Source organism: Chitinophaga sp. XS-30 (genome assembly GCF_008086345.1).
GTDB lineage: Bacteria > Bacteroidota > Bacteroidia > Chitinophagales > Chitinophagaceae > Chitinophaga.
In genome coordinates, this window is sequence record NZ_CP043006.1 from 4671391 (window position 1) to 4786733 (window position 115343).

The window sequence follows — 115343 nt, forward strand, 5'->3', positions numbered from 1 at the left end:
CTGGCCATAAAGACCAGCTGAATAATATTTAATTATAATATTTGTTGTTGCTATTTTCCGGCGCCCGGGGTGTTTGCAGGATTGGCCTGCGCCATTGCCCGCCCTGCCTCATTGCCAGGACCGGTGTACACGTATTTCCCCTGGCTGTTCACCATAACTACAGGAAGTTTACGTGTTTTCTCGAAGTAATCGTATGCTTCTTTCAGGTTTACCCAGAACTTCTGGGCTTCATTGTCTGTCAGGGACACGCTGCCCAGGTAGTCGAGCGAGCGGGTATTGCCGAAACGTACCGGGAATACATGCACCGGAATGAAATCCTGGCCGTTGTTCTTGGCGTTTACGGCCAGAATATATACCTCCTCGATAAAATCATCGGTCAGTGGTATGCAACCGATCGTCAGGCAACTGCCGTGAATATAGATATCTCCGCCCGGCTTTTTCTGATCGCTGAGTATTTTGTCTGAATAATTAGGGTAGTTGATCCCCAGGGACAAATGAAAACTGCTGTTGGGATTGAAGTCATTGATGTAATAGAACCCCTCCGGCACCTGCCTGTCCCCTTCTTTACGCTTGGGCCCCATTTTGCCGGATAGAGAGCAGACACGGTAGGTTTTGAGCAGGGTGAACGTATCGGTAACGTTGTTCCTTACCCATATTTCCAGTTCGCTATCCAGCTTGAAGGAGCGGATGTACATTTGTTTGGCGGGGTATGCGATCCCTTTCTTCGCAAACTCCTGTTTGATCGATTCCTCTTTTTCACGGAATGCCTCTCCCACTCTGGGGAACATCTTCTGATTCTCCAGGAAGGATTGCTGGGCCTGAGCGGTAACAGTGCCGGCCAGCAGTAAAATACCAAATATGATACGCTTCATATGTGTACGCTTTCCAGATTTCATACCAGGAAATAATATGCCAGGTAAAACAGTATAAAAGCAAAAATAATATATATTACGATACCTACCTTTCTTTTAGCGAAACGTAACACATAATGGTGATTTCCGGCGAAAATCAGGTAGGCGGTCAACAGCTGTAAAAGCCCCGCCAGGATGAATAGATATCCGAAGAGTTCTTTCAGTTCCATAGATATAACGTCAAATTTAACAATTTTAGTGGGGAAAGTACCGAAAACACTGAAAAAATTAAAAACGAAATCATCGTAATGTACAACAGTAAAGGGTTTGGCCTGGTATCACAAATTGTGATACCAGGCCAAACCAGCCATAGTCAAGGCTTAAGGAATCCTATCATGGTACGCGGAGGGTCCTGAGGCCGCATCAGTAGCTCCAATGCGTGGAAGATCTCGTCAAATTGTTTGTCGTACTGCAGGCGCATCGACCTCAAAGTGTTCATTACCTCATCGTAGCTCAGCGCCATCTTTCGTAGTGCCACAAAGGTTCTCATGATGTAAATGTTCATTTCAATGGCTTTCTCGCTCTTCAAAACAGAGGATAACATGGCAATGCCCGTTTCAGTGAAAGCAAATGGAAATGCGCCACCAAAGCGCTTTTTGTCTGGTATCACATTTTGTGATACCAGCTGATCCACTTCATCAGCGCGGAGTTCGAACATAAAATCTTCCGGAAAACGGCCAGCATTGCGGCGTACAGCTTGCTTCAAAACTCTGGTTTCAATACCATAAAGCTCTGCAAGGTCTACATCAAGCAGTACTTTTTCGTTTCTCAGCAATACGATTTTCCTGATAATCTTTTCTTCCGGCGTTACGGGTTTGCTCCGTTTCCCTTTTTCCGGATGCACCGGTGCTGCCGGCGCTGCTTTTTTACCTGGCATAAGGATATGATTTAGGTTACAAACAAGTTGACCTGCAATGTAGTAGCAGGGAATTAAATATAGGTTTTATAATAAAACGCGCAAAAAAAAATCAGCAGCAAACGGCGCAAACCAATCTTCTGAACACAATTGCCAGCGTTGGGCTTCCGGGCTGAAACTCACGCAGCATAAACTTTGCAGCATTTCGGCGGCGGATCTAAGGCACCTAAGCCATACGTAACTACCCGCGCCCCGGCCGCAATAAAAAGGGACTGCCTGCTTTGTATGCTGACAGCCCCTTTGCGAGGTTGATTTTATTGTAACGTCCGCCGGCCGTTCCGGCCTGTAATTTATCCTGTATTATAAATTCCCTCTCAATGCCTGCTCCCGTTCGATAGACTCAAAGAGCGCCTTGAAATTGCCCTTTCCGAATGACTTGGCGCCTTTACGCTGGATGATCTCGAAGAACACGGTAGGGCGGTCCTGCAGAGGTTTGGTGAAGATCTGCAAAAGGTACCCCTCGTCATCGCGGTCCACCAGTATGCCCAGTTCCTGCAGCGGTGCAATATCCTCGTCTATCTTGCCCACCCTGTCCAGCAGGGTCTCGTAATAGGATGAAGGCACCTTCAGGAACTCAATGCCACGGCGTTGCAGCTCCCCAACCGTTTGTACGATGTCATTGGTGGCGATCGCTACGTGCTGCACACCGGGCCCTCCGTAAAAATCAAGGTATTCTTCGATCTGCGACTTTTTCTTTCCTTCCGCCGGTTCGTTGATCGGGAATTTGATGCGGCCGTTGCCATTGCTCATCACCTTGCTCATCAAAGCGGAGTACTCTGTGGAGATGTCTTTGTCATCGAACGAAACGAGATTGCGGAAACCCATGGTCGTTGCGTAGAAATCCACCCAGGTGTTCATTTCATTCCAGCCTACGTTCCCCACGCAATGGTCCACATACAACAGCCCGGTCTCCGCCGGATTGTAATCGCTCTTCCAGGCCTTGTAACCGGGCAGGAAGGGGCCGTTGTAGTTCTTCCTTTCGATGAACAGGTGCACAGTATCCCCGTAAGTGTGGATCCCGCTGCGCACCACTTCCCCGAATTCATCCTTTTCCGTTACCGGTTCCAGATAAGGCTTTGCACCGCGCTTCACGGTCTCTTCAAAAGACAAACGCGCATCATCCACCCAGATGGCCAGTACTTTCACGCCGTCGCCATGTTCATCGATATGGCGGGCGATCTCGTTACCCGGGCGCAATGGGGTGGTCAGCACAAAACGGAGCTTGTTCTGCACCAGTACATACGACACGCGGTCTTTAACACCCGTTTCCGGGCCGGCATAAGCCAGTGACTGGAAGCCGAATGCCGTTTTGTAAAAATGTGCGGCCTGCTTCGCATTACCGACATAAAATTCAACGTAGTCCGTGCCATTCAGCGGCAGAAAATCGGGTTGGTCCTGTGCCGTCTTCGGCATCACTTCTGCTGTATTCATAAAAAGATTGTTTGGTATGGTTGGTTTTTGATTTTTTATACTAAGCTTAACGCATACAGGTGTTTGTTGATAAAGCTGATCTCCTCCGGGGACAGTTTTATTTTAATGGCCTCTGCGTTCTGTGTGGCCTGGCCTGCGTTCCGCGCGCCTACCAATGCCACCGTGATTCCGGGGCGGTCGATGGTCCAGCGGATCACCAGTTGCGCCAGCGTTGCGTTCTTTGCTTCTGCCAGCGGTTTGATAAGCCCAAGAAAGGCATTGATACGGGCGATATTGTCCGGCTGGTAAAACCTGGTGGAGGGACGGTGGTCCCCTTCCCCGAATACATGATCAGCTTTGATCTTTCCGGTAAGGATACCGCGTTGCAGCGGGCTATACGCCAGAATGCCCTTGTTTGCTTCCATACAGTAGGGTACCAGTTCCTTTTCAATCGATCTTTCCACCATGCTGAAAGGCACCTGGTTGGACGCCAGGCTGATTACTTTGTCTGCCTGCTTCATCAGTTCCACATTGTAGTTGCACACCCCTGCTGCACGGATCTTCCCCTGCTCCTGCAGGCGTAATACCGCTTCGAATGTCTCTTCGATGGGCGTAGTGACATCCGGCCAGTGGATCTGGTACAGATCAATGTAATCCGTACGTAGCCGGCGGAGGGAGTCTTCGCATTCTTTTATCACACTGTCCCTGCCGGCGTATTTGTGGATATCGATGTCTTTGCCGTTGTTGTCCTGGCTTTTGAAGGCCAAAGCCCCTTTGTTCCCTTCCCAGGTCATCCCGAATTTCGTCAGTATCTGCACTTTGTCCCGGCTGATGCCCTGGAGCGCTTCACCAACGATCTCCTCGCTGGCTCCCTGCCCATAGATCGGCGCGGTATCAATAGATGTCACGCCTTCATCGACAGAAGCCCTGATGGCCGCTATGGCGTCGCTGCGTTCCGCTCCGCCCCACATCCATCCACCAATGGCCCAGGCGCCAAAAGTGATCGCTGAAATCTGTAAATCGCTTTGTCCAAGTTGTCTGTATTCCATGCTTCTATTTTTCTTTAAAATTACGCCTATTCGGCCCAGCTCATCACATACTGCTCATCTTCGATGCCCAGGGCCGCCTGGGTGATCTGCAGCGGGTGGAAGGTGTCTACCATCACGGCCAGTTCCTTTGTTTCCTTTGCGCCAAGACTTTTTTCCACGGCTCCCGGATGAGGGCCATGCGGAATACCCGCGGGATGCAGGGTGATCATGCCCCGGGTCACATGCTTGCGGCTCATGAAATCCCCATCCACATAATATAACACTTCATCGCTGTCTATGTTGCTGTGATTATAAGGTGCCGGTACAGCCTGCGGATGATAATCAAAAAGGCGCGGGCAGAAAGAGCAGATCACGAAGTTGTTGCCCTCGAAGGTCTGGTGTACCGGCGGGGGCTGATGCACGCGGCCGGTGATCGGCTCAAAATCGTGAATGGACAGGGCATACGGATATTCACATCCATCCCAGCCCACAACATCAAAGGGATGATGGCCGTAGTGAATGGGGTACATGACCCCTTTCTTTTTGATCAGTATGATGTAGTCACCCGCCTGGTCAATTGTTTCCAGATGCTGCGGCTGCCGGATATCCCGCTCGCAGAAGGGCGAATTTTCCAGCAGCTGGCCATACCGGCTGAGGTAACGCTTGGGGAAACGGACCGGACTGAACGATTCCACGATAAAAAGCCGGTTGTTCTCCCCGGAAAACTCCAGCTGATAAATGGTACCCCGCGGAATCACCACATAATCCCCATAGCCGAATTCCAGCCGTCCGTATGGCGTACGGAGTACTCCACTGCCTTCATGAATGAACAGTACTTCATCAGCGTCCGCATTCTTGTAGAAATAATCTGTAGTGCTCCGCGCAGGCGCCGCCAGTGAAATATGGCAATCGCTGTTCACCAGGATGGCCTTGCGGCTTTTGAGATAATCACTTTCCGGCTGAATACTGAAGCCCTGGAAGCTGCGGTGTTTCAGCATTTTCTCTTCAGCCACCTGCGGCGCTACACTATAAGGCTCGTCTACTTTTACGATCTCCGTGGGCGGGTGGCAATGATATAATAATGAATAGTTCGATGAAAAACCTTCCGTGGAAAACAACTGCTCGGAGTACAGCTTGCCATCCGGCCTGCGGAACTGCGTGTGCCGTTTATGGGGGATCTGCCCGAGCGTATGATAGTGTGGCATAAAAAGTAAATTATAATAAACAATACCAGCCCTGAAAAACAGGCATGGGCATGCAGATGATTACTGTACTAATTTACGGATAAGCCGGCGGTTGACCGGCAGAAGAAGTGTTAAACCGCTGAATCCATGGCGAGGGTGGCCATGAGGAAACAGTAGTTGAGCTGATGCTTGTATGTTGGTAACGAATACATGATCGTAACCTAAAATTACGGTTATTTTCCAATTGTAAAGGAAAAGTTTTCACTGAACGCTTTTAGCGCTCTTTTAGATTTTTTCTAAATTTTGACAATACCGTTTGTATTTTCATTTTAAATTGCGCACCTTTGTAATGCAAAAGTCATAAAATAATAGTGCATTTATTCAGCTCACATATAATCCGTATAACTGAACTCTTCCCCGGAGTGCAGGGCACTATTATTACCACAACCACCACAACCCCATCGCGGGGTTAATTTTCACATATCGTCCACCGACCAGTTACTGGTACACCTTCAGGCAGGCTTTGCCTAATTTCCTTATTAACATTCTTTCTTACATGCAGGTTTTAAAATTCGGCGGTACTTCAGTTGGCAGTACCAAGGCCATAGAACAGGTTTGCAGCATCGTAGCATCCTATAAACGAAAAGGCCGGATGGCGGTCGTGGTATCCGCCATGAGCGGCATTACCGACAAGCTTATCGCCGCCGGGCAGCAGGCCGGGCAGGGGCAGGAACAATACCGGACGATATTGCAGGACATCGAGAACAAACACCTGGACACGATCCGGGGACTTTTCCCCATCGCCATACAAAGCAGCCTGCTCAGCCAGGTAAAGAAGCAGCTCAACCAACTGGAATCCTTATGCGACGGCATTTTTCAGGTCGGGGAACTTAGCGCCCGCTCGCTGGACAAGCTCATGAGCTTCGGGGAACTGCTCTCTTCCTGGATAGTAGCGGAGAAACTGAAACATATGGGGCTTGCCGCCAGCTGGAAAGACAGCCGCGAACTGATCTCCACCGATGCCCAGTTCGGACATGCTCTCGTGGATTTTGATGTCACCGAGCATCAGATCACCAGCTATTTCCAGCACCAGCCCTTCGAATACGTGGTATTGCCCGGCTTCATCGCTTCCAGCATCAGCAGGGAAACCACCACCCTCGGCCGGGGCGGTTCCGACTATACCGCCGCCATCGTTGCAGCGGCCATGGACGCCAATGTGCTGGAAATATGGACGGACGTAAGCGGTATGATGACCGCAGATCCCCGCCTCGTGCCGCAGGCCATCGCCATCCCGCGGATCTCTTACGAAGAAGCCATGGAATTGTCCCACTTCGGCGCCAAGGTCATCTACCCCCCTACCATTCAGCCCGTCATGAACCGCCGCATCCCTATCTGGATAAAGAACACCTTTGCGCCGGATGACTACGGCACACTGATCCAGGACAATGGTGAAAAACCCTTCCCGGTGACCGGTATTTCCGGCATCCAGAAAATTGCCCTGCTTACGCTGGAAGGAAGCGGCATGGTAGGCATCCCGGGCTTCTCCAAGCGCCTGTTCGACGCACTGCTGCGGGAAAAGATCAATGTGATCCTCATTACGCAAAGCTCTTCGGAACATTCCATCACCGCCGGCATACATGAAAGCGACATGCTCAGGGCCAAGGCCGCAATAGACAGCGAATTTGCTCAGGAAATATATGACAAGCGCATCGAACCGCTGCTGGTGGAAAAAGACCTCGCCATCGTGGCCGTAGTGGGCGATAATATGAAGAACCACCATGGCATGAGCGGCAAGCTCTTCGGCGCACTGGGGCGCAATGCCATCAATGTAAGGGCCATCGCACAAGGGTCTACCGAAAAGAACATCTCCACCGTGATCAATAAAGCCGATGTAAAAAAGGCGCTGAACGTGATCCATGAAGTTTTCTTTGAATCGGAGACCAAACAGGTGAATGTTTTTATAGCCGGTACTGGCAACGTAGGCAGCAAACTGCTGGAACAACTGCAGGCGCAACAAAGCTACCTGCAGGAAGAACTGGGCCTGCAGGTCCGCATCATGGGCATAGCCAACAGCCGGAAGATGCGCTTCTCGGACACCGGCATTCATCTCGGCAGCTGGAAGGCAGACCTGGAAGCCGGCCATGAAATGGATCTCCGCCAGTTCGCGCAGCGGGTAAGGGATATGAACCTGCGGAACAGCGTATTCGTAGACAATACCGCCAGCGATGAGGTTGCAGGGCTGTACAGTACCTTCCTGCAGCATGGCATTTCCGTGGTCACCTGTAACAAGATCGCCTGTTCCGCCGCATATGCGAATTACAAGCAGCTGAAAGACCTTGCCCGCAAGTTCAACGTCTCTTTCCTCTTTGAGACCAATGTAGGCGCAGGGCTACCGGTGATCAACACCCTGAATGACCTGGTGCGCAGCGGCGACCGGATCAACACCATAGAAGCAGTGCTGAGCGGCAGCCTCAACTTCGTGTTCAACAATTTCGTGAACGGCGCCAATTTCCGCAAGGTGGTAAAAGCGGCGCAGGACGAAGGATACACGGAACCGGACCCGCGCATCGACCTGAGCGGAAAGGATGTTATGCGCAAGATCCTTATCCTGGCCAGAGAGAGCGGGGCCGTACTGGAAATGGAAGATATCGTCAATCACTCCTTTCTGCCGGAAGAAGCCCTGCACGCGAAAGATGTAGCCGCTTTTTATGATCAGCTGGATGTGCATGCCGCACATTTTCAGGGGCTGCTGCAGGGAGCGGCGGATAAAGGAGAACGGCTGAAGTTCGTAGCGAGTTACCATAACGGCGAAGCTTCTGTTGGCCTCCAGTCCGTAGGCCCGGAGCATCCTTTTTACCAGCTGGAAGGGAAAGACAACATCGTATTATTCACAACCAACCGTTACGCGGAGCAGCCGCTGATCGTGAAAGGTGCCGGCGCAGGCGCGGATGTAACGGCATCGGGCATATTTGCAGATATTATCAGGACCGTTCGATAAAAAAATATATGAGCAAGCAGAATTTATCCTCCGTAAAAGTATTCGCCCCCGCCACGGTCGCCAATGTAGCCTGCGGTTTCGATGTTATCGGCCTGGCGCTGGACAGCACCGGCGATGAGATGGAGATCCGGATCAGCGACAAACCCGGCGTGCACATCGTTGCCATTGAAGGCGCAGACCTACCGCTCGAAGCCTCGCAGAATGTTGCCGGTGTGGCCCTGCAGGCTATGCTGCAGGAATACGGGCAACCGGAACTGGGCTTTGACGTTGCTATCCGGAAGCTGATACAACCGGGCAGCGGCATCGGTTCCAGCGCAGCCAGCGCCGCAGGCGCGGTAGCAGGAGCCAATATATTACTGAACGGGCACTTCCCCCCCGAATCCCTCATACGCTTTGCCATGGAAGGCGAACGCCTGGCCTGCGGCACTCCGCATGCCGACAATGTTGCACCCGCCATCATGGGCGGCTTCACGCTGGTGAGAAGCTATCAACCCCTGGATGTGATAAAGCTTCACACCCCGGCGGACCTCTGGGTAACCGTCATCCATCCGCAGATAGAAGTGAAGACGGCAGACGCCCGTGGTATCCTCAAGCAACAGGTCCAGCTCCGCGATGCCATCCGTCAATGGGGCAATGTGGGCGCGTTGGTGGCCGGTCTTTACCGTGAGGACTACGGGCTGATCAGCCGTTCGCTGGAAGATGTGATCATTGAGCCCATCCGTTCCATCCTCATTCCCGCCTTCCATGATCTGAAGCTGCGATGCAAGGAGGCCGGCGCCCTCGGCGGTGGTATTTCCGGCAGCGGGCCTTCCGTTTTCATGCTCAGCAAGGGCGAAGATAACGCCCGTGCCGTGGCCGAAATGATGGAAACGATCTACGCCCCGCTTGGGGTAGCCTACAAGATACACGTCAGCCGCATCAGCACCACCGGCGTACGCGTGATAGATTGAGTTGGTATAATCAATTAAATTTTACTTTATTTACACATGCAGTATTATAGCTTACAGAATCATCAGCACAGCGTTTCCTTCCGGGAAGCCGTAATACAGGGACTTGCGCCGGACAAGGGATTATATTTCCCTGCCGCGATACCGAAACTGGAAAAGAACTTCCGGGAGAGACTGGACGAGCATGACCCGCTGAATATTGCCCGTGCCGTTATACAACCGTTCATCGGGGATGACATCCCTGAACAGGAACTTAAAAAGATCATCGCCGCAACGCTTACTTTTCCTTTCCCGCTACACCCTGTGGAGGAGAACGTGTATGCGCTGGAGTTATTCCATGGCCCTACGATGGCCTTCAAGGACGTGGGCGCGCATTTCATGGCAGGTTGCCTCGGGTATTTCCGCAGGCATGAGGACAAGCCCGTCACCGTACTGGTAGCCACTTCCGGCGATACCGGCGGCGCCGTGGCACATGGTTTTTACAATGTGCCGGGCGTGGAGGTGGTCATCCTCTACCCTTCAGGCAAGGTCAGCGAACTGCAGGAGAAGCAGCTCACCACCCTGGGAGGCAATATCACCGCGCTGGAGATCAGCGGAACGTTCGACGACTGTCAGCGTATGGTAAAGGACGCTTTCCTGGATGAAGCGCTGCAGGCCCGCCGCCCGCTAACCTCCGCCAATTCCATTAACGTAGCCAGATGGCTGCCGCAAATGTTCTATTACATTTTCGCCTACCGCGAGAGCAAGCAATGGAAAAAAGAAACCGTTATATCCGTGCCGAGCGGCAACTTCGGCAATATCTGCGCAGGCATGATGGCCGCTGCCATGGGGTTGCCTATTCATCATTTTATTGCCGCTACCAATGTCAATGATACGGTGCCGAGATATCTCGAGAATGGCGCCTATGAGCCCAACCCCGCCGTAGCCACCATTTCCAATGCCATGGATGTGGCAGACCCCAGCAACTTTGCGCGCATCCTGCAGATGTTCGCGCAGAACGAACGCGCCCTGAAAGCAAGTCTTACAGCTTATCGTTTTACCGATGAAGAGACCGTTGCCGCCATGGAAAAAGTGTACAAGGAACATCAGTATCTGATGGACCCTCACGGCGCCGTAGGTTACCTGGGCCTGAAAAAGTATATGCAGCGCCATCCCGGCCACACTGGCATTTTCCTGGAAACAGCGCACCCTTCAAAATTCCTTAACACAATGCCCGAAAGCCTGCAAAGCCAGGTGAGCATACCGGAGCAGGTGCAGGAACTTTCAGGCAGACAAAAGGTCTCCGTAAAAATGGAGGCGGATTACGAGCAGCTGAAAGAATGGCTGATGCAATCCTGATCCGCTGTTTTGACATACAGGATTTCTTCCATAAGTTTGGCGAATGAAATTATGGCGTTCCAGTTTGCTGATATTCCTGGCCGCATGCCAGGCACCTCCGGAGGAAAATACCCATACCCTGTATCCGGATTCCGGGGGGCCCTCCGTAGCGGATATGCGTGCCGCGCTCCGCGAGCGGCCGCAGGATGCAGAAATACGTATGCAGCTTGCCAACGCGCTCATTGAAAACGGACAGTATGCTGCGGCGGATAGCCAGGCGATCTATTTCGCAAAAGATTCCGGTACGCTGGACAAAGCTTTTTATATCAAAGCGCTCATTGCTTTGAACGGGGATGATACGACCGCCACGATCGCCCATCTCAGCCGGGCAATTGAACAGGCCGGCAACCGCAGTGAATATGAAGCCGTGATGCTGAATGCGGAGCTGCTGATGGCCCGCAGGCAGGCCCGGGAAGCCGCAGCCTACTTTCTGCTGGCCCAGAAACTCGACTCTGCTTCCGCGGAAGCCCGGTACGGCCTGGGGCTGGCGCAGGAAAAACTGATGGATCACCGCTCTGCCGCAGTCAGTTACCAGCTGGCTGTCGAACTGGACCCAGCCTACAGTCCCGCTTACCTGGCACTGGGCAGACTGGCGGAGTTGGAAAAAGACCTCCGCGAAGCCTGGCGGTATTATAACCTCGCCGCCAAAGCAGATCCTACGGATGCCGAAGCGTTCTTTCTCCGCGGCAAAACCTTCCTGCAGCTGGGCAACAAACCTGCCGGCATCGATGATCTCACCAAAGCGCTATCCTTCCGTAAAGATCATCCCGCAGCAAAAGCCCTGCTCGATTCTGTCAAGACCAGCAATTTTCAGTAGGTTTGCAGCTGTTCATCAAACCATCAGTACCGGAACATGAAAACACCGATTATCGCCCCTTCCCTGCTTGCCGCCAACTTCCTCGAAATCGGGAAGGAGGTGGAAATGGTCAATAACAGCGAGGCCGACTGGCTTCACCTGGATGTGATGGACGGGCGTTTTGTGCCGAACATCAGTTTCGGGCTGCCTGTTATCGCGCAGATCAGCAAAATTGCAAAGAAGGTCTGTGATGTACACCTGATGATCGAAGAACCGGAAAAATATACGGAAGCTTTTCAGAAGGCCGGCGCGCAGATACTCACTGTGCATATAGAAGCCTGCGTGCATCTGCACCGCAACCTGCAGCAGATCAGGTCGCTCGGCATGAAAGCGGGCATTGCGGTGAACCCGCATACGTCCATTGGCTTGCTGGAAAATGTGATCAGGGATGCGGATGTGGTGCTGCTGATGAGCGTGAATCCCGGTTTTGGCGGGCAGCATTTTATTGAACAGACCTATACAAAAATCCGCACGCTGCGCGAACTGATAGACCGTACCGGCTCAAAAGCGCTGATAGAGATAGACGGCGGCGTTACGCTGGACAATGCCCACGATATACTGTCCGCCGGTGCTGATGTACTGGTGGCAGGCAATACGGTGTTTGCCTCAAAAGATCCGGTGGCAACCATCAGCGCGTTAAAGCAATAACAGCTTCCCCGGCTTACTTTGCCAGTTTCATGATCACATCGTTCGTCAGTGGCTTGGTGAGATACCCGGCCACAAAATCGAACTTGCCTACCCTTTCCTTGTCCGTATCATCGATCGATGAGGTCAGCACATACACCCTGATGGGTTTGCATAGCTGCGGGCGGATCGGCGCAAAGGCCTCGAGGAATTCCCATCCGTCCATAACGGGCATGTTGAGGTCCAGCAGGATCACATCCGGCAAGGCAGTTTCATTCTCCGTATTGGCGCGAAGGTGTTCGAGCACGTCCTGTGCGTCGGAGAATTTTGTTACGTCATTAGAGATACTCAATCTGTCCAGCATGATCTTCGTGATCTGCTGGTGAATCGGATCGTCATCTACTATAAAGATCGAATGCAGCGGCTTCATAGTTAATTATTCGGGGCTGAAGGTAATGATAAATTTTGTTCCTGTTCCTATCCGGCTTTCTGCCTGTATGCTTCCGCCCATCGCTTCGATCTGGCTTTTAGTGATATACAGGCCTATGCCTTTTGCGTCTTTATTTTTATGAAATGTTTTTCTGAAGCCGAAAAGCTTGGCCCCATAGCGCTCCATATCTATTCCTACACCATTGTCCTCAGCGGTCAGCACTACGCATCCCTCTTCTATCCGGCTGTGAAAATGCAGCCGGGGACGGATATCCGGCCTGCGGTATTTAATGGCATTGGTCAGCAGGTTCTGCAGGATGCTGTCCAGATAGATCCTCGGGTAAAGGATATCCGGCGCTTCACTGAAATCCGTAGTCAGATCAATGCCGCTGGTCTCAATGTCCACAAACAGGATATCTTTCACCTTCTGCAGCCTTTCCTCAAACAGGAGGCGCTCCCGCTCCACATTCAGGTCTTTCCGGATCTGAACGATCTCGATCAGGTCGTTCAGCGTTTCATCGATATTGCGGATCACCTCCTGGAACATGCTGTTGTACAGCCCTTTCTCCTCCTCGCTGTCCGTATCGTTCATGATCTGCATCAGCGCCTTCAGGTTGGCGATGGGCGCGCGGAGGTTATGGGAGGTGATATGCGCGAAGTCCTCCAGCTGTTTGTTCTGGTTCACCAGGTATTTGTTCAGGGAAGACAGCTGTTCATTGGCTTTGCGCAATTCCCGCTGCATCTTTTTGCTTTCGGTGATGTTGCGGGTAAAGATGGAAATGCTGCCGTCCTGCATGGGAGCCAGCAGAAACTCGTACCATTTATCCGGTACGGGCAGGTAGTAGGAGAAAGACACCGGCGCCTGCAGCGTCATGCATTGCCGGACGCGGGCATGAAAAGTAGAGCCTTCCAGCATGGGAAACACCTCAAAAATGTTCCTGCCGATCACTTTGCCATGGTCTACGATCTCCTGGGCCTTGCGGTTGATGAAATTCACCTTTCCTTCCTTATCCATCACGGCATAGCCCATATCTATCGTATCGAAGAAGAGGCGCATCAGTTCTGTATTACGGGTCAGCTGATCGCGGATCTTGAATTGCTCCGTCACATCCTGTATCACGCCGTATAACCTTACAATGCGGCCATTGCGGTACTCCGGTTTGCCGATGGCGCGCACCTGCAGCAGGTTGCCCCTCGCCGTGTGCAGCGATACCGGGAGATCGAATGCCTTTCCATGTTCCATGCAGGCCAGCAGTGCCTGGCGGACCTTCTTGCGGGAATCGCGGGTAAAAAAGGACATTGCCTTTTCCCGCGTCATGGTAGCGAAAGGCGGCAGTTCATGTATCTTGTAGGTCTGTGCGCTCCATCTCAGCCGCCGGGTGGCCATATCGTACTCCCAGCCGCCGATCTTGCCGATCTCACCGGTTTGCAACAGGAATTCCTGCGCCTTGGCATTCTCTATTTCCTGTCTCTTCTTTTCCGTGATATCATTGACCAGCGCCACAACGATCTGATCTTTATCCACCGGATCCTCTACCGGGAACATGGTAAGGTCCAGGTAGATCTCCCGGCTCATTTTTCCTCCCGCTACATCTACTTCGAATTCCAGTTTTTTCTCCGCGCGCATCATTTTCCCTTTCTGCAAAACCTGCATGAAAAGGCGGTCCATTTCAAACAGGCGTGCAAAGGGGTCGCTGATCATATTGTAGGCGGTGGGCTGCTCATCCAGTCCGGAGTGAGCGAAGAACCGGCGCTGCGTCTGGTTCACCCGGCGTATGAAACCGAAATTATCGAACTGGATATACCCAACCGGCAGGTTCTCCACAATATTGTACAGAAGCCGTTCGCTTTTCTCCAGGCTGATCTGGGCCACTTTTTTCTCGGTGATCTCGCTGAGAATGAGGAATAGATAGGCGATCTCCCCGTTCATGTCCAGCACGGGAAACCCGGTGCCTTCGTAGTAAAGCGGCACCAGCCTGACAACATCCTGTCCTTCTTCCTTTTCCTCGTTATAGCGCAGGAGCATTTCCTTTTTAACGGGTATTTTTTTGCGTGCCACTTCTTCGAGGAGGGCGTGCAGGCCACTGCGGCGGTTTATGGGGTCCTGGTACACATTATAAGGCAGATTGTTCACTGCCGGGTGGGCCTCTCCGAGTATCTGGCGCTGCATTTCATTCAGGTCTTTGCTCCAGCCATCCGGGGTGAACTGCTGGAGGCCGGCAGGCAGGTGTTCCAGCACACTGCGGAAAAAGCGTTCGTTTTCACGGGCATCCAGTTCCGGTTGGAGGCTCCGGCATACCATAACAACGGCTTCCTGGACCTTTTCTTCATTGAAGAGGGGGCTGAGGTTGATCTGGAAGTGGACAGGCGGGTTCCCTACGGCCACTGCAAAAGTGATACGTTCGCCGGCGATGGCGCGCTCCCAGTTATAGAGAGATTGCTGTAACAACTCGGGGCAGCAGGCTTCACAGAGTTTGTACATGCTGTCCCCCGGCTTCATTTCAGTGCCCAGGTACCTGATATGGTCTGCTGCGAATGCCGCATTGCAGGATACGAACCGCAGGCTGGTATCAAACACTGCTACCGCGTCCGGGAAGGCCTCCACCACCTGGTTCAGCAAAGCATTGTTCATGAAACTATTCAATTTGGCATAGGCGGTTGCGATCCGTCAAATGTACTCATTATATTATACAATTTCCTGCTATTATAGTGGTAAACAGGTATATATCAAAGTTTATCAAAAATTCACACGGGTATTCATGCGGCAGGGTGACTTCTTTTAAATATCTTTGAAGCAGGAAACAAATAGTTTCCTTTTTACGTTAAATTATAGTAGATTAAAAATCAGATCGCAGCATGAAAGTATTAATTATCATGGGCTCCGAGAGTGACAAGCCGGTGATGCAGGAATCGCAAAACTATTTACAGTTCTTTGGTATTGAAAGTGAAATGGTGGTAGCCTCCGCCCACCGGAACCCCGACAAGGTAAGGGAACTGGTGATCAACGCCCAGCCTCAGGGTTATGGTGTGATTATTGCGGCGGCAGGTATGGCAGCAGCCCTGCCCGGTGTTGTATCCGCCTATACCTCGTTGCCGGTGCTGGGAGTACCGCTGGAAGGTGGTTTACCCGGTGGTGTGGATGCTCTTTACTCTATTGTACAGATGCCCGCAGGCCTGCCTGTAGGTACCCTGGCCGTAGGCAAGGCCGGCGCCCGCAACGCAGCAGTACTGGCGGCACGGATCATCGCCCTGAGCGACAAAAACACAGCAGAACGCGTGGAAGCGTTCAAAGCGAATGGATACCGGATCTGACGACCGCAGGAAGGGCTGACTGCAAAACCCGAAAAGGCCCCCTGGCCGGAAGCCCTGCAGTCAGCCTGTTTTGAAGTCCAGGCCCGACATGAAGAAAATCATAAATCGAACCGCATTGACAGAATCGATCATTAACCTGGATAGCGTAAACCCGATAGAATTTTTCGGGGTAAACAACGGAAAGCTGGACTTGCTGAAAAAGAAGTTCCCATTACTGAAAATCTTATCCCGCGGCACGCAGCTCAAGCTGTCCGGCGCCCCCGAGGAAGTGGCCACTGCCAAAGAGAAGATCGGGCAGATCGTCAGCTACCTGGAGCGGAACGGCCATCTTACCGAGAATTATTTCGAGCAGATATTGGGTGACGAAGAGGGCATCAGTATCGACCATTTCAAAGACCGGAACCCTAATGAGGTGCTGGTGTTTGGCCCAAATGGCCGTACCGTGCGGGCCAAAACGGCCAATCAGAAGAAAATGGTAGCGCTGGCGGACAAGAACGATATCGTTTTTGCGATAGGCCCCGCCGGTACCGGTAAAACCTATACCGCGGTAGCGCTGGCCGTCAGAGCACTGAAAAACAAGGCCGTAAGGAAGATCATCCTTACCCGTCCGGCCGTGGAAGCCGGTGAAAGCCTCGGTTTCCTGCCCGGTGACCTCAAGGAAAAGATCGATCCCTACCTGCGCCCCCTGTATGACGCACTGGATGATATGATCCCGGCGGACAAGCTCAACTACTTCATGACCAACCGCATCATCGAGATAGCACCCCTGGCTTATATGCGCGGACGTACGCTGGACAATGCCTTTATCCTCCTGGATGAAGCCCAGAACTCCACGGACCTGCAGATGAAGATGTTCCTCACAAGGATCGGCTCCTCTGCAAAGGCCATTATCACCGGTGACCTCACGCAGATAGACCTTCCGAAGAACCAGAAAAGCGGATTGGGCCGGGCCACCCGGATATTGCGGAATATCGATGGTATCGGTTACCTGGAACTGGATGAAGAAGATGTTGTGCGCCACCGCCTGGTAAAGGCCATCATCAAAGCTTATGACGCGGCTAATGAAGATCATGAATTAACACGATCTTAACAGCCATTATTGTAAGTTGTGCAATTGAATGATTCCTGTTAATTTTGTTAATGACACTATAACTTTAACCTATCAACCACATGAGCTATTACAGGCGAATTGTATATTTGATGTGCGTATCCGGATTATTTTTCACGATAAGCTGTAAAAAGAGGCCTGAACCGCAGGAGGTTGCACTGGAATTCATGCATGCCATACAGGAATCGAACTTTGAGCGTGCGAAGGAATTTGCGACCAAGGAATCGCAGCAGGTCATCCTGCTCTATTCCATCTTTGACGGCAAACGCAATGAGAACGAACGCGAAAAGATCAAAAACGCCCAGTTGAAGGTGGTAGACCATATGGAGGAAGGCGACAAAGCCTCCGTTACCATCCTGAACTCGTCCGCCAGCCAGCAGGAAACCCTGCAACTGGTGAAAGAAAGCGGCCACTGGAAAATATCCCTGACCCTGGAAAGCATCCTACCCACCTATGTGGCGCCGCCAGGAATGGACATGAAGTCCATGGCCCCCGGTACCCTGCAGGATTCTTCCCTGATGGTCCCGGACTCCGCCGTGACCCGGTAGTCACTTTTTCCGCCTGTACATTCCACATTTTTATAGCTATTCCGTGTTTGTTCCTTAATTTTGCGCCTTTAGCGCAAGGTCAACACCTTTTTCCACCTTTCATATGATTGCCTTTTGCTGGAAATGCAGCCCCGCTGCAGGTTCGCAAGATCGTATGAAAGGTGCGTTCATTTGGGCCCCGCAAAAGAGAATTGATAAACAATAAAAGAAGTATCGAGTTATGACAACAAATCCATGGCACAACGTCAGTCCCGGTGAAAATGCCCCCCAGGTAGTGACCGGCATCATTGAAATACCAAAAGGGTCACGTGCCAAATATGAACTGGATAAAGAGAGCGGCTTGCTGAAACTGGACCGTGTGCTGTACTCTTCCGTTTATTACCCGGCCAATTACGGATTCATTCCCCAGACATATTGTGACGACCATGACCCGCTGGATATTCTCATCCTTTCCCAGATCGACTGTGTGCCCCTGTGCATCATGGACGCCAAGGTGATCGGTGTGATGCAGATGATCGACAGCGGAGAAGCGGACGACAAGATCATTGCCGTGGCCGCGCATGATATGAGCGTGAACCATATCAATGATATCTCAGAACTGCCGCCGCATTTTATTCACGAAATGCGCCATTTCTTCGAAGAATACAAGCGCCTGGAGAACAAGACCGTGAAAGTGGCCGAGTTCCAGAACAAAGCCGTGGCCGAACGCATCATTATGGAAAGCTTCGACTTGTACAATACAACCTTCGGCAACAAAAAATAACCGGTATTCCGGAGAAACCGGGCTGTAGCAGCAGTAATACGATGAACCTGTGCATCACGTAACCGGGATGCGCTCCATCTGATATCCGGACAAGCACCGGATAACATTACTGTTGGTACAGCCCGTTTTTGCGTCTACAACATTCTTTTGATGATCCGCAGTTTATGGGTACGCAGGCCGGTATCCGCATTCACGATCCCGAGATGATCGATGGGATCGATTCTCACCTTTCCCGCGGAGTGAATGATCTGGTGGTCGCTGAGCATGAGGCCGACATGTGTAATGCGGCCCGCTTCGTTATCGAAGAAAGCCAGGTCGCCGGGCGCCGCCTCCTGGATGAGTGACACGGTCTCACCCTGTGTAGCCTGCTGATAAGCGTCCCGCAGCAAAGGAATGCCGAGGATTTTATACACGGATTGTGTAAATCCTGAACAATCGATCCCGAAAACAGATTTTCCGCCCCAGAGATAGGGCGTATTCAGAAAAGTATGGGCAATTGCCCGCCATGCCGTTCTTGGAGAAGCAGGCGGTGAAAAAGGTTCAATTCCGGTTTCCGCCGTCACTTGTACGTTGCCCCAGGCTGTTTCTCCCATTTTCAGCATACAACCGTAGGGAATGTACATCGGCTGGCCGTTAACCGTCACCCTCGCAGCCCACTGCGTGGCCATATGCGTGGGAGCCGCCTCAAATAGGTCCAGGGTAATGGTTTCCAGGTGGGAAGCCGTCACCCAGCCTTCATAACCATCGTATTGCAGCCTGATCTTTACCCATCCATCGGCATTAACCGTTTCGGTTTCAACGCATTCCCCGAACAGCGCCTGGGAGATCATTTCGCTTTTATGGGCCGGTTCCGCCCGCAGCGGCATGACCGGAACTACTGTGATCGCAAATGGCATGTTAATTGTTTAAATAATATGACCGGCTGGTGAACTTTTGGCGCCGGAATGCGTAAATATAATAATAAGACTTATGCATCTTCTGCTAAATAATCTGAGTGACAAGGAATTGCTGTACAGGATCAGGAAACTGGAAGACCGTGAGGCCGCCGGTGTATTGCTGGACCGTTATAGTCACCTGCTGGTGGCCGCATGCCTGCCCCGGTTGAACGAGGAGCATCGTGCAGAAACCGTTTTCCCCGCGTTGACGCAGCAACTCTTCTCCCGTTTTCAGTTTCTTTACGGCAAGGTAAACCAGACTGTCTACACACTGATACAGCACTACTTTACCGCAGGCAGCAAGCTGCACAGCAAACCCTTTGAACCGCGCCATGCGCAGGCCGTGCATCACCTGGAAGGACGGGTGGGGCACGCCGGTACCAATCCCATTGAGCGCGAAACGCTGGCCCGTCAACTGGAGGCGGCGCTGGACAATCTTTTGCCGGAAGAACGGCAGCTGATCAGCCAGTTTTATATTGAGCACCGTTCCTTCGGTGAGCTGGCGATCTTCCACAACACCACCGCAGAAAAGATCAGAAATAAACTCAGCAAGGCCAAAAAGAAACTCGCCACGCAAATCGACCAGACAGGCTTATGAACAATTATCCAAATCCCAATAACCGGCAGGAAAGGATCTTCAAGATCTTCACACCCGTTCGCTGCATGAACAGGGACCAGCTTCCCCGTTATGTGCAGGACAATATGACGGAGGTAGAGAAACATCTTGTAGAGCAGCATCTTGTGGATTGCGACCTGTGTTGTGCTGCCGTGCAGGCATTGGAGCAGCAACATTATCATGAACCGTTCGAAAAATACAGTACGGAGCTGAGCAACTATCTGCACCGTGAATATTCCCCTGCACCAAAAAAACAGCGGCAACAGTACCGCACCCACAAATCCGCCCGCACCCGGGAAAGCCTGCTGTCCTATTTCTGGACCATCATGTTCATAGCCATAGGCGGTGGCAGCATCTTCCTGCTGCAGCAACATCTGAAAAACCGTCCTGCGGCGATGGTATTGCCCGTTAAGACCGCGGGGGCGGCAGACTTCCAACCCCCGGCCGTTCCTGCCGCACATATTGACAGCACCTATAACGAGGATGAGCCGGCTCCCCCGCTTCAGCTGAGCCACCCTCCCGTTGCCACCGCAGCACCCAAAGACACGGTAAAACGTGTGCCGCCGCCAGTCAGAGACTCCACGCTCGCCAATAAAAATGCGCCGGTAACGGTAAAGGATACACCGAAAAGCACTCCGGCAGTAACGGATACGGCCAAACGCACCGCTGCCAGAACGCCGGATACGGTTAAAAAAGAGGCGCCCAAACCGGAAAGGACAGTCGCCGCCAAAGAACCGGAGAAAAAGGAACCAGCCGCAGAAGAAACTCCCAAGGCAGCGCCGGCACCGGTTTCAGGAGACGAATCGCTCTTCCGGGCGGCCATGCAATACCAGCAACAGGGCAATGTCAATGAAGCAATTGACCAGTTCAGGAAACTTTCCACCAACTACAGGTATGCAGAGCGTGCAAAATTCCAGCTGGCCCTCTGTTACCGCACCAAAGGCCAGAACGCCAAAGCCCGCCGCCTGCTCCGCGAGATCGTAAAGATGAATGGCAATATGCAGGACCAGGCGCAGGCGCAGCTGGACAATATGAATTAATTCCCGCCACGCTTTATGGAATTCCCTCCCTCCCGCATCTATTTATGCAGAACGCTATCTTTACAACGTGAATCAACCCGACGATCAATACACGGACCAGGAACTGCTGCGGCGGTATAAAACCGATGGGAACAGCGACTGGATAGGCATGCTGTTCGACAGGTATGCCATCCTGCTGCTGGGTTTATGCATGAAATACCTGAAAAATGAGGAAGACGCACGGGATAGCGTGCAACAGATCTTCCTGAAAGTATTGTCCGAAATCCACAAGCACGATGTGATCTTTTTCAAAGCATGGATCTACCAGGTAACGCGCAACCACTGCCTCATGCAGCTGCGGCACCGGAAAGACCTTGAACTGAAGGAAACGCATATGCCCGGTGTTGCCGAGCAGGAAGACCATTCCGTATATGTGCAGAAAGACCAGCTGCTGGAAAACATGGAGGCTGCCATGGAACAGCTGAATACGGAACAGGCCACCTGTGTGCGCCTCTTTTACCTGGAGAAGAAATCCTACCAGGAGGTAGCGGAGCAGACGGGGTTTACACTATTACAGGTGAAGAGCTACATCCAGAATGGAAAGCGCAACCTGAAACTATTATTGGAAAAGTACAGTGAAAATAAACGCTAACTTGCATTAGCGAAAGCAAATTTATGAACGAACATTTTTCTGACATATTCACCGAAACGGACTGTCCCTCCCAGGATCAGCTGATGGCGTATGTGCAGGACAAGCTGGAGCCTGCGGAGCGGCACAAGGTGGAAGCGCACCTGGCAGACTGCGAGATGTGCAGCGAGGCGGTGGAGGGGCTGATGGCTATCCGTCAGAAAGAACAGATACCCGGCTGGCTGCGGCAGGCGAAATGGAATGTATTGCAGCAGCTCCACCGGAAAACACACAGAAAAAGAAAGACCGATTTTTATCTCTACATCGCCGTCGTATCCCTGATCGTGATATTCCTGGCGCTCATACTGTTCTGGTTATTCCATTTCTTCAACACAGGCCGTTAACAGACGGGCCTTAGTAAAGGGTCTTGTCCCCTTTTTCCATCCAGAGGCGGAATACTTCCCGCGCTGCTTCATCCGGGAAAGCAATAAAAGGAATTTTCTTTTGCCCGTGCGGCACATTGATCTCTTCGTAAATAAAGGAATCGTCAAAATTGATGGCAGCCGCTTCTTCCTTGGTATTGGCAAAAAATACCCGTGAGGGGCGCGCCCAGTAAATAGCGCCCAGGCACATGGGGCATGGTTCACAGGAAGTATATATCTCGCAATCGTTCAGCTGAAAGGTTTGGAGGCGGTTACAGGCATCTCGGATGGCTATTACTTCCGCATGGGCAGTGGGATCGTTCAATTTCAGCACCTGGTTCCAGCCTTCGCCCACCACTTCATCGCCCCGCACCACTACGGACCCGAAAGGGCCGCCATCCCCTTCCGTCATGCCCCGTCTGGACAGCGCTACGGCCATGGCCATGAATTTCTTTTCCCTTTCACCGATGGGATACATCATATCGAAGTTTCCTGCTAAGATAAGGCATTCCAACCGCACAGGGGAAGGCGCAGCTCAAGTCCACGCCTATCCTGCGGGCCTTTTAACCCCCCATTGTCAACAGCACGATCTTTTGCTCCGACGAAAACGATGACGAGAATGGAGGCTCGGCAGGACTGTAATATAACTTTAAATAAAATATTAATTTATATTTATTTACAATACATTTATAACGACATAAAAAAACCCGGATGAAGAATCACCCGGGTGTTACATATAACTGTATATCGTCGTATTAAAATAAACTTGTTACTTGTTCCTGATCACTACCACACCATCGAATACATCTATCAGCACAGGTTTCGATTTCTCCACTTCGCCTGCCAGTATCTTTTTGCTCAGCAGGTTCACGATCTCTTTCTGGATCAGGCGTTTCAGCGGCCTCGCGCCAAACTGCGGATCGTAGCCCTGTTCTGCCAGGTAATCCAGTGCGTAGTCGGAAAATTCCAATATCATGCCATTTTTAGCGACCAGCTCTTTCAGTTGTTGTAATTGTATGTTAATAATTCCTCTCACTTCGGAGCGCAGCAGCGGCTGGAACATGATCACCTCGTCCACACGATTGAGGAATTCCGGGCGGATGGTCTGCCTGAGCAGGTTCATCACTTCATCCCTTGTACGGTCCACAATATCTTCACGGTTGCCTTCGTCGATCTTTTCAAAATTCTCCTGGATGATGTGGCTGCCCATATTGCTGGTCATGATGATGATGGTGTTCTTGAAGTTCACCACACGGCCTTTGTTATCGGTGAGGCGGCCGTCGTCCAGCACCTGCAGCAGGATGTTGAACACATCAGGATGCGCTTTCTCTATTTCATCGAGCAGCACTACGGAATAAGGTTTGCGCCTTACCGCTTCGGTCAGCTGTCCGCCTTCATCATACCCCACATATCCCGGAGGCGCGCCCACAAGGCGGCTCACGGCATGTTTCTCCTGGTATTCGCTCATATCGATGCGGGTCATCATGCTTTCATCATCGAAGAGGAAATCCGCCAGCGCTTTGGCCAGCTCGGTTTTACCCACCCCGGTAGTACCGAGGAAAATAAAGGAACCGATGGGCCGTTTCGGGTCATGCAGACCAGCGCGGCTTCTGCGGATGGCATCCGCTACGGCTACGATCGCTTCATCCTGCCCCACTACCCTCTTATGCAATTCATCTTCCAGCGTCAGCAGTTTATCCCTTTCACTCTGCAGCATGCGGCTTACCGGAATACCAGTAGCTTTTGCCACGTTCTCCGCGATATCTTCCGCATCCACTTCTTCCTTCAGCAAACGTTTCTGTTGAGAAGATATCGTACTCAATTCTTCTGTGAGGCGCTGCACCAGTTCTTCCTGCTCCTTGACCTTGCCGTAGCGGATCTCCGCCACTTTTCCATAATCACCGTTCCTTTCCGCCTGTTCAGCCGCGAGTTTGAGGTCCTCGATCGCCGCTTTGGCGTTCTGCACTTTATCTACCAGTTCTTTTTCTTCCTTCCATTTGGACATGAACGTGTTGCGTTCATCGCTCAGGCGGGCAATCTCCGCGCCCAGTTCCCGCAGCTTGTCCTCATCATTCTCTCTTTTGATCGCTTCTCTTTCGATCTCCAGTTGCCGGATGCGGCGTTCCAGTTCATCCAGCTCTTCGGGCATGGAGTTCATCTCCAGCCGGAGCTTTGCCGCGCTTTCATCGATCAGGTCTATCGCCTTGTCCGGCAAAAAGCGGTCGGTGATATACCGGTGAGACAGTTCCACCGCAGCGATGATCGCATCGTCTTTAATCAATACATGGTGATGGTTCTCGTACCTTTCTTTCAGGCCGCGCAGGATGGAGATCGCATCTTCCACACTGGGTTCATCTATCAGCACTTTCTGGAAGCGGCGTTCCAGGGCTTTATCTTTCTCGAAATACTTCTGGTATTCGTTCAGTGTGGTAGCGCCGATCGCGCGCAGCTCACCGCGCGCCAGGGCCGGCTTGAGAATATTGGCCGCATCCATGGCGCCTTCCATGGCGCCTGCACCGATCAGGGTATGTATCTCGTCGATGAACAGGATGATGCCGCCATTGCTTTCCGCCACTTCTTTCACTACAGCTTTCAGCCTTTCTTCAAATTCGCCGCGGTATTTGGCGCCCGCCATCAGCGCACCCATATCCAGCGCATAGATGATCTTGTTGTGCAGGTTCTCCGGTACATCGCCATTGACTATACGATGAGCGAGCCCCTCAGCAATAGCGGTTTTACCCACCCCCGGCTCTCCAACGAGAATGGGGTTGTTCTTGGAGCGGCGGGAAAGGATGTGGAGGGTCCTCCGTATCTCTTCATCCCGGCCGATCACCGGGTCCAGTTTACCGGCGCGGGCCAGTTCATTGAGGTTCTTGGCGTATTTTTCCAGGCTGTTATATTGCGCATCGGCGGTCTGTGAATTCACCGTACCTCCCTTCCGCAGTTCGGTAATGGCGGTCTTCAATCCTTTTTCGGTCAGTCCCGATGCTTTCAGCAGCTTTGCGATATCATCGCTGCCGCCTAACAGGCCCAGCAGCAGATGCTCCACACTTACAAATTCATCTTTGAACTCCTGTATGCTGGAACCCGCGCGCAGGATAGCGTTATTCGCATCCCGGCTGAGCGCCTGCCCGCCTTCGCCGGTGGTGATGACGGTATATTTCTTTATCTGTTCGTCTACCTTCCCTTCCAGGAACGCTGTATTCACACCGTTCTTTTTCAGGAGGTATTCTATACTGTTATCTTCATCCGACAGCAATGCCTTCAGGATATGGCCCGTTTCAATCGCCGTGTTCTTTTGATTGAAGGCCAGTTGCTGCGCTTGTTGCAGCGTTTCCTGGGATTTGATGGTAAAATTATTCAGATTCATATGTTTATGCTTTACTCCTTGTGCGGGAGATTGTTCAAATGTTGATCCAATTGATAAAGACCGTAATTATGACAGGAAAAATGATACCAAACTGCTTAAATTTCAGTAAAATGCAGTGGCGACTGTAATAATTTCAGGTAAAACTCAACCCTCCTCTTATTTACATTGTTATTCCGTTATACGTCTATTCAATAACCTCAAATCCACTGTTATGGCATTCGACCTGCTTGATACCCTGAAAAGCCTTTTTAGCGATGAATTTTCCGGAAAAGCAGCGGCCCGGCTGGGCGAAACCGAAACCGGCGTCCGGAAAGCGATGGATGGCATTATTCCGGTTGTGCTTACCGGCCTGCTGCACAAAGCCGGCGCTCCCGGAAATACGGCGGACCTCATGACCCATGTGAAAGACGTGAGCGGCACCTATTTCACGCATATTCCGGAGGGATTGCCCGGAGACCTGCTCAGCAAGGGCGGAGAGATCCTTCGTTTCCTTTTCGGCAGCCGGGCGGGCGATATCAGCCGTTCCATTGCCGGGTATGCGGACATCAAAACCTCATCCGCCGAATCCCTGTTGCAAACCGCCGCCCCCATATCCCTGGGAGTAGCCGGGCAACAAGCCGGTGGTAAAGACCTGACGGCCAGCAGCCTGCTCTCCACCCTCAACAGCCAGAAAGAAAAGATATTGTCCGATGTGCCGGCCGGTCTTGGGCTGACCAATGTGCTTGGTGTGAACAATCTCGGGGATATCAGCCGGAAATTAGCCAGTGTAGCCGGCAGCGTAACCCGTAATGTACGCGATGCAATGGGCACGGCAGACCGCCGCGCACGAAGCCGCTGGCTGTGGATGCTGATCCTCCTCGTGGCCGTACTGCTGCTGCTCTGGTACTGGCTGAGAGGCTGCAATGCGGGCAGTGGCGATCATAACACGGATTCCGTTACCGTAGCCGGAATGGAACAATCTGCCATCGACGAAGTGTCTGAAGACCCGTTTGCCCGGGAAAACATCAAAGTCACCCTGCCGGACGGCAAACAGCTGCATGCTTATAAAGGCGGGATCGAAGACCAACTGGTCAGTTTTCTGCAAGACCCGAATACTACAGGGGGGAAAGACAAGTGGTTCGATTTCGATAATCTCAACTTCAAGACCGGCAGCGCAGAACTGACCGAAGAAAGCCAGATACAGGTAAGGAACCTGGTGGCCATATTGCATGCATTCCCCAAAACGAAGGTCAAAATAGGCGGATATACAGATCGTATAGGCGACAGCGTTGCCAACATAACGCTCTCCCGGGAACGCGCGGAATCTGTGCTGCGCTCCCTTCAGGCGGGGCAGGTAAGGCCTGTGCAGTTGCTGGGGGCAGAAGGCTACGGCTCCATGTACGCCAAAGCCTCCGCTGATGCCCCCAATGAAGAACGGAAGCTGGACAGAAGGATATCTGTCTGTGTAAGGGAAAAGTGAACGGCCGTTCTATCTACTCCGCCTTCACCAGCACTACCCTGCTGCGGTCTGCTTTATGGATCGCATTGAAAAAGGCTTCCAGCGCCGGGTATTCCTTTGCGGGAAACAGCCCTTCTTTCTGCTCCATTACCCGGATATACCTGATCCGGTTGCCCTCCATTTTTACGGTGGCGGTATATTTCCCGAAGGGACTTTCCAGGTGCACATCATTGAACACGGATTCCGCGGCATAACCGTCAGGTACCGTTATCTCTACGGTGTCCACATCGCGGTAAGCCATACTCAGATGGATGGGCGCTTTACGTTCGGTTTCCTCATCGAGTTTATAGGTAGCGCGGTTCAGCACATTGGGGGTGATGAACAGGCGTTTTCCGCTGATGGAAGCATAGCCGGTCACGGTAATGTCCAGCGACTCATCCATTGCCGGTACGGGCCGTTCATCCGGATGCTCGCTGTACCGGAAACTGGTGATATCGTAGCTCGGGAGGCTCAGTCTTTCCTTCAATATTTCCAGCTGCCTTTCCTGTGAAACGCTATGCACCAGACCGTGATACCAGTCCTGTTGCAGACCGGTGAGCTTTGTGAAGGAAGTGCCTTTCAGGTCTCCCTGCCCGTTGATGGCAGCTTTCAGTATGCGGCGCTGCTGATTCTGTTCCAGTTTATAATCAGGTGTGCGTACGAGCGTGCCACCATCTTCACCGATCAGCAGCACCGGCCGGTTGTTGGTAAAATCCCCGAGGTAACCGAACGGAGCCGTCTGGCTCGTACACTCCAGCCAGATGGTGTCTTTGCTGTTAGCAGAAGGTACACAGAGAATGGCGTGATTGAACTGGTTCGCCGCAAAATCCTCCACCAGGTCATTATTCCCGTCCCCCGCTTTTACGAGGATGTAGTTGGAACGGATGCCCGCTTCTTTCAGCAGGGCATACATATAGTTGCTGAGCGCTTTACAGTCGCCATACCCTTTCGTGGACACATAAGTCGCATCAAAGGGCTGGAATCCGCCAACCCCCAGCTGGATGCTGACATAGCGGGTCCGTTCCTGCATGTAGCGGTAAAGCAGGCGGACCTTCTCCCGTTCATCCTTTATATTATCCACCAGCGCATGCACTTCGTTCTTCGTTTTCTCCGGCAGTTGTTCACGGCCGTTGTTCAGGTCGCGGATGAATTTGCCGAGGTCCTGCCAGCTATTGATCTTTCCCGAATAACTGCCATAGGCAAAATCAGTCGGCGCCAGGTACACCATTGTGGTGCGGTAGCGAAATCCGGCAGCCAGCGGCTCTTTTTTCAGGGCCGGCACATCCTTTATTTGCCAGGTGTAGGTTTTTTCCCCTTTGCCGGGCGTTTCCTTCGGCTCTCCTTTGTAGTTGAAATGCCTGTAGCGCAACTGGTAATCCGCCGGCACCGTGACATCCAGCCGGCTTTCCTGAACGGACAGGAAGATATTGTACTGCGGCGTCCAACCCGGAAGGTAAAAGGTCTGTGACCAACGCTCCTCCCATTCATACTCCACTGTGTAGGGATAGGAGCGGTGATAAAAATCGTGGCTTTTGGAGCGGCTATCTTCCATGATGCTGTAATCGCTTATCGCGCTTTCATCTTTTATCTCGCTGTTCTTCAGCTTTCGCAGCTGTTTGCCGGAAGCATCGTACAGCGCCCCTTTAATGCTCTTTATTTCGTGGAACTTGTCGTATCGCTCATAAAATGCCGCATGTTTGGCGCCGCTTTCATTCAGAATGGTTACGGCATAGCGGGTAACCAAACGCAGGTCCTTTACACTATTCATTTTGATGCTCCTTTCATACACCCGCATTACGGCATCGGCGCCCTTCAGCAGTTCCGGCGGCACTCCGGTAATGCCGTATTGCGGATCAGCTGCCTGTGCCTGTGCAGCGATCAGCAGGAGGAAAAACCATCTTTTCATCATGACTTCTTCTTTAAAACGATTTGTTCCGCATGTTTTTTCACAACGATCTCGTAAAAATTGCGGAGGCTTTCGTATTCTTCCGGGCTGTAGGTGGCGCGGCTGAGCTTCAGGCGGGAGCGCATCTGTAACATGTCGCCCTGCTGCCCTACGAGGTACTGGAAAATGCCTTCCCCATCGTTGTACTTCACGATGGTGGATTTTGGCATGTCTTCCACCGTATAACCCGGCGGCAGCTGGAAACTCAGGGTATAATTGATATCCGGAACGTAGGGCATTTCCACGGGGTACCTTCTGTTGGCCGATTTAAAGGGATTGGTGCGCACCGCTTCGCAGAACATGGGCGAGAGATAGATCATGCCATTCTCCTCCTCCGGGTCCAGCACAAAATCGTAATCCACAACAGCCGGGTTACTGAAACTGGTGAGGCTGTCTATTTTCCCGTTCTTCAGTTTGATGTTGGAGCGAAAATCCTTTTCCACTTCCTTGAAGTAGTTCTCCTCTCCTTTCTCCCGCACTTTTTCCCGGAGGCTGTAAGAGTTGAAATAAGTCGCCTGTTGCTGGAAATGCCCTTTCAGCATGCCATTTTCATCAGGACCGAGAAAGATGCCCGTCACTTCCATTTCTTTCAGGGAATCCGGTTCAAAGGTGAGCGCCAGGGCTTCCGGGCTGACGAGCCGGGCGTGCCCGTTGTAGCAGTCCACATGCAGTTTCCCGAAGCCGAGGTAAGGCCGGGTAGCATCCATGGGATAATCCTGCCGGTCTATCTTCACGGTAGCCACGGTATAATTGAAACGGGAAGCGATGGGATACATGGGATAGACCTTTCCGTGGCTGCGGGTGCTCAGCAGCACCGGGTCCGCATGCAGGCCCGCCGCCCTTAACATGGCCACCAGCATAAGGTTGATCTCCGCCACGTTGCCGCTTTTTTTGGTGAAGGTAGTTTTGATGGACTGTTTGGCGTAGAGGGCCGAGAGGTCCGTGCAGGTATAGTTATCCCTGACGAAGTAATAGATGCGTTGGGCTTTTTCCCGCAGACTCGTCACCCCGTCCGTCAGTTCCTCCACCGTACGCGTCAGGAAACCGTTGTGTTTGTCCAGCGTACCGGCATATTCCTCATCTTTCAGCAGCATGTCCATGAATTTCGGCCAGGTACTCATGACCGGTTGCGCCACAGAATTGGGGTATCGCACGGTAGCCAGCTGAAATTCGATATAGCTGATATGGTTGCCCAGGGTGGTGATATAGTTTTCCGGCTTGAGGGGAGCCACATCCTTCATCACCCAGCGGTGGCGTGTGATGCCCGGGGAGAGGGATACACTTTCCGTATTGACGGCGGAACCGCCATATCCCGTTTGGGAGGGCACCCGCAGGTTGTAGGTTTTGCGGGAGTTCTCGCTGTCTTTGATGAAAAAGTCGTTATACCCCTGGCTGATGAAGATATATTCGTAGTATTCCGGCAATTCCACTTCATATTCGCTCCACAACACCGGGTGCTGGCCCTGGAAAGCCCATGGGCGGAGGTGGTAGGGAAATTCCGAGTTGACCGTATAGGATATTTCTATGATAGATCCTTCCTTTACGTTCGGCAGGGTGAATTTCTTGCGGATGTGGTTCTTGTCCAGCTTCTCGGTGAACACGCCCTTACTATCCAGTTTCGTTTCCACCACTTTACCGTTTTCCAGGTTGTAGGTAACGGCTTTAACGTTCTGCAGCATTTCTTCCTTGCTGCCTTCGCGGTACAGCTCTATTTCCACATCCGCCATATCGTAGGCGTTCTTGTTGAGAATCTTGATCCTCCGGTAGCGTTTGTACACCTGGATGAACCATTCATTTCCAACATCAAAGGCGGAAGAACCGATATCGGCCATAATAATAGCGCTGGCTCCGGTATCCAGATCGGTCCGGGTCTGTTTGAAATCCTCAGCGGAAACTCTGCCAAAGCGGGCCGGGCTTTTTTTATCCTGGGCAGCAACGATGGTGGCTAACAGGAGAAGCACAGCTACTAGTTTGGGTGTTTTTAAAGGCATACGGGTCAATTGATCAGGTCAGGGACTATTTTCAGGGGGTAAATGTATATATTTTCCTTTATAATATCACCCTTTTGGGGCAGGATGAATGTTGTAACTTTGTAGGCGATATGCAGTTACTGGATAAAAATACCCGGCTGGTAAAGGAAAAAGCCCGGGCATTGGGCTTTGACCATTGCGGCATTGCGAAGGCGGAGCAGTTGACAGACGATGCTTACCGGCTGGAGCAGTGGCTGAAGCAGGGTATGCACGGGAGCATGCATTACATGGAGAATTATTTTGACAAACGTATTGATCCCCGCCTGCTGGTGGATGGAGCGCAAAGCGTTATCACCCTGTTGCTAAATTATTATCCTTCCGAACAGCAGGCCCCCGAAGCCCCTAAAGTGGCGAAATACGCGTATGGGGAGGATTATCATGAGGTGATCCGTGCCAGGTTGAATGAGTATTTATTTCAGCTGCGGGAGGCCTTCGGGGATATTCAGGGGCGGGGGTTCGTGGATTCCGCTCCCGTGCTGGAGCGGGCCTGGGCGCAACGCAGCGGGCTGGGGTGGATCGGGAAGAACGGGAACCTGATCCATAAACAGGCCGGGTCGTTCTTTTTCATTGCCACACTGATCGTGGATATTCCGCTGGTGTACGATTCCGTTGCGGGGGACTATTGCGGGAGCTGCACGAAGTGCCTGGACGCCTGCCCTACCGGGGCGCTGGTGTCCCCGACGGTGGTGGACGGGAGCCGGTGTATCTCCTATTATACGATAGAATTGAAGGAAGCGCTGATCCCCGATTCGATGGAAGGGCAGTTCGACAACTGGATGTTCGGCTGTGATGTGTGCCAGGATGTATGCCCCTGGAACCGGTTTTCGCGGGCAAACAGCCAGAAAGAGTTTGCGCCGATACCGGAGATCCTGAATTTTTCGACATCGCAGTGGGAGGAGATGACGGAGGAGGAATTCCGGCGGATATTCCGGAAATCGCCGTTGAAGCGGAGCAAGTATGCGGGGATACGGCGGAATCTGAAGTTTTTGGGAAAGTGATGGAGGCGGTGGTTTGGAAATAATTTTTTGAAATTTGGAAGCAAAGAGTAAATTTGCAGCCCATTCGGGATGTAGCGCAGCCCGGTAGCGCGCGTCGTTCGGGACGACGAGGCCGCAGGTTCGAATCCTGTCATCCCGACTAAAGCCAAATGGCGCCATTTGAAGACAAATGGTGCCTTTTTTTTATTAACTGCCTATTTATCAGTATAAAGCAGTTTATAATCGCGAATTGTCCTTCGTGAGAAATCACTTAATTACATCTCTTATCCTGCTAAAACCTTCAAATAGGCAAAGATGTTTACAGGATTCGAACCGGTTTAATTTCTTTCCTGGAGTATTTTTATTAAGATACAACTATCGCCAATCAGAGTATACTACACCCTCAAGTCAGACTATATCTGAAGTTATATCAGGACGAACGATTTTTCTTTTCAGAGGCGATTACTTCCCGATATACTGCTTATATTTACCAAAATCTGACAAGTCAAAACAAGGGTAATGGAAACTCAATTTGGTATTCGGGTAAAAGAACTTCGTGAAGCAAAAGGGTTATTGCAACGTCAAGTAGCTGCGCTACTTGAGATAGATACTCCATTGTATAGTAAAATTGAAAGAGGGGAACGGATCGCTAAAAAGGAAGTAGCTGTTAATCTTGCTTCTATTCTAAAGGTTGACGAAAAGGAGCTATTGACTCTTTGGTTGGCTGATCAGGTATATGATGTCGTTAAAGATGAGAAACAGGCAGGAGATGCACTAAAAACAGTGTCGCAAAAATTAAAAAATAGGAGTTAATAACGAAAATCTTCTGAAAAGATTTAAAATGAGCGAGCAAAAAGAAAAATATGATTTACCTGAAGGTTGGAAGCGAGTAAAACTTAAGGACATTTCTTTAAGGATACATTATGGATATACAGCAAGTGCCGTTAAAGAAGATACAGGTATCAGGTTTTTAAGGATAACTGATATACAAGATAGTAAAGTGAATTGGCAAAAAGTACCATTCTGCACAATACAATCTTCAAATATTGATAAGTTTCTACTTAAAGAGGGAGATATTGTATTTGCTCGAACTGGAGCCACAGTTGGGAAAAGCTTTCTGATTCCCCAAAATATACCTAAATCGGTATTTGCCTCTTACTTGATTCGGATTGAATTGTCACAGCTAATCAACCCTACCTACGTATACTACTTTTTTCAAACTGCTGATTATTGGAGACAGGTTGGTATAAAAGCTGTTGGCATTGGACAACCGAATGTAAATGCTACTTCACTATCCAATATAGATTTTCCGTTGTGTCCACAAGACGAACAAATAAGAATTGTTTCAAAACTTGAAGAACTGCTAAGTAGCCTTGATAAAAGTAAGGAACAATTAGAAACTGCTATAATGCAAATAAAGTATTATGGCCAACTATTAATGGAAGATATATTCTCAAAAAACAATTCAGGAAAACTAGAAAAACTTGGAAAGTTACTAAAATTTATTGGAAGTGGAGTTACTCCTAAAGGTGGGAAAGGAGTTTATACACATACAGGCGTAATTTTTCTCAGGAGTCAGAATGTCTACCCTAATAAACTAGAGTTAGATAATGTTGCCTACATAAGTAAAGAACTACATGAAAAAATGAATCGAACTCATGTTGTTCAACATGATGTGCTCCTAAATATTACTGGCGCATCTATTGGTAGATGTGCGTTTGTTCCCTCAAATTTTAAAGAAGCAAATGTTAACCAGCATGTGTGTATTTTGAGACCAATTGAAGGGAAACTATTCTACAAATATTTATCAACGTATCTCAATTCTCCGGTCGCTCAAAAAGCTATTATGGAAGCCCAAACGGGAGCTACTAGGCAAGGTCTTAATTATTCACAAATTAAAAATTTGGAAATTTTACTGCCTAGCATAGAAACGCAAGAAGTGATGATAACAACCTATGAAGAAAGAAAATCCATTTGTGACAAAACCGAGCATATTTTATTACAAAACATTATCCAAATCGACACATTAAAGCAAACTATTCTAAAAAGGGCTTTTGAAGGAACTTTAATTGAGCAAAATACTTTTGATGAATCAGCTTTGAATATTATAGAAAAAATAGAACTCGAGAAGATGAAAATTTTAGCTGACGAGAAAACTACAAAAAATAATTTACCTAAAGACATACAGATGGACGAAAAAGTAAAAAATATACTTGAGGTATTACAAGATCATGCCCAACCTATACCTGCAAAGCAGCTTTGGCAACTATCTGATAGAAAAGGAGATATTGATGCTTTTTATGCAGAATTGAAAAGTCTCATTGAGTCAGGTAAAGTTATAGAAATGCCAAGAGTCGGAAAGGATTCATTTTTAAGACTATCTGAATAATCATGAGAATAGATAGCGTCTACATCAAGGAATACAAAAACCTTAAGGACTTCTCCATTGATCTTGACGAAAGGGAAATGAAGACTGTTCTGCTTGGACAAAATGCTACAGGGAAATCTAATTTCCTGGAAGCATTAATACTTATATTTAAATATCTCGACTTAAGTACAGAAACGAAGCGAGACGCTCCAATCTTTGATTATAAGATTGCTTATAAGATAAAAGGGCATAGCATTGAAATTAGTTGTGTTAGTAAAGCATATACCATTGCTGTTAATGGCGAAGCACCAACGTTGAAGTCATTTTTTTCTTCACAAGGAAAATCGGAATATCAACCAAAATATGTTTTTACCTATTACTCAGGGTTAAGTAATAAACTTAAGGAGCTATTTTGGGATCATCAAAAAAAATTCTATGATAAAATTATTAGTGATAGTTTTAGAGAAGATGAATTAGATTCCTTGAGGAAACTATTCTATGTTCAACTTGTTCATTCGTATTTTGTTCTGTTGGCATACTTCACTCATGAAGAAAAAGATACTATAACCTTTCTTAAAGAAGTTTTACATATTGAAGATATAGAATCAATACTTTTTGTTTTAAAAATGCCCGGATGGGCTAAGAATAGAATTAAAAGTAATCCTGATGATATTTTCTGGACAGCAAAAGGATTGGTAAGGCCATTTCTTGAAAAGCTATGGGAGCTTTCTTTGGCGCCCATATATCACACCAAGGACGTGCAGGTAGACTTCGATGATTATGATCAGCAGGAACAATTATATCTTTTTCTAAAAGGCAAAGACAAACTAAAAGAGCTTGCCAATACATACACCAATAACACAGCGTTGTTTAAGGCCTTGGAAAGCACCTACATTTCAAAGCTGATTTCTGAAGTACGGATTAAAGTTAAAAAGAGGAACGTAGATGGCAGTATTACATTTAAGGAGTTAAGTGAAGGGGAACAGCAATTACTCACGGTCTTGGGTCTATTAAAATTTACAAAAGATGAAGATTCCCTTATTTTACTGGATGAACCCGACACGCACTTAAACCCTATCTGGAAATGGAGATACTTAGAGTTTCTGGATAAGGTGGTAGATCGACCGGCAACTACACAAATTATACTTAATACACATGATCCTTTAGTAATCGGTAATCTCACTAAACAGGAAGTTCGGATATTCCAGACTACCTCAGAAGGCAAAATCGTAGCGCTGGAGGCCGAGACCGACCCCCGAGGACTAGGTGTTGAAGGAATACTTACAAGTGAATTATTCGGACTGCCTACTACTATCGATGAGTTTACGCAACAGAAATTGGATGAGAGAAACAAACTATTGGTAAAGCAGCAAGAAGGAAAACTTTCAACCAAAGAACAAAGTAGGTTGAGAAGTCTGTACGAAGAGTTAGAGGCTCTTGGATTTGGCAATACTTTCAGAGATCCCTTATACCAAAGATTTATTGTTGCGTATAGAAATCGAGTTAAGGATCACGGAAAAAGCAGTTTTACAAGGGAAGAACTGGAAAGACAAAACGTCTTAGCTATGGAAATACTTGAAGAACTCTCAAAAGAAGAAGAAAAATGATTCACATTGATAGGACAGATTTCGAACCAGATGTTGATTGGGTAAACAATGCAGATGCGTTAACTCAGCAGCTTATTAACTCACCCGACGAAATCTCCAGAAATAATATTATCGATGGCAATGAAGGCGTGTGGCGAGAATTAAAGGATTTTTTACTGTCCATCTCATTTAATAAATGCTGGTATTCTGAAGCAAAGGACGTATACAATCATCTACACGTCGATCATTTCAGGCCGAAAAAAATAGCACTGGGCATTGATAAAGTAAATTATGGTGGTTATTGGTGGTTAGCGTTTGCATGGAGAAACTATAGAGTTTGTGGAGGTGTAGGGAATGTAAGGAAGCGGGACAAATTCGCGGTAAGAAATAATAAGTCAAATGATCCTAATACTCCTATTGAGGACGAATTATTCTACTTCCTCGACCCCTGCGAAGAAGAAGATGTGCTCAAAATTACATTTAATCAAAATGGAGAAGTAACGCCGATAACCACTACAGGATGGGACTATGATAGGGCGAGATATACCATTGAAAGCCTTAACCTTAACTTTAAATTACTGAAAGAAGCAAGAAAAGAAATATGGATTAAAAGTTCTACACTAGTTTCAGAGATTCAAAATTTGATGGAGCAAAATGATTTGGCCCCAAGTGTTTTAAGAAGAGGGCAAATAAAAGAAAAAATAAAGCACCTAAAAGAATTAGTTCAACCATCGGCAGAATTTTCAGCAACTGTTAAGGCTTGTCTGCTAAGTACGGGATTAGTTTGGGCATCGAAAATAGCAGCTTAAAAATTTAAAAATGGCAACAAATAATATAGCACAAAAAATTTGGTCGTATTGCGACACCTTAAGAGATGACGGCTTGGGATATAACGACTATCTGGAACAGTTAACATACTTGCTGTTTCTAAAAATGGCTGACGAGAATAAAGAAAAATATAGTTTGCCAGATGTATGTAACTGGAAAAAGCTAGTAAATAATTCCGGCGGCACCCTCTTAGAACAATATGAGCAGATATTAAAGTCCCTGGCTGATTCCGGCGGTATGCTTGAGAAGATATTTGCAAGTGCACAAAATAAAATTCATGATTCTGTAAAGCTGAAAAGGCTTCTTCAGCTTATTGATGAAGATAACTGGTCAACTACTGGCACCGATATTAAAGGAGAGATTTACGAAACTCTATTACAAAAGAACGCGGAGAATAGTGGTGCGGGCCAATATTTCACCCCGAGGCCGGTCATACAAGCTATGGTAGAATGTTTGAATCCTCTACCTGGTGAAACAATCGCAGATCCCTCTTGCGGAACGGGTGGTTTTTTCCTAGGATCGTTGAATCATATTCGTGAGAATAATAAGCTTACCGACAAGGCAAAAAAATTTCTGAAGTTCGATACTTTCCATGGATGGGAAATTGAAAAGGCTACAGCGAGACTTTGCCTGATGAACTTATATTTACATGGCATTGGCGATTTGAAGAAAACACCAGATATACAGGTTTCAGATAGTCTTAACCCAATGAAAATCGGAAAGGAGGTACCCCAAGTAACGATTGTTCTTGCAAACCCACCGTTCGGGAGAAGCAGCAGCGACATTCCAACAATCGATGAAAACCAATCAAAAAAAGAGGGCTATTTTCTTCGGGAGGATTTCTGGGTCACTACGAGCAATAAACAACTGGCATTCCTGCAACACATTGTTTCAATGTTAGAGGAAAATGGCAGGGCTGCCGTGGTTTTACCTGACAATGTTCTATTTGAAGGCGGTGCTGGTGAAACGATTCGTAAAAAGATATTGGAAGAATTAAACTTGCATACGATTTTAAGGCTTCCTACCGGCATATTTTATGCGCAAGGGGTAAAATCCAATGTATTATTCTTTGAAAAGAAAAAGCCAGCTAAGGCAAAGGGAACAAAAGAAATTTGGTTTTATGACTATCGCACCAACATACATCATACCCCCAAAACCAACCCAATCACTTTTGCAGATTTAAAGGACTTTGTTCAGTGCTATAATGTATACGATAAGAATAAGCGTAAAGAAACATGGGCAAAAGACAATCAACAAGGTCGCTGGAAAAAGTTTACATACAATGAAATTCTTGAACGAGATAAAACTAACCTAGATATTTTTTGGCTAAAAGATGATAACCTGATTGAACTTGATAACCTCCCCGATTCGGAGGTACTCATTGACGATATTATTGAGAATATAGAAAGTGCCCTTGCAAATTTCAAAACAATAAGAGACACGATATCAGAATAATTAATAAATAGTGGAGGGGTTGACTTCGATCACTTTGTAAGTGATTTAATAGAATACATCATTCGAAGTTACCCGTCAATCATAGCAACAACAATATAAAGCTATAATATAATCCTAAGACATTTTCTGTGAAAAACAATAATCACTTTAGTTACCAAGCTCCCGGAATTGTGATCCTCAAATAGCCGAGAACAGTGAAGGCAGGAAACTATATTACCGATTAAGCTAACTTTATTGTAGCTCAATAATTATTTTTAGTTCATTGCATTTGGAATTCACGTGTAATAATATGGGAATTAAATATTTAGATATAAAGAATTCCAGGGTCATTGAAAATATGTCTCTTCGTCTCAATCCCGGTTTACAGTTGCCATTGGTGATAACGGAACGGGCATGATCGGTAACATAGTCGACAACATGGTCGGTAACTCACAGGTCCTCCTTATGCGCTCTATCAGTACTTATGACCGACCAGACGAAGGCCTTTGAACCTCCTTTTCCTCACCAAGTACGGTATCACTAAACCACATTGAGCCGCTTTACTTCATCCGGCACTGCGGAGGATGGTGGCGTTTTAAAGTGAATCCGCTTCCAGCCAACGGTTCCTGAAACTACTTGTATAAGTTCCATTGCCTTATACCTGCTCCTGTATCGATACCGCTCTTTTGTTTCAGGAGATCATGGCTAAAATATGGCCGGTCCCGTTGCGCCAATTGTAGTTCATGAGCCGATTATTCTCCCTATTCGGCTCAAATATTGACGAAAAATGAGCCGAATAGCTCAAATCCATCTCCCATATAACCCATATCACACAAAAATCCCCCCTAACCCCAGCAATAAAATCCTTTTCTTTACATTACCAAAAAAACCTATACATATGAAAACCAGATTTACCAGGCCCGGCCTGCTATTTATCCTCCTTACCATGCTGGCTATAGCCTGCAAAAAGAATGACGACACCCCCACCCTGCGGCAAAAAAACCTGAAACTGATCATGAACAAGAACTGGGTGCCCGTTTTTTACGGCTACGACTTTAACGACGATGGTGTTTTTGACAGGGATATCATGGCCGGGGAGAACGCTCTTGCTGACTGCCAGATGGATGACCATTACGTGTTCATGACAGACAGCACTTTTGATATTCTTCCCAACCAGGTCACCAACGGCTGCGGAACCGGCGGCGGCCCCTTTTCCTGGGGACTGGGCGCCAACGGGATAGATTTCGACTATCCTCCATACGCCGGGGAGGTAGTTACGCTCACCGATTCCACTTTCCAGTTTTATATCCTGAATGAGGAGTCGGAAAAGCTGTATTTCGAATTTGAACGCTTCGAATAGATAGAAAGTATTGATATCGCCGGGCATCCGGCCCGGCGATTATCCTTCAACATAAAAATCAATCCGTCACCAGGTCAGATTCCCTGCCACCCTCAATTATCACAAAACTCCTGCGCCTCATAATCATCCCCTTCAAACAAAATCACCGACACAATAACATGATCGCCCTGGTACTCCTTAAACAACACATTGGCGCGCAATCTATCTCAGGTAAATACTACAGTTTCTCATCAATATCCGCCATCGGCGCGTTTTCCATAACAGACGTTATTCCATTGTCCCTGCCTGCGGGGTCTCGTACATTTCACTGGTACCGATCACCTGACCATTGGAAGCCTTGAGCGTGAAATAATGCTTGCCATTGGCAGAAACCTTCTTTTCGTATTTCCCTTCATCAGTGGAATTTGCTTTTACTGCAGCAACTCCATTGTGACAGTTTGCTTTGGCGGTATAGCCTTCGCTGACCAGGATAGTTTCGCCGTTATCCGCTTTTAGAACAAACTGGAATTCGCCATTACTGCGCGTAGAAATAATAAATTTTCCCATAACAATGTTTTAGGGGTGAACAATAAAATATCAATCGATAATCCAAGAAGATCAATAATTTGTTGCCGAGGGTGAATGCCTCAGGTTGATATGCATATAATTATTTTAAGAAAACTTGTATCAGGTCTTCGGTGTGCTTACGAGGTTCAAACATATTGCAATATAAAAATAACACAGCAACTGGCAATCGTTTTGACAAAAATATTTGGGGGCTTACGCGATGCGCTCCCCCACTTCATCTACCATATATTTTTCCACCACTGCCCTTTTTTCTACCCGCCAGGAGTTCTTTGTTCTTTTCACTACAAGGCGCCCGTTTTCTACATCTATCTCCACGATATCCCCTATGCAAAACCCCGCTTTCTCAAACCATTTGCCAGTTATCCGCAAAAAAGGAATGGCCGCAAGCCTGCCGTCCCGGTTTTCAACTTTACGTGAAATTGTGATAAGCCGTTTCGTTTTATTGTTTTCCATAATGTACTTATTTGTTTATTAAAGGTACATATTAATATATAAATAAACAAGCCTTATTTGTTCACAAAATAAACTTTTAGGTCATTAAATATCAATTCAAATAACTCCATAAATCAGATATGTATAATTAAATATCCATAAATATGATTTTAGTAAAATGGCTTTTTGCTTACCTTTGGCTCAACCACAAATCACCAACAATATGACATTCGGACACCGGCTCTCCCAGATCAGAAAAGGAAAGGATATCAGGCAGGAAGAACTGGCCAACATAGTTGGTACAAGCAAACACATGATCAGCCGCTACGAACGCGACGCCATCAGCCCCTCCATAGACATGGCCGCGAAGATCGCCAAAGCCCTCAACACCTCGCTCGACAGCCTCGTATTCGGCATAGACCTCCTCAACGATACCCGCCCCCTCACCACCAAACTCCAGGAAATAGAAACACTCCCGGCTGAAGACATTACCCACATCCTCGCAGTTATAGAAGCATTCATCACAAAAAATCGATTGCAACAAATTCTGAAATAAAAAACCCGCTGCTTGCTAAACATTTAGCAGCATTTACTGTTAACCCCTGTAAACCAAAATCCATTAAAAAAGATGAAGAAAATCATCCTTGTATTATGCCTGAACATCATTGTACCTTCAGGCCCCTTCTTCCTTTTCCTGGAAATCAATAAATCCCTTCACAAAAAAAGAAATGCAAACTTCCCCATTATCGCACAAACACTTTGGTGCACCATCGCTGTTTCCCCCCTCTTTGTCATTCACAGGATAGGAGAAAAAAGACGGATCATACCGCTCTGGTGCGCACTCATCATTCTGCTGGCCATCATCCTCAGCTCCAATAGAAAATAAACCGGTAAGCATATACGAATCCCCCCAGCCGCGTTAAATCAGTACCGGTCACTTTTCGTATCTATGGGTATACCATGGATATGCCATGGATGATCCATGGATAATCTATGGGTAATCCCCGGGTTTGATACGGGTTAACCCCGGAGCTGCCGCCTTACTTCATCGGCATTCAAACCCTTGTGCGCACAAAACTCCTCGATGGTGACGAACATATCCTTCGTCTTGTTCAGCTTTACACGGATCTGATGCAGGATCTTCCTGGCGGTGCGTTCCGCCACATCTGCGATCTGGGCGACTTCTTTTGCGTGGATGACCAGCTTTGCAGCTGCAAGGAAGTAACATTCCATGATTGTCATAAGCAAATGCATAGAGATTTCCATATGCAGGGATTTGCAGGGTTAAGCTTAGAACAGGGTCAAATATGGTTGATGAATATACGAAATTTCCTGTTTTCATGTGTCAAAAACGGCATATTCGGCATATTCGGCACATCCGGCACGGTGATTTTGAAACGATCATTTTGCGTGCGAGCTTTGCATCATCGGTACCGGAACATAACAGACCGGAAAGACGTCGCCGGGATGTTATGATGAAAGGCTGAACGGATGCTGGCCTTCAACAGCGTCCATTTACTTCTCTTAAATCTTACTACAATGGCTAGACAAATAGGTCTGATGCAACTGGAAGGCGCTGTTGGCAACGTGGTGTTCTACCACACCAAAGAGGGCAACTTCGCCCGCCAGAAACCTGCAGGCAGAAAAACCATCAGCGAGCGCGTAACGGAAAACCTGAGCGAGTTCGCACGCGCAGCACAAGCGGGCAAGCTGATCCGCCGCTCCTTCGCGTCGATCATCAACGACATCGATGCGCCGGCCCTCACCAAACGGCTCTCGTCCCAACTGGGCATGATCCTGAAAACGGATACCGTGAGCCCGCGCGGCCTGCGCAATTTCGTGGAGGCGGACATGGAGCTGCTGGAAGGATTTGAGCTGAACGACAGCAAAGCCCTCAGCACCGCGCTCAAAGTGCCGTACACGACTACCATCGACCGGGAGACCGGGAGCATGAAGGTGGTGATCCCCGCCCTCAACCCGTCCAAACTGATCGAAAGCAGCGAAGCGGCGACGCACTACAAATTTACACTGGCAGGCGCATCCATCAACTTCGGGAACCAGGATCATATCACGGCATCTATCGACTCCGGCATGCTGGTGATCGCGAACGAGGTCAACCCATCCCTGGAACTGGAGGTACTGGCGCCGGTGATTGGCGATAGCACCCTGATCCTGGCATTGGGACTTTCCTTCTATCAGCATATGAATGGTATTGACTACGAAGTAGGCGCCAAGCTCAGCAACGCGCTTTCCTTCGTGGCGGTATCAGACAGCGCTGCCTGATCTTTCATCATCTAAAACGGAACACTATGGGCATTAAAGAGCGATTCATGTCAAAAACGCCCCCATTCTTCCGTAAGCTCCGCGCCATTGGCTTGTCGTTAATAGCAGCGGGTGGTGTATTGGCCACTACACCCGAAGCTTTGCCGGAGATCGTTATCCGCATCGGCGGATACCTGATCGTAGCCGGCAGTGTGATGACGGCTGTAAGCCAGGCGGTGGTGAAAGGCGAAGAATAGGAAACACAACGCCCCGGGGGTTCCCGGGGCGTTTGTTGTAAAAAGCACTATATTAGATAGATTAAATACCTTGACCTGTGGTAGATTTTGTAACTGTGCTGCATGTATGTAAGACTGCTATATGCTGAAAGCCGGAAAATAATATCAACGCATCAAACTACCCGATACCGATGGATCAACAACAAACTATCTTTGACGAAGATTTCGACAGGCAGATTTCTCCCCGACGCCGTGACATCCTGCCCATGTGGCTGACCATCTACATGTGGTGCATTATTGTTTTCAGTATAATTTTCTTTATCTGGTCGGCCTTCTTTGCACCAGACTACAGCGCTAGTGATCCGGAAGCCCTGGATCCGCAAAACGGCTCCGGATACCGCCTTGGTACCGTTATCGGAAAATTCGTACCAACGGCAATGTTTACGCTAATGGGCCTGCTTGTCTGGCTGGAAGCTAAATGGGCTATCAGATACAATTGGGTCTTTGCTTCCGTCTGGACACTTTTAATCGTATATATGATAGCGCTTTGGGGCTTACGTGGATTATTCGCTGGAATACTGATGCCCGTCTTTATTCCGTACTGGATAGGCTTGTTCCTCATACAACGGAAATGGGAAAAGGAGGCTGTATCAGGCAGGAGCATGCGGTAAACGTTATCACCACCACTTTGAAAAAAATAATTTACATGCTAATATTACATCCATGATACGACACCTTACCGTAATGTTTTTTATCATCTATGCGGCACTGGTTCCCGCCGCCCCTGTCTGTGCCCAGGAGAAAAGCGATAAAACTTTCAAAGCACTGATCTGCAAAGAATGGAAGTTGAAATTCTATGAAGAAGACGGGGAAAAATTTCCGCCCGCTCCCGATCAAAGTGGGGACAGGATGTTCTTTTATCAGGATAATACCGTAAAATCCATTGAACAAAAGAAAATACAGCATGGTACGTGGGCATATGACGAGGTCAAGAAAATATTAACGGTAGTGGATAACGAGACAAAAGAAAAAGCGACGTTGAAGGTTATTGCACTAGCGCCGGACAAGTGTGTACTGGATTATAAAGACCCTGAGGGCAGTGTTTTAAGGATGCACATGGTACCTGTTAAGTAAAAAAAGGCGCCTCCCGCTTAACTGCACAGGAGGCGCCTTTTATATCATTCCCGAAAATTATTACATCGGAATTATCTCACCCAGTTTCTTCTCCAGTTCCTCTCCACGGAGATTCCGCGCAATGATCTTGCCGGAGGGATCTATCAGGAAGTTGGTAGGAATGGCCGTAACCCCATACATCACCGCAGCCTTGCTTTTAAACCCTTCCAGGTCAGACACCTGCGTCCAGGGCATACGGTCCTGTTTCACGGCGCCCAGCCAGGCCCTTCTGCCGTCTTCATCATCAAGCGATACACCCAGTATGGTGAAATTCTTTTCCTTGTATTTGTTATAAGCCTTCAGCAAATTCGGATTCTCCGCACGGCAGGGTTTGCACCAGGATGCCCAGAAATCTACCAGCACGTATTGACCCCGGAAATCGGAAAGACTAACGGCTTTCCCGGTGGTATCCTTCTGGGTAAAGTCCATCGCCATCACACCCGTTTGGGTTTTCTTGCTGGTTGCAATAACGGCGGCCATCTTTTTCCCGGCGGCGGATTCCCGCAGGCTGGCGGGGAAGCGTGCAAACTTCACTGCTGCCGTATCAGGATTGAAATTGTAGCCCAGTTCCAGCTCCTGAAAGGTAATCAGGGATATATAGGAGTTGGGATGTGTTGCGATGAATGCCCGGTTAACACTGTCGTATCCGGCCTGCGTTGTCCGCATTATTTCTCTTATAGGCGCCAGGAAAACACTGTCTTTACGCTGTTCAGGTGTGGCGGCATTATATTTGGCCATCAGCTCTTTGGCGCTGTCGCGGTAAGGCTTCTGCAAGGCTTTGAGCGCCCTGTCATCATCATTTGTGGCAGAACCTTTAACCTCGGCGCGTTGCACATATTCGTCCGCAGTTACGGTAATGCTGGCATTCTCTATATAAAAATAGAGGGCATCACGCTCTGCGTTCCTTGGCCGGCTAACGGTATCGTGCTTTAAGGTGAGCACCGCCATTGTGGGAGAAGCAAGCACCCCGGTAAAGGTGAAACTGCCTTTCCGCAGTACTACAGAATCTATGACGTCGTTGCCATCATTTTTATAATTCAGGTAAGCTTTTGCAGGAGCATCCAGCGTACCGACCTTTCCATGGATAGTAAACTTCTTTTGCGCCAGCAGGCTTAATGGAAGGCAACAGACTGCTGTCAGGATCATACTTTTTCTCATCTCTATATCTATTTTCTTTATTGAAGGGAATAATGTTATGGCACCAGCGATATGCCGCTGATAAATATGGCTTCATATGCCGAAGCGTATTTAACGGATGCCAGTGCGGTAAAACGCAGGTGCCGGGCGGTGGTAAGACCTACATCGAGCGTCTGCATATTATCAGCGATGTTGCCCTCAAACACACCTTTATCTGTCCAGCTAGTACCATCCATGCTCGTCTCTATCCTGATGGAGGTGGGATAGCCACCCTGGGCGGGATAGTTCAGCAGCGGGGGCAAATAGTAATTCACGGCCGTGAAGGTTACATCGCGGTTAAAATTGATGGAGATCCACTGCGGCATTTGCTGCGTGATATTACTGGTCCAGTAGGTCGTGAGGTCATTGTTGTCCAGGATATTGGCGGCGGCAAATGCGTTGAACACGGAAGATACCCCATTGATCGTCCAGCCGGTTTTACTGATAAACAACGGCTTGCCGGTTTTGAACACCAGGTACACTACCCTGTTGGTGGCAATACCGTCCGGATTGCCGTCCACCGACGCAATGACCACCGGCAACACATAAGTAGAATACTCTGTCAGCTTCGTTTGCAGCCCGATGTTCAATTCCGCGTCCTCGGAAACCGGGGAACCGGCGGCAATGCGGGTGGTGGATTTGTAGAACAGCCAGGAAGTGGCCGGCAGCAGCAGCGCATCACCGTATTCGGCGCGGTATGCCGTGATCCTGGTGGTGTCCACAGCAAAGCTTACCCAATGGTCCGCAGACGATGTGTTGCCGGACAATACCGCTTTCAACCCGATCACCATAGCGGAATCCTTCAGGATGGAAACGGGCACCTGTACGGTATCTTTATCAGCAGGCAACTGAAACGAAATGCTGCCTGCCGGTAATACAACCGGGCCGTTTTCCTTGCGGCATGCGGCCAGCAGCAAAATGAACGAACAAAATATATAGCTATAAATGGTACGCATTGTCTGATTTTTTTGGTTATGGGTTCTGTTGCATATCAGGATGGAAGCGCATAACCTGTATCGGTATCTGCAGGGTATAACGGTCGCTGTGCGGTGGCAGGGTGGCGATCACATTGCCCTGCGCATCGTACCGCACAACTTCATCCATCCTGTTCTCCTTGTCCAGGCGCCGCATGTCGAACCAGCGCAGCCCGCAGAAAGGCAGCTCGTGGCTTCTTTCCAGCAATACTTCCTGCAGTACCTCTTCCCGGTTGGTGGATTCGAAACGCACATAGCTGGCGACGGGGAACCTGTTCTTCCGCACATCGTCCAGCGCCTGCAGGGCTTCCGGCAGGTCGTTGGCGCGCGCGGCGCATTCCGCGATGATCAGTTTCATTTCCTGCACGGAGGTGCCGGCGTTGGTATAGTACAGCGTGTGGCTGAAGACTGGTGGGAAGTACGCGGTGGCGCCTCTGGTGGTAAAAGTGTAGCCATCGGTATTCTGATAAAACATCCTGATACGGAGATCATTGCCGGCAAAAGAACGCATGAAATCCAGGTCTGCCCCCACCTGGCCGAGGACCATCCGGCCATAAATAACATCCGGATGCGTGCTGAGCAGGTTCGTTGAAGGAAGCGGCCCATTGAAATCGATCATCTCTGTCTTGCCCATCGTCAATGCCAGTGCTGCATTCTTCCGCGCCTCCGCATAGTTCCGGGCATAAAAATATACCCTGGCCAATACGCTGTAGCCCGCTGACATGGATCCCCGGGACCGGTTGGCACTGTTATCTACCGGCAGATCGGGAATGGCGGCATTCAGGTCGTCGATGATGTGCTGGTATATCTCCGCAACGGTGCTCCGCCCCGGTACGTCCTGCGTAACATCATTGGAAGTAACGAAGGGCACTGCCAGGTCTTCGCCGGCCGTAGCGGAATCATAAGGTTTGCCGTACTCGTTCACGAGGTAGAAGTATTCCAGCGCACGGCCCAGCAAGGCTTCCGCCTTCAGGCTTCGCTTCTGTCTGCCGGTGGCGGATATGGCGTCATCTATTCCCAGCAATACCGTGTTGAATTGATTGATCCGGGCATAATGCTCTCCCCAGAAAGCAGTAGCCGCATTCAGGTCTGTGGAGAACTGCGGCGCCCAGGTGTAGATCAGCTCATGGAGCAGCTTGGGAGGCGTATTGATGGATGCAATATCTGCATTATCGCCAAAATAGTTTGACCAGCAGTATGGCTCCCCGGACCCTCTTGCAAGCAGCTCATCGTTCAGCCACTGGTCATAGTCCGCGGCGGTGGACAGCAGTTTCTTCCCCTTGGGTGTCACATCCAGGTATTTGTCGCATCCCGTAAGCACAACGCTGCCAAGCGCCAGCTGAATAAGAATATATTTAAAGTGTTTCACGCTCGTACAATTTAAAAGTTGGTAAAAATGCCGACGGTGTAAGTAGGCGTCAGATAACGTTTGAGGTAGCTACCGGTGGCCATGCTGTAGTTGTATTCGTTCAAACCAACCGTCAGCAGGTTGGAAGCCTGGCATTTCACCTCAAAATGACTGAAGCCGGCTTTCCTGATGAACGCCGCATTATCAAAGCTGTAAGAAACCGTCAGATCGCCCAGGGTAATATAATCTCCGTTTACCACGTATTTGTCAGCATAGTTATACGGATTGAGGGCGGTGGCATTGGCATATCCCGGCAGCGCCATCACATCTGTTGTCAACTCATCACCAGGAGCTTTCCAGTAAGTGCCTGCGCCTTCCTGCGGCCTCAAAGACGCGGGATTAGGCCGGGGCACCCTTACCTTGAATCCGCCATAATAGTTGATCATGCAGAAAACATAGAAGTTGCCGATATCTACCCGGTTGCTCAAACCTGCGTTGACGGTAGGAATGGAAGAGCCCATGTACATCGTAAGGCCCGAAGTATCGCTTTTCATTGCCAGTGCCGTGGGGGTGGAAGAACCTCTCTTGTCCGTATGATAGGCCTCCCCTTTCGTATTCAGCACCAAAGGATGCCCTGTACTGTCAAGCCCCCCGAAGCGGTAAGCGAATAATGCGCCCACGGGATAGCCTTTTACGTATCCCAGTGCATTCAGGGTCTCGGGATTATAATCGCCGTTCTGGAACACCTCCAGCACCTTGCTGCTGTTGTGCGCCACCACGATACCCGTGTTCCAGTTGAAATTCCGTTTGGTGATCCAGTCTGCATGCACACCCACTTCTATGCCCCTGTTGCTGATAGTGGCCGTGTTGATCAGTGAAGGGCTCACGCCGATAGTAGGATCGATCTGCGCGTTGCCCAGCAGATCTGTACTTTTTCTCGTATAATAATCAACGGTACCGGTGATGTTCTTGAAAATATTATAATCCAGGCCGATATTGAAGTTGTTCGTCTGCTCCCAGCGCAGGCTGCTGTTGGCGTAGGAAAACAGCCTGAGCGAAGGGCTGGCGGGTGAAGTGTACGGATTCATCGCTGCCTCTGCGATCACCTGGGGAAGCGACATCTTCGCCACATTTCCGTTGAAGCCGTAGGCCATACGCAGCTTGAGCAGGTTGATCCAGGAAACGTCCTGCATAAAGTCTTCCCTGTTGATATTCCATGCCGCGCCAACAGACCAAAGCGGCTTGTATTTGTATTTGGGATTGGTACCGAAGAGGTTGGACTGGTCTATACGCATGCTGCCGGTAAGCGAATAGATATTTTTGAAAGAATATACAACGTTGGCATAGGCTGATAAGAATCTGTCTTCGGCATACGCCTGGTTAAACAGGTTTTCGTATGCATCCTGGCCTTGAAAAGGTTGTGTCAGCCCGAAAGAGCCTCTGACTGCCCCGGTACTGATGGAAGCAAGGTCCGCCGGTTGCTGCAGCAGCGTTTCATCATTATAGCCAAAATAGCTGGCCAGGTTGCTTTTTTCTATCAGGTTCCTTACTTCCCCACCCAGTATCGCGTTAATGGAATGCCGGCTTCCGATCCTTTTGTTGTAATTCAATTGTGCGCGGGCAGTATAGCTCGATGTAGAGGAGGACTGCTGCTGGAGATATCCGCCCCTGGGTATGTTGTATTTGAGCGTTCCGTCAGGGTTTACGGTAACATAGGCATTCACATTCCGCCTGGCTTCAGAAGAAAGCTCCGAGGCCAGGGAGCGCCAGTCCGACTTGGAAGTTTCATAGATGCCGCCGAACGACAGGTCAAAACCACCACCGATCATATAACTGAAATTGGCCATAATCCTGTTATTGATGGTACGCGTTTTATCCCTGATCTCGTTCACGTCTACCAGGGGGTACGACAACTGGTCATACAGCCCCCGCGCTACCAGTACATCATTGTAATAAGGTGAAATACCGTCTGCTACAATATAGGACGGATTGCCGTTCACATCCTGGAAGCGCTCGTAGGGAGCTATCGAAGTGATGGACGGAACGGGTGCGCTGTTAAAGTTCAGCTCCTGGTAATCCGTTGTCAGCTCCAGGGAAAGCTTTTTGGAGAACCTCAACGTGCTGCGGGCGCTGAGCAAGGTCCTGTTGTTATCGTTATTTTTATTGGTCTGCCGGTTGCGTGTATGGTTCGCCGTGATGTAATACAGCGCGTTGCCACTGCCGCCGGAAACGTTCAGGTTGTAGGTTTGTGTGACCGGGGAACGAAGGAACAACCGGCTGTAGTCGTCCGTATTGTCGTAGCTGTACAGGTCGGCCATCGCTCTCGCCGCCTGCTCATCCGTGATTATTTTTGCTGCCTGCTGCGCCAGGATTTGAAATACCCGGTTGCGGGGAAGCGTGCTGTTGGGCGTATGCAACTGCTCCCAGGCGCTTTCGGTGACGCTTGGGCCGTTGACGGCTTTCTGGTAATTGACAACAACGGCAGAGGCACTGTCCTCCCACCGGTAACGGCTGTAATTCTCTTTAGGCCTGATACCGGTAGTGGCCCTGAAGGCGAATTTCGGTTTGCCCAGCGAAGCCTGCTTCCTTTCAATGACGATCACGCCGTTGGAAGCCCGCACGCCGTACACCGTGGCAGCGGCGGCGTCTTTAAGAATGGTCACGGACTTGATCTCGTTCGGATCGATCATATCCAGCGTCAATTCCGTAGGATAACCGTCTATCACGATCAGCGGGCGCTGATTGGCGGACATGGTGCTGATCCCCCGGATGTTGAACAAACTCCGGGAGGAAGGTAAACCGTCCGGGCCCGTGCTTGTAAAGGACACATCATTGTTGATCATGAGACCCGGCAACCGGTTCGTCAATCCATCCAGAAAGTTGGTGCTGATCCGGGATTCATATTCTTTCGTGCTGATCCGGGAAACAGCGCCGGTGCTTTGTTCCGGGCGAATGCGCTGGTAACCGGTATTGATCGTCACCTCTACGTCAGACAATGTGGTAACTGTGGGCAGCAATGAAATGGTCAGGCTGTTTGAGGAGAGCATAGCAGCGGTAACCTCCACTGTTTTCGTTTCAAATCCCACATAGGAAATCGTCAATACATCTCCTTTTTCAACATCCAGGCTGAGCATGCCCCTGGCGTCTGTAACGCCTGATACCCTTTTGCTCCTGACGGTCACGGAAGCGCCCGAAAGCGGTTTTCCGCCCGGGTCGTTCACCAGGATGGTAATGGCCGCAACGGGATTTTGCGCTTCGGGGATAAATGGCGATGCCGGAGCCGGTGCGGATGCGGATATCGTAATGGTCTTGCTGGCAATGGCATATTTAAGCGGCTGGCCGTGGAGAATAACGGCCAGAAAGTCCCGCAGGTCCATATGCTCTGCCGATACCGTAACAGGTTTGGTGCTTTCCAGTGTCTTTTTGGTATAGAGGATAAAGTAGCCCGTTTGCTTTTCAACGTCAGCGAATATCTTTTCCAGCGAAACCTTTGTGCCGGAAAAGGTCACCGTCTGCGCCGAGCTTCTGGCGCTGGCGTCCAATAAAAAAGCTGTCAGCAAGATCATCGTGAGCTTCATTACCAGAAGATTTTTGGCAAGGTTACGGCGCCTCCCCCGGGCGGCCAGATAACCATAAGCGATTTTTTGCATAAATTGCATTGGTTTTGGTTGTAAAGAAAGTGTACTAGTCATATTCCTTCGAAACGATCCGAACTGTTTGGCCGCTACGACTGCAACTCGTGGCGGCTTCTTTGTTCAGACAGGTTTGGGGTTATTCTGGTTGGATTTATCACTTGTTATCAGGAACCGGATATCAACAATTTCCGGTCCTGCAGGCTGGCATTGATCCCGAAATTCTTCAGGAAGCCTACTACATCGGACAGCTGTACATTCCTGTCCATTTTCCCTTTAAATGTAACGTCAGGTACCGTTCCTTCGTAGATCACCTGTATATCGTACCATCTTTCCAGTTGACGCATCATTACCGGCAGATCAACATCGTTGAAGTCAAAATACCCGTTCTTCCAGGCCATTGCCTGGCTGATGTTGACGTTGTTCACCACCCTCACAGGCTTGCCCGCGGCTACCTGCGCCTGCTGGCCGGGTTTGAGCATCTGCCGGTCGTTATTCGCATTCACCCGGAGCGAACCTTCCACCAGTGTTGTTTTGACCGCCTGCTCCTGCTCATAGGCATTGATGTTGAAGCTGGTGGCCAGCACCTCAATTACAGTACTGTTGTTTATTTTAACGATGAATGGTTTGGCTTTATCCTGCTCAACGTCAAAGAAAGCCTCGCCGCTGATCTCCACAACCCGCTCCCTTCCGGTGAAGATGGTGGGATATTTTATGGTGCTGGCCGCGTTCAGCCACACTTTTGAGCCATCCGGCAACACCAGCTGAAACTGGCGGCCCCTGGGTATCTCCAGTGTGTTGTAACTGGCCTGCATGCCATTATCCGTAGTATGGTACTCCAGCAATCCGTTTTTCAGCACCACGTCCGTTCCCCGCTGGGAAGCCACTACACCGTTGCCCAGGCTGTCCAGCACTACCTTTGTGCCATCGGCGAGGGTAAGCACGGCGCCATTGGTGCCCGGGGAGACCGTGGCCTGAGCCAGCTGCGCGGGCGCTGCCGCCTGCTGATCGCGGGTGATGCTCCAGAGATAAGCGCCTGTTCCCGCTAAAATGAGCACCGCGGCGGCATAGCGCCACCAGCGCCTTTGCAGGAAAGGCGTCATGCGAACTACTTTGGGAGCGGAAGGTTGGGCAGACCGGAGGATACGTTTGGTCATTCGCTCCGCGAACTTCCGGCGGAAGGCTTCGGGCCAGATGGCAGTGTCTGCATACTGCCGGTAGTTTTGCCACAGATAGTCCGCTACCTCCGGATCAAGATCATCCCTTTCAAACAATCGAAAAAAGGCCTCTTGTTCAGCGGCAGACAACAATCCCCTGTTATGCTTCGCTATCAGGTCGGCTATAGGCTGTTTCTCATGCATATTCAACGCTTTGCAACGGCCGCACGAAGCGGCACATACCTATAGACACCCTGAAAGGAGAAAAGCGGCAACAACCGTAAAAAAAAATTTAAACAGCCCGCCCGGCTATATTGCCGGCAGGCAAAGCAGCAAAATGACAGGAAGCGGGTCTACTGCATGCCGGTGCAGGAAATCCCTGATCTCATTAATAGCGGAGACCAGGTTCCAGCGGACGGTGCGGGTGGCGATCCCTAATGCCTGGGCCACCTTTTCCTGGCTTTCGCCCTCCAGGTGGATCATGGTGAAAACAGCGCGTTTCTGGTCCGGCAACTGCTGAATGGCTTTATCCAGCAGGATGCGCAGCTCCTTGTTCTCCTGCTGCTGATCGGGGGTTAACAGATCGGGGATATCATCGGCCTCACCAAGCTCAAACTTCGCACCGGCGCGCCGTACGGCATTGATCAGGAAATTTCTGCTTACCGTGAAAAGATACTTGTCCCAGTTCTCTACCTGCTGAAGCTTGTCACGCTTCTGCCAGATCCTCATAAAGATATCCTGTACCAGTTCTTCCGCCTGGTGCCATGATTTGATGAAAGTAAGGGCATGGAAAAATACGCGCTCCGAGTACAGGTAGATCATTTGCTCAAATGCCTGTTCATCTCCCCGGGATACCCGCAGCAGCAGTTCGTGTTCACGATTTGATCGGCTTTCTGACAATAATTATCAGCATTTTGGCTTGAACTGCAAGTTTAAAACAAAATTCTGAACAAAGGAATTCTTCCGGACGGCTGGACCAGTGACCTTTCCCCGTTCCATCACGGTCATACCCAGCTCCTCCTTCGGGCGGGATTGCCAACACCCTATTTTTACCGTTCAAATCAGTGGTGTCAATAATCGCAGAAAACGTGACCCGCTATGTGCAGAAAATACTTATTTTGAAGAAAATCGTTCCGCCATGAAAAAATACCTGAAAAGAATCCTCATCGGCACTACCCTCTCCCTGGTACTCGTGACCGGCTTGCTGGTTGTATTCATACTCTATCCCAACAATCTCTTTGCAAAGCGCATTACTTACAAAGCCGTAACCATTTATTCCAATACACCGGTAAAAGGTGATTACCGGGCAGTGCTCGACAAGGCAACAGCGCTTGTGGAAACCGCTGAACTTTATGACAGGAACTATCAGTATGATATCTTCCTGACGAACGGAACAACCTATAAAAACATCGTCTTCAAATTATTGGGACCGTCATTGGCCAGGAGCCTGGACAATAACATCCTGCTGAATATTGATGCGGATTTCGGGGAGAACCTGCTGACCAGCCCGCAAAATAAAAGGAACCTGACCAGAACCATTGCACATGAAATGGTGCATTGCCTTCAAGTGCACCGTTACGGCATGGGGAAGTTCAGCCCGGTCAATCATCCCCCGTTATGGAAGCAGGAAGGCTATCCGGAATATATTGCCTGCCAGGATGATATGCGTGCTCCCGGCTATGATTTCATGAAAACGGTCAGCAGGCTGTATAAGCTGGAGGAAAGTAAAACGCAATGGGTGGAATCAGCGCCCGGGCACTTTGATCCTATAACATACTTCAGGGGAAGGGTATTGATAGAATACCTGATGAATGTCCGCGGCATGCGTTATGACGATATATTGAGCGATCATGTTCAGGAGCAGGAAATATCTGCAGCGTTGAAGGGATGGTATAAGGTTCAGGGGAAATGACGAATATTTTTACCGGAAGATAGTCTCCCTGTTTAGAAAGAATTAGCTAGCTCCGAGAACACCTGGCACTGCCAACGCAATACTCAAGCTAAAACACTCCAAAAATTAGCAAAAAATCACTATATTCGATAACGAAAGCCTGCGCCCGGATTATCCCCAACGTACCTGTTATTGTTGAAAGTTACTGGAACATAAAATAATTATCAGCTTATGAATACCAACAATAAGACAACCCATATTGAGTACATCAAAGCAAAGGGGAAATTTGCCATTGCCTGCAATACTATTATCTTCTCAAATGAAGAAATCAAACTTCTGGAAAAATACGGACATTGGCTTGAAGCATTAAGTAGCGGTACGCTTTTGCCATGTAGCCCAAAGCAACAACAATTCATCGAAGTAATCCGGGCGCAGCGAAAACCCGAAACCAATATTGAAAATTTATGGTTCAAATACATCAAGAGAAAAGAGATTGAAGCCAAATATGGTAAAACTCTATATGCGACACCCACTCTCAAGGATGACCCTTTCTATAATCGAGACATGGCAAAAATGCTTAAAAGGACCATGTTTAAAGTAACAAAAGAAAATCATAAAAACGATATAAAATAACCTTCATCCGCAGTGGTCAAATCATCACTATCAAGTTCAAATACTCAGAAAAATGAACCGAATAACAATGCTACCCGGCTAACAACTCTTTATCCAATTGACGGCCAACTCAAAATAGCGCATATAAATACGGCATCTCTCCAGATATCACCATTATTCCCTTTTTGCTCTTCATATAAATATTCTGACCTCAATCTAATTAAGCCTATCCAACTCTAGATGCGCCTTCAGCTCCTCCATCTCACCTTTTAACTGGATGATATACAAAATAAGTTCTTCTACCTTCTGTAATAATTTCTGATTCATTACGCCTACATCAAATCCCTCTTCTCCAACCTCTGCTGACGAGGGAATACCCGGTAAATGCCTATGCTTTTTTATATAATCGTTCACTTCACTTATTGCCGGCAGGCGATAATCCGGCTCGAACACAAAATCCGCCCAACCGGCTTGCGTGATTCTTACCTTTTTTGCCGTAATTTCTCCATTAACGGCTAACTGCGACTGAGGATTGGTAGTGCCAATACCAACATAACCATTATTTAATGCATATAAAACATTATCAACAGTTGGTGCGCTAATAGAGAAACCTGTTCCCCTTCTGGCATTCAACCTCCAGTTACCGTTTAAGGTTGTCAACATTAACCCAGCAGTAACAGAAGGATTATCCTGATTATTTTGAACACGCAGATAAGTATCTCCCAGCACATCACGTCTGATATGAAACAATGCTCCGGGAGCAGTAACTCCAATACCAACAGTACCTTCAGGGGTAATGCGCAATCTTTCTATCCCCACACCGGAACCAAATACTAAACTTCCCGTTGAATTGTTATTCTTTATAAACGCATTCCCATCTCGTTGCTGATATATCTGCAGATAATCCAGTCCTACAAAATCTCCGTTTACACCGTCAATTGCAATACCGGCAATATTGGCTGTTGTATTTCCTGTTTGACCGATACCCAAATAAGTACTGCCGGCGCCAATAATATAGCTTGTACTGTTAATTTTAAAAGATGCAGGTTGAATAGCTGTCGCCTGATTTAATATATAGTCCTGCCCATAGGAATATCCCGCTGAGGTTAAAAAAATAATGAATGAAATGTATTTCATGGTATGATGTATTTACATACAAAATAATAAAATCCGACCAATTGTTGAACTGTCGTTAATGCAGTCTTTTTCTTATCATCCTATCTGAATAGCCCGCAGTAATGAAAGGCGAAAAGCAGAAAATAATAACAACCGCCATAAGCATCACTAAAAGCGCCCTCCTCTTGTTAAAGAACGAACAGACTATTTGCGGCTGATCTTCGTACTAAGCAGTGTTACTCCCACAGCCAGCAATACAAATATTGCCCCAACCCAGGGCGTTGCACCAAGCCCCAGCGGCGAAGCAACGATCAGGCCGCCGGCAAAAGCGCTTATGGCAATTCCGGCATTGAAAGCTGCAATATTGAATGCTGAGGCTACATCTTCCATGCCGGGCCGGTGCTTTTCCGCGATCTGCACCACCAGCAATTGCAAGCCCGGCACATTGGCGAAGGAAAGCCCGCCCATGATAAACAATGTGACAATGGCTGGAATAGTGTAATGCGCAGAAAAGGAAAAGATGAACAACACGATTGCCTGCAGCACGAATATCCAGAGCAGGGCCTTCAGGGGATCCTTGTTGGACACTTTCCCACCTGCCAGGTTCCCGATGGCAATGGCGATCCCGTAAAGCAGCAGGATAATGCCCACCAGGGATTCCCGCAGACCGGTCAGCTCCTGCAAAATAGGCGAGAGATAAGTAAATGCCACAAAGGTGCCGCCATAACCCAGTGCCGTCATCAAATAAGCCAGTACCAGCCGCTTTTCAACCAGCACTTTTACCAGCGTTTTCAGGGAAGCCGGTTTTTCATTCTTCAGATGGCCCGGCACCAGGATAATGCTGGAGACCAGGCCAATGACGCCCAGCAGGGCAACGCCTATAAATGTTGCCCGCCATCCGAAATGCTGACCGATGAATGTACCCAGCGGCACGCCGGTAACAATGGCTATCGTAAGGCCGGAGAACATGATGGGAAATGGCAGACGCCCGTTTCCCGGCAGGCACGAGCGAGGCCGCAATGGTAGCCCCTACCGAAAAGAATACGCCATGCGCAAAACCCGTAACGATCCTGGCAACCACCAGGGTATAAAAGCCGGGGGCAATGGCCGCCAGCGCATTTCCGATAATGAAGAGTCCCATCAGGGAGATCAGCAGGCGTTTGCGGGGAATGCCGCTGGTCAATGCCGTTAGCACCGGAGCGCCTATGGCTACGCCAATGGCATATAAGCTCACCAGCAGACCCGCCGATGGAATAGTGATATGCAGATCATTGGCAACGGTGGGCAGCAGGCCCACGATCACAAATTCCGTAGTGCCGATACCAAAGGCGCTGATGGTCAACGCCCATAAAGCCGCTGGCAGTCCTTTGCTTTTCACCTGGCTGCCGGCAAGGGTTTCCGGGGATGCGGCAGATGCTAACTGTACTCATATTTGCAGGATTTTACTTTTAACTGTGCAAAAGTCCTCAAAGAATAAGTATTTACATAATAATATAAATCATAGCTTTGTATCATTAAAATGATAGATTATGTTACTGGATCTGGAATGGCTCAGAAGCTTTAAAGCCATTTACGAATATGGAACGCTCACCAAGGCGGCACAAGCGCTGTATATCTCGCAGCCGGGGATAAGCCTGCATCTGACTTCGCTGGAAAGCTACACGGGCTACAAACTTTTCGACCGTTCCGCCAGGAAGATGGTACCCACGGAACGCGGGAAGGTGTTGTACAACTTCGTAACAGAACCGCTGTGCAAGCTGGAAACCGTTGAGCAGCTGTTTCACCGAAGCTCCAGGACAGACCGCGCCACCATCAGCATAGGCATGTGCTTCGAAACATTCCAGTTCACGCTGGAAAGACACATCTCTTCCCTGCCTTTCAATGTGATCATCAAATTCGGGGAGTACCCGCAAATGCTGCAGGATCTCGACAACGGGCTGCTGGACCTCATCGTTACGCCCCGGAAGGGAGAACAGGCCAACCTTGAATACAAGGCGTTTTCAAAGGAAAAGATCGTGCTGGTATGCGGCTCCGGAACAGATATCAAACCCATAAAAAAGCTGATCAACGCCAACAAGCTCAGGGAAGCGGAAAACTGGCTGAAACAGCAGATATGGTACAGCACGGCGGCGGACATGGAGCATCAGAAACGGTTCTGGCAGGCGAATTTTGAGCGGCATATGGATTTCAAGCCCAATTACATCGTTCCCAATATCAGCTCCATCGTACGCTGCCTCAGCAATAACCACGGCTTCTCCGTATTGCCGGATTTCCTGTGCCGGGAAGAAATGGCTTCCGGAGGGATCAAACTGGTATGGGAAGGAAAGAACGTCCTCGAAAACACCCTCCATTTCGGAACAAGAAAAAGGACCATGTTCAAAAAGGAAATTGATATGATCATTGATATTTTTGAGAACCAGCCCAAAAAGGCGTGAATATCATCTTCCTAAAGCATAAACTACTGGAATCAGTACTACCCCGGCGTTTACTTTTCGCTTACTTTTAATGACGTTTGGCCCACACTCTTGCTTTAGCACGGGATAAGACCCATTTGATGAACCTTATTTTTTAACCATTCCATATCCTTATTATGAAAAAGCTACATGCCCTTGCAGGCCTGTGCCTGCTGATCTTTACCGGCTGCCTTAAAGAGCCCGGCGTTCCGCAACCGCCGCAGGAACAACCTGAATGGCTGCTCACTAAAATCATTGATGTCAAAGAGATCATAGGATTCTACCCTGACCCGGATGAATATTACAAGGAAGTACATGAATTTAAATACAATGAGCAGCACAAACCCTGGGTACATCTCAAATGGATATCAGTTGCTGATACCAGTGTGCTGACCCTGCTCGAAACAGACACTTTCTTTTATGATCACCAGCACAGGGTCACACATATCCACCAGGCATATGCAGGGCATGGTTCAAGAGAGGTGATACGGTTCACCTATAGTAACAATGAACGCCTGCCCGCTACGGAAAAGCTGCTGGGCCTCACCTATCAATATACCTATTATGGAGACTCCATGATAACCAGCATCACAAACGCCGGTTCTCCGGAAAATGATACGATGGTTTACGTGTATGATCAACAGGGAAACTATATCGGCACGGACGCCGTTCTCGCGCCTCACTGGGAATATGACCAGGTTGAAAATGTGCAATTGTTCGTGAATGCGGACCATGGCCTGGTATTCCGGCCGTTCTCTTTGTTCATCGAGGGCTTCGATACCGCACCGCGGCTTTCCCGGAATAACTGGATCAAGCGGTTTCCCATGTACCACGGTGCTTCTCCCCGGGCGCTTACATACAATGCAGCGGGGTTACTGTCCGGTTCAAGCTGGTATGCAGGTGGAAATGAATGGCACCAGATGCGGTATGAATATGAGGAAACACCATAAAAAAATGCCCCGGAAGAAATTCCCGGGGCATTCAGCTTTTATATTGATCAGGTATCAGGAACCTGAAGTAGAATCCGCTGCTGCAGCGCCTTCAGTTGGTTCCGGCGCCTTTTCGATCAGCTCCATGAACTGGTCGAGTTTCGGTGTGATGATGATCTGCGTACGCCTGTTCTTCATCTTTCCGGCATCGCTGTCATTCGAAGCAATGGGATTGTACTCTCCCCTGCCGCCTGCGGTCAGCCTTTTCGGGTCGACGCCATAGTTGTTCTGCAATGCCTGCACCACGGAAGATGCCCGCAATGCGCTCAGGTCCCAGTTATTACGGATGTTCTTCTGCGAGATGGGCACGTTATCGGTATTACCTTCGATCAGCACATCATAATCCTTATAATCCATAATGATCTTGGCGATCTTGCCGAGCGTTTCACCTGCCGCGGGGGAGATCTCGTAGCTGCCTGATTTGTAGAGCATGTTATCCGAAAGCGATATGTACACCACGCCTTTCAGTACCTGCACATCCACATCCCTCAGCTCTTCCCGGCTTAAAGAACGGGTCAGGTTGTTGGTGAGCACCATGTTCAGCGAATCGCTCTTGTTCTTGGTGTTCACAAGGTGCTGGATGTACCGGTTGGACGCATTGATCTCGTCCACCAGTTTGGAAATATTGGTATTACCCTGGCTGGTGGAATTCAGACATTTGTCCAGCGCCGCCTGCAGGGCTGCCAGCCCCGTGCGTTGGGATGCGATCTGCTCTTCGAGGCTTTGCACCCTGGCCGTAGCCCCGGAAAGGTCCCGCTGGGCAATCTGATATTTGCTGTCCAGCGCCCTGTTCTGATTCAGCAGATCGTTATAAGTGGTCTGCAACTGGGCAAACTTCTTGTTGCTCACACAACCTGCTCCAACGATGGCTATCATCAGCAAAGCTGATGATATGATACGTAGTTTCATATGTTAGTAATTTAATATAAATAGATACTGCCGACAACTGCTGTATGCAAAGGTTGTGCCAGTAAGGGAGAACAAAGGCGAAAACCGCCTCAGATCTGCGCCTGTAGGGGTCAGCGGAGTTTGATCATTTCAGCCTTTTGCGCAAGGATTCCGCCAGCGCGGTATAGACCTTTTGCCCCGGCGCCAGTTGCTGCGCCCTGCTGACCCATTGCAGGGCATCGCGCAAGGCAGGGATATCCGTATCCGGCAGCGAGGCAAAAAGCGATGCCGGGTAATAGTACTTGTAAGCGATCTGGCTGGAATATACGGTCCGCACCAACTCTCTTTCCTCCTGAAAGGCGGGCTGGATCGTACTATCTTTTGTTCCGTCCATATAAGGCGTGATGAACTTTTTGTACTGCCGCTCGTCTTCCGCCTGAATGGAATCATTGGAGATGCGGTCCAGCCGCGCTACCCACCGGTACGCGGTTTTCTTTACCTCCTCCTGGTCCCTCACCAGGTCGTAATACACCAGCTTCAGCCTTTCCAGGTACACCTGCTGAGGCTCATTCAACGGATTCAGCATAGCGGTATAAGCCAGGAGTGGTTGGAACTCCGTAAATCTTTTCTGCGTCAGGGCATTGGGGATGGAACGGCCCACGATCTGCGCATACAGACGGTCCTGCAGCTGGTCCTTTGCCGCCTGGCTTAACGAGGGATAGTGTTCCATCAGAAAAACAAATGAACAGCTCTGCGTACTGAATACATTATTGCCCAGGAACAGCAGTGTTTCTTCCTTTTTCAGATCAGCGTATGGCAGCGCTTTGAAATATTCATCCAGCGCAGGGGTATTATCCTGGTCCAGTTGTGTAAGCCGGGTGATGTAACGCCGGAGAAATGCCGGCTCGCGGTTGCCGTTGCGGAAAGATTTTTCCATGTTGGCCAGCGTGCTTTTCTCCGCTATCCGCAATGCTGAATCCGCCAGACGGGTTAATCCCGCAGCATCCGTCTCCCCGATCTTCTTCATGATCAGGTAACCTTCACTATCCAGATACAGGAAAGTCGGATAAGCACGGATATTGAAATTGCCGGCGATCTTTATTCCTTCACCCTTTTCCGCATTCAGTTTATAACTGATAAAACCGGGATTGTATCTTTTCCCTACTTCTTCCTCCGGAAACACGAACTTGTCCATTTGCTTGCAGGGACCGCACCAGTCCGTGTACACATCAACAAAGATCATCTTTTGCTGTTTCCCGGCTTCGGCTACCAGTTCCGGCCAGCTTCCTTTAAAGAACTGTATGCCTTTACCGGCCTGCCCCATTACCGGAACAAAGCAGCCGATCATCAGGATCACCCATATTGTTTTTTTCATCTCGTGTCATTTACCGGCCGGCGGTTCACGCGGGAAGCATAGCATACTGCAAAACCTGCCCGATACTCAATTAAATGCCGTTCCATGATCAAAATACGGAAATTCTGAAAAAGATATTTGCCGGCGATCTGTCTGAAAGGTGGAGATGCTGAAGGTACATCAGCCGCTATAAAAAAGGAGCGTATCAAAGTCCGATACGCTCCTTTCTTATTAAAAGATGATGTAATGCTATTTCTCCGGCACCAGTACGGCCCTGAAGTAGTTTTCACCGCTCAGATAGCGCTCTGCGGCCGCTTTCACGGAAGCAGGCGTAACCTTTTTCATGTACTCGGATTGTTGCAGCACAGTGGTCGGATCTTCATTGTTCCTGAATTTCGCTGCCAGGTAGTTGAGCCAGAAATCGTTCTGACGCAGGCTTACCTCCAGGGAACGTTTTGTCTCCGCTTTGAACTTTTCCACGTCGTCAGCTTCGGCCCCTTCCTTTTTGATCTTTTCCACTTCATCCAGTGTGGCGGCAATGAGCTTCTCCACATTCGCCGCGGCACAATTGAATGAAATGGTGAACGCGTAATAAGGCTCCGGCAGCTTGCCGTTAGACAAACTAACGCCGGGGCTGTACACACCGCTTTCTTTCTCGCGGAGGCGTTCCTGTATCTTGATCTGCAGTATCTCTTTGAGCGCGTTCATCTGCAGGTTGTTATCTAGCGAGTAATCGTAGTCGCCATGGAAGACCAGTTTCACCGTCGCTTTATCTTCAATGCCTTTTCGCACTGTTTTCTCCACCTTGCCCTGGAGGGGTTTCACACCACGGTCGATGTACTGCTCGTTGCGGTTTGTAGAAGGCAGGCCACCGATGTAGGTTTCCAGCAGCGGTTTGATCTTTTCCACTTCAAAATTGCCTACAAACACAAAGGTCTGTCCGCTGGCATCTGAAAAGCGGTCTTTATAGAAACCGAAAGATTTATCCAGGGAGATCTTGTCGAGATCTTCCGGCTTTAATTTTCTTTTGCGCTCGCTATAGGAGGTCCATACACCATTTACGGTATCGTTGTAGACAACATCGGGAGAAACGCTGGCATTTGACAGTACGACCTTGTAGTCCTCCAGGTTGGTTTTAAACACTACCGGATCTTTACGCGGGTTAGTAGCATATGCATAAACGAGCTGCAGCGCGGTTTCCAGGTCTTGCGGGGAAGTTCCGCCGCTGAAACCCTGGTATAATTCCCCAATGTATGCGGAAACGCTGGCGGTAGTGCCTGCCAACAATTTTCGCAGCTGTGAATTATCGAACTCGCCGATGCCATCACCGGCAATATTGGAGGCATATCCCATTGCCAGCACGTCCTTATCCTCAATGAGGGAAGTGCCGCCTGTTGCAAAGGAAGAGAACATGATCTGGTCGTTTTTGAATTCCGATGGTTTCAGGTACACTTTTACGCCGTTGGATAATGTCAGCTTGGTAACGCCGATGCTTTCTATTTTCTCTTCCGCCACTACTTTGCCGGCTACCGGTTTGGTCTCCAGCAGCGGTTTGTTAACAGCATTGTCCACATAAGCGGTAACACCTTTGCCGGCAGTACGCATAGCGTTCAGCAGTTCCGCATCGGAAGGCAATTTGTCTTTGTTCTTTTCCGGGGCCTGTACAATGATAGTCACATTCTCCTCGCTGATCATTTCCTTCGCCGCCTGGTTCACTTCTTCCAGGGATATCCCGCTGATCAGCTTTTTCATCAGTTCGTAACGATAGGTAGCTGAGGGGATCGCTGTTCCGTGCATAAAGTGCTGCAGGTATTGCTGTACATAGTAATTGGAGGAGGTTTTGTCCTTCTCGCGGAAACTCTTTTCGTTACCGGCTTCCATGTTCTTTTTCACTACGCCCAGCTCGGATGCAGTAAAGCCGAACTGCGCCATCCTTTCCACTTCCGCCATCATGCCTTTGAAGGCGCCGGAGAGTTCCTCCGGGCTTTTGGATACGGCCACTATGGTCGCGGCTTTCAGTCCCGGTACAACGCCACCCTGATATTCGCCGTAAGAGAACTGGCCTTCCACAAAGGGCGCGGTGCCTTTTTGCTTCAGTTCATTGATACGGCTGCCTATCATGGTGTTGATCATGCCCTCCACAAGGTTTTTGCGTACATCCACCGTGGTGGTGGGAATATTGGCCCTGTGGCGGATGATGGCCAGCGCGACGTGATAAGGGAATTCCACATCGGTCACTTTCCTGATCAGCGGTTCTTTATTGTCCGGCAGATCGTACGCCTGATGCGGCCTGGGATTGGCAGGATTCTTCAACGGGCCGAAGTTCTTTTTAATGAGTGCTTCCACCTCGGCAGGATCAAAGTCGCCTACGGCAATCACTGCCTGCAGGTTGGGACGGTACCAGTCCTTATAGAAATTCCTCAGTTCTTCGTGCTTGAAGTTCTGGATGATATCGATCTGACCGATGGGCAGGCGGTCCGCATACCGGGAGCCTTTGAGCAGCACCGGCAGCATTTCTTTTTGCATGCGGGACTGGGCGTTTTTGCCGCGTTGACGGTCTTCTTCCACGATCACACCGCGTTCTGCCTCGATCTCGGAAGCTTCCATCGTTACCAGCCCGGCCCAGTTAGCCAGTATTTTGAAGCCATTACGGAACAGCTCCGCGCTGTCCGTCGGGATCGGCAACTGGTAAACCGTCTGGTCAAAAGAAGTGTAGGCATTCAGGTCGGCCCCGAATTTTACGCCTGCTTTCTGCAAATAATTGATCAGTTCATTTTTTGGAAAATCCCTGGTGCCGTTAAAGGCCATATGTTCCACGAAATGGGCCAGGCCCTGCTGCGCATCGGTTTCCATCAAAGAACCTGCTTTCAGGGCCATATACAGTACCGCCCTGTTCCTCGGCTCGGCATTCTTGCGAATGTAGTAGGTCAATCCGTTGGGAAGCTTGCCTATTTTCACATCCGGGTCTATCGGCAACAGTTCGCCGGTTGCAGAAGCGGCTTTCCCTGCTGAGGCGGCCTTTTTCTGGGCTGCGGCAGGGTTACTACAAAAGGAAAAGGCGCTTGTGACTGCAAGCGCCAGTACCAGGAATTTCTTTCTCATAAAACGTTGTTGATTTTGCTGTTGATCTTGTTGTAACTCATATAATTAGCCCGGCCTGCGAAGCCGGGGCATAAATATACAACAATCAGGCAAGCCAGCGCTGTCCGTACTGGATGAACGGGCCGGATAACTGATACTTATCTAGCTGCATTCGCGCCATCCCCGTTCTGTCGTACCTTCGCATATGCCGTATTCCGGTCTGTGAGGCGGCAAAGGGTATGAACGGTAGCAGCAGAGTGAAGCTCATCCGGTGGCATATGCAGCACATAGCCCGGCAGCCGGTCTATGGCAGTGGTGGGCACGTGCATCCGGGTACTTGAATTAATGTCAATATTACACGATCTTTCTATCTCCCGGAACATGCGTACCCTGTAAGGAAAAAAGGATGCACATCAAAGATCATCATGGAAAACCTTTCCGGTATTCAGACCTTCATTTAGAAAAGTAGTGTTAAAATGACAATTATTTTTCTATATTGCGCAAGGTTCCACCATAAACACAAATTCCATGATGAAAAAGATCCTTCCCGTTGCCCTTATACTCCTGACAACGATAACGGCAACCGCGCAGCAGACTGCCGGACTGGTAGTGGAAAGCGCATCAAAACATGAGATCAGCCGTCACATTTACGGCCATTTTTCCGAACACCTGGGCCGCTGCATCTATGACGGCTTCTGGGTAGATGAAAAACTGAACGTGCCGAAGAAAGACCGCATCCGGCTGGATGTGGTAGAGGCGCTGAAAAAGATCAATATTCCCAATCTCCGCTGGCCCGGTGGCTGCTTTGCGGATGAATATCACTGGCGCGACGGCATAGGCCCGCGCAATCAAAGGCCTAAGATGATCAACACGCACTGGGGCGGCGTTACGGAGGATAACAGCTTTGGCACGCATGAATTCCTGGAACTGTGCGAACTGCTGAAATGCGAACCTTATGTTTCCGCCAATGTGGGCAGCGGCACGGTAGATGAAATGTCCAAATGGGTGGAATACCTCAACTTCAACGGGCTCAGCCCCATGACGGAACTGAGAAAACAGAACGGCCATCCCGATTCATGGAAAGTGGCTTTCTGGGGTGTGGGCAACGAAAGCTGGGGATGCGGCGGCAATATGACCGCTGAGTATTATGCAGGCGAATATCGCCGGTATGCCACCTTTGCCCGGAACTATCCCGGCGCTCCATTAAAAAAGATCGCCGGTGGCGCCAATTCCGGGGATTATCACTGGACGGAAGTCTGCATGAAGAACATCCCCATCGACCAGATGTGGGGCCTCTCCCTTCACTATTATACTGTACCTAAATCATGGGGCGACAAAGGATCGGCTACCAGCTTCGATGAACAGGAATATTTTACTACCATGCAGAAATGCCTGTTCATGGATACCCTTGTTACCAAACACAGCGCCATCATGGATAAATACGATCCGCGGAAAAAAGTGGCGCTGGCTGTGGATGAATGGGGCATCTGGACCAACGTGGAACCCGGCACCAATCCCGGTTTCCTCTACCAGCAGAACAGCCTCCGCGACGCCATGATCGCTGCCGTAACGCTGAATATCTTCAACAATCACAGCGACCGGGTACGCCTCGCCAACCTGGCGCAGACGGTGAACGTGTTGCAGGCGCTGATACTGACCGAAAAAGAGAAAATGCTGCTGACGCCCACCTACCATGTATTCGATCTGTACAAGGCGCATCACGACGCAAAATACCTTCCGGTGCAACTGAGCAGTCCGGATTACACCAGCGGCGGCCAAAGCATACCGGCACTGAACGTTTCGGCTTCGCAGGATTCCACCGGCGCCGTGCATATTTCCATCGTGAATATGCACCCTACCCAAAAGATCAGCCTGCAAACCACGCTGAAAGATGTAAAATGGAAAACGGTGAGCGGCAGTGTGATCACATCCGGAAAATTCACGGACGTCAATACTTTTGATCAGCCGGACAAAGTGAGGATCAAGGCTTTCGACGGGGCCAGGAAGCAGGGCGATCAGCTGACAGCCTTGCTGCCACCGCAATCCGTTGTAATGCTGGAACTGAAATAATTCATTAGCGAAATACAGTGAGCGCAACAGCGGCTGACTCAAAAGCACACCCGGTTTACCCGGACATCCGACGAAGGAAATTACAGTTGTAACATACCCGTCAGATCACTTTTGTGACAGCCGCTGTTCATTTATCATACCGGGCATGTCGCCATGCCGGAGTAATAACAGGTTTAAGGTACAATGTTCACCAGCGAAGGCGCATACAGCTTCCGGTGCACCGCTTCGAATTTCTCTACGGGATTCTTGATCACCTTCCGGTCATACGTCATCAATCCATTCGTTTCCACCTCCACATCGGTCGTCTGCGTGTAAACGGCAGCGGATAGCCCTATCCGGATCAGCGCTTCCATTTTTTCGATCATTCCTTCATATCTTTTAAACAGCTCTTCCGGTGTTTTGAAGCTCTGGTATCCCCAGTTATCTTTCTGCTGCCACACATGACCATCTACGGGCAATCCAAGTCCGCCGAACTCTCCCAGCACAATAGCCTGTTTGCTGCCGTAAATGGCGGGATCAGGCATAACGGGGTCAGGATAGTTGTGCAGGTCGATGATATGCCCTGTCTGCACAAAGTTGCCGCCGCTGGCGCTGTTCACCAGCCTGGTGGTATCTTTCTGCATTGTCCATTCCGTGATCTCCGCCGTTTTGAACTGGCCCCAGGCTTCGTTGAAAGGCACCCATACCACAATGCAGGGATAATTGTACAGGGCATCGATGATAGCGTTCCATTCCTCGCGGTAAGACCGTTCGGATTCTTTGCTGCGTTGCTGTTCCGTACCGCGGCCCACAATACCGGGGCGCGGCTCCCAGCGGTTGCCCAGGTCCCCGCTCGGCATATCCTGCCATACCAGCATGCCCAGCCTGTCGCAATGATAATACCAGCGCGCCGGCTCCACTTTGATGTGCTTGCGGATCATATTGAAGCCCATTTCCTTTGTTTTTTCCACATCGAATTTCAGGGCTTCGTCCGTTGGCGCAGTGTATAGCCCGTCAGGCCACCAGCCCTGGTCCAGCGGGCCGTACTGGAACACGAATTTGTTATTGAGCAGCATTCTCAGTACACCTTTATCATCCCTGCCGATGGATGTTTTGCGCATGGCAAAATAGCTCTGCACCTCATCCACCACTTTGTTCTTTCTCACCAGGGTCATTTTAAGATCGTAGAGGAAGGGGCTTTCCGGCGACCAGAGTTTGGGCTCATTGATCTTCAGCACAGCGGTAGCACCCGGCTCCACCACTTCTTCGGATACCATATTCTCGCCGTCCCAGGCGGAGATCTTTATTTTATCATCCGCCATCGGCCCCTGTACGGTAGTGGCAACGGTAATGGTGCGGTTATCGATATCGGGCGTTTGTCTGGCATCCACGATGTAGGTAGGCGGAACGGCTTCCAGCCATACGGTCTGCCAGATGCCTGTTACCGGGGTGTACCAGATACCTTCCGGCTTTCTCACCTGTTTGCCGCGGGGTTGGGGGCCTTCATCGGTAGGGTCCCATACGCGCACCACGATCTCCTGTGCTTTATTTTTTTTGCCAAGCAGCGTGGTGATATCAAAAGAAAAAGGATCAAACCCGCCTTTGTGGCTGCCGGCCAGTTTCCCGTTGACATACACTTCCGCCTGCCAGTCCACCGCGCCGAAATGCAGCAGCACTTTCTTCCCTTTCATGGAAGAAGGCAGGGTGAAAGTATGCTGATACCAGAGCAGATTGTTCTTACCCACCGTTTTCCCGACGCCGGACAAGGCGGACTCAATGGCGAATGGCACCAGTATCTTGCCCTGGTACTCCCCCGGTTCATGCGCTTTCCGGGAGGTAATGGCGTAGTTCCACAGACCGTTAAGGTTCATCCAGTTATCCCGTACGAATTGCGGACGGGGATATTCGGATAATACGGAATCCGGTGTTACCTGTTCGCTCCAGGGAGAAGTGATCTTGCCGGGCACGGCCTGCCAGGAAGTATCCTGCGCCTGCAGCGAGGATGCAGCTAATAATAGAACTGCCAGGAATTTTTTCATATCGATGTTGCTGTTTGATTTATAAATTGATCTCCTGCCTGCCGGAGCGCAGCGGAATGGTTTTACCGTTCCATCTGAACTCGCCTTTCAGACTGCCGGGCAGGATGATAACGGCGGTTACGCCATTGTTCTTCTTTCGTTTAAGCGATACCGTTACTTCGCCTTCCGGCAGCGGCATCTTTCCTTCCGCTTCGGTCAACGTCCCCATTGCCGGCTCCACCAGCACGGATGCGAACCCGGGGCTTCCCGGCATGATGCCGCAGATCGTGGCGAGAAAGTCGTAATTCGGGCTGGCGCTCCAGGCATGGCAGTCGGAACGCGTAGGCTCTTCCTTCTCGGCAAAGGTGGTCAGCCCTATCTTCAGCATGTCCCGCCAGGGCGTGAGCTGCTCATAATAACGATCGCCCATGCCTGTTTTCTTCAAGGCCAGCATGAGGTAAAAGCGGTAATATATGGTGGCTTTGCTGAGCCGCGGATCGTCGATCACCCTTTGCAGGAAGGCTTTTTCCTCCGCGGCGGGAATGGCGCCGGACAGCACGGCCATGATGCCGGCATGCTGGCTAAAGGTCCGTTTTTCCGGCGTATTGGCCATTGCTCCTTTTTCGTGATCATAACAGTGCCGGTAAGTAGCGGTTGTCAGTTTCCCGGCAAGTTCCCGGTAATGTGCGGCCAGTACGGGCTGCCGGTAGGCGTCAAAAAGCGCGGCGGCCTGTTGCAGGGTATAGGCAAAGTGCAGGCTGATAATTGAGGAATTCCCGTCATCGGCGCCATCCGGCACGCCATTGGGGAAAGCATCGTTCCAGTCCGTAAAATTCCACCAGCGCATCGGCCCCAGCATACCCGTTGCTTTGTCGATCCGGCTTTCATACCAGTCCAGCACTCCGCGGGCGGCGCTGAGGTATTGCGTGATGAAAGCATCATCCCGGCGGTGCATCCAGTAATCATAGATCATGGACACCCAGTATAAAGAGAACGGGGCGATCACCTGCAGACGGTTGCTGGGGTAACGCCCCTGCGTGAGCCCTTCGGGAACACGGGAACAGTAAAAATCGTGGATCGCCTTGCGCACCAGCCGGTCATCCCCCGTAACATACAGGCTGATGAGCGCCTGTATGCGCGTGTCCCCTTCATATTGCAGCTGCTCATAGTACGGGCAATCGAAATAAGTCTCTCCCGCACAAAGCCGGGCAGTACGCCAGCCCACTTCCCAGATATCCTGCAATCCGGGGTCATTACTGCGGAAAGACGCCTTTTCCTCAAACGGATACCCCGTGTACATCCCATAAAGATCATCGATCACCAGCGGCTCCCCGCCGGTAGTGATATCCAGCTGCAGATAGCGAAAGGTCCGGAACCATAATGGCCGGAACATCCGCTGCGATCCGCCGTCCGGGTGAAAAATATCGTAGTTGCCGGCAATCTCCATGCCGTCGATCTCATCCCGGTGCCCTTTCTTCCCGTTTTTGAACAGCGCTTCCGCATAAGTGAGCCGGATGCTGCTGCCGGCGCCTTTGCTCACCAGCAATTGCGGATAAGCGACGGTATTAAAAGCCTGGTCTACCAGGATGCTGACAGTCTGATTGGCCGGAATGGTCAGCGGCTGCCTGCCTTGCAGGAAACCCTCCGGCACTTTGATACCGGCGCGCCGTACCGCGGACATCCGCTGCAGGCTTTCTTCCATCAGGGGAATGGTCCTGGGCACCAGCGTCCACAGGTTGTCTGTGCCATATCCCGCGGTAACGGGACTGGTGATCTCGCGTACGTTCTTCCAGTGCCTGTCGTCATACCCCGGTTGCTCCCATCCCCAGGGATAAGCGCTGCCGTTCACCTCATCCCCCGGGCCGATGACCATGTAGCTGCGGAGGCGCGCGCCATTGTCCAGGGAGCAGGGCGTGTAGGCGCTATCGTTATATACTTTCCAATTTCGGTCTGTATTGATGATCTTTTCCGCTTCCGTATCTCCCTGCAGCACAAAGCCGGTCATATTGGATATCTGCGCAACGGCGGCGTGCGCACCCATATTCCAGACCAGCGCCGCCACCACATTCCGGCCTTCGCGGAGATACGGGGCGATATCTACCGTCTCGAAATACCAGTTATACAGGTCACCCCGCGCGGGGCCGCTGCAAACGGGACTACCGTTCACGAATAAACGGTAACGGTTATCGCCGGTGACATGCACGATGAACCGCCCAGGCTTTGAGGGCAGCTCAAAGGATTTCCTGAAATGATAGAGGCCATATTCCTTTGCTGGTGCATCCGCCGCGGCGATCCAGCGGGACGGCCAATGGCCGCTGAGCAGGGCCGGATCTACCGGTCCCTGTGCAAAAGCGCCGGCAGCAAAAAAAACGAGCAGGAAACAGCAACGTGGGAGCTTGATCATATAAATACCGTAGAGTGGTCAATAAAGAAAATCATCAGTTGCGAAAAATAATAAATGTTTACTATACTTTTTATTATACTTGGAACCGGAACCTCTAAATCTCTATATGCGAAAACCTGATTGTATCATTTTCGACTGTGATGGTGTGCTGGTGGACAGTGAGGTCATCGGCATCCGGCTATTACTGGAAATGACCGCTCCTTATGGCGTGGATATGAAAGAAGAAGATGCTGTGCTGGAATTTGCCGGCCGCCGCCTGAAAGAAGTGATCGATATGCTGCAAACCCGTACCGGACAAACCTTTCCCGATGACCTGGAACAACGGTTCCGGGAGCGCTCGTTTGAAGTTTTCCAGGAGGAAGTAGAGCCCGTAGAGGGTATCAGGGCCCTGCTGGATTCCCTCACCATCCCCTTTTGCGTGGCTTCCAGCGGCCCGGTGGACAAAATAAGGCTCAATCTGACCCTTACGGGGCTGATCGGGTATTTTGAAGACAGGATATTCAGCGCCTATGATATTGAAAGCTGGAAACCGGACCCCGGCATTTTCCTTCATGCTGCCAGGGAAATGGGGTTCTCACCGGAACGGTGCGTAGTGATAGAAGACAGCAAGGCCGGTATTACGGCCGGAGTGAGAGGCGGGTTCACTGTTTTCGGCTATGCGAAGGAACATAATGCAAAAGAGCTGGAAAGCGAAGGCGCCACCGTGTTTTACAATATGCATGAACTGCCGCAGCTGTTGAAGCTCGCCTGATACTATTCGTCCATTCCCTCACTACCGCCGCCTTTTTCTGTTTTGCTGCTATTGGCGACCATCGTGGAGATCGCTGCTACCTCCTCTTTGGTAAAATAACGCCATTTGCCGGCGGGCAGGTCTTTCAACGTGAAGTTCATGATACGGGTGCGCTTCAGTGCCTCCACTTTGTAGCCCAGCGCCTCGCACATCCGGCGTATCTGGCGGTTAAGCCCCTGTGTGAGTATGATCCGGAAACGATGGCTGCCCTCCTGCTGTACAAAGCATTTCTTCGTGTACACGCCGAGAATACGCACGCCGCTGCGCATGGTCTTGATGAACTCTACCGTCAGCGGCTTATCCACCGTCACCACATATTCCTTTTCATGCTGGTTGCCGGCCCGGAGGATCTTGTTCACAATATCACCGTCATTGGTGAGGAAGATCAGGCCTTCGGACAGCTTGTCCAGCCGCCCCACCGGAAATATGCGGGACGAATGGTTAATATAGTCGATGATATTGGACTTGTCCTTTTGATCCGTTGTGCAGGTGATGCCCTTCGGCTTGTTGAGCGCGATATAAACGGCGGCTTTCTTCTTCTTCAGCGGCTCCCCGTCCACCTCCACCACATCCCCGTCCTGTACCCGGTTCCCTTTGGAAGCGATGTTATCATTGATCGTCACCCGTCCCTGTTCAATATATTTATCGGCCTCCCTGCGGCTGCAGAAGCCGGTATCACTGATGTATTTGTTAATGCTGATATCCATAGCGTAGCGCAAAATTACATTTTTTACGGCTGGCCTGTAAGTTTTGACAGCTTTCTGCAACTAACCAGGTATGTACAAAATGATCTTATTGTTCCTTTTGACAGGAACCCTGGCAAACAAGGCGATGAGCCAGCCCCGGTCCTCCCCCGGCATCGGGGCAACGCTGGAGCGCTATATGGAAATACAGCAGGACCGGATCGGGTTCAGCGGCGTGCTGATGGTGTACCGGCATCAACACCCTTTGTACGTGGTAACAAAAGGCCTGGCCTCGAGGGAGCTGAACGTACCGCTTCTCCCCGATGCAACTTTCCGGATAGCATCGGTCAGCAAGCAATTCACCGCCATGTTGACGGTGCTGGCCATGGAAGAAGGGAAACTGCAGCCCGGAGATTCCCTGGCCTCCTTCTACCCTTCGCTGCAAGGCCCGCAATGGCGGGCTATAACGATCCGGCAGCTACTGGCACATACCTCCGGCATTCCGCACAACGAAGGCATTGCCGGTTACCGGACATCAACCTCCCGCCTGGCACTGGGCAGGGAACAGGCGCTGCAGGCGATCTTTCGCATGCAGCCCTCGGCGGATAACGGGTATTCCAGTCCAGGCTACTTCCTGCTGGCCGACATACTGGAAAGCCTATACGGCAAGCCTTATGCTGCGCTGCTGCGGGAAAAGATACTGCAGCCGCTGAACATGCAGCATACCGGCGTTCTCACCGGCATCCGGATCATACCGGGAATGACATCAGGTTACCACCAGCTGGGGGACAGCCTGATCATGGCGCCTTACCGGGACCAGTCGCTGATGAAAGGCTCCGGGGACCTCTATTCCACGGCCGCAGACCTTCAGTTGTGGAACAGCAGCCTGCTGGATGACCGGCATTGGGGCGCTTCGGCAAGACAGCAGCTCTTTTCCGTCCACAACGGGAAACTCGGCTATGGCTACGGCTGGTATGTTAATCCCGGGCGGAAGATGTACTGGCATGGCGGCGGCACTTTCGGCTGCTCCGCGATCTCCGCCATATACGAGCAGGAAAAGCTCTCCATCGTGCTGCTCTCGAATGTATCTGTGCTGCCGGTAAATGAAATGCTGGCTGACATAGAAAAGATCGTACTGGGATTGCCGTTTGACATGCCCGTTGAAGAACCGGTTTTCCGGCTGGAAGACGAACAATTGAATGCATTCACCGGTGTTTATGTACGGGAAGGACAGGAACTGCACATCCTGCAGCAGGGGAACCAGCTGTATGCAAAAATGGGCAACCGCCCTCCTTTTGCGATATATCCCAAAAGCCGCCATGAATTTTACGGCAAAAAGGTAAACGTGCGGCTTATCTTTAAAGACAAGGGGCTGGATGCAGAAGCACGGGGCGAAACCCTTCATTTTGATAAACAATAACGATGGACGAATTGCAATTCATTCAGCAGATCGATCAGCATCAGCATATCCTTCACAAAATATGCAGGTTGTACAGGGATTCGAAGGAAGACCGGGAAGACCTGTTCCAGGAGATGGTGCTGCAGTTGTGGAAAGCCGCTCCGTCTTTCGAAGGCCGTTCGAAATTCAGCACCTGGATGTACCGCATTGCCCTGAGCACAGCCCTACTTGATTTCCGGAAGAAAAGGCCTCCCGTCTTCTACCCGGAAATACTGCCCGACCGGCCTGAACACCAGCCGGAACAAAGCATGGAAGCGGAACAACTGATGGAAGCACTGAAAAAGCTGGAGGATGCGGACAAGGCGTTGATCACGCTCTACCTGGAAGACCTCAGCTACCAGGAGATCGCGGAGATCACCGGCATCAGTGAAAATTATGTTGGGGTGAAACTCAACAGGATCAAAGTAAAACTACAAAAATGGACCAGTTAAAAGCCGCCTGGAAAGGCATACAGACAGACAAAACCGCACAAGCGCCGCTGCGCGCCATGCTGCAGGAAAACAGGCATCCCGTGCTGAAAAGCATACGCAGGCAAATGATCATCGAGATCGTGGCCTTCAGCGCCATCCTCCTGGTGTATTACGACTTCTTTGACGGCGACAGGAGGCCATTCTACCTCAACCTGCTACTGGCGGGCGCGCTGCTGTTCGCCATCGTCCACAGCATCACCGGCTACCGGCTGGCCCGCAGGAAGATCGCGGGCGATAACCTGCGGCAGGCGCTGGAAAAGGCACTTTCGTCTTTACAACGTTTCGCCGTTATATCCGTAACATCCAGGATCACTACAGCGGTCTGCCTGCTGCTTTTCTTCTGCGCCACGATAACTTTTAATGCTGCGAAATATTTGCTACTGGCCGGTTTGATCGTTGTGCTTGTCATACAGGGATGGATCCTGGTCAGGATGTGGGCGAAAAGGATACGGCAGTTGCGGTCAACCATCGGATCATTGAAGGAGGGTTGATGCTGTAACAGGTGTTCATACGGTCAGTTGGATGCTGCAACAGGCGTTCATACGGTCAATTGGATGCTGCAACAGCCATCCATCCGGTCAGTTGAATGCTGCAACCGGCGTTCATACGGTCAATTGGGTGCTGCAACAACCATCCATCCCGTCATGGGAACAGGAGCAAAATAGCATCAAAGAAATATTTTGTAAATAATACCGATTGGTATATTTTTGTATCGCAAAGTCACCCATCCATATGAACAAAGGAGAAAAAACAAGGCAGTTCATTATAGAAAAAACGGCGCCCATCTTCAACGTGAAGGGCTACGCCGGAACTTCCCTGTCCGATATGACGGAGGCGACCGGCCTTACTAAAGGCAGTATTTACGGGCATTTTGCAAATAAGGATGAGGTAGCGCTTGCGGCATTCGACTACAATCTTCAGCAAGTGATGCAGACGGTGCGGAGGGAGATGGAACAGAAAAACACCATCCGGGAAAAGCTGGCGGTATTCATAGCCGTATATAACAATTTTCTGAAACAGCCGCTGCATGGTGGCTGTCCCATTCTGAACACAGCCGTGGAAGCGGATGACACGCATCCCGCACTCCGGAAAAAGGCCGCGGATGCGATCCACAACTGGAAGAAGATGCTCGTACAGCTGATCGAAACAGGGATAAAACAGCAGGATATCTCCCCCACTGTTCATGCGGAGCAGCTGGCGCTGACCATTATTGCCACTATTGAAGGCGCCATGATGATATCGAAACTGACCGGCAAGCCGGCCTATCACAAACTGATCATGGCTTCCGTTGAAAACATGGTCAAATATCCCGGCTGATTTTTTTTGCTTAAAAATATACCGATCGGTATATTATCATTATATAAAAAACAAAAACATGAAAACAACGAACAACACGGTATTGATAACAGGCGGCAGCGCGGGTATTGGCCTTGCGATGGCCCGTTTATTCGTGGCAAACGGCAACCGGGTGATCATCACCGGCCGCAATGCAGAACGGCTGCAGGCTGCGGCGGCAGAGCTGGAAAATGTAACGGCCATCGTTTGCGACGTGAACAGCGAAGCAGATGTACAGCAGTTGACAGACCGGGTGCAGCGGGACTTCCCGGAGCTTAACATCCTCATCAACAATGCCGGCACGGCATACGCCTATACCTTGTCCGCCGGTTCCCTGGCGGCGGAAAAGGCAAAAGACGAGATGCTGACCAACTACTTCTCCGTGATCCACCTCACTGAAAAGCTGCTGCCGGTGCTGCAGCAGGCAGCGGAAGCCGCTATTGTGAACGTATCTTCCATCGTGGCCTTTGTACCGTCCTCCGGCGTTCCTACTTATTCCGGCAGCAAGGCGGCGCTGCATTCCTATACCCAGTCATTACGCCTCTCGCTGGCAGGCAGTCCCGTGAAGGTATTTGAATTGATGCCCCCGCTGGTGAATACGGAATTTTCCAGGGCAATCGGTGGTGAGCACGGTATCCCCGCCGGCGTTGTTGCAGCGGAATTGCTGCAGGCATTGCAAACCGGGGTTTATGAGATACATGTCGGGCAAACAGCCGATATTTATCAGCTTTCCCGTTCAGCCCCCGCAGAAGCTTTACTGGCCATGAACAGCAGCATTCATTAACAATGAAAAAAAAATTTGAATATACCTTTGCCGTTCGGTACATTTATCGGTACAATCCATGAAAAAGATGAAACGAGTTGTTATTACAGGCCTGGGGGCCATTACACCATTGGGAAATTCTGTCGATACCTTCTGGGAAAACATTGTAGCGGGCAAAAGTGGTGCAGGGCCTCTGACCAAATTTGATACAACGAAATTCAAGACGCAATTCGGCTGTGAGGTAAATGGCTTTAATGCAGAGGACTATATTCCGAAAAAGGATATAAAGAAATATGACCTTTTTACGCAGTATGCTATCGCTGCCAGTGATGAGGCTATCCGGGATTCGGGGCTTGATTTCACAACGATGGAAGCCAGTGAGCGTTATGAGGTGGGGGTGATATGGGCTTCCGGCAATGGCGGCATCGGCACCTTCGAAGCGGAAGTGAGGGATTTTTATGCCGGCGACGGCACACCCCGCTTCAATCCTTTCTTTATCCCGAAGATGATCGCGGATATTGCCGCAGGCGTAATATCCATACGCCACCAGCTGCACGGCCCGAACTATTGTACCGTATCAGCATGCGCTTCTTCCAATACGGCCATCATTAATGCGTTCGATACTATCCGGCTGGGCAAGGCTCTGGTCATGGTAGCCGGTGGCTCGGAAGCGCCCATCACGGCATCTTCCATCGGCGGGTTCAATGCCTCCCAGGCTTTATCCAAACGCAACGAAGCGCCACAACAGGCATCCCGTCCATTTGACAAGGACAGGGACGGCTTTGTGATCGGCGAAGGCGCCGGCGCCCTGATACTGGAGGAATATGAGCACGCCGTTAAAAGAGGGGCCAGGATACATGCGGAGATCGTGGGCGGCGGTATGGCCGCAGATGCATTCCACCTCACCGGCACACCGCCGGACGGCCTGGGCGCTTACCTCGGCATTACCAAAGCCATGGCCGATGCCCAGATAAAACCGGAGCAGATCAGCTACGTCAATGCACATGCTACTTCCACCCCGCTGGGTGATATCGGGGAACTCAATGGTATCAAAGCAGCCTTCGGTGATGTATCCGTTCCCGTGAGCGCTACCAAGTCCATGACCGGCCATCTCCTCGGCGCCGCAGGCGCCATTGAAAGCATCATCAGCGTAATGGCCGTAAAACATGATATCATCCCCGCTACCATCAATACGGTCAACCTGGATGAGAACATTCCCGCAAGCCTGCAGATCGTGCTTGGCAAATCACTGCATCAGCCGGTGCATTATGCACTGAATAATACTTTCGGTTTTGGAGGGCATACCGCCAGCTCCATCTTTAAAAAATACAGCGCGTAAGCGAACGGATATCCGGAATGAGGGGGGTGTTTCAGCAGTAATTTGATGAGTTTGAGAATCAAAATTACTTTTGACAACGCCCTCCTTTTATCCGGGAATTTTATCCGCAAATCTCATGAAGGCTGTTTTTACACACACAAGTTCCCTGCTCTTTAAAATACTTCCAACAATACCTCCTCTTAATGATCTCCCAAGGCATTACATCATATTATCAATGAAAATATATATCACAAATACAACAATAGATCATTCATACAAACAACATTTTTGTATTTTACCGAAGAATTAGCCATGTATCAACCAAAATTTTTCATCCATTGTTCCCACTTTTTATATTAATAAAATTTCTGTGTTATGAGTCTGACCGCTTTACTGGATGAATACAGTATAACAGATGGCATTTGGGACGAGATGTACGATACGCGGGATATCCGCCACCATTACAGTAAAGTGTTTGCCTCATTAAAACAGCTGGAGCTTTCCGCCCTCCAGGAGAAAGACAAGCTCGCCGGCGAATTGTTCATGAACCAGGGCATTACCTTCACCGTTTACAGCGACAATACCGGCATAGAACGCATTTTTCCTTTTGACATCATTCCCCGCATCATCACCGGCAGCGAATGGGATGTGGTGGAACGGGGGATCGCCCAGCGGCTGAAAGCACTGAACCTGTTCCTGAAAGATATATATTCAGATCAGCAGATCATCAAAGACAAGGTGGTCCCCGCATCGCTGATCGCCTCCTGCCCGCATTACAACCGCCATGTATTTGGCATCCGCGTACCGCATGACATTTATGTGCACATCTCGGGAATCGACCTGATACGGGGCGAGGACGGGCTGTTCTACGTACTGGAAGACAACCTTCGTACGCCCTCCGGCGTTAGTTACATGCTGGAGAACCGGGAAGTGACCAAGCGCATTTTCCCCGACCTGCTGGTGACCAATCATGTGCGCAGGGTGAGCAACTATCCCCTGCTGCTGCATGAAATACTTTTGCAGATGGCTTCCACGCAGATATCCAACCCCACGGTGGTGCTGCTGACGCCGGGCATTTACAACTCCGCTTATTACGAACATGCATTCCTTGCCCGCCAGATGGGCATTTCCCTGGTAGAAGGCCGGGACCTGGTGGTGGATAACCATAAGGTATATATGAAAACCACCAACGGTCTGAAACAGGTACATGTGATCTACCGCCGGATCGATGATGATTACATCGACCCGCTGACATTCCGGCCGGACAGCGCACTGGGGGTATCGGGACTGATGAGCGCTTACCGGAAGGGCAACGTATCCATTGTAAATGCGCTCGGCAACGGCGTGGCAGACGACAAGGCGGTGTACGCCTATGTTCCGGCCATGATAAAATATTATCTCAATGAAGAGCCTGTGCTCTCCAACGTTCCCACTTATGAACTGGGTGACCAGGAAGCCCGGGAGCATGTATTCCGGAACATCGGGAAGATGGTGATCAAACGCACCAACCAGTCCGGCGGATACGGCATGATCATGGGCAACAGCGTGCCGGAGGAAGAATGGGGCAAAGCCAGGGCAGAGATCGAAAAAGACCCGCGCAGCTTCATCGCCCAACCGATCATCAAACTCTCCACCTCCCCCTGTTTCATAGACGGCATGTTTCAACCCCGGCATGTTGACCTTCGCCCGTACGCACTCTACGGCCCAAGAGGCGTGCAGATCGTTCCGGGCGGCTTAACCCGCGTTGCCCTGCGCAAAGGCTCCCTGGTGGTCAATTCCTCTCAGGGCGGCGGCAGTAAAGACACCTGGGTGGTGGACTTTTAACAAGAAACAGATACTTATGCTCAGCAGAATCGCAGATTCCCTCTTCTGGTTAAATCGATATATGGAGCGCGCAGACGGCATGTTGCGCGTGGTTTCCACACACATTATATCCTTTCCTTCGATAAAGACGTGAGCGGCAATCCCACCTGGAAGCCTGTGCTGGAAATGTTCAGCACCATGCCGGAAGAAGAGATCGCCGTTATAGAAAGCAATACGGGGCTCGTACTGCAAACTCATTTCAGATACAGAAAATACCAACTCCCTGAAAATGATCCTCCACCGCGCCAGGGAAAACGCCCGCGGGGTGCAGGACCATATCACCAAAGAAGTATGGGAAGAAGTAAACTCCGTCTACCATCTGATGAACCAGCCCGGCATCAGCAACCGCCTGACCGGCGATCAGGCCATGGAAGTGCTGGACCTCTTCACAAGGCACAGCGTATTATACAACGGCATCACCCACATTACCATGGCGCGCGGCACGGGATGGAGCTTTATGAACCTCGGCAAGTACATAGAAAGATGCCTGGAAGCTATTGTATTGATCAACAAACAATACCAGCTGATCCAATATAACTATGATGAAGTGAAGGATATCATGCAGTGGCGTTACCTGCTGATGTCCCTCTCCGGTTATGAGCTGCACCTGAAAACATACGGTTCTTCCAACTATAATTACAACGTGCTGCACCAGGTGCTGTTCAACGAAGAATTCCCGCACTCCGTACTGTACTCCCTCAGCCGGATAGAAAGGCACCTGAAGGAAGTAGCCAGCGGCAACAGCTCCGAAAACAATGCTGCATTGCTCCGCTGCTTCGGACGGCTGTACAGCAAAGTGCGGTACAAGGACATGGAATCGCTCAACCCGCAAACTCTGCAACAGTTCCTGGAAGAAATCCGGCTGGACCTCTTGCAGTTCACCAAACAGCTGACACAGCATTTTTTTTCTTACGCCTAAGCTTACAATTATGCCTACATTCAAGATCCACCATATTACCAAATACGAATACGACAGGCCGGTCAGCGAGAGCATGAACGAAATAAAAATATTCCCCTACCAGTGCCGCGGACAGGAAACACTGCAGCATGATATGCTCATCACCGGCCAACCTGATGTGCAGACCTTTACGGATTACTGGGGAAACAAGACCGGCAGTTTCAACCTGCTGCCCGCCCACAAGGTCATGTCCATCGAAAGTAAACTGGTGGTGAGAACAACGGCCACTACGCAGCTGGACATCAACTTCCACACCGGTTTCGGACAGCTGAAAAAAGAAATGGAAGACAACCTGTATCTCATAGAACTGGCTACACCGGACAGGATCAGGTCCCAGCCCGAAATAGACCGGATCATCAGCACCATCCCGCCGCAATATGTGAGCGTAGCCGCTGTAGTGGAATATTGCAGCGAATACATCTACAAAAATTTCAAATACATCAAAGGCATCACCAATATTGAAACCACGGTGGATGAGATACTGCAGCACCGTTCCGGCGTTTGCCAGGACTTTGCCCACCTGATGCTCCAGATACTCCGGTGTTACCACGTCCCCGCCCGTTACGTAAGCGGGTATATTTGTCCGAATAAAGACGGGATGCGCGGCCAAGGCGCAACGCATGCCTGGGTGGAAGCCCTGATACCGGAATACGGCTGGGCGGGTATTGACCCTACCAACAACGTATGGGTTACCAACAAACATGTAAAACTTTCCGTTGGAAGGGATTTTGCGGACTGCAGTCCGGTTAAAGGCACGTTCAAAGGCCCCGCGCGCCAGGTACTTACGGTTACCGTATCTGTAGGTTATGAGAACGGTGACGTGTTTGAGGAGATCAACAATGTGCATTTGCCCGACCAGTTCAATTTACCGGAAGAGGAAGCGATGGACGGGGTGTTTGCCGGGCAATGAGCGGCTTCAGTGAAGACGTGATCGCGCGCTGTTGACACATCCGCTGAAACATCCTTAAACATACAGATCACTCCCTGATCTGCCCATCGCCGTATACCACCCATTTTTCCGTCACCAGCTTTTCCAGCGCAAAAGGCCCGCGGGCATGCAGCTTCTGGGTAGAAATACCGATCTCCGCGCCCAGTCCGAATACCCCGCCATCCGTGAACCGCGTGGACACGTTGACATATACGGCGGCGGCATCCACTTCATTCAGGAACCTTTCGGTAAGCGCTTTATCATTGGTAATAATGGCTTCAGAATGCCGGGATGAAAAACGGCGGATATGCTCCAGCGCTTCTTCCGCATTGTCCACCACTTTTACGGAACATTTGAAATCCAGGAACTCCCGGCCGAAATCTTCCGGTTTTGCCCTGGACAGCATGGGATATCCTGCTGCTTCAAGAATGGGGTATGCCGTTTCCTCGGCAAATATCTCCACATCATGCGCCGCGAGGGACGGCGCTAGCAGTGGCAGGAAATCCTTTGCCACAGCGCGGTCTACCAGCACCGTGTCCAGCGCATTGCAGACAGAGGGGCGGGAGACCTTGGCATTGGTCACGATACCCGCCGCCATAGCCAGATCGGCCGTGCTTTCCACATAAGTGTGGCAAACCCCTGCTCCGGTTTCGATCACCGGCACACGGGAGTTTTCCCGTACATATTCGATCAGCTGCTGGGAACCTCTGGGGATGAGTATGTCGATGTATTTTACGGCCGTGAGCATTTCCGCTATAAACGCGCGGTCCGTGGGCAGCAGCTGCACGGCTTCGGGATCGCTTCCTGCTTCCTGCAGGGCTTCACGGATGATGCTGACGAGCATGGTATTGGTGTAAAAGGCATCGGTACCGCCTCTCAGCACGCAGGCATTGCCGGAGCGGATGCAAAGCGCGGCCACATCTACCGTTACATTGGGACGGGATTCATAGATAACGCCTACTACGCCGAGCGGAACGGTTTGCTTGCGCACCAACAAGCCGTTGTCCAGTCTTTTTTCCGATATCACCTGGTTGGACGGATCAGGCAGCAATGCAATGTCCTCCAGGCTCTGCGCCAGGGCAAGAATACGCGCTGTGTTCAACAGGAGACGATCTTTCTTCGGGTCCGTATCCGGCATCCTGTCCAGGTCCTTCCTGTTCTCCGTAATGATCGCATCCGTTTGCGCAACAAGCTTTTTCCCCAATGCCTTCAGCAGGGATTGCTTTTCCGCATCCGGCAGGGATTTGATCCCGCGGGTGGCTAACTGCGCTTTTTCCAGCAAGGGTAATATCGATTCCATAACGTTCAGTTCTGTTTAATTACAACAACACAATATCATCGGCATGCGCCACTTCCATATTTTGCGTTTTACCGGCAGCGGCCAATGCATCGGATGATACTTTGGCACGGGCCACGGCAATCACCGTCTGCTGTTCATCCACAATTTCGAATACTTCCCCGCATTCGAACTTCTCCTGCACAGCCTTAACACCTACTGCCAGCAGGCTGTGCCTTTTCCGCAGCGCCTGTCCAGCCCCGGCATCTACCTGTATGCGGCCGGTCACCAGGCTTCCGCTGGCCAGCCATTTCTTTCTGGCCGGCATGCTGCAGGGTAACGGCAGGCAAAGCGTACCGGTTTTCCCTTCAATGGCCAACCGGATGCCTTCGGGCGTACGGATGCCGAATATCACCACTTTAATGCCCATTCTTGTGGCCAGGCGCGCGAAGGTGAGCTTCGATACCATGCCGCCCAAACCGAGGGAAGATTTCTTCGTATCCGCCAGCCCAAGGGCCTGCTCATCGATCACATCGATCTGCGGAACGACCTTTCCTTCCTTATCCAGCACGCCGGCTACCGATGTGCTGAACAGCAGCAGGGAGGCGCCGAATCCCACGGCGATCAGCGTGGCCAGTTCATCATTATCCGAAAATTTCAACTCCAGGTCGCTCACCACATCATTTTCGTTGGCAATGGGAATGATACCGCTGTCCCATAGTTCCTCATATGTTTTCTTCAACTGCAGGAACTGGTTCCTGTTGGAAAAATGCTGGCGCTCGCAAAGGCTCTGCGCTACGGGAATGCCGTATCCTGCAAAGTAATGGGCGTAACGGCTCAGCAGCAGCGGATTACCGATGGCAGCAGCGGCTTTGCGCTCACTGATGGTACCCCCGTAATCTTTCAGATATTTTTTCCCGGCTGCCACAGCGCCGGAAGACACCAGCACAATATTGTAATCCTGATGCACTTCAGATACCTGCCTGGCGATATCTGCCACAACGGACTCATCCAGCTCCCCGTTTTCACGGGTGATGGAAGCCGTTCCGAATTTTATAACGAGTATGGGCCTGGTCAATTTGTTCACTTTAGGGGCGTAAAAATAGTGAACCGGGACTGGATTTCAGCATGAATGGCCAAAATGATCCTCCAATTGTCCGCTTTTGAACAGTTCCCGTTCATATCTGAACGTATATTTACATCCGGAAAACGTTCAAATCCCTTATAGCAAAGGTTTTGCAAACATGGCAATGTTCTTGTTGACCGCTTTCCGTAAAAAATCTTCCGTCATGTTCGGTAACTTCTTCAAAATAGCGATCAGGAACCTGCTGAAGCAAAAAAGCACTTCCTTCATCAATATTTTCGGCCTGGCTATGGGTATGGCCGTAGCGCTGCTGATCGGCTTATGGATAAAGGATGAACTGGCCTACGATCGTTATCATGATAATTACGACCGTATCGCGCGGGTCTTTCAGCATTACAGCAGAGGCGATGAAGCCGGGGTAGGCGATGCTGTGCCTATCCCCCTTGCCGCGGCGCTCCGCAATGCCTATGGCAGCGATTTTACATCCGTGGTAATGTATTCCCCCAATGGCCGGCATAATATTGCCGTGGGAGAGAAAAAGTTCTCTCAACTGGGTCATTTCATGGAAGCCGCCGGCCCGGAAATGCTCTCACTCCGGATGCTGCAGGGTGCGCGAAACGGCCTGGCTGACCCGTATTCCATCATGCTGTCCGCCTCCCTGGCCAACAGCCTCTTCGGGGAAGGAAATGCGGTAGACAACGTCGTAAAGCTGGACAACCGCCTGAACCTGAAGGTGACCGGTGTGTATGAAGACCTGCCGGATAATTCCAGCTTCAGCAACATGAGCTTCATAACGCCCTGGGAATTGTTTATTACCGAATGGCAATGGGTGAAAGACATGAAAGACGAATGGAACAACAACATGACGGAGCTGATGGTGGAAATAGCACCCGGCACCGATATGAAAGCCCTGTCTGCAAAGATATCCGCCTTGAAAACACAGTTCGTAAAAGAGGACAATGACGTTACGGCTTCGCTCTTCCTCCACCCGATGCGGAAATGGCACCTCTATTCCAATTTCGAGAACGGTGTCAACAAAGGCGGCCAAATACAATTCCTCTGGTTATTCGGCACTATCGGGCTGTTCGTTTTGCTGCTCGCCTGTATCAATTTCATGAACCTCAGCACTGCCCGCTCTGAAAAACGGGCGAAGGAAGTGGGCATCCGCAAAGCCATCGGTTCCGTCAGGGGCCAGCTTATCCGCCAGTTCTTCTGTGAATCCGTACTGGTATCCTTTATTGCCTTCTTACTGTCCCTCCTAGTGGTGCAACTCACGCTCCCCTGGTTCAACCAGGTGGCGGACAAAAGTATAAGCATTCCCTGGGGGCAGCCCTGGTTCTGGCTGTCCGGCATCGGCTTCAGCCTTTTCACCGGTTTCATAGCCGGCAGTTACCCGGCGCTCTACCTGTCTTCCTTTCAGCCGGTCAAGGTACTGAAAGGCACCTTCCGCGCAGGCCGCTACGCCGCGCTGCCGAGAAAAGCCCTGGTGGTACTGCAATTCTCCGTATCGGTATTGCTGATATCCGGTACCGTGATCATTTATAAACAGATCCAGTTTGCGAAAGACCGGTCTCCGGGTTATGAACGCAATGGCTTAATATCTGTACAGATGACCACTCCGGAGATCTACCAGCATTACCAGGCATTGCGGCGCGACTTGCTCAATTCCGGCGCCGCCGCGTATGTGGCCGTGTCGCAAGGCCCGCTGACCAATATCTGGTCATGGAACGGCGGATTTACATGGAGAGGTAAAACTCCGGGAACAAACGATGGTTTTGCTACCGTTGGCGTGGAACATAGTTATGGAAAAACGCTGGGCTGGCAATTCCTGGAAGGGCGCGACTTCTCCATCGACTTCCCGACGGATTCTTCGGGGCTTATCCTGAACGAAGCCGCCGTGAAATATATCGGGATCGAACACCCTGTAGGGGAATCCATAACATGGAGAAACAAACGCTACACCGTACTGGGAGTGGTGAAAGACGTGATCATGACCTCCCCGTATGAACCGGTGCCCAGAATGATATTTTACGTCCTGCCGGAACCGGGCAACTTCGTCAATGTAAAGCTGGATCCGGCAATGGGAACAGGAGAAGCCATGAAAAGGATCTCCGCGTTATTCAAAAAGCACAACCCCGCCGCACCCTTCGAATACACTTTTGCCGATGAGGAATATGCGCAGAAATTCGGCGTGGAGGTGCGGATTGGCAAGCTGGCCACCTTCTTTGCCGCACTGGCCATTCTGATCAGTAGCCTCGGTTTGTTCGGACTGGCTTCCTTTATGGCGGAGCAGCGCACAAAAGAGATCGGCATCCGGAAAGTGATGGGCGCATCGACCTTCAATTTATGGCGGATGTTATCGAAAGACTTCGTGATACTGGTACTCCTCTCCTGCTGCATTGCCACGCCGCTGGCCTGGTATTTTCTGCGGCAATGGCTGCTGAAATATGAATACCATACCACCATGCCCTGGTGGATATTTGCAGGCGTAGGCGCCGGCGCACTGCTGATCGCGATGCTGACGGTGAGTTATCAGGCTACGAAAGCGGCCCTGGCGAACCCGGTGAAGAGTTTGCGGTCGGAGTAGACTTCCCCCAAACCGCCGCGATCTTCTCCGCCCAGCTGCTATACACTTGCCCGGAAGGATGCAACTGGTCCGCCACAACGCTCTCCGGCAACATCCCGTTCCGCCGGTATTCAGTAGTGATATCGATATAATCAAAACCTTTGTCCGCACTGATCTTTTTATTGATATCATTGAACCGGTCTATTGCGGCGCTGATCCCGGAATGATCCCGGTCGTTCGCAAAAGGCGTAACACCCCAGTCCGGAATGCTGATGACGATCACTTTATCCGTCAGCTCCAATGCCTTTGCGGCAAGCCATTCAAAGGTGGCTGCATAGGCTTCCTCCGGCATGCCGCGGTACTGGTTGTTTACGCCGATGAGCAGGCTTACGTAATCATACGACGGCAGCAAACGTATCTGCTGCATATGCGATATCAGCTCATCACTGGTCCATCCCGTTCTGGCAATGATCTCCGGAGCCTGCAGCTGCTGTCCTGCGGCGCGCAATAACTGCAGCGCCTGGTAAGGATAACTTTCATAAATGGGAACACCTTCACCGATAGTATAGGAATCTCCCAATGCCAGCCATGTTTTCATCTGTTCTGTTTCAATTATCCGGTTAGAAATTCTTCAGCACTTCATAAAAACGGTACACATCCATGAAGGAGCAATACAGCGGTGCGGGCGCCAGGCGGATCACACCGGGCTCACGGTAATCGCAGATAATGCCCTGCTCCATCATCTTCGCATGAATGGCTTTGCCGTTCTCGGGGAAGAAAAGGGATAGCTGAGCGCCGCGCTGCTGCGGATCTGCGGGTGTGATGATCTCGCAGGGCAAAGGTGATTGCTGCAACAGGAACTCCAGGTAGGCGGTCAACGTAATGCTCTTCTCCCGCAACCTGTCTATCCCCGCTTCACTGAATATTTCCAGGGATGCTTTCAGCGCTGCCATGTTAAACACCTGTGCGGTGCTGACCTGCCAGCCTGCGGCGCCTTTGCGGGGGATGAACCCTTTCTCCATCCTGAAACGCGTACTTTCATCATTACCCCACCATCCGGCTAACCGGGGAAATGAAGTGTCATTACCGAATCGCTCGTGTACATACAGGCCACCGGCTGCGCCTGGACCGGCATTCAGGTATTTATAGGAACACCATACGGCAAAATCCACCTCCCAGGCATGCAATTGCAACGGGATGTTGCCGGCCACATGCGCGAGATCGAAGCCAGCGTATGCACCGGCCTTATGTGCGGCTGCAGTGATGGCCGGAAGATCGTAGAACTGGCCGGTGTAATAATTGATGCCGCCCATCAGTACAAGTGCCAGTGATGCCCGGTGATCGTGAATGGATTGCAGGATATCCGATGTTTCCAGCAGCTTTGCACCGGGGCGGGGCTTCAGCTCGATAATGGTATCATCGGGATCAAGGCCATGGAGTTTTACCAGGGTTTCCAGGGCATACTGGTCGGAAGGGAAAGCTCCGGCTTCCATGATGATGCGGAACCGCGCTTTATCCGGACGGTAAAAGCTTTGCAGGATGAGGTGAAGGTTGACGGTAAGTGTATTCATGACCGTTACCTCATCTTCGCTGCAGCCCATCATACCGGATAAGGTCTTGCTGAAATTGTACTGGTAATACAACCAGGGGTTCCTGGCCCGGAAGTACCCTTCCACGGCCATATTCTGCCAATCCTCCAGCTCCTGCCGGATTGCTGCCGATACGGATCTTGCCTGTAACCCTAAAGAATTGCCGCAAAAATAAATACTGTCGTTCCCCTGATGCTGAGGGAAGTGGAATTGGTTTTTGAATGAAGCTAACGGATCTGCGGCATCCATTCGCTCCGCATAGGGAGCAGACGCTTCAAATGGTGGTCTCATGCCTGCAATATACAGAAATAACAGCAGGTGCAAATACCGCTGCGCACCGTTTCCCGGACAAACGAGAACCTCATAACCATTTAACAACCATAGCATAACGCAGGCCGTCCGGGAAAAAATCGGTAACTTTCCAATAACCAAAACAATTTTATATGAACCGCATACACCTGACCCAGTTGGCGGTATTGGTATTGTTCTTCGCAAGTACCAGCTTAACCCGTGCACAGACCGCGAAGCCCGTAAAGTTTTATATGAAAGCAGCCGGCGGATACTTTTTCAGTGTGTCACCCGGACAGTTTCCCGATGTGGGACCGTACCCGCCGCGGGATCAGCGCAACGCCGTAAATCCGGCCACCGGCGAAACCACCGTGATCTCGGAGAAAGTGCTGACCGGCTCTTACGGAGCAGGCGCCAGAGGGGGATTGACATTCGGATACCAGCTTAATCCTTATTTGGCGCTGGAAGGCACATTCAACTACTTCCGCAGCAGGGAAAACCTGATGACCCGGAACATCACTACCATAGAAGGAACGACCACCGTTGCCGGCAGCGTGGAATCAAGAGGATATGTGAATGCTGTCGACTTCGCTCCCAGCCTCGTGATCAGTCCGGGTTACGACAAGCTGAACCCTTACGTGCGCTTCGGGATGGTGGTACCTTTATGGGGCAGGCTGAATATCGAAACCGATGCCACACGCACCAGTGCCGTACCCGGACAACCCGCTAACGTTGTCGCACAAACGTCCATTCACCGGAAAGAAGAAGTGCACCCCAATCCGACGATCGGTTTCCAGGGTGCGCTCGGCGCCACATACGCCATATCTCCAAGGCTGGATATATTCCTGGAAGCGGAATACCGCAATGTGCCCGTCAAAAGCAAAAACAAGGAAGTGACCATTTATGATGAACGCACCACGGTCATCAATACCACAAACGGACAAGTCATTTCCCAGCAAAGCCGTGGGCTGGGCGACCTGAGCACCGCAGAAAGGGAAACCCGGTATGTCACCATACTGGATCAAAACTCCAATACGCCCATAGGTTCCTCCGGTACGGAAACAAATTATAAAAATGATGATGCCCCTGCCGATGAGCTGAAATCATATATCAATATCGGCGGTCTTGGCGCCAACCTCGGCATCAGGATCAGGTTTTAGATCAGATGCAGCATGCAGGGAAAATTTTATCCGGTCTGGCTGTGTAACCAAAAGGTTTCTTATATTTGTAACCAAACAGTTACATAAATAAATCTGCACATCATGAACAAAGCACCATTTGTAATTGAACGCACACTTGATGCCGCCGCTGATACCGTATGGCAGGCTATCACAAACCGGGACCAGATGAAGGAATGGTATTTCGATATTGCTGCCTTTCAGCCCGTGGTAGGTTTTGAATTTCAGTTTTCCGGCGGCAGTGAAGCGGAAACCTACGTCCACCTCTGCAGGGTGACCGCAGTGGAGCCGGGCCGGAAGCTGGCCTACACCTGGAAGTACCAGAATTATCCGGGCGAGTCCGAAGTGACTTTCGAATTGTTTCCGGAAGGGAATAAAACCAGGCTGAAGCTGACACATACCGGGCTGGAAACTTTCCCCGCCAACAAACCCGATTTTGCAAAGGAAAGCTTTGCTGCCGGCTGGACGGATATTATCGGCAATCTGCTGCCGAACTACCTGGCAGGAAAAAAATAATAAAAGCTGTCACACTTCGGGAAACAGGATTGTCTATCTGCTGAACAAATCATTATAACATGACAACCATAACTTCCTTTTTCCAGCGCGGCATCTCCGCACTGTTACTGTTAACAGCCGCAGGCAGCGCTACAGCTCAGCCATCAGGCAAACCCGCAGGCCACCGGATACTTAATCCGGCTGGCCTGTTCAATCCAAACCCTTACGGATTTTCGCATGTCTCGGTCGTTCCCCCGGGCAAATCACTGGTGTTTGTAGCGGGACAAGGCGGCGAACTGGAAGACGGCACCCTGCAGAACGATTTTCGCCTGCAGCTGAAACAGGTGTTCTCGAACCTTCGCACCGCCCTCGCCGCAGCAGGCGCCGGCCTTAACGATGTGGTGAAGCTGACAACACTGGTCACTGATCACAACGAAGAGAAACTGAAGATACTGGTGGAAGAATGCCGGCTGGCCTGGCCTGACGGCAATTATCCCGTCAACACCCTCATTCCGGTTCCCAGGCTGGCGCTGGATGGAATGCTGATAGAGATCGACGCCACAGCCATAAAGTAACTGCGGGTGCCGTACAGTGTGCCGGCTGTAGAGTATAACGGCTGCTTTAAAATGACCTCACAGCTATACGATGGTACAGGCATAAAAACCCGCAGGAACCAGAACCGGATCCATAAACACGGTACAGGCATAAAAACCGCAGGAACCGGATCCAAAAACGAGAAATCCAGATGAAACATTAAGTCAGACTGCTTTTTCAAACCAAAGGCTGATTTACAACTATCCGGATGATACTGTCATAAAAAAAGCTGGCTAAGAAGCCCGTACACTTTCCCGCAATTGATGCGAATACAGAAAGGACGAAAATACTTTTTAGCCAGCTCTTTTTGATTTCTCCGGGGAAAGGGTTCCCCGATTTGCCGCATCAGGGTTTTTTCTTCAGCTTTTCGTCTTTCAATACCTTCTTGTTGTGGGTAGTGTGGGTAGTATCACTGCCTTTGCTATCCTGCTCCTCATTCTTCCGGCTATCCAGGTTATCCCTGATCTCCGGTCTCGGTGTATGCACCATACCCTGTTTCGACTGCCGGTTGTTTTGACTTCTGGAAGTTTTCATAACACGATCATTTTCTTATACAAACGGAAAAATCATGCCAGCCATCCGGATATTTCAAGTGTAAATCCCGGAATTATTTTTTATATTTAGGAACGGCATTCCACGTACCGAAATGAGACCCGATATAATGAAATAAATGCCCGCCGTGAGCAGACAATGTGAGCCCTTTTAATTGTTTGAAAACCATTACAGACCCATAATCATCTCTTCATTCCACAAATTCCACGCGTATGTCACATTTTTCTACCCGATTATTTTTATGTGCCCTTTTTCTGATGGCTTTACAGGCACACCCGCTTAAAGCCCAGCTTTCCGCCTATGGCCCGGTGGCCGAAGCCCTGCAGGCCGGCACGCACAACCTGTTCATCTCCGGCAACGGGAACTATTACAAACAGAACAACACCAACAGCAGCACCTTCCATTACTGGTGGAACTCCAACGGTCTGGATGCGCTGACGGACGGATATATCCGCACCCGCTCGCAAACCTACCTGCAAAGAATGAAAACGCTGCTGACCGGCATCGGATCATCCAACGGCAATACCTATCTGAACCATTTCTATGATGATATGGAATGGCTCGCCATTTCCAGCCTCAGGGCTTATGAGCACACCGGTGACGCCGATTATCTGAACGTTGCCAATACGTTATGGACGGATATCCAGACGGGTATGCATCCCGAACGCAGTTATGCCGTGCAATGGAACAAAAGCGAGCCAAATTCCTTCAATGCCTGCTCCAATGGCCCGGCGATCATTTTTGCGGCAAGGCTGCACAGGCTCACCGGCAATGCCATAGCGCTGCAGCGGGCCCAATCCATTTACGCCTGGCAGAAAAGCGTACTGGTAGACCCGGTTAACGGTGCGGTATGGGACAGCTACAACGCTGCCACCGGCAACACCAATACATCCTGGATATTCTCCTACAACATCGGCACCTGGATAGGTGCGGCACTGGAACTTTACCTGATCACCGGCACGCAATCCTATCTCGATGATGCGATATTGACGGCCGAGTACGCCATGAGCAACCGGCTGACCGGCGGCGTATTCTTCACCAACGAAACGGGCGCGGGAGATGGCGGATTGTTCAAAGGAATATTCATCCGCTATTTTGCACTTCTCGCAAGGCAGGGCAACCTTCCCGCAGCTACGAAAACCCGCTATGAGAACGCCATCCGGTCCAGCGCACAAGCCCTCAACGGCCGGGGCATCAATCCTGCCAACCTGCTCACGAACCCGAACTGGACGACCAAACCCGGCACCACAACGGACTACTCTACGCAACTCAGCAGCATCATGCTGCTGGAAGCCGCTGCCACACTGGATCAGGTATTCTTCTACAAACACCTGAACTTCGGCGGCTATTCCGCCAGCTACGCGGCGGGCAGCTATACGCACAACGCCCTCATTGCCAGAGGCGTCAGCAACGATGATATCACTTCTATGACCATCCCTGCGGGATATACGGTGCAACTGTTCGAGCACGACAATTTCGCAGGCGCCAGCACCACCCGCACCGCTACACAGGGCTGGATCGGGGCGGACTGGAACGACCGGGTATCTTCCGCCATCATCAGCCGTACAGCGGGTGACGGGCTTTCCGGCGAATACTTCAATGGCATGAACTTCAATACCTTTCGTTTCAGCCGCAACGATGAAACGGTGAATTTTAACTGGGGCAACGGTTCACCGGATTACCGGGTGAATACGGACAGCTTCTCCGTACGCTGGACAGGAAAGATACAACCACAGTATTCGGAAGTGTACACCTTCCATGTGAACAGCGATAACGGCAGAAGGCTCTGGATCAATAACCAGCTGATCATCGATCAATGGATCGATGACTGGGGCGTGGAATACGCCGGCACCATCAGCCTTACGGCCGGGCAGCAGTACGACATCAGGCTGGAGTACTTCGAGCACAACGGCGGCGCAGGCTGCAAACTGGAATGGTCCAGCCCCTCCCTGACCCGGGAAGTGGTGCCGCAAAACCGCCTGTACCAACCGCTTTCAGGGGGCGGTATGGCCTACCGGCCAATGGGGACCAAGAGCGCGGAAAACGAACTGCTGCTCGTTGGCCCGAACCCTTTCAGGGATGCCGTAAAAGTGAATGTGAATGGAACAACAGCGGAAATGCTGGAAGTACGGCTGTATAATTTCAGCGGAATGGAAGCGATCCGGCCGCGAATGATCGCCAATGGGCAGACGGTGAACCTGTCCGCCGTGCCGGCTGGCGTGTACATCATGCGTGTAGTGGCAGACAGGAAAGTTTATACCAGGCGGTTGGTGAAATACTGACGGCCTTCAGCCGTATGAAGGGGCTGACTTGCTATGTTGAAAAACAAGTTTCCGGAAAAAAAGATTAAAAAGAATTTTAAGGCCGGTCCTTTCAGATCGGCCTTTTTACTTCCTCTAAAAAACAATTTTCGCTAAGCAGACATTGACAATGCAAGCGAACTGACCGCGTTTACGCGGCTCCCGGCCCCATCATTTTACGTTGCTGTCAGCCTCTTATGATATCAAGCCGTACTGCGGCTGTATTTCTTTCTGTATTCCTGCGGGGTAAGCCCGGTAACCCGTTTAAAAATGCTGCGGAAGGTCTTCAGATCATTGTACCCCACATCATACATCAGGGTGCTGATGTTCTGCGTGTTTTTCTCCAGCGCTTTTTTGGCGGATTCGATCTTCACCCGTTGCAGGTATTCCAACGGTGTATTCTGCGTAGCGCTTTTAAAACGCCTGATAAAATTCCGTTTGCTCATATTCGTCTGCTCCGCGATCTGCTCGATGGATATCTGCATATGATAGTTCTGTTCAATAAACGACTGCGCCCGCAGGATCTCCTCATCTTCATGGCGGCGCTGCCCCTGGAATACGGTAAAGTGCGCCTGGCTGACCCTGTCTATATCAATAGCGAACATTTTGCTGATCTGGATGCTGATATCCCTGCCGCAGAATTTCTCTATCAGGTACAATACGAGATTAAGCGATGAAAAAGCGCCGCCGCTGGTGTAAATACCCTCCTGGTCCGTCATCACAATATCCGCCAGCAGCTTCGCGTCCGGGTAACGCTGCTGCATATCCGCTATCGCCATCCAGTGGGAAGTACAGGCTTTGCCCTTCAGCACTCCGGCTTCCGCCAGAAAATAACTGCCAAAACAAAGGCTTGCCACTTCCGTACCGCTATCGTGCATGGACTTTATCCACTGAACAAGCGCCTCATTCTTTTTGAGCACTACATCCGGGTTGCCATTGAAAGCCGGGGCCAGCACCAGGTCCGTTTCATGTACTTCACCCAGCGTTTTGCAGCTGACAAGCTGGGCTGGTACATTCAACTGGATATTCCTGATCTTTTCACTAACCAGCGTCAATTCGAAAGCAGGCTCCTCGCCCGCAGCCTGCAACAGTTTGTTGGTACCTATCAGCAGGTCCATCACGCCGGAAACACAAGACAGGATAACATCCTCATATACAAGCATTGAAATTCTTTTCATGGCTTATCAGTTTTGCGGTTTTAGTGATGTAAACTTACACCCTTTCAACAACCGGAAAGAGGGCAAATGTGGCAATATAAGGGGATATTGCGACAAACTTAACAACAGTTCAGGCCCAAATGTTTACAAAAAACACCCCTCCCGCCTTTTTTTACTGCCCCTTCCCCAATGGCTTTGGCATACCGATTGTTTGACCGCTATTGATCAAAACAAACCGATCATGAAAAGCAAAGCATCCATTAACAGCCACCCCATACACCCCATGCTGGTTTCTTTTCCGATAGCATTCTTTACCGGCACGCTGCTGTTTGATGTGCTGGCCATTGTGCAGGAGAACGACGGTTACTGGCAGACGGGGCTGTACCTGGAAGCTGCGGGCATTGCCGCAGCCGTTTTCGCCGCTGTACCCGGCATCATCGACTATGTGGCTACCGTGCCGCCGAAAAGCTCCGGGAAAAAGCGGGCTACCCGCCATGCCCTGCTGAACGCCGGCATGCTGGTATTATTCATATTGGCATTGGTCCTCCGGGGGGACAGGTTGTATATGCCTTTCCTCATTATCGGGCTGGAGCTCGCCGGAATGGTGTTGCTGGTGTTCGCGGGATGGATGGGCGGAACGCTTGTTTACCGCAACCAGATAGGGGTAGATCCCCGCTATGCCGGCGCCGGTAAATGGAAAGAGGAATTTCTGCAGGGTGATGGGCCGGTTATCGTAGCGGAGGAAAACGAATTGGGACTGAACCAGATGAAACTGGTGCACCTGAAAGGGCAACGGATCGTGATCGGGAAAACGGAAGAGGGTTATGTAGCTTTTGAGGACAGATGTCCGCACCGGGGCGGCTCCCTGGCCGGTGGCCCCCTCATCTGCGGCACTGTACAATGCCCCTGGCATGGCTCGCAATTCAATGTAAAGACCGGTGCGGTGTATGCCGGACCGTCCAAAGAAGGCATCAGGGTATTCCCGTTGGTGGAAGCCAATGGCAAGATCTACCTCAACTATCATCAACGGGATTAGACGGAGACCGCCAATATAGCAGCCTCCGCCATGATCTCTTATTCCGTGGGCATGGCGCTCAAGTCCATATACATATACTCCCAGAGATGGCCGTCCAGGTCCTGAAAACCATGGCCGTACATGAAACCCTGATCCTGTTTTTCCTTCGGTGTTGTTGCACCTGCGCTAACGGCCTTGCTAATGATGTCGTCTACCTGTTCCCTGCTTTCAGCGGAGAGACATATGATCATTTCTGCAGCCTTCGTTGCATCCGCCACCGGTTTTTTGATGAACGAGGAAAAATACGGTTCTACCAGCAGCATAACGAAGATCTGGTCGGAGATGATCATGCAGGTTGCATTCTCGTCAGTGAACTGCGGGTTGAAGCTGTACCCTAGCTTAGTGAAGAATTCCACGCTTTTGCCAAGATCTTTTACCGGTAAGTTTACGAAAATCTGTGTTGCCATAAGATGAGTGTTTTATTGGTTTAGTGTTTTATTGGTTTGTTGATGCAAACATACCGTCATTTGAGGAAGGCCGCGGAGGGATGATACGACAACCTTTGGGGGGATTACGACAATCTTTTTCACAACCGGCGTCTGACGTTGCGGGGGTTTTACGGTTTAACACGGCTCATGGGAAACTCCCGCTTGCGCAACTGTCCGCCTGCCATTCCCGATATCTCCGCCAGTAAGGAATCCGCGGAAATGCGCACATACTTTATCATGGTCGGAAAATCATGTGCCGGATTTTCGAACACAAGGCTGTCCGGCCCCGAAGCAACGCGCCGGAACAGCACCGGCTGCGCGTTGTTCTGATCTTTAACCGTTGGAATATAATATAACTCCCCATCGCGCAACTCCAGCGATATCGTTTCCCTTACCAGGGTATCCCCGCCGCGCAACATGTAACTCATTCCTGAAAATGAGGAATCGCTGCTGCGCATCCAGCGTTCGTACAAAACACCGCGCGCCGTCTGTTGCTGCCATACGCCGGAAAGCCAGGCCGCATTTTCAATTTGCGAATATCGTGATGTGACTGCCTGCTGCAGATGACGGTTGCACGAGAGCAGCAGCATGGTTGTGAAGAATAATGCGGGCTTGTTCATATCAAGGGGTTTGCACACGAATATAAGATAAATCGCTCATGGGATATGCATTGCAACCGGTGACAGACCGGCAACGCGAATAAGGGTAAAGCAGCCTGATCACCAACAAGTCCGGTCCCCGCATCGATCAAAAAAACAGTGCTGTTATTCCACTGCCCCCCGACACTAAAAAACGATGCGATCTCAACACTGTCGCAATCGCCCCTACGCCTACAACTCCCTTCCACAAAGCATTTCCCGCCATCATTCGCTAAAATTCAAAAATTTTAGCAGCAGAAAACAAGGAAAGTTTATTTGAAAACTCAACCTAAATATGTACCTTGTGTCAACACATATAAAATATGTGGCTTTAATGATAACCCGATATAATGACGGCTTTATTGTTGAAGTTGCATGTAACCCGGAGCCATACTAAAACCCGATAAAAAATCAAGAAAAACCTCGATGTTAATAACCGGCATCGATAGTTTTCCGCCAGGAAAAACGTAAACGTTATGATTGTTAACAGATAAAAAATCAGTGCGAAATTTGAAGATCTAATCGAGCGAGCAAAGTCTGAAAAGGCAACGGCATCCCGTTTTTATTTATGTCAATTTATTTGGCTGGCCGGGCCGGCAAGGTGAACTATTGCCTGATCCCGCCGCAAAATTTCTGCTGACAAAACCGGCACAGGATAGCTATTGCCCGATCGTACCATTTATTCATCATTACAAATTTGCTGACCTGGCCGGCACGGGAATTTATTGCCTGGTCCGTCCGCTCCCAAACTACTATGTCGCTTATGAACGCAGCTATTTTCCACGATCTGACGCCATGCCAATCCACTCCTGCTAACCGGCTCCGCCGCCGGAATGATCTTTCTTTTATTATACCGGTCTGATCCGGGACCATTCAACGGCCGTTCATCCCTTTTTGTTTACCCGATCCTCATCATCAAAAATTCAAATCATCATGAGACACTCCACCCAATTTTCCGTTCGGCAATTTCACTGGTTGCTAAAACGATTTTGCAAAGACTCCGGGAGCAGGATCGCCACCCTGAGCGCCCTGTTCCTCCTTGCCTGCATGAGCGCACTGGCGCAAGGCAGGCAGATCTCCGGCACTGTATCTGACGACAGCGGGGCGCCGCTGCCGAATGTAAGCGTACGCATCAAAGGCACTACTACCGGCGCTTTCACCGACGGCCAGGGGAAATTCAGTTTCAATGTACCGAACGACACGGCTGTACTGGTGTTCAGCACCATCGGTTATGAAACGCAGGAAATGACGGTAGGCAGCAATACGAGCCTGAAGGTGGCGTTAAAAACCTCCGTCAGCCAGCTTTCCGATGTTGTTGTGGTGGGTTACGGATCGGTGCAGAAAAGAAATCTCACCAGCGCCGTCACCACCGTCAATGCCAAAGACTTCCTGCAGGGCGGTTATAACAGCCCTTTGCAGATGATCGATGGTAAAGTGGCGGGCGTTACGGTGTCCAACCCCGCTGCGGCGGACCCTAACCGCGGCACGGACATCCAGATACGCGGCGCGGCCTCTCTCGAGGCAGGCAACGGCCCGCTTGTAGTGATTGACGGGATGCCCGGCGGCGACCTCCGCAATATCGCGCAGCAGGATATCGAATCCATCACCGTACTGAAAGATGCTTCCGCTGCCGCCATCTATGGTTCCCGCGGCGCTAACGGCGTTGTACTGGTACAAACAAAAAGGGGTAAAAGCGGGGATGTGACCGTGACGTACGACAGCTATGTTGAACATGATGTGGTAGCGGCCAAACCTGAACTGCTCTCGCCGGAGGAATTCCTGGAAAAACAGCGCGATCAGGACAGGGGCGCACGCACCAACTGGTACGATGAGCTGATCCGCACCAATAACTTCGGCACCAACCAGTTCCTGACCGTTTCCGGCGGTACTGCCAACAGCATCTTCCGCCTGTCCGGCAACTACCGGAGCAAAACCGGGATCGATATTGCCACTGAGCGAAAGGAATATGGTTACAGGGCAAACTTCCAGCAGAAAGCACTGAATGGTTTGCTGGAATTCTCCGGTAACCTGTCCCAACGGATCGCCAAAGAGGAATACACCAATTACAATGCGTTCCAGCAGGCGGTGAAGCTCAACCCCACCCTTTCTGTAATGGACCCTGACAATCCGCTGAACTTTAATACGCTCCAGGGTTACGACACGTATAACCCGGTGCAGGACCTCCTGGCCAGGGAAAACGGGGCGGACCAGAATTATTCCATCGTGGATATGAACGTAAAGCTCAACATCCTCAAAAACCTCAGCACGGAAATAAAGCTGGCCAGGCAGGGGCATGAGATGCTGAGAAGGGAATATTACACCTCAAAATCCGCAGAGTCCGTCAACAACAACCGCCTCGGCCGGGCGCGGCTGCAAAGCGAAAAATGGACGGATTATACGCTGGAATGGCTGGGCAATTACAATACCACGATCGATAAGCACGACTTCTCGCTGATGGGCGGGTATTCTTACCAGGAGTTCAACAACCAGGCGTTCTGGGCGGAGAACATGAACTTCATCTCCGATGGCTTCGGGTACAACAACCTCGATGACGGAAGCTGGAACCTGGAAGAGGGCCGGCTTGGCATGGACTCCTACAAAAGCAAGGAAAAGCTTATTGCCTTCCTGGGCCGTCTGAACTATAACTTCGATAACACCTACTTCCTGACAGCCTCTTTCCGTTACGAAGGCAACAGCAAGTTCGGCGCAAACAACAAATGGGGCATGTTCCCCGCGGTATCCGCCGCCTGGCGTATTTCCAACCTGGATGTTTTCCGGGGCAGCAGGGTGATCAACGACCTGAAACTTCGTGCATCCTATGGCGTTACCGGCCGTTCCGGATTCGCGCGGTACACTTCGCTGGCCAGGTATGCGCCGTACGGCAGGTACCTGAACGATGCCGGTGAATGGGTAAGGGTGTACGGCCCGGGCAACAACTACAATCCCAATCTCCAATGGGAAAGGGCTGTTGCATATAATATCGGGCTGGACTTTGTGTTGCTGGACAACAGGATCACCGGTAGCCTGGACGTATTCGACCGCCGCAGCAGGGACATTCTCGGCAACTACGATGTGCCGGTTGGCGCATACCTCCATGAACAGATGTTCGTGAACGTTGGTACCACCAGCTCCAAAGGCATTGAGCTGACGGCGAACTGGAAAGTAGCGGCCACAGAGGATTTTTCTTACAACACCAATGTTACCGCATCTTATATCAGAACAAAGCTGGTCTCCTGGTCCAACAACCAGTTCCAGGGCAATTTCCGCTACCTGCAGAACCTCCCCTCACCGGGTAACCCCGGTCCCGCTTACCGCCTGGACCCCGGTACGGAGCTGGGCAGCTTCTACGGCTACAAATACGCCGGTGTGGATGAAGACGGCAGGATACTGATCTGGAAAGACGGCATTGAAGGAAAGGAAAAGATCGTGGCTTCCAGCGAGGGCAATGCGGACCGTGACAGGACCTATATCGGGCACGGCGCGCCCCGCTATGAACTGGCCTGGGGAAACAACTTTACTTACAAGGGCTTTGACCTGAGCCTGTTCTTCCGCGGGCGTTTCGATTATGATATCCTGAACCTTTACCAGATGTACTATGGCCTGCAGGCGGAACCGGGCATCAACCTTCTGAAAGATGCCTATACCCGCAACGGCCACATCAAATCCGGCAAAGTGATCACCGATTATTTCCTGGAGAAAGGTGATTATTTCAAGCTGGACAACCTTACCCTGGGCTGGTCTCCCAAACTGCATGTAAAGGAGATCAAAAATCTGCGCCTTTACGGCAGCGTACGGAATGTATTTACGTTCACCGGGTATTCCGGGCTGGACCCTACCGTTGTTGGCGTTACGGGGCTTACGCCGGGTTACGGGGACCTGGGGGTGTACCCCATCACCCGTACGTTCACTTTTGGCGCTCAGGTAACATTCTAACATGAACTTTAAATTATCCGACATGAACATAAAGACACTATGCAGCTTCCTGCTGTTATCGATATTCGCCGCTACGTCCTGCACCGATCTTGAAGAGGAGCCTTTTGACGTAGCGCCTGCAGACCAGTATTACACCAGTAAAAAAGCGGTCACCGCGGCACTTTTACGCCCTTATGAGCATGCGCACTGGTGCGGATGGGACGGCGACCGCTGGCTGATCTCCGAACTGACGGCAGACCAGTTCGTATGGACCCAGAAAGGCAAACACGGTTACGATGGCGGCGACTGGGTTCGCCTTCATGGCCATACCTGGACGCCGGACGACAACCATATCAACGGCGGATGGGTTGGCCCTTACCAGGGTATCGCGCAATGCAACGTGATCATGAAAGACCTGGCTTCTCTCGACTACTCCCTGTTCGACATGACGGAAGCGGACCAGGCCCGGCATGTAGCCGAGCTGCGTGTGCTCCGTGCCTGGTTCTACCTTTTCCTGATCGATTACTTCCGCGAAGTGCCGATCTACAAGGAACCGCAGACCATCGAAGCCCAGTCTACCCCGCAGGAAGTTTTCACCTACATCGAAACAGAGCTGAAAGAAGCATTGCCCGCACTTTCTAAAAACGGAGGCGTGGGAAGATGGGACCAGGGAGGCGCCGCCGCATTGCTGGTCCGCCTCTACCTGAATGCGGAAAAATGGATCGGCACGCCAAAATATACGGAATGCGCTACCGTTGCGCAGGACATCATAGACGGGGATTACGGCACCTATTCCATCGACACGGATTACCGCGGCCCCTTCCGATCCGGTATAAAAGACTACCGCTCCCCGGAAAACATCTTCGAGTTCCCCCATGCGAAGAACCTTTATGAATTCGGCTGGATGTACAACGCCACCATGCATTACCAGTCCCGCTACTCGCTGGACAATGACTGGGGTTCCTGGAACGGCGTCCACCTCACGCCTTCCCGCGATGAGAATGGCGCGCTGTACACCTACAAGCTCGGCATGCCCTACGAGCGGTATGCAGCTGCAGACAAAAGGAAACAGCCCTTCCGCACCACATCCAAGAACGCGGATTACGAAGGTTTCTTCCTGATCGGGCAGCAGTATGAATTCAACAGGGCCAATGGTTTCGGTTTCGACAGCTCCCGGCCCGTGAACGGAACGGAGGAATACAATGGCCGGCCGCTGGCTTTTGTGGACCAGGTGGCCAGGTTCTCCGAAAGACCCGGCGGGCGCTGGAACGAAGGTTCCCATGTGATCACCGGGGAAGAAAACTCGGGCGTAAGGCTGCTGAAGTTCCCCTGGCTCCCCATGTCGCAACAGTTCTTCCAGTTCAATTCCGCCACCGAGATCCGCCTTGCGGAGATCTACTACTCCCTGGCGGAATGCAGATACCGTGCGGGCGATGTACCCGGTGCAGCGGCGCTGCTGGATGCCGTGCGCAGCCGGAACTTCGACCCGGCAGACTGGCCTGCCAACAGCTACGTGCAGAATATTGCCCGGCTGACAGATGACGAATTCGTAGATGAGCTGGGACGGGAGTTTATCGGTGAACGCCACCGCAGGACCGACCTGGTACGCTGGAACAGGTTTGGCAACGAATGGTGGGATAAACCGGCGGATAGCCGGGACAGAAGTGTTTTCCCTATTCCGTCAAGAGCACTGAACTCCAATCCACTGCTAAAGCCGAACGGGTTTGAGTAATCAGTTCATGATGCATGAGAGAGGGGCTGGCCGGTTGAGCCGGCCTCTTTTCTTTTCAGCATGATTTTTGCGAAATGATCATAAACAATAACGATATGGCAACCTTTGCCGAAATGATCAACAGCGAAAGACCCGTACTGGTGGATTTCTTCGCAACATGGTGTGGCCCCTGCAAAACGATGGAGCCGATCCTTAAGGACCTGAAAACCAGCCTGGGGGAAGCTGCGACCATTATCAAGGTGGATGTGGACAAAAACCCCGCAGCGGCGATGGCCTACCAGGTGCAGGGCGTGCCTACGCTCATCCTGTTCAAACAAGGGAAAGCGCTATGGCGGCAGTCAGGCGTTGTACCGGCCAGGGAACTGGAACAGGTGATCCGCACGCATTCCTGACCTTCAGCTTGCACGGAGATAGTTGTTAACCACCATCATGATTATTTTCCCGAATCTCTCAAAAGGGGGCTGATTTGTGATGCTCTGTGTCTTAAAAGGCCCCACCAAGGCTCCATCAGCCGCTCGTGTCAGGTAGATAAAGTACCTATAAGGTACTATTCAAGTACTGTTAAGATACCTATAAAGCATATCTACATAGCAGTACTTTATCTATGCTTTAGCAGTAAAATAACAGCAGGTCTGATATTCTTTAACCTGTTCCCATTGTCCTGTAAACAGCAAAGCCTCGTCCGCAGACGAGGCTTTGCTGTTCGCCGGCGGCGTACCGGCGGCCTATTACCTGCCCCCCAGGGCTTCCTTCACCGCAGGCGCTACCTTTGTGCCGAACAGTTCAATGGCTTTCAGCACTTTGGCATGATCGATATATCCCTTGATGAGCTGGCCGAGGAAACGGGTGTGCCTGAACAGGCCGTGCTGATAGATGATCTTGTCCGTAACCTCCTGCACGTTGCCAACGAACAGGGGGCCTTCGGGCAGGCGCATGATCTCGAACTGATCGCGGGTGATGGGCGACCATCCTCTTTCCTTCCCTACACGGTTCATCAGTTTTTCGTACGAGGGATAAAACTCGTCTGCGGCCTGATCTGAATTTTCTGCGATATGGAACTGGGAGTTGATGCCGAGCTGCAGTGCTGCGGGGTCATGCCCGGCTTCCTGTGCAGATTTCCGGTATAATCCGATGAAGGGTACGTATTGGTCTGGGCGGCCGCCCAGGATGGCGATCATCATGGGGAGGTTGAGCTTACCGGCCCTGACGGCGGAGGCTGTTGTGCCACCAACGGCTTGCCAGATGGGCAGTGAGGCTTGCAGGGGCCTGGGGTAGATGCCTTTCCCGAAGATCGGCGGGCGGAATTTCCCTTTCCAGGTGATCACCTCCTGCCGGTTGATCTGCATCAGCAGTTCCAGCTTCTCTACGAACAACTCATCATAATCCTGCAGGCTGTATCCGAACAGGGGAAAAGATTCGGTAAAGGAACCCCTTCCGGCCATGATCTCCGCACGGCCACCGGACACCAGGTCCAGCGTAGCAAAATCCTGGAATACCCGTACCGGGTCGGCTGAGCTTAATACCGTCACGGAGCTGGACAGCCGGATATGCTTCGTTACGGCAGCTACGGCTGCCAGCGCTACTTCAGGCGCAGAGACGATAAAATCCGGGCGGTGATGCTCACCCAATGCATATACGTCAAGCCCCGCGCTGTCCGCCATCTTCGCTTCCGCGATAAGTTCCTGCATGCTGCGGTGGGATTCCGCGGCCCCGCCGGATACACCCTCCGGCCTTACTTCACCGAAGCTGCTGATACCTAATTCCATGTTGCTGTATTTGTTGCAACAGCGAATTTACGACAAACCAACTCAGTGCGTGCCTTTATGCACCAGTTCTTCCACAACGGCGCCGTGCTCCCGCAATACACGACAAGATGCATCGAAATACGCGGGAACAATCAGCCCGGGTTCTTAAACGGCTTACCGGCACTACGCTAATGCCTCTCCTCCGGAATGCTCCTGCAGGTATTTTCCGGTGAGCGAACCTTCAGCCTGCAGTATATCCCGCGGCGTGCCTTCGAAAACGATCCTTCCACCTTCTTTGCCGCCGCCCGGCCCCAGGTCTATGATCCAGTCCGCATGCCGGATCACGTCTGTATTATGTTCGATGACGATGACGGTATTGCCCAGGTCCACCAGCCGGTCCATGATCTCCAGGAGATGCCCGGTATCCGAGAGGTGCAGGCCGGTCGTGGGCTCATCCATGACATAGATGCTGCCGCGTTTGTGCAGTTCCCCGGCCAGTTTGATGCGCTGGCATTCCCCTCCGGAAAGTGTGCTCAGCGGTTGGCCGAGGGTGAGATAGTCCAGCCCCACATCATACATGGCTTTGAGTTTCTGCTGCACTTCCTTCCGCCGGAAGAACGCCAGCGCCTGTTCCACGGTCATTTCCAGCACTTCCGTGATGTTCTTGCCCTGGAAGGCGTATTGCAGCACTTCCTCGCTGAAGCGCCGGCCATCACATATCTCGCAGGTGGTGCGGATCGGTTCCAGGAAAGCCAGGTCGGTAAGGATAAAGCCCAGCCCCTGGCAACCGGGGCAGGCGCCTTTGGAGTTAAAGCTGAACAGCGATGCACTCACATTGTTGGCCTTGCCGAAAAGCTGGCGGATATCGTCCATGATGCCTGTATAGGTGGCGGGGTTGGAGCGGATGGAAGTGCCCACGGCCGATTGGTCTATCACCACCGCTTCGGGATGCTGCGAGAGAAAGACCTTGTTGATCAGCGAGCTTTTGCCGGAACCGGCTACGCCGGTGATGGCGGTCAGCACCCCGGTGGGGATGTCCACGGAAACGTCCTGCAGGTTATGTATGCTGGCATGGCGGATAGCGAGTGCGCCGGTGCGCTGCCGCACCGAGGGTTTGATCTTTACCTGCTGATGAAGGGATTTTCCGGTGAGGGTCCCCGAGGCCAGCAATCCCTTGTAATCCCCCTGGTACACCACCTCTCCCCCATTGCTGCCGGCCTTCGGCCCGATGTCCACAATATGGTCCGCAATACGGATAACATCGGGATCATGCTCTACAACAAGGATGGTATTGCCTTTATCCCTTAGTTTGACGAGCAGTTCATTCAACCGGTGCACATCCCTGGGATGCAGGCCGATGCTGGGTTCATCGAAGATGTAGATGATGTCGGCGAGACTGCTGTTGAGGTGTTTCACCATTTTGATCCGTTGGGATTCCCCGCCGGAGAGCGTGGCGGTCTCCCTGTCCAGGCTCAGGTAGCCCAGGCCGATGTCTACCAGGTGCTGGAGGCGGGTGGCCAGGGTGGCGACCATCGGCGCGGCTACCGGGTCCGTTATCTGCCTGACTATTCCGGTGAGGGCGGAAACTTCCATGGCGGACATTTCCGCGATGTTGAGACCATTGATCCGGCAGCTCAGTGCCGCCTCGTTCAACCGTGCGCCCCGGCACTGCGGGCATTGCCCCATTTTCAGGAACTGCTCGGCCTTTTTCCGCGTCCGGTCAGACATTTCCGCACTGTCTTTCTGTATATACAACCGGTTGAATTTATCTATCAACCCCTCAAATTTTGCATTGACCGGCACATTGTTATCCAGCACGGCCTCAAAAGAGCCTTTGCCGTACAGCAATGTCTGCCATTCCGCTTCCGAGTAATCCTCCAATTTCCTGTCGTTATCCAGCAGGCCGGAGTACACATAGCTTTTCCAGTACCAGGTGCCTACGGCAAAAATCGGGAAGAGGATTGCGCCCTCATTCAGGGATTTCGACTTGTCCAGGAACCTGTCCAGGTCCAGTTCAATCTTTTTCCCTACCCCCATGCATTCCTGGCACATGCCGGCGGGATCGTTGAAGGAAAATGCATTGGAATACCCGGCGAAAGGCTGTCCGATCCGGGAGAACAGCAGGCGCAGCACGGCGGAGATATCGGTAATGGTGCCCATGGTGGAGCGGGAATTGCCGCCCAGGCGTTTCTGGTCTATTACAATGGCCGTGGAAAGATGCCCGATCTCGTCCGCATCCGGTTGACTGATGCGGGGCAGGCGGTTGCGGATAAACATGCTGAAGGTCTCGTTCAGCTGCCTTTGCGCTTCCGCACCGATGGTATCGAATACGATAGATGACTTCCCTGAGCCGGATACGCCGGTGAAAATGCTGATCCTGCGTTTGGGGATATCCAGCGAAATGTTCTTTAGGTTGTTTTCCCGGGCGCCCCGGATCCTGATATATTCCTGCAGCATAATGAAAAGATTTGCTGCAATTTCATAAGACCGGGCGGTTCAGCCTACGGCGAAACGGATTTTGATCAATGCGGAACGGATCAATTTTACCCGAACGGCCGCATGACCGCCGGTGGCGCAAAAAGGAAAAGGGTTGTTGCCGGGAAGCAACAACCCCTTTCTTACATATCAAACATCACCGCTGGCTGCGAAGCGCTTTTTACTCCGCATTCCCCAGGCGGTATTGGCTCAACGTATCAAATCGGGAACATGGGATATTTGTCAGTCTAATTATCTCTTGCCAGGATGTCCACCACCTCTCCGGGGAACCCGTCTATCTGCTTCGTGATCACCCCGTTGTTACCGGTGCTGATATTCAGGTAGTACAGGCTGCCTTCGGTACCGGCCATCAGCAGGTCGCCATTGTTCAGCACTTTCAGCATGGTCACATCTTTGCCGTTGAAATTGGCATCCAGCGGCCTGATCTCTTCACTTAAAGGATTGTAGCGGTAGATCTTGTCTCCTGAAGAAAAGAAGAATACCTGTATGGGCGAGCTGGCCCATTTGGTATCAGGGGTGAGCAGCGATGCTCCGGCAAATTCCCGCTTCGCCAGCGCACGGAAGATACGCTGCCCGGCGTTGAGCCTTACAGCAAACCGCAGCTCTATCTTTTTGCCCATGCTGTCGCAATAAGCATACAGGTTATCATCGCTGAAGCGGTCCATGTGGATCAGGTCCATCTTCAGGTCCTTCGGATTGAAAGCCGTATCCGGTACGGGCACGTTATATCCGGAGGTATCGAAATAAGTATTGCCCAGGAAACGGATGAACTGTTTCCTGTTCTTTTCAAATCCCAGGAAATAAGTGTCGTACGGATTTTCGAAAGAATTGTAGAGCACACGCGGATGCAGGCTGTAGTTGCCATCTATCGGCACACCCCAGAAGCCGTAATATGGCCAGAACGGCGCGGTTTCGGTGGTACCGCGGTACAGTTTGCCATTGAAAATACCTGTTGTCACGCCGTCGAGCATATTCAGCATGCTGCCTACTTCAATGGTTGCGGGAGGATCATAGAAATTTTCTTTCAGGTATTTGGAACGCTGGAGGGTATTGGCATCCAGCTGCACAGCGCCGCTGCCGTTGCCGCTGTAGGTGAGCCAGTAAAAATTGAGCTGGTTCATATAGAACTGATGGCGGATGGGCACCAGCTGCATGGCGCCGCCCGGCAATGCTTCTTCGTTGATGGCGCTGTAGATATCCGGTTGCACGGAGTCGTCCGGCTTAACGAACGAAAGCTTTGAATGAGCGCCGTCATTGCTCAATACGAGCGTTCCCCGGGTGAATTCCGTTTGACCTTTGATGACAAATTCATAAAAATAACGCTGTCCGGTGTTATTGTCCTGCACCCTGAGCAACACGTTATACCGGTTGGCGGCAAGGCCGAACACGATCCGCAGTTCTCTCCCTTCATAATCGAGGGACATCGCTCTCTCCGGCACGGCTATCTCCCAGAAGCAGGAGTAGTCGTTTTTCCCGCTTTTCAATTCAACGGTCGGGCTGATGATAAGGCTGTCTCCCACGATGGCTATATATGCCGTGTCCAGGTTGGTAACCACCGGGTCCGGTATGTCGATGTAGTCGTAATTGCCTTTATCCCTGGCACATGCGGCCAGGAGCAGAAGACTTCCCAATATATATAACAGATAATTTTTCATCCGTTTGCGTTTAGTTTTTAGTGGCCGAATATTGATTTATATAATGCGGTTGCCATTCTCGTCCATGAAATAGTACTTGTTATCCGCAGGATTCAGCTCCAGCGGGTAGGTCTTATCAGGATTGGAGATGCTGAAAAACTCATATTTGCCCGTTCCGTCCTGCGCAATCGTATATCCTTTCCCCGGATTGGCGGCTACCCATGCAAAAGGATCGTTCAGGAAGCTGCGGAACGTGCGGGAATAGAACAAGGCCATCGGCACCACCTCTCCGGATGGAGTGGCCGGCATTTCGGTTGTACCGGAGGTACGGATGAACAGCTCATGCTTTACACGGGAGTAAGCTCCCAGTTCGCCGGCCCACACATTCCACCACACTGGCTGCTCCAGGCGGTTGGAGAAGATCACTTTAGCCGTATCGTAGCTATGGTTGGTCACGGCAAAATCTGCCGTTGAGGCCAGGCGGAATTTGATGCGCACGGACTGTTCCAGCAGCAGGGCATCCGTTCCGTAGAGGATCACCGGTACTTTTACCTGCCCTGAATCGGCGGGCATGATATATTCCGGCTCCAGCGCCTTGTAATGCACACCGGCTACCGCGGTGGTGGAGGTATCTATCACGGTGATCCGGAACGCTCTGTCCACACTCTTTCGCATACCCGTGATCCGCACCGGCAGATACACCGTATCGGTCCCTTTCTCCGGATAGAGCGCGAAGGAATAGCCGATGCTGTCTATCCGCTCATTTTCATTCTCCGGATCATTAAAATCGAAGTATATATTGTCAGGGGAAGTATATACCTGTTCAACTGCTTTCTCGCAGGCGCTAAAGCAAACAAGTCCGAATACTCCTGTTATCAGTATTTTTTTCATCGACATGTTTTTTATCTGTTACCGTATGCGATTTCATCGTCAGGGAATGGCACCACGAAGATGGCCTTCGAGGGTGATATGCTACTACCGGATGGCCCTGTTAAAGGGCTGTTGAGCCTTTTATAGAAATAGAACAGCTGCCCTTCGGAGATCATCTCCTTACGGTATTCCTTGGCCAGCTCGTTCATAAAGGTGATTTTGGAGGGATCGCTCAATTCGGTACCGATGCCTCTGTAGAGGCGAACGGTATTAAAATATTCCCAGGCCTTTCCCGGATCTGTATCGAAGGTGCATTCGGCGGCGATGTAATACATTTCGCTGAGGCGGATGGCCGGTACCATCTGATCGTACAGGTTATTGTCCGGGTCCCGGTTATATTTCATTACCCGCAGGAAAGTGCCGGCAGAGCCGGATTCTTCCTGGAACCACTGTTTGAAGCGGAAATCGTCCGCACCAACGCCACCTACTTCGTAGATCGTGCGTGCTTCCGAGGGAATGAGCGTAAGCCCCTGCTGGTTGCCCAGCACATCCCTGATGGGGTTTGTGGCATTGGGCGCATAGAAACCGAAAAGCAGTTCATTATACAGTATCCGGTCTTTCTTTTCGTCATCAGCATTCAGGAAATCCGCCTGCCTGGTCCAGGGAAACTTGCCGGCGTTGATCACCTCCAGGGCGTTGGCAAGCGCGTTCGGCTGATCGTTGCGATAGAGGTACACCCTGGCCAGCTCACCGCAAACCGCATAGTAGTTGAGGCGGTGGCGGCGTACCTGCAGGAAAAGCTCACCATCTGTTTCGGTGGCGGTATCCGAGGCGGGGTAGCCCACCTTGTAGCCCGGCATCGTGATGGGATCTTTCGCGCGGAGCAGTTCCTTCGCGGCCAGCAGATCTTTGAGCACCAGGTCTATCGCTTCACCCACCTTGGCCATTGCCGGAGCATCCTTGTCGAATGCTGTTGCATAAGGGATGCCCTTGCCTTCGGGCTCCGTTGCATAGGAATCCGCGAAGAGGCGCAGTACATCAAAGTGGCAGAACCCGCGCATGGCAAGCGCTTCCCCTTTGATGATATCGTAGTTCACGCCGGAAAAGATGTTCTTTTTCTCGTCGATATTCTCCAGGATGAGATTGGCATTGGCGATCACGTTGTAGTAACCTATCCATATATCGTCCCTCCGCTGCATGAAGGTTTGTTGTTTGTAGGCGAACTGTATGGCCTGGCGGTAGCCCCGGCTGTCCAGCGCATCCACGTTGTAGTTCTGGGCCATGGCGTCCAGCATGCCCACACTCAGTTCCCTGCCGAACATCTGCTCTACCGTAAGGCGGCTGTACAGACCATTCAGGGCTTCTTTAAATCCGTCTTCCGTTTCAAAGAGATCATCTTTGGCTACTTCGGACCGGGGCGTAACATCCAGCCATTTGCTGCAGGATGCCAGTGTACATATTGTTATGATGGATATCAGATATTTCTTCATCGCTGTGCTTTTTAGAACCGGGAGGATAATGTGAAAGTGAAACTCCGTGCGAACGGATAATTGATCCCTCTTTCTACCTGTATGCTGGACCAGTAACCCAGATCATTCATGTTGAGGGCAAACCGGAGATTCTTCATCTTCAGCCGTTTGTAGAATTTCGCGGGAGGTTCGTAGGACATATACACCGATTTCAGTTCCACCCTGTTTTCCCTTTGTACGAAACGGGAAGTAGTGCGGGTGAAGGAGAGGTCCGCGATGTCCTTATAGAAGGTCACATCACCAGGCTGCCGCCATCTTTCCGCCAGTACCCTGCTATCCACATTATACCGCGGGTCCGCATTTTCCACGCGGTCGATCAGCGTCTGGTTATAAATATCGCCACCGAGACGGGTATAGAAGCTGAACTCCAGCACAAAGTTCTTATATACGAAGTTGCCGCCGAAGTAACCATCCAGCTTGGGCGTCTGATCCCCTACCGGAACGGTATTGCGTACATCGTATTCGTAGGTGGTGGTACCATCGGGATTGAGGAAGATCTCTTTACCGTTCTCGGGATCTATCCCCAGTGATTTCACGGCATAGATCGTGTTCAGCGATTGTCCCTCCTGGTAGCGGAGCAGCGGGCGGGTCCTCAGCGAGGAATCTTCCTGCTGCTGCTTGGTCACCTCATCATTGAAATTCTTCAGCGCATCGGAAATGCGGGTGATCACGTTGGTGTTGTGCCCGAAGTTGGCATTCACGTTGAAGGACCAGTCCTTGCCGCGCAGCACGTTTGCGCGCAGGTACACTTCAAAACCCTTGTTCACCATCTCTCCCAGGTTCTCCTTATACTGGGAGAAACCAGTGGAAGGCGCTACATTGATATCCGTCAGCAGGTCTTTTGTGAGCTTGTGATAGTAACGCGGGGAGATATACAACCTGTCCTTGAACATGGAGGCTTCCAGGCTCAGGTCGTAGTTCTGCGTGCGCTGCCATTTCAGCCCGGAATTGCCGTAAGCGGCGAACGTTGCGCCCACGCCGGTGGAATACCAGTCGTTCGTATAATAAGAATAGGTAGTATTGGATAAATAGGCGGGGAATGATATATCTCCCGTGAGGCCCGTGGTCGCTTTGATCCTTAACTGGTTAAAGATGGTGTTGCGGAACATTTTTTCGTTATGCAGGTTCCAGCCTACGCCGTATGACCAGAAGGGCGCCATCCTGGAATCGGAACCGAACTTGGAGGAACCGTCCACCCTTACCGTACCGTCCATCAGGAAGCGGTTCTGCCAGGAGTAGTTGAAGGAGAGGAAAGCGCCGATCAACCGGTTCTCCGAAACGGAGCCGCTTGGCGCCTGGTCCCTTTCGTACCGGCGGGCGAAGGAAATATCCGTGAAACGGTCGTTCGTGAACCCTTCCGCTACAAATGATTTTTCATTGAAAGTGGATGACTGGATGTTGGTACCCAGGGAGAAGTTCAGGAAGTGCGCATTGGCAAAGGCCTTGTTATAGTTGACGGTCAGGTTACCGTCCACCTGCGTGAAATCTTCGCTTCTGTAGTAATATTTACCGCGGTCTTTCAGATCAGCGGGTAAATAGAAGTAAAATTCGTTGCTCAGCGGAGACACGAACCGGTCGCCCACCTGTTTCCGCTTGGTGAGGCTGATGGTGCCGTGTATGCGCCAGGCTGCGCTGGGATTATATTCCGCGGAAAGCGCGTCCATGAATTCCAGGTATTCGCTTTTATCGAAGCTGCCGATGGTGGCTTCATACAGAGGGTTGAACACCGGTTCCAGCACGGGATTGCCGTTCTGCCGGTTTCCGCCGCCATCCCGGTACCGCCACTGCCCTACTTCGCGCATGATGCGACCGGCGGAATCGGTTTTGGGGAAGTAAGGGTTCATCCGCACGTATTTCTCGAATCCGCCGTAAGGGGATTCTGTGCCTTTCACCTGGGAAATGGTGAAGGCGTTGCGGAACATGATCTTGTTATTATCCAGGTTATAGGCCAGGGTGGTAGCGAGACTGTAGCGGTCCCTGCCGGAACCTTTCATCACACCATTGTTGGTCTGGTAGCGGGCATCCACGCCGTACCGCAGGGAGGGAGAGCCGCCTTGCAGGGAAATGGAGTGCCGGTGCCCGTAGTCCGTAGTGGTGGGCTGGGACAGCCAGTAGGTATTCACGCCGCTCAGCACATTCCTTCTTTTCTCGTAATACTGTCTTTCCAGGTCGTGGGGATTGTCCAGCGCATTTGAAGTGTATAAGCCGGCGAGCCTTTCGTATTCCAGCTTTTGAGCGGCATCCAGTACGCTGTAGGCGGTGAGGTCCGGTGCGGTAACGTTCAGCTCATAGCTGTAGAATACCTCCAGCGCGCCTTCTTTCGGTTGCTTGGTCTGAATGATCACCACCCCGTTGGAGGCACGCGAACCGTAGATGGCGGTGGCGGCTGCGTCTTTCAGCAGGGTGATCGCTTCTATGCGGTTGGGGTCCAGGTCATAGATCGTCTGGATGCCCACCTGGTATCCGTCCAGCATGAACATCGGGAGATTGGTGATCTGGGCCAGATCGTTCCGGCTGAGCAGTTTCGGATCGCCTGTAGGCATGGCGGTGGCGCCGCGCACGTTGATCGTAGGCAGCGCATTGGGATTGGAGCCGGCCAGGTTGTTCTCGATGATCCGGAAAGACGGGTCATAAGCCTGGATGCTGGCCAGGATATTCTGCGGGTTGAAGCGCTTGATCTCCTCTCCTGTTATCACGATGGCAGAGCCGGTATAACTTTCTTTGTTCAGCTTCTGATAACCGTTGACCACGAAGTCTTTCATGGATTGAACGTCTGTCAGCAGCTTCACGTCAATGGAAGTGCGGGTGTTGACCTTCACTTCCTGCGTTTTGTAGCCGATATAGCTGAATACGAGCACCCCGTTGGGCGGTACATTCGGCAATGTGTACCGGCCGCTTTCGTTGCTCTTGGTGCCGTTAAAGGTGCCTTTTACCACGATGGTCACCCCGGGCAGCGGCACACCGGATTCCTCCGTTACCTGTCCGCTGATGGTAGACACCTGCTGCATTATGCTTTCCAGCTCCAGCCTTTGTGGCGCGGGAGCGGATGCCGCTGCAGGCGCAGATTCCGGTTGTTTACCGGCGGGCTGCTTCTCCGCTTTGTATATGATGAAATGGTCCTGTGCCGCCTGTTCAGCTTCAAGGCCGAGCGGATGCAGGAAGTTGTTGAGATAGTCGATCAGTGTTTCCGATCCTTTGGCGGCGGGCTTTTGTGCCGTGATACCGTTGATGGTGTTACCGGTATAATTGATGCGCACCTTGTACTGCTGTTCGAGATCAGCCAATACGTTTTTCAGTGGCAGCTTCCGGGATGGCGTATCCTTTTGGACGGCACCGGCCAGCGCAACATTTCGCTGATACTGGTGCGAACCGGATACTGCGGCCGTTGCCGGCGTTCCAAGTTGCATCAACAATGCCAGGGCCAGGCTTCCGCATATTCTCCCGGCGTAAAATTCTACCATAGCAATAGATTTAGGTTGGTTTAGTACGAATAAATTCAAATGAACCCTGTAAGGCATAGCGCTGTCTATCCCGCATTGCGGGAGATATTATGTCTAAAATTTTCGTTGATACTACTTGATCCTGTAAGCCTTTTTTCCTGTTTGCTCCGTTTGCAAATCAAAAGAGCGTGATAATGTCCTGAAAAAAACCTCGATATTATCTAATGGTATAGTACCTGTAAATGTCTGCGATCCGATGGCAGTATCCGCCAGTTCAATGGATATGCCCATATTGTCCTGAAGCGAGCTGATCACTTCTGAAATGGTTGCTTCGTTAAAACGCAGTTCTTTCACGCGCCAGGAGGAATAAGCCTCCGGGTCTACTTTTTTATTGGTCAGCGCAGTGGTAGCGGCGGAGTAAACCACCATATCCCCCGGTTTCATGGTGATCGGCGCGGCGGCGGCGTGCTTTCCGTTCAGCGTCAGCTGTACCTCCCCTTTCCGCAGTACTACCTGTGTTTGCACCCGGCGGGTATTTACATTGAATTCGGTACCCACCACCCTGATATCCACATCATTGGTATGCACGATAAAAGACTGGTTGTTATGCTGATGGGTCACCGAAAAGAAGGCTTCCCCATCCAGCCATATCTCGCGGGGCTGCTGATCGTCCCAGCTTTTGGCATAGCGGATGCTGGAGTTGACGTTGAGCTTCACAAGTGAATGGTCCGGCAGCGTTATGGTACGCTGCTCTCCCATGACCGTATTATATTCCACTTCCCCGCCGCTGTAAAACAGCCAGGCGGCATATACGGCCACCAGTAAGCCGGCCAGAACGGCGGCATAAGGCATCAACCGGCGCAGCATGTTTTTGCTCCGGCGTGGCATGTTTACCACGGCGGCGCCTTCTATGGTTTGTAATATCCTGCTCCAGGTTTCCGTTTCATCCGCGGCGGAGGGAAAAACTTCCTGTGCGGCGA

At 50.9% G+C, this 115343-nt stretch carries 94 protein-coding genes, 1 tRNA gene and 2 pseudogenes (1 of these 97 running past the window's edge); 52 read left to right on the forward strand and 45 right to left on the reverse strand.

Features of this window, described 5'->3' with window-relative positions; translation table 11 throughout:
• Positions 1-50 precede the first annotated feature (50 nt).
• The 5 genes from FW415_RS18915 to FW415_RS18935 form a co-directional block, all read right to left on the reverse strand.
• Positions 51-872 carry a murein L,D-transpeptidase family protein gene (locus FW415_RS18915; protein WP_148388172.1) on the reverse strand — a complete coding sequence of 274 codons (822 nt, stop codon included), beginning with the start codon at positions 870-872 and terminating at the stop codon, positions 51-53.
• Between the two features lie 352 nt (positions 873-1224).
• Positions 1225-1788 carry an ORF6N domain-containing protein gene (locus FW415_RS18920; RefSeq protein ID WP_148388174.1) on the reverse strand — a complete coding sequence of 188 codons (564 nt, stop codon included), beginning with the start codon at positions 1786-1788 and terminating at the stop codon, positions 1225-1227.
• A gap of 339 nt (positions 1789-2127) precedes the next feature.
• A complete protein-coding gene (gene hppD / locus FW415_RS18925; protein ID WP_148388176.1) occupies positions 2128-3258 on the reverse strand; it encodes a 4-hydroxyphenylpyruvate dioxygenase in 1131 nt (376 codons plus the stop codon).
• Between the two features lie 35 nt (positions 3259-3293).
• Complete coding sequence (locus FW415_RS18930) at positions 3294-4286, reverse strand: aldo/keto reductase (RefSeq protein ID WP_148388178.1); 993 nt, start codon at positions 4284-4286, stop codon at positions 3294-3296.
• Between the two features lie 26 nt (positions 4287-4312).
• The gene (locus tag FW415_RS18935) at positions 4313-5470 is read right to left on the reverse strand and encodes a homogentisate 1,2-dioxygenase (RefSeq protein ID WP_148388180.1); all 1158 of its coding nucleotides are present in this window, start codon (positions 5468-5470) and stop codon (positions 4313-4315) included.
• Between the two features lie 535 nt (positions 5471-6005).
• Here FW415_RS18935 and thrA point away from each other — a divergent pair.
• The 5 genes from thrA to rpe are packed head-to-tail and all read left to right on the forward strand — an operon-like array spanning position 6006 to position 12275.
• Positions 6006-8447 carry a bifunctional aspartate kinase/homoserine dehydrogenase I gene (gene thrA, locus FW415_RS18940; protein WP_148388182.1) on the forward strand — a complete coding sequence of 814 codons (2442 nt, stop codon included), beginning with the start codon at positions 6006-6008 and terminating at the stop codon, positions 8445-8447.
• An 8-nt stretch (positions 8448-8455) separates the two neighbouring features.
• Positions 8456-9397 carry a homoserine kinase gene (locus tag FW415_RS18945; RefSeq protein ID WP_148388184.1) on the forward strand — a complete coding sequence of 314 codons (942 nt, stop codon included), beginning with the start codon at positions 8456-8458 and terminating at the stop codon, positions 9395-9397.
• A gap of 36 nt (positions 9398-9433) precedes the next feature.
• The gene (gene thrC, locus FW415_RS18950; RefSeq protein ID WP_148388186.1) at positions 9434-10732 is read left to right on the forward strand and encodes a threonine synthase; all 1299 of its coding nucleotides are present in this window, start codon (positions 9434-9436) and stop codon (positions 10730-10732) included.
• A gap of 43 nt (positions 10733-10775) precedes the next feature.
• Positions 10776-11588, forward strand: coding sequence for a tetratricopeptide repeat protein (locus FW415_RS18955; RefSeq protein WP_148388188.1), 813 nt, complete (start codon positions 10776-10778; stop codon positions 11586-11588).
• Positions 11589-11624: 36 nt separating this feature from the next.
• Positions 11625-12275, forward strand: a complete 651-nt coding sequence (gene rpe, locus FW415_RS18960) for a ribulose-phosphate 3-epimerase (RefSeq protein ID WP_148388190.1) — start codon at positions 11625-11627, stop codon at positions 12273-12275.
• Between the two features lie 13 nt (positions 12276-12288).
• Here the strand turns inward: rpe and FW415_RS18965 are convergent, their stop codons facing one another.
• Positions 12289-12681: a response regulator gene (locus tag FW415_RS18965; protein ID WP_148388192.1), complete on the reverse strand. Its 393-nt coding sequence runs from the start codon at positions 12679-12681 to the stop codon at positions 12289-12291.
• 6 nt (positions 12682-12687) lie between these two features.
• The gene (locus FW415_RS18970; protein ID WP_148388195.1) at positions 12688-15312 is read right to left on the reverse strand and encodes a PAS domain-containing protein; all 2625 of its coding nucleotides are present in this window, start codon (positions 15310-15312) and stop codon (positions 12688-12690) included.
• Positions 15313-15536: 224 nt separating this feature from the next.
• Between FW415_RS18970 and purE the strand changes: the two genes are divergently transcribed.
• The 4 genes from purE (at position 15537) to FW415_RS18990 (ending at position 18411) form a co-directional block, all read left to right on the forward strand.
• The gene (gene purE / locus FW415_RS18975) at positions 15537-15992 is read left to right on the forward strand and encodes a 5-(carboxyamino)imidazole ribonucleotide mutase (RefSeq protein WP_148388197.1); all 456 of its coding nucleotides are present in this window, start codon (positions 15537-15539) and stop codon (positions 15990-15992) included.
• Between the two features lie 115 nt (positions 15993-16107).
• Positions 16108-17082 (forward strand): PhoH family protein, encoded by a 975-nt coding sequence (locus FW415_RS18980; RefSeq protein WP_148388199.1) that lies wholly within the window; start codon positions 16108-16110, stop codon positions 17080-17082.
• A 110-nt stretch (positions 17083-17192) separates the two neighbouring features.
• A complete protein-coding gene (locus FW415_RS18985) occupies positions 17193-17648 on the forward strand; it encodes a DUF4878 domain-containing protein (RefSeq protein ID WP_256378918.1) in 456 nt (151 codons plus the stop codon).
• Between the two features lie 220 nt (positions 17649-17868).
• Positions 17869-18411 (forward strand): inorganic diphosphatase, encoded by a 543-nt coding sequence (locus tag FW415_RS18990; protein ID WP_148388203.1) that lies wholly within the window; start codon positions 17869-17871, stop codon positions 18409-18411.
• Between the two features lie 134 nt (positions 18412-18545).
• Here FW415_RS18990 and FW415_RS18995 read toward each other — a convergent pair whose 3' ends face one another.
• A complete protein-coding gene (locus FW415_RS18995) occupies positions 18546-19307 on the reverse strand; it encodes a C40 family peptidase (protein ID WP_148388205.1) in 762 nt (253 codons plus the stop codon).
• A gap of 73 nt (positions 19308-19380) precedes the next feature.
• On the opposite strand from FW415_RS18995, the gene FW415_RS19000 reads away from it, so the two are divergent.
• From FW415_RS19000 to FW415_RS19015, 4 genes are all read left to right on the forward strand, one after another.
• Complete coding sequence (locus FW415_RS19000) at positions 19381-19944, forward strand: sigma factor-like helix-turn-helix DNA-binding protein (RefSeq protein WP_148388207.1); 564 nt, start codon at positions 19381-19383, stop codon at positions 19942-19944.
• Positions 19941-21002 (forward strand): tetratricopeptide repeat protein, encoded by a 1062-nt coding sequence (locus FW415_RS19005; protein WP_148388209.1) that lies wholly within the window; start codon positions 19941-19943, stop codon positions 21000-21002. Before FW415_RS19000 ends, FW415_RS19005 begins: the two co-directional genes overlap by 4 nt.
• A gap of 67 nt (positions 21003-21069) precedes the next feature.
• Positions 21070-21633: an RNA polymerase sigma factor gene (locus FW415_RS19010; RefSeq protein ID WP_246858807.1), complete on the forward strand. Its 564-nt coding sequence runs from the start codon at positions 21070-21072 to the stop codon at positions 21631-21633.
• A 23-nt stretch (positions 21634-21656) separates the two neighbouring features.
• Entirely contained in the window at positions 21657-22013 is a 357-nt protein-coding gene (locus tag FW415_RS19015; protein WP_148388211.1) for a zf-HC2 domain-containing protein, read from the forward strand.
• A gap of 10 nt (positions 22014-22023) precedes the next feature.
• Here FW415_RS19015 and FW415_RS19020 read toward each other — a convergent pair whose 3' ends face one another.
• Both FW415_RS19020 and clpB read right to left on the reverse strand, forming a co-directional pair.
• On the reverse strand, positions 22024-22512 hold the full coding sequence (locus FW415_RS19020) for a nucleoside deaminase (protein WP_246858808.1): 489 nt from the start codon (positions 22510-22512) through the stop codon (positions 22024-22026).
• 288 nt (positions 22513-22800) lie between these two features.
• On the reverse strand, positions 22801-25401 hold the full coding sequence (gene clpB / locus FW415_RS19025; protein ID WP_148388213.1) for an ATP-dependent chaperone ClpB: 2601 nt from the start codon (positions 25399-25401) through the stop codon (positions 22801-22803).
• A gap of 211 nt (positions 25402-25612) precedes the next feature.
• On the opposite strand from clpB, the gene FW415_RS19030 reads away from it, so the two are divergent.
• Entirely contained in the window at positions 25613-26860 is a 1248-nt protein-coding gene (locus tag FW415_RS19030; RefSeq protein WP_148388215.1) for an OmpA family protein, read from the forward strand.
• Positions 26861-26873: 13 nt separating this feature from the next.
• Here the strand turns inward: FW415_RS19030 and FW415_RS19035 are convergent, their stop codons facing one another.
• Both FW415_RS19035 and FW415_RS19040 read right to left on the reverse strand, forming a co-directional pair.
• Positions 26874-28787, reverse strand: a complete 1914-nt coding sequence (locus tag FW415_RS19035) for a DUF3857 domain-containing protein (RefSeq protein WP_148388217.1) — start codon at positions 28785-28787, stop codon at positions 26874-26876.
• Positions 28784-30784: a transglutaminase domain-containing protein gene (locus FW415_RS19040; RefSeq protein ID WP_168208892.1), complete on the reverse strand. Its 2001-nt coding sequence runs from the start codon at positions 30782-30784 to the stop codon at positions 28784-28786. The genes FW415_RS19035 and FW415_RS19040 overlap by 4 nt, the downstream gene beginning before the upstream one ends.
• 140 nt (positions 30785-30924) lie before the next feature.
• Here FW415_RS19040 and queG point away from each other — a divergent pair, with 140 nt between their 5' ends.
• The 8 genes from queG (at position 30925) to FW415_RS19080 (ending at position 39406) form a co-directional block, all read left to right on the forward strand.
• Positions 30925-31851, forward strand: coding sequence for a tRNA epoxyqueuosine(34) reductase QueG (gene queG, locus FW415_RS19045; RefSeq protein ID WP_148388221.1), 927 nt, complete (start codon positions 30925-30927; stop codon positions 31849-31851).
• A 65-nt stretch (positions 31852-31916) separates the two neighbouring features.
• Positions 31917-31990, forward strand: a tRNA-Pro gene (locus FW415_RS19050).
• A 359-nt stretch (positions 31991-32349) separates the two neighbouring features.
• Positions 32350-32643 (forward strand): helix-turn-helix domain-containing protein, encoded by a 294-nt coding sequence (locus FW415_RS19055; RefSeq protein WP_148388223.1) that lies wholly within the window; start codon positions 32350-32352, stop codon positions 32641-32643.
• Positions 32644-32671: 28 nt separating this feature from the next.
• A complete protein-coding gene (locus FW415_RS19060; protein WP_148388225.1) occupies positions 32672-34219 on the forward strand; it encodes a restriction endonuclease subunit S in 1548 nt (515 codons plus the stop codon).
• Positions 34220-34221: 2 nt separating this feature from the next.
• Positions 34222-35805, forward strand: coding sequence for an AAA family ATPase (locus tag FW415_RS19065; RefSeq protein ID WP_148388228.1), 1584 nt, complete (start codon positions 34222-34224; stop codon positions 35803-35805).
• Complete coding sequence (locus FW415_RS19070; RefSeq protein ID WP_148388230.1) at positions 35802-36593, forward strand: hypothetical protein; 792 nt, start codon at positions 35802-35804, stop codon at positions 36591-36593. Before FW415_RS19065 ends, FW415_RS19070 begins: the two co-directional genes overlap by 4 nt.
• 10 nt (positions 36594-36603) lie before the next feature.
• A complete protein-coding gene (locus FW415_RS19075) occupies positions 36604-38067 on the forward strand; it encodes a class I SAM-dependent DNA methyltransferase (RefSeq protein WP_148388232.1) in 1464 nt (487 codons plus the stop codon).
• An 877-nt stretch (positions 38068-38944) separates the two neighbouring features.
• Positions 38945-39406, forward strand: a complete 462-nt coding sequence (locus FW415_RS19080; RefSeq protein WP_148388234.1) for a hypothetical protein — start codon at positions 38945-38947, stop codon at positions 39404-39406.
• Between the two features lie 267 nt (positions 39407-39673).
• Here FW415_RS19080 and FW415_RS19085 read toward each other — a convergent pair whose 3' ends face one another.
• Both FW415_RS19085 and FW415_RS19090 read right to left on the reverse strand, forming a co-directional pair.
• Positions 39674-39952: a YegP family protein gene (locus tag FW415_RS19085; RefSeq protein WP_246858809.1), complete on the reverse strand. Its 279-nt coding sequence runs from the start codon at positions 39950-39952 to the stop codon at positions 39674-39676.
• A gap of 213 nt (positions 39953-40165) precedes the next feature.
• The gene (locus FW415_RS19090) at positions 40166-40426 is read right to left on the reverse strand and encodes a SymE family type I addiction module toxin (RefSeq protein ID WP_148388236.1); all 261 of its coding nucleotides are present in this window, start codon (positions 40424-40426) and stop codon (positions 40166-40168) included.
• A 202-nt stretch (positions 40427-40628) separates the two neighbouring features.
• On the opposite strand from FW415_RS19090, the gene FW415_RS19095 reads away from it, so the two are divergent.
• Entirely contained in the window at positions 40629-40961 is a 333-nt protein-coding gene (locus FW415_RS19095; RefSeq protein WP_168208893.1) for a helix-turn-helix domain-containing protein, read from the forward strand.
• Between the two features lie 72 nt (positions 40962-41033).
• Entirely contained in the window at positions 41034-41291 is a 258-nt protein-coding gene (locus FW415_RS19100) for a hypothetical protein (protein ID WP_148388240.1), read from the forward strand.
• A gap of 134 nt (positions 41292-41425) precedes the next feature.
• On the opposite strand, the gene FW415_RS19105 is transcribed toward FW415_RS19100, so the two are convergent.
• Positions 41426-41647: a hypothetical protein gene (locus FW415_RS19105; protein ID WP_146866322.1), complete on the reverse strand. Its 222-nt coding sequence runs from the start codon at positions 41645-41647 to the stop codon at positions 41426-41428.
• Between the two features lie 297 nt (positions 41648-41944).
• Between FW415_RS19105 and FW415_RS19110 the strand changes: the two genes are divergently transcribed.
• The 4 genes from FW415_RS19110 (at position 41945) to FW415_RS19125 (ending at position 44037) form a co-directional block, all read left to right on the forward strand.
• Positions 41945-42688 carry a hypothetical protein gene (locus FW415_RS19110; protein ID WP_148388242.1) on the forward strand — a complete coding sequence of 248 codons (744 nt, stop codon included), beginning with the start codon at positions 41945-41947 and terminating at the stop codon, positions 42686-42688.
• Between the two features lie 47 nt (positions 42689-42735).
• A complete protein-coding gene (locus FW415_RS19115) occupies positions 42736-42924 on the forward strand; it encodes a hypothetical protein (RefSeq protein WP_246858810.1) in 189 nt (62 codons plus the stop codon).
• Between the two features lie 170 nt (positions 42925-43094).
• Entirely contained in the window at positions 43095-43574 is a 480-nt protein-coding gene (locus tag FW415_RS19120; RefSeq protein WP_148388247.1) for a hypothetical protein, read from the forward strand.
• Between the two features lie 73 nt (positions 43575-43647).
• Positions 43648-44037, forward strand: a complete 390-nt coding sequence (locus FW415_RS19125) for a lipocalin family protein (protein WP_148388249.1) — start codon at positions 43648-43650, stop codon at positions 44035-44037.
• A 60-nt stretch (positions 44038-44097) separates the two neighbouring features.
• Here FW415_RS19125 and FW415_RS19130 read toward each other — a convergent pair whose 3' ends face one another.
• The 6 genes from FW415_RS19130 to FW415_RS19155 all read right to left on the reverse strand — a co-directional run bounded on the left by FW415_RS19130 (position 44098) and on the right by FW415_RS19155 (position 53263).
• The gene (locus tag FW415_RS19130; protein WP_148388251.1) at positions 44098-45234 is read right to left on the reverse strand and encodes a TlpA disulfide reductase family protein; all 1137 of its coding nucleotides are present in this window, start codon (positions 45232-45234) and stop codon (positions 44098-44100) included.
• A gap of 35 nt (positions 45235-45269) precedes the next feature.
• Positions 45270-46208 (reverse strand): discoidin domain-containing protein, encoded by a 939-nt coding sequence (locus tag FW415_RS19135; protein ID WP_210420737.1) that lies wholly within the window; start codon positions 46206-46208, stop codon positions 45270-45272.
• A 16-nt stretch (positions 46209-46224) separates the two neighbouring features.
• Positions 46225-47595 carry a RagB/SusD family nutrient uptake outer membrane protein gene (locus FW415_RS19140; protein WP_148388253.1) on the reverse strand — a complete coding sequence of 457 codons (1371 nt, stop codon included), beginning with the start codon at positions 47593-47595 and terminating at the stop codon, positions 46225-46227.
• An 11-nt stretch (positions 47596-47606) separates the two neighbouring features.
• Positions 47607-51224, reverse strand: coding sequence for a SusC/RagA family TonB-linked outer membrane protein (locus FW415_RS19145; protein WP_148388255.1), 3618 nt, complete (start codon positions 51222-51224; stop codon positions 47607-47609).
• Positions 51225-51373: 149 nt separating this feature from the next.
• On the reverse strand, positions 51374-52567 hold the full coding sequence (locus FW415_RS19150) for a FecR family protein (RefSeq protein ID WP_148388257.1): 1194 nt from the start codon (positions 52565-52567) through the stop codon (positions 51374-51376).
• A gap of 105 nt (positions 52568-52672) precedes the next feature.
• Entirely contained in the window at positions 52673-53263 is a 591-nt protein-coding gene (locus tag FW415_RS19155) for an RNA polymerase sigma factor (RefSeq protein ID WP_148388259.1), read from the reverse strand.
• 238 nt (positions 53264-53501) lie between these two features.
• Here FW415_RS19155 and FW415_RS19160 point away from each other — a divergent pair, with 238 nt between their 5' ends.
• Positions 53502-54275, forward strand: coding sequence for a hypothetical protein (locus FW415_RS19160; RefSeq protein WP_148388261.1), 774 nt, complete (start codon positions 53502-53504; stop codon positions 54273-54275).
• 210 nt (positions 54276-54485) lie between these two features.
• A complete protein-coding gene (gene maoP, locus FW415_RS19165; RefSeq protein WP_148388262.1) occupies positions 54486-54887 on the forward strand; it encodes a DUF413 domain-containing protein in 402 nt (133 codons plus the stop codon).
• A 195-nt stretch (positions 54888-55082) separates the two neighbouring features.
• On the opposite strand, the gene FW415_RS19170 is transcribed toward maoP, so the two are convergent.
• Both FW415_RS19170 and FW415_RS25790 read right to left on the reverse strand, forming a co-directional pair.
• A complete protein-coding gene (locus FW415_RS19170) occupies positions 55083-56003 on the reverse strand; it encodes a hypothetical protein (protein ID WP_148388264.1) in 921 nt (306 codons plus the stop codon).
• A 183-nt stretch (positions 56004-56186) separates the two neighbouring features.
• Positions 56187-57345 (reverse strand): annotated as a pseudogene (locus tag FW415_RS25790) (MFS transporter).
• Between the two features lie 166 nt (positions 57346-57511).
• Here FW415_RS25790 and FW415_RS19180 point away from each other — a divergent pair.
• Both FW415_RS19180 and FW415_RS19185 read left to right on the forward strand, forming a co-directional pair.
• The gene (locus FW415_RS19180) at positions 57512-58417 is read left to right on the forward strand and encodes a LysR family transcriptional regulator (protein WP_148388266.1); all 906 of its coding nucleotides are present in this window, start codon (positions 57512-57514) and stop codon (positions 58415-58417) included.
• Between the two features lie 155 nt (positions 58418-58572).
• Positions 58573-59385, forward strand: coding sequence for a hypothetical protein (locus tag FW415_RS19185; protein ID WP_148388268.1), 813 nt, complete (start codon positions 58573-58575; stop codon positions 59383-59385).
• A 54-nt stretch (positions 59386-59439) separates the two neighbouring features.
• Here the strand turns inward: FW415_RS19185 and FW415_RS19190 are convergent, their stop codons facing one another.
• The 4 genes from FW415_RS19190 to FW415_RS25055 form a co-directional block, all read right to left on the reverse strand.
• Positions 59440-60333: a flagellar motor protein MotB gene (locus FW415_RS19190; protein WP_148388270.1), complete on the reverse strand. Its 894-nt coding sequence runs from the start codon at positions 60331-60333 to the stop codon at positions 59440-59442.
• Positions 60334-60457: 124 nt separating this feature from the next.
• Positions 60458-61687: a thioredoxin domain-containing protein gene (locus FW415_RS19195; RefSeq protein ID WP_148388272.1), complete on the reverse strand. Its 1230-nt coding sequence runs from the start codon at positions 61685-61687 to the stop codon at positions 60458-60460.
• A 228-nt stretch (positions 61688-61915) separates the two neighbouring features.
• Positions 61916-64768 carry a pitrilysin family protein gene (locus FW415_RS19200; protein ID WP_148388274.1) on the reverse strand — a complete coding sequence of 951 codons (2853 nt, stop codon included), beginning with the start codon at positions 64766-64768 and terminating at the stop codon, positions 61916-61918.
• A gap of 137 nt (positions 64769-64905) precedes the next feature.
• Positions 64906-65076 carry a hypothetical protein gene (locus tag FW415_RS25055; RefSeq protein WP_168208894.1) on the reverse strand — a complete coding sequence of 57 codons (171 nt, stop codon included), beginning with the start codon at positions 65074-65076 and terminating at the stop codon, positions 64906-64908.
• Between the two features lie 199 nt (positions 65077-65275).
• On the opposite strand from FW415_RS25055, the gene FW415_RS19205 reads away from it, so the two are divergent.
• Positions 65276-66817: an alpha-N-arabinofuranosidase gene (locus FW415_RS19205; protein WP_246858811.1), complete on the forward strand. Its 1542-nt coding sequence runs from the start codon at positions 65276-65278 to the stop codon at positions 66815-66817.
• Positions 66818-66990: 173 nt separating this feature from the next.
• Here the strand turns inward: FW415_RS19205 and FW415_RS19210 are convergent, their stop codons facing one another.
• Both FW415_RS19210 and FW415_RS19215 read right to left on the reverse strand, forming a co-directional pair.
• A complete protein-coding gene (locus tag FW415_RS19210; protein WP_148388276.1) occupies positions 66991-68835 on the reverse strand; it encodes a glycoside hydrolase family 2 protein in 1845 nt (614 codons plus the stop codon).
• 19 nt (positions 68836-68854) lie between these two features.
• Complete coding sequence (locus FW415_RS19215; protein ID WP_148388278.1) at positions 68855-71218, reverse strand: alpha-L-rhamnosidase N-terminal domain-containing protein; 2364 nt, start codon at positions 71216-71218, stop codon at positions 68855-68857.
• A gap of 106 nt (positions 71219-71324) precedes the next feature.
• Between FW415_RS19215 and FW415_RS19220 the strand changes: the two genes are divergently transcribed.
• Positions 71325-71969: an HAD-IA family hydrolase gene (locus FW415_RS19220; protein WP_148388280.1), complete on the forward strand. Its 645-nt coding sequence runs from the start codon at positions 71325-71327 to the stop codon at positions 71967-71969.
• Between the two features lie 2 nt (positions 71970-71971).
• Here the strand turns inward: FW415_RS19220 and rluF are convergent, their stop codons facing one another.
• Positions 71972-72715, reverse strand: coding sequence for a 23S rRNA pseudouridine(2604) synthase RluF (gene rluF / locus FW415_RS19225; RefSeq protein WP_148388282.1), 744 nt, complete (start codon positions 72713-72715; stop codon positions 71972-71974).
• Positions 72716-72803: 88 nt separating this feature from the next.
• On the opposite strand from rluF, the gene FW415_RS19230 reads away from it, so the two are divergent.
• The 9 genes and pseudogenes from FW415_RS19230 to FW415_RS19275 all read left to right on the forward strand — a co-directional run bounded on the left by FW415_RS19230 (position 72804) and on the right by FW415_RS19275 (position 81767).
• Complete coding sequence (locus FW415_RS19230) at positions 72804-74111, forward strand: serine hydrolase (protein WP_168208895.1); 1308 nt, start codon at positions 72804-72806, stop codon at positions 74109-74111.
• A gap of 2 nt (positions 74112-74113) precedes the next feature.
• Positions 74114-74581 carry an RNA polymerase sigma factor gene (locus FW415_RS19235; protein ID WP_148388286.1) on the forward strand — a complete coding sequence of 156 codons (468 nt, stop codon included), beginning with the start codon at positions 74114-74116 and terminating at the stop codon, positions 74579-74581.
• Complete coding sequence (locus FW415_RS19240) at positions 74569-75111, forward strand: hypothetical protein (protein ID WP_148388289.1); 543 nt, start codon at positions 74569-74571, stop codon at positions 75109-75111. The genes FW415_RS19235 and FW415_RS19240 overlap by 13 nt, the downstream gene beginning before the upstream one ends.
• A 241-nt stretch (positions 75112-75352) precedes the next feature.
• Positions 75353-75937: a TetR/AcrR family transcriptional regulator gene (locus tag FW415_RS19245; protein ID WP_148388291.1), complete on the forward strand. Its 585-nt coding sequence runs from the start codon at positions 75353-75355 to the stop codon at positions 75935-75937.
• Between the two features lie 58 nt (positions 75938-75995).
• A complete protein-coding gene (locus tag FW415_RS19250; protein WP_148388292.1) occupies positions 75996-76739 on the forward strand; it encodes an SDR family oxidoreductase in 744 nt (247 codons plus the stop codon).
• Between the two features lie 67 nt (positions 76740-76806).
• A complete protein-coding gene (gene fabF, locus FW415_RS19255; RefSeq protein ID WP_148388294.1) occupies positions 76807-78057 on the forward strand; it encodes a beta-ketoacyl-ACP synthase II in 1251 nt (416 codons plus the stop codon).
• A 354-nt stretch (positions 78058-78411) separates the two neighbouring features.
• Entirely contained in the window at positions 78412-79860 is a 1449-nt protein-coding gene (locus FW415_RS19260; RefSeq protein WP_148388296.1) for a circularly permuted type 2 ATP-grasp protein, read from the forward strand.
• Positions 79861-79876: 16 nt separating this feature from the next.
• Positions 79877-80818: pseudogene (locus FW415_RS19270) on the forward strand (alpha-E domain-containing protein).
• A 10-nt stretch (positions 80819-80828) separates the two neighbouring features.
• Positions 80829-81767: a transglutaminase family protein gene (locus FW415_RS19275; RefSeq protein ID WP_148388302.1), complete on the forward strand. Its 939-nt coding sequence runs from the start codon at positions 80829-80831 to the stop codon at positions 81765-81767.
• A gap of 67 nt (positions 81768-81834) precedes the next feature.
• On the opposite strand, the gene FW415_RS19280 is transcribed toward FW415_RS19275, so the two are convergent.
• A complete protein-coding gene (locus tag FW415_RS19280; RefSeq protein WP_148388304.1) occupies positions 81835-83085 on the reverse strand; it encodes a glutamate-5-semialdehyde dehydrogenase in 1251 nt (416 codons plus the stop codon).
• A gap of 19 nt (positions 83086-83104) precedes the next feature.
• Positions 83105-84139, reverse strand: a complete 1035-nt coding sequence (gene proB, locus FW415_RS19285) for a glutamate 5-kinase (protein WP_148390004.1) — start codon at positions 84137-84139, stop codon at positions 83105-83107.
• Positions 84140-84350: 211 nt separating this feature from the next.
• Here proB and FW415_RS19290 point away from each other — a divergent pair, with 211 nt between their 5' ends.
• Complete coding sequence (locus tag FW415_RS19290; protein ID WP_148388306.1) at positions 84351-86732, forward strand: ABC transporter permease; 2382 nt, start codon at positions 84351-84353, stop codon at positions 86730-86732.
• Here FW415_RS19290 and FW415_RS19295 read toward each other — a convergent pair.
• Positions 86683-87309, reverse strand: coding sequence for a GDSL-type esterase/lipase family protein (locus FW415_RS19295; protein ID WP_148388308.1), 627 nt, complete (start codon positions 87307-87309; stop codon positions 86683-86685). The genes FW415_RS19290 and FW415_RS19295 overlap by 50 nt on opposite strands.
• Positions 87310-87331: 22 nt before the next feature.
• Positions 87332-88591 carry a kynureninase gene (kynU, locus tag FW415_RS19300; RefSeq protein WP_148388310.1) on the reverse strand — a complete coding sequence of 420 codons (1260 nt, stop codon included), beginning with the start codon at positions 88589-88591 and terminating at the stop codon, positions 87332-87334.
• Between the two features lie 152 nt (positions 88592-88743).
• Between kynU and FW415_RS19305 the strand changes: the two genes are divergently transcribed.
• The 3 genes from FW415_RS19305 (at position 88744) to FW415_RS19315 (ending at position 90836) form a co-directional block, all read left to right on the forward strand.
• Complete coding sequence (locus FW415_RS19305; RefSeq protein ID WP_148388312.1) at positions 88744-89748, forward strand: outer membrane beta-barrel protein; 1005 nt, start codon at positions 88744-88746, stop codon at positions 89746-89748.
• A gap of 102 nt (positions 89749-89850) precedes the next feature.
• Entirely contained in the window at positions 89851-90282 is a 432-nt protein-coding gene (locus FW415_RS19310) for an SRPBCC domain-containing protein (RefSeq protein ID WP_148388315.1), read from the forward strand.
• A 59-nt stretch (positions 90283-90341) separates the two neighbouring features.
• Positions 90342-90836: a RidA family protein gene (locus FW415_RS19315; RefSeq protein ID WP_148388317.1), complete on the forward strand. Its 495-nt coding sequence runs from the start codon at positions 90342-90344 to the stop codon at positions 90834-90836.
• Between the two features lie 364 nt (positions 90837-91200).
• Here the strand turns inward: FW415_RS19315 and FW415_RS19320 are convergent, their stop codons facing one another.
• Positions 91201-91389: a hypothetical protein gene (locus FW415_RS19320; RefSeq protein ID WP_148388319.1), complete on the reverse strand. Its 189-nt coding sequence runs from the start codon at positions 91387-91389 to the stop codon at positions 91201-91203.
• 275 nt (positions 91390-91664) lie between these two features.
• Here FW415_RS19320 and FW415_RS19325 point away from each other — a divergent pair, with 275 nt between their 5' ends.
• On the forward strand, positions 91665-93689 hold the full coding sequence (locus FW415_RS19325) for a glycoside hydrolase family 76 protein (RefSeq protein ID WP_168208896.1): 2025 nt from the start codon (positions 91665-91667) through the stop codon (positions 93687-93689).
• Positions 93690-93910: 221 nt separating this feature from the next.
• Here FW415_RS19325 and FW415_RS19330 read toward each other — a convergent pair whose 3' ends face one another.
• Complete coding sequence (locus FW415_RS19330) at positions 93911-94885, reverse strand: GlxA family transcriptional regulator (protein ID WP_148388323.1); 975 nt, start codon at positions 94883-94885, stop codon at positions 93911-93913.
• Between the two features lie 220 nt (positions 94886-95105).
• Here FW415_RS19330 and FW415_RS19335 point away from each other — a divergent pair, with 220 nt between their 5' ends.
• A complete protein-coding gene (locus FW415_RS19335) occupies positions 95106-95900 on the forward strand; it encodes a DUF2231 domain-containing protein (RefSeq protein WP_168208897.1) in 795 nt (264 codons plus the stop codon).
• Between the two features lie 38 nt (positions 95901-95938).
• Here FW415_RS19335 and FW415_RS19340 read toward each other — a convergent pair whose 3' ends face one another.
• Entirely contained in the window at positions 95939-96346 is a 408-nt protein-coding gene (locus FW415_RS19340) for a VOC family protein (protein WP_148388327.1), read from the reverse strand.
• 149 nt (positions 96347-96495) lie between these two features.
• The gene (locus FW415_RS19345) at positions 96496-96987 is read right to left on the reverse strand and encodes a DUF6265 family protein (protein WP_148388329.1); all 492 of its coding nucleotides are present in this window, start codon (positions 96985-96987) and stop codon (positions 96496-96498) included.
• 951 nt (positions 96988-97938) lie between these two features.
• On the opposite strand from FW415_RS19345, the gene FW415_RS19350 reads away from it, so the two are divergent.
• From FW415_RS19350 to trxA, 3 genes are all read left to right on the forward strand, one after another.
• Positions 97939-100938 carry a SusC/RagA family TonB-linked outer membrane protein gene (locus FW415_RS19350; RefSeq protein ID WP_148388331.1) on the forward strand — a complete coding sequence of 1000 codons (3000 nt, stop codon included), beginning with the start codon at positions 97939-97941 and terminating at the stop codon, positions 100936-100938.
• A 22-nt stretch (positions 100939-100960) separates the two neighbouring features.
• Entirely contained in the window at positions 100961-102649 is a 1689-nt protein-coding gene (locus FW415_RS19355; protein WP_148388333.1) for a RagB/SusD family nutrient uptake outer membrane protein, read from the forward strand.
• Between the two features lie 95 nt (positions 102650-102744).
• Complete coding sequence (gene trxA / locus FW415_RS19360; protein ID WP_148388336.1) at positions 102745-103041, forward strand: thioredoxin; 297 nt, start codon at positions 102745-102747, stop codon at positions 103039-103041.
• Between the two features lie 336 nt (positions 103042-103377).
• Here trxA and FW415_RS19365 read toward each other — a convergent pair whose 3' ends face one another.
• The 7 genes from FW415_RS19365 to FW415_RS19395 form a co-directional block, all read right to left on the reverse strand.
• A complete protein-coding gene (locus tag FW415_RS19365; RefSeq protein ID WP_148388338.1) occupies positions 103378-104415 on the reverse strand; it encodes an LLM class flavin-dependent oxidoreductase in 1038 nt (345 codons plus the stop codon).
• A 162-nt stretch (positions 104416-104577) separates the two neighbouring features.
• Complete coding sequence (locus FW415_RS19370; protein ID WP_148388340.1) at positions 104578-106851, reverse strand: excinuclease ABC subunit UvrA; 2274 nt, start codon at positions 106849-106851, stop codon at positions 104578-104580.
• Positions 106852-107117: 266 nt separating this feature from the next.
• A complete protein-coding gene (locus FW415_RS19375; RefSeq protein WP_148388342.1) occupies positions 107118-108545 on the reverse strand; it encodes a PKD-like family lipoprotein in 1428 nt (475 codons plus the stop codon).
• Positions 108546-108581: 36 nt separating this feature from the next.
• On the reverse strand, positions 108582-109415 hold the full coding sequence (locus tag FW415_RS19380) for a DUF4843 domain-containing protein (protein WP_168208898.1): 834 nt from the start codon (positions 109413-109415) through the stop codon (positions 108582-108584).
• An 11-nt stretch (positions 109416-109426) separates the two neighbouring features.
• Positions 109427-110884: a RagB/SusD family nutrient uptake outer membrane protein gene (locus FW415_RS19385; protein ID WP_148388346.1), complete on the reverse strand. Its 1458-nt coding sequence runs from the start codon at positions 110882-110884 to the stop codon at positions 109427-109429.
• Between the two features lie 11 nt (positions 110885-110895).
• The gene (locus FW415_RS19390) at positions 110896-114384 is read right to left on the reverse strand and encodes a SusC/RagA family TonB-linked outer membrane protein (protein WP_246858812.1); all 3489 of its coding nucleotides are present in this window, start codon (positions 114382-114384) and stop codon (positions 110896-110898) included.
• Positions 114385-114495: 111 nt separating this feature from the next.
• A protein-coding gene (locus FW415_RS19395; protein ID WP_148388348.1) for a FecR family protein crosses the window boundary here: on the reverse strand, positions 114496-115343 show its 3' portion. The gene runs 166 nt beyond the window's last position; only the last 848 of its 1014 coding nucleotides appear in the window; the start codon falls outside the window, past its right edge — the gene reads right to left on this strand; it ends in the stop codon at positions 114496-114498.

Coding starts and splice junctions, on each gene's coding strand:
- FW415_RS18915 (WP_148388172.1), bottom strand. CDS start 872: ATGAAGCGTATCATATTTGGTATTTTACTGCTGGCCGGCACTGTTACC.
- FW415_RS18920 (WP_148388174.1), bottom strand. CDS start 1,788: ATGCCAGGTAAAAAAGCAGCGCCGGCAGCACCGGTGCATCCGGAAAAA.
- hppD (WP_148388176.1), bottom strand. CDS start 3,258: ATGAATACAGCAGAAGTGATGCCGAAGACGGCACAGGACCAACCCGAT.
- FW415_RS18930 (WP_148388178.1), bottom strand. CDS start 4,286: ATGGAATACAGACAACTTGGACAAAGCGATTTACAGATTTCAGCGATC.
- FW415_RS18935 (WP_148388180.1), bottom strand. CDS start 5,470: ATGCCACACTATCATACGCTCGGGCAGATCCCCCATAAACGGCACACG.
- thrA (WP_148388182.1), top strand. CDS start 6,006: ATGCAGGTTTTAAAATTCGGCGGTACTTCAGTTGGCAGTACCAAGGCC.
- FW415_RS18945 (WP_148388184.1), top strand. CDS start 8,456: ATGAGCAAGCAGAATTTATCCTCCGTAAAAGTATTCGCCCCCGCCACG.
- thrC (WP_148388186.1), top strand. CDS start 9,434: ATGCAGTATTATAGCTTACAGAATCATCAGCACAGCGTTTCCTTCCGG.
- FW415_RS18955 (WP_148388188.1), top strand. CDS start 10,776: ATGAAATTATGGCGTTCCAGTTTGCTGATATTCCTGGCCGCATGCCAG.
- rpe (WP_148388190.1), top strand. CDS start 11,625: ATGAAAACACCGATTATCGCCCCTTCCCTGCTTGCCGCCAACTTCCTC.
- FW415_RS18965 (WP_148388192.1), bottom strand. CDS start 12,681: ATGAAGCCGCTGCATTCGATCTTTATAGTAGATGACGATCCGATTCAC.
- FW415_RS18970 (WP_148388195.1), bottom strand. CDS start 15,312: ATGAACAATGCTTTGCTGAACCAGGTGGTGGAGGCCTTCCCGGACGCG.
- purE (WP_148388197.1), top strand. CDS start 15,537: ATGAAAGTATTAATTATCATGGGCTCCGAGAGTGACAAGCCGGTGATG.
- FW415_RS18985 (WP_256378918.1), top strand. CDS start 17,193: ATGTGCGTATCCGGATTATTTTTCACGATAAGCTGTAAAAAGAGGCCT.
- FW415_RS18990 (WP_148388203.1), top strand. CDS start 17,869: ATGACAACAAATCCATGGCACAACGTCAGTCCCGGTGAAAATGCCCCC.
- FW415_RS18995 (WP_148388205.1), bottom strand. CDS start 19,307: ATGCCATTTGCGATCACAGTAGTTCCGGTCATGCCGCTGCGGGCGGAA.
- FW415_RS19000 (WP_148388207.1), top strand. CDS start 19,381: ATGCATCTTCTGCTAAATAATCTGAGTGACAAGGAATTGCTGTACAGG.
- FW415_RS19005 (WP_148388209.1), top strand. CDS start 19,941: ATGAACAATTATCCAAATCCCAATAACCGGCAGGAAAGGATCTTCAAG.
- FW415_RS19015 (WP_148388211.1), top strand. CDS start 21,657: ATGAACGAACATTTTTCTGACATATTCACCGAAACGGACTGTCCCTCC.
- FW415_RS19020 (WP_246858808.1), bottom strand. CDS start 22,512: ATGATGTATCCCATCGGTGAAAGGGAAAAGAAATTCATGGCCATGGCC.
- clpB (WP_148388213.1), bottom strand. CDS start 25,401: ATGAATCTGAATAATTTTACCATCAAATCCCAGGAAACGCTGCAACAA.
- FW415_RS19030 (WP_148388215.1), top strand. CDS start 25,613: ATGGCATTCGACCTGCTTGATACCCTGAAAAGCCTTTTTAGCGATGAA.
- FW415_RS19035 (WP_148388217.1), bottom strand. CDS start 28,787: ATGATGAAAAGATGGTTTTTCCTCCTGCTGATCGCTGCACAGGCACAG.
- queG (WP_148388221.1), top strand. CDS start 30,925: ATGCAGTTACTGGATAAAAATACCCGGCTGGTAAAGGAAAAAGCCCGG.
- FW415_RS19055 (WP_148388223.1), top strand. CDS start 32,350: ATGGAAACTCAATTTGGTATTCGGGTAAAAGAACTTCGTGAAGCAAAA.
- FW415_RS19060 (WP_148388225.1), top strand. CDS start 32,672: ATGAGCGAGCAAAAAGAAAAATATGATTTACCTGAAGGTTGGAAGCGA.
- FW415_RS19065 (WP_148388228.1), top strand. CDS start 34,222: ATGAGAATAGATAGCGTCTACATCAAGGAATACAAAAACCTTAAGGAC.
- FW415_RS19070 (WP_148388230.1), top strand. CDS start 35,802: ATGATTCACATTGATAGGACAGATTTCGAACCAGATGTTGATTGGGTA.
- FW415_RS19075 (WP_148388232.1), top strand. CDS start 36,604: ATGGCAACAAATAATATAGCACAAAAAATTTGGTCGTATTGCGACACC.
- FW415_RS19080 (WP_148388234.1), top strand. CDS start 38,945: ATGAAAACCAGATTTACCAGGCCCGGCCTGCTATTTATCCTCCTTACC.
- FW415_RS19085 (WP_246858809.1), bottom strand. CDS start 39,952: ATGGGAAAATTTATTATTTCTACGCGCAGTAATGGCGAATTCCAGTTT.
- FW415_RS19090 (WP_148388236.1), bottom strand. CDS start 40,426: ATGGAAAACAATAAAACGAAACGGCTTATCACAATTTCACGTAAAGTT.
- FW415_RS19095 (WP_168208893.1), top strand. CDS start 40,629: ATGACATTCGGACACCGGCTCTCCCAGATCAGAAAAGGAAAGGATATC.
- FW415_RS19100 (WP_148388240.1), top strand. CDS start 41,034: ATGAAGAAAATCATCCTTGTATTATGCCTGAACATCATTGTACCTTCA.
- FW415_RS19105 (WP_146866322.1), bottom strand. CDS start 41,647: ATGACAATCATGGAATGTTACTTCCTTGCAGCTGCAAAGCTGGTCATC.
- FW415_RS19110 (WP_148388242.1), top strand. CDS start 41,945: ATGGCTAGACAAATAGGTCTGATGCAACTGGAAGGCGCTGTTGGCAAC.
- FW415_RS19115 (WP_246858810.1), top strand. CDS start 42,736: ATGTCAAAAACGCCCCCATTCTTCCGTAAGCTCCGCGCCATTGGCTTG.
- FW415_RS19120 (WP_148388247.1), top strand. CDS start 43,095: ATGGATCAACAACAAACTATCTTTGACGAAGATTTCGACAGGCAGATT.
- FW415_RS19125 (WP_148388249.1), top strand. CDS start 43,648: ATGTTTTTTATCATCTATGCGGCACTGGTTCCCGCCGCCCCTGTCTGT.
- FW415_RS19130 (WP_148388251.1), bottom strand. CDS start 45,234: ATGAGAAAAAGTATGATCCTGACAGCAGTCTGTTGCCTTCCATTAAGC.
- FW415_RS19135 (WP_210420737.1), bottom strand. CDS start 46,208: ATGCGTACCATTTATAGCTATATATTTTGTTCGTTCATTTTGCTGCTG.
- FW415_RS19145 (WP_148388255.1), bottom strand. CDS start 51,224: ATGCAAAAAATCGCTTATGGTTATCTGGCCGCCCGGGGGAGGCGCCGT.
- FW415_RS19150 (WP_148388257.1), bottom strand. CDS start 52,567: ATGCATGAGAAACAGCCTATAGCCGACCTGATAGCGAAGCATAACAGG.
- FW415_RS19160 (WP_148388261.1), top strand. CDS start 53,502: ATGAAAAAATACCTGAAAAGAATCCTCATCGGCACTACCCTCTCCCTG.
- maoP (WP_148388262.1), top strand. CDS start 54,486: ATGAATACCAACAATAAGACAACCCATATTGAGTACATCAAAGCAAAG.
- FW415_RS19170 (WP_148388264.1), bottom strand. CDS start 56,003: ATGAAATACATTTCATTCATTATTTTTTTAACCTCAGCGGGATATTCC.
- FW415_RS19180 (WP_148388266.1), top strand. CDS start 57,512: ATGTTACTGGATCTGGAATGGCTCAGAAGCTTTAAAGCCATTTACGAA.
- FW415_RS19185 (WP_148388268.1), top strand. CDS start 58,573: ATGAAAAAGCTACATGCCCTTGCAGGCCTGTGCCTGCTGATCTTTACC.
- FW415_RS19190 (WP_148388270.1), bottom strand. CDS start 60,333: ATGAAACTACGTATCATATCATCAGCTTTGCTGATGATAGCCATCGTT.
- FW415_RS19195 (WP_148388272.1), bottom strand. CDS start 61,687: ATGAAAAAAACAATATGGGTGATCCTGATGATCGGCTGCTTTGTTCCG.
- FW415_RS19200 (WP_148388274.1), bottom strand. CDS start 64,768: ATGAGAAAGAAATTCCTGGTACTGGCGCTTGCAGTCACAAGCGCCTTT.
- FW415_RS25055 (WP_168208894.1), bottom strand. CDS start 65,076: ATGCACGTGCCCACCACTGCCATAGACCGGCTGCCGGGCTATGTGCTG.
- FW415_RS19205 (WP_246858811.1), top strand. CDS start 65,276: ATGATGAAAAAGATCCTTCCCGTTGCCCTTATACTCCTGACAACGATA.
- FW415_RS19210 (WP_148388276.1), bottom strand. CDS start 68,835: ATGAAAAAATTCCTGGCAGTTCTATTATTAGCTGCATCCTCGCTGCAG.
- FW415_RS19215 (WP_148388278.1), bottom strand. CDS start 71,218: ATGATCAAGCTCCCACGTTGCTGTTTCCTGCTCGTTTTTTTTGCTGCC.
- FW415_RS19220 (WP_148388280.1), top strand. CDS start 71,325: ATGCGAAAACCTGATTGTATCATTTTCGACTGTGATGGTGTGCTGGTG.
- rluF (WP_148388282.1), bottom strand. CDS start 72,715: ATGGATATCAGCATTAACAAATACATCAGTGATACCGGCTTCTGCAGC.
- FW415_RS19235 (WP_148388286.1), top strand. CDS start 74,114: ATGGACGAATTGCAATTCATTCAGCAGATCGATCAGCATCAGCATATC.
- FW415_RS19240 (WP_148388289.1), top strand. CDS start 74,569: ATGGACCAGTTAAAAGCCGCCTGGAAAGGCATACAGACAGACAAAACC.
- FW415_RS19245 (WP_148388291.1), top strand. CDS start 75,353: ATGAACAAAGGAGAAAAAACAAGGCAGTTCATTATAGAAAAAACGGCG.
- FW415_RS19250 (WP_148388292.1), top strand. CDS start 75,996: ATGAAAACAACGAACAACACGGTATTGATAACAGGCGGCAGCGCGGGT.
- fabF (WP_148388294.1), top strand. CDS start 76,807: ATGAAACGAGTTGTTATTACAGGCCTGGGGGCCATTACACCATTGGGA.
- FW415_RS19260 (WP_148388296.1), top strand. CDS start 78,412: ATGAGTCTGACCGCTTTACTGGATGAATACAGTATAACAGATGGCATT.
- FW415_RS19275 (WP_148388302.1), top strand. CDS start 80,829: ATGCCTACATTCAAGATCCACCATATTACCAAATACGAATACGACAGG.
- FW415_RS19280 (WP_148388304.1), bottom strand. CDS start 83,085: ATGGAATCGATATTACCCTTGCTGGAAAAAGCGCAGTTAGCCACCCGC.
- FW415_RS19290 (WP_148388306.1), top strand. CDS start 84,351: ATGTTCGGTAACTTCTTCAAAATAGCGATCAGGAACCTGCTGAAGCAA.
- FW415_RS19295 (WP_148388308.1), bottom strand. CDS start 87,309: ATGAAAACATGGCTGGCATTGGGAGATTCCTATACTATCGGTGAAGGT.
- kynU (WP_148388310.1), bottom strand. CDS start 88,591: ATGAGACCACCATTTGAAGCGTCTGCTCCCTATGCGGAGCGAATGGAT.
- FW415_RS19305 (WP_148388312.1), top strand. CDS start 88,744: ATGAACCGCATACACCTGACCCAGTTGGCGGTATTGGTATTGTTCTTC.
- FW415_RS19310 (WP_148388315.1), top strand. CDS start 89,851: ATGAACAAAGCACCATTTGTAATTGAACGCACACTTGATGCCGCCGCT.
- FW415_RS19315 (WP_148388317.1), top strand. CDS start 90,342: ATGACAACCATAACTTCCTTTTTCCAGCGCGGCATCTCCGCACTGTTA.
- FW415_RS19320 (WP_148388319.1), bottom strand. CDS start 91,389: ATGAAAACTTCCAGAAGTCAAAACAACCGGCAGTCGAAACAGGGTATG.
- FW415_RS19325 (WP_168208896.1), top strand. CDS start 91,665: ATGGCTTTACAGGCACACCCGCTTAAAGCCCAGCTTTCCGCCTATGGC.
- FW415_RS19330 (WP_148388323.1), bottom strand. CDS start 94,885: ATGAAAAGAATTTCAATGCTTGTATATGAGGATGTTATCCTGTCTTGT.
- FW415_RS19335 (WP_168208897.1), top strand. CDS start 95,106: ATGAAAAGCAAAGCATCCATTAACAGCCACCCCATACACCCCATGCTG.
- FW415_RS19340 (WP_148388327.1), bottom strand. CDS start 96,346: ATGGCAACACAGATTTTCGTAAACTTACCGGTAAAAGATCTTGGCAAA.
- FW415_RS19345 (WP_148388329.1), bottom strand. CDS start 96,987: ATGAACAAGCCCGCATTATTCTTCACAACCATGCTGCTGCTCTCGTGC.
- FW415_RS19350 (WP_148388331.1), top strand. CDS start 97,939: ATGAGACACTCCACCCAATTTTCCGTTCGGCAATTTCACTGGTTGCTA.
- FW415_RS19355 (WP_148388333.1), top strand. CDS start 100,961: ATGAACATAAAGACACTATGCAGCTTCCTGCTGTTATCGATATTCGCC.
- trxA (WP_148388336.1), top strand. CDS start 102,745: ATGGCAACCTTTGCCGAAATGATCAACAGCGAAAGACCCGTACTGGTG.
- FW415_RS19365 (WP_148388338.1), bottom strand. CDS start 104,415: ATGGAATTAGGTATCAGCAGCTTCGGTGAAGTAAGGCCGGAGGGTGTA.
- FW415_RS19370 (WP_148388340.1), bottom strand. CDS start 106,851: ATGCTGCAGGAATATATCAGGATCCGGGGCGCCCGGGAAAACAACCTA.
- FW415_RS19375 (WP_148388342.1), bottom strand. CDS start 108,545: ATGAAAAATTATCTGTTATATATATTGGGAAGTCTTCTGCTCCTGGCC.
- FW415_RS19380 (WP_168208898.1), bottom strand. CDS start 109,415: ATGAAAAAAATACTGATAACAGGAGTATTCGGACTTGTTTGCTTTAGC.
- FW415_RS19385 (WP_148388346.1), bottom strand. CDS start 110,884: ATGAAGAAATATCTGATATCCATCATAACAATATGTACACTGGCATCC.
- FW415_RS19390 (WP_246858812.1), bottom strand. CDS start 114,384: ATGGTAGAATTTTACGCCGGGAGAATATGCGGAAGCCTGGCCCTGGCA.